The 114,036-nt window shown below is 65.2% G+C and carries 102 protein-coding genes, 1 tRNA gene and 1 pseudogene (1 of these 104 cut by a window edge); 65 read left to right on the forward strand and 39 right to left on the reverse strand.

The features are described 5' to 3' along the window. From ACMGFH_RS19200 to ACMGFH_RS19310, 23 genes and pseudogenes are all read left to right on the forward strand, one after another. Positions 1-686 carry the end of a substrate-binding protein gene (locus ACMGFH_RS19200; RefSeq protein WP_415380160.1) on the forward strand. The gene continues 709 nt to the left of window position 1, outside the view, so the window shows 686 of its 1,395 coding nt (coding positions 710-1,395); its start codon lies beyond the left edge, outside the window; the stop codon is at positions 684-686. 147 nt (positions 687-833) lie between these two features. Then, a complete protein-coding gene (locus ACMGFH_RS19205; protein ID WP_415380161.1) occupies positions 834-1,766 on the forward strand; it encodes a branched-chain amino acid ABC transporter permease in 933 nt (310 codons plus the stop codon). Next, positions 1,763-2,851, forward strand: a complete 1,089-nt coding sequence (locus ACMGFH_RS19210) for a branched-chain amino acid ABC transporter permease (protein ID WP_415380162.1) — start codon at positions 1,763-1,765, stop codon at positions 2,849-2,851. Before ACMGFH_RS19205 ends, ACMGFH_RS19210 begins: the two co-directional genes overlap by 4 nt. After that, the gene (locus tag ACMGFH_RS19215) at positions 2,851-3,609 is read left to right on the forward strand and encodes an ABC transporter ATP-binding protein (RefSeq protein WP_415380164.1); all 759 of its coding nucleotides are present in this window, start codon (positions 2,851-2,853) and stop codon (positions 3,607-3,609) included. Before ACMGFH_RS19210 ends, ACMGFH_RS19215 begins: the two co-directional genes overlap by 1 nt. Further along, entirely contained in the window at positions 3,606-4,349 is a 744-nt protein-coding gene (locus ACMGFH_RS19220) for an ABC transporter ATP-binding protein (protein WP_415380165.1), read from the forward strand. The genes ACMGFH_RS19215 and ACMGFH_RS19220 overlap by 4 nt, the downstream gene beginning before the upstream one ends. A gap of 120 nt (positions 4,350-4,469) precedes the next feature. Continuing rightward, positions 4,470-5,729, forward strand: a complete 1,260-nt coding sequence (locus ACMGFH_RS19225) for a PQQ-binding-like beta-propeller repeat protein (RefSeq protein ID WP_415380166.1) — start codon at positions 4,470-4,472, stop codon at positions 5,727-5,729. 42 nt (positions 5,730-5,771) lie between these two features. After that, a complete protein-coding gene (locus ACMGFH_RS19230) occupies positions 5,772-6,107 on the forward strand; it encodes a hypothetical protein (protein ID WP_415380167.1) in 336 nt (111 codons plus the stop codon). A gap of 1,169 nt (positions 6,108-7,276) precedes the next feature. Further along, entirely contained in the window at positions 7,277-8,584 is a 1,308-nt protein-coding gene (locus ACMGFH_RS19235) for a glycosyltransferase family 2 protein (RefSeq protein ID WP_415380168.1), read from the forward strand. Continuing rightward, a complete protein-coding gene (wecB, locus tag ACMGFH_RS19240) occupies positions 8,581-9,735 on the forward strand; it encodes a non-hydrolyzing UDP-N-acetylglucosamine 2-epimerase (RefSeq protein WP_415380169.1) in 1,155 nt (384 codons plus the stop codon). The genes ACMGFH_RS19235 and wecB overlap by 4 nt, the downstream gene beginning before the upstream one ends. A gap of 39 nt (positions 9,736-9,774) precedes the next feature. Continuing rightward, a complete protein-coding gene (locus tag ACMGFH_RS19245; protein WP_415380170.1) occupies positions 9,775-10,689 on the forward strand; it encodes an NAD-dependent epimerase/dehydratase family protein in 915 nt (304 codons plus the stop codon). After that, positions 10,679-11,959, forward strand: coding sequence for a nucleotide sugar dehydrogenase (locus tag ACMGFH_RS19250; RefSeq protein ID WP_415380171.1), 1,281 nt, complete (start codon positions 10,679-10,681; stop codon positions 11,957-11,959). Before ACMGFH_RS19245 ends, ACMGFH_RS19250 begins: the two co-directional genes overlap by 11 nt. Then, positions 11,952-13,157: a glycosyltransferase family 4 protein gene (locus ACMGFH_RS19255; protein WP_415380172.1), complete on the forward strand. Its 1,206-nt coding sequence runs from the start codon at positions 11,952-11,954 to the stop codon at positions 13,155-13,157. Before ACMGFH_RS19250 ends, ACMGFH_RS19255 begins: the two co-directional genes overlap by 8 nt. Continuing rightward, a complete protein-coding gene (locus ACMGFH_RS19260; protein WP_415380174.1) occupies positions 13,154-14,326 on the forward strand; it encodes a glycosyltransferase in 1,173 nt (390 codons plus the stop codon). Before ACMGFH_RS19255 ends, ACMGFH_RS19260 begins: the two co-directional genes overlap by 4 nt. A gap of 496 nt (positions 14,327-14,822) precedes the next feature. Beyond that, positions 14,823-15,746, forward strand: coding sequence for a glycosyltransferase family 4 protein (locus tag ACMGFH_RS19265; protein WP_415380176.1), 924 nt, complete (start codon positions 14,823-14,825; stop codon positions 15,744-15,746). Beyond that, positions 15,739-16,833, forward strand: a complete 1,095-nt coding sequence (locus tag ACMGFH_RS19270) for a glycosyltransferase family 4 protein (protein ID WP_415380177.1) — start codon at positions 15,739-15,741, stop codon at positions 16,831-16,833. The genes ACMGFH_RS19265 and ACMGFH_RS19270 overlap by 8 nt, the downstream gene beginning before the upstream one ends. 108 nt (positions 16,834-16,941) lie before the next feature. Beyond that, positions 16,942-18,453 carry a polysaccharide biosynthesis C-terminal domain-containing protein gene (locus ACMGFH_RS19275; protein ID WP_415380178.1) on the forward strand — a complete coding sequence of 504 codons (1,512 nt, stop codon included), beginning with the start codon at positions 16,942-16,944 and terminating at the stop codon, positions 18,451-18,453. Positions 18,454-18,948: 495 nt separating this feature from the next. Beyond that, positions 18,949-19,079 (forward strand): annotated as a pseudogene (locus ACMGFH_RS19280) (ABC transporter ATP-binding protein); the annotation flags it as partial. A 207-nt stretch (positions 19,080-19,286) separates the two neighbouring features. Further along, positions 19,287-19,646 carry a hypothetical protein gene (locus ACMGFH_RS19285; RefSeq protein ID WP_415380179.1) on the forward strand — a complete coding sequence of 120 codons (360 nt, stop codon included), beginning with the start codon at positions 19,287-19,289 and terminating at the stop codon, positions 19,644-19,646. Positions 19,647-20,182: 536 nt separating this feature from the next. Beyond that, positions 20,183-21,505 carry a sulfatase-like hydrolase/transferase gene (locus tag ACMGFH_RS19290; RefSeq protein ID WP_415380180.1) on the forward strand — a complete coding sequence of 441 codons (1,323 nt, stop codon included), beginning with the start codon at positions 20,183-20,185 and terminating at the stop codon, positions 21,503-21,505. Positions 21,506-21,968: 463 nt separating this feature from the next. Continuing rightward, the gene (locus tag ACMGFH_RS19295; protein ID WP_415380181.1) at positions 21,969-23,534 is read left to right on the forward strand and encodes a hypothetical protein; all 1,566 of its coding nucleotides are present in this window, start codon (positions 21,969-21,971) and stop codon (positions 23,532-23,534) included. A 411-nt stretch (positions 23,535-23,945) separates the two neighbouring features. Beyond that, positions 23,946-24,221 (forward strand): hypothetical protein, encoded by a 276-nt coding sequence (locus ACMGFH_RS19300; RefSeq protein WP_415380182.1) that lies wholly within the window; start codon positions 23,946-23,948, stop codon positions 24,219-24,221. Further along, positions 24,222-25,328 (forward strand): DUF4350 domain-containing protein, encoded by a 1,107-nt coding sequence (locus tag ACMGFH_RS19305; RefSeq protein WP_415380183.1) that lies wholly within the window; start codon positions 24,222-24,224, stop codon positions 25,326-25,328. Continuing rightward, the gene (locus tag ACMGFH_RS19310; RefSeq protein WP_415380185.1) at positions 25,321-26,304 is read left to right on the forward strand and encodes an AAA family ATPase; all 984 of its coding nucleotides are present in this window, start codon (positions 25,321-25,323) and stop codon (positions 26,302-26,304) included. Before ACMGFH_RS19305 ends, ACMGFH_RS19310 begins: the two co-directional genes overlap by 8 nt. Positions 26,305-26,597: 293 nt before the next feature. Here the strand turns inward: ACMGFH_RS19310 and ACMGFH_RS19315 are convergent, their stop codons facing one another. Genes ACMGFH_RS19315 through ACMGFH_RS19325 form a run of 3 tightly spaced genes read right to left on the reverse strand, consistent with a single transcriptional unit; the run spans position 26,598 to position 29,601 of the window. Then, on the reverse strand, positions 26,598-27,626 hold the full coding sequence (locus ACMGFH_RS19315; protein ID WP_415380186.1) for a hypothetical protein: 1,029 nt from the start codon (positions 27,624-27,626) through the stop codon (positions 26,598-26,600). Next, on the reverse strand, positions 27,623-28,132 hold the full coding sequence (locus ACMGFH_RS19320; protein WP_415380188.1) for a hypothetical protein: 510 nt from the start codon (positions 28,130-28,132) through the stop codon (positions 27,623-27,625). The genes ACMGFH_RS19315 and ACMGFH_RS19320 overlap by 4 nt, the downstream gene beginning before the upstream one ends. Further along, complete coding sequence (locus tag ACMGFH_RS19325; protein WP_415380190.1) at positions 28,129-29,601, reverse strand: DUF58 domain-containing protein; 1,473 nt, start codon at positions 29,599-29,601, stop codon at positions 28,129-28,131. The genes ACMGFH_RS19320 and ACMGFH_RS19325 overlap by 4 nt, the downstream gene beginning before the upstream one ends. A gap of 188 nt (positions 29,602-29,789) precedes the next feature. Between ACMGFH_RS19325 and ACMGFH_RS19330 the strand changes: the two genes are divergently transcribed. After that, positions 29,790-31,997, forward strand: a complete 2,208-nt coding sequence (locus ACMGFH_RS19330; protein ID WP_415380192.1) for a hypothetical protein — start codon at positions 29,790-29,792, stop codon at positions 31,995-31,997. A 244-nt stretch (positions 31,998-32,241) separates the two neighbouring features. Here the strand turns inward: ACMGFH_RS19330 and ACMGFH_RS19335 are convergent, their stop codons facing one another. The 7 genes from ACMGFH_RS19335 to ACMGFH_RS19365 form a co-directional block, all read right to left on the reverse strand. Next, positions 32,242-33,258, reverse strand: coding sequence for a DUF1616 domain-containing protein (locus ACMGFH_RS19335; protein ID WP_415383283.1), 1,017 nt, complete (start codon positions 33,256-33,258; stop codon positions 32,242-32,244). A gap of 126 nt (positions 33,259-33,384) precedes the next feature. Continuing rightward, the gene (locus ACMGFH_RS19340) at positions 33,385-34,005 is read right to left on the reverse strand and encodes a hypothetical protein (protein ID WP_415380193.1); all 621 of its coding nucleotides are present in this window, start codon (positions 34,003-34,005) and stop codon (positions 33,385-33,387) included. Between the two features lie 284 nt (positions 34,006-34,289). After that, positions 34,290-35,525, reverse strand: coding sequence for a hypothetical protein (locus tag ACMGFH_RS19345; RefSeq protein WP_415380195.1), 1,236 nt, complete (start codon positions 35,523-35,525; stop codon positions 34,290-34,292). Positions 35,526-35,742: 217 nt separating this feature from the next. Next, the gene (locus ACMGFH_RS19350; protein ID WP_415380197.1) at positions 35,743-36,897 is read right to left on the reverse strand and encodes an ABC transporter permease; all 1,155 of its coding nucleotides are present in this window, start codon (positions 36,895-36,897) and stop codon (positions 35,743-35,745) included. 71 nt (positions 36,898-36,968) lie between these two features. Further along, positions 36,969-38,195, reverse strand: a complete 1,227-nt coding sequence (locus ACMGFH_RS19355) for an FtsX-like permease family protein (RefSeq protein ID WP_415380198.1) — start codon at positions 38,193-38,195, stop codon at positions 36,969-36,971. A 3-nt stretch (positions 38,196-38,198) separates the two neighbouring features. Then, complete coding sequence (locus ACMGFH_RS19360; protein WP_415380200.1) at positions 38,199-38,957, reverse strand: ABC transporter ATP-binding protein; 759 nt, start codon at positions 38,955-38,957, stop codon at positions 38,199-38,201. A gap of 401 nt (positions 38,958-39,358) precedes the next feature. Further along, positions 39,359-39,583 (reverse strand): hypothetical protein, encoded by a 225-nt coding sequence (locus tag ACMGFH_RS19365; RefSeq protein WP_415380202.1) that lies wholly within the window; start codon positions 39,581-39,583, stop codon positions 39,359-39,361. A gap of 83 nt (positions 39,584-39,666) precedes the next feature. Between ACMGFH_RS19365 and ACMGFH_RS19370 the strand changes: the two genes are divergently transcribed. Next, positions 39,667-42,270, forward strand: a complete 2,604-nt coding sequence (locus tag ACMGFH_RS19370) for a PGF-pre-PGF domain-containing protein (RefSeq protein ID WP_415380203.1) — start codon at positions 39,667-39,669, stop codon at positions 42,268-42,270. Positions 42,271-42,406: 136 nt separating this feature from the next. Here the strand turns inward: ACMGFH_RS19370 and ACMGFH_RS19375 are convergent, their stop codons facing one another. Both ACMGFH_RS19375 and aglF read right to left on the reverse strand, forming a co-directional pair. Continuing rightward, positions 42,407-43,387 (reverse strand): NAD-dependent epimerase/dehydratase family protein, encoded by a 981-nt coding sequence (locus ACMGFH_RS19375; RefSeq protein WP_415380205.1) that lies wholly within the window; start codon positions 43,385-43,387, stop codon positions 42,407-42,409. Positions 43,388-43,546: 159 nt separating this feature from the next. Beyond that, positions 43,547-44,311: a UTP--glucose-1-phosphate uridylyltransferase AglF gene (gene aglF, locus ACMGFH_RS19380; RefSeq protein ID WP_415380207.1), complete on the reverse strand. Its 765-nt coding sequence runs from the start codon at positions 44,309-44,311 to the stop codon at positions 43,547-43,549. Positions 44,312-44,505: 194 nt separating this feature from the next. On the opposite strand from aglF, the gene ACMGFH_RS19385 reads away from it, so the two are divergent. Continuing rightward, positions 44,506-45,759 carry an AI-2E family transporter gene (locus ACMGFH_RS19385; RefSeq protein ID WP_415380209.1) on the forward strand — a complete coding sequence of 418 codons (1,254 nt, stop codon included), beginning with the start codon at positions 44,506-44,508 and terminating at the stop codon, positions 45,757-45,759. Between the two features lie 75 nt (positions 45,760-45,834). Then, positions 45,835-47,133 carry a UDP-glucose 6-dehydrogenase AglM gene (gene aglM, locus ACMGFH_RS19390; protein ID WP_415380211.1) on the forward strand — a complete coding sequence of 433 codons (1,299 nt, stop codon included), beginning with the start codon at positions 45,835-45,837 and terminating at the stop codon, positions 47,131-47,133. 57 nt (positions 47,134-47,190) lie between these two features. Here the strand turns inward: aglM and ACMGFH_RS19395 are convergent, their stop codons facing one another. The 3 genes from ACMGFH_RS19395 to ACMGFH_RS19405 are packed head-to-tail and all read right to left on the reverse strand — an operon-like array spanning position 47,191 to position 50,746. Then, positions 47,191-49,653: an STT3 domain-containing protein gene (locus ACMGFH_RS19395; RefSeq protein WP_415380213.1), complete on the reverse strand. Its 2,463-nt coding sequence runs from the start codon at positions 49,651-49,653 to the stop codon at positions 47,191-47,193. 39 nt (positions 49,654-49,692) lie between these two features. Then, the gene (locus ACMGFH_RS19400; RefSeq protein ID WP_415380215.1) at positions 49,693-50,223 is read right to left on the reverse strand and encodes a metal-dependent hydrolase; all 531 of its coding nucleotides are present in this window, start codon (positions 50,221-50,223) and stop codon (positions 49,693-49,695) included. Beyond that, positions 50,216-50,746 carry a hypothetical protein gene (locus ACMGFH_RS19405; RefSeq protein WP_415380217.1) on the reverse strand — a complete coding sequence of 177 codons (531 nt, stop codon included), beginning with the start codon at positions 50,744-50,746 and terminating at the stop codon, positions 50,216-50,218. The genes ACMGFH_RS19400 and ACMGFH_RS19405 overlap by 8 nt, the downstream gene beginning before the upstream one ends. A gap of 89 nt (positions 50,747-50,835) precedes the next feature. Here ACMGFH_RS19405 and trmY point away from each other — a divergent pair, with 89 nt between their 5' ends. The 6 genes from trmY to ACMGFH_RS19435 all read left to right on the forward strand — a co-directional run bounded on the left by trmY (position 50,836) and on the right by ACMGFH_RS19435 (position 58,585). Continuing rightward, a complete protein-coding gene (gene trmY, locus ACMGFH_RS19410; protein ID WP_415380219.1) occupies positions 50,836-51,432 on the forward strand; it encodes a tRNA (pseudouridine(54)-N(1))-methyltransferase TrmY in 597 nt (198 codons plus the stop codon). Between the two features lie 201 nt (positions 51,433-51,633). Further along, a complete protein-coding gene (locus ACMGFH_RS19415; RefSeq protein ID WP_415380221.1) occupies positions 51,634-52,362 on the forward strand; it encodes a helix-turn-helix domain-containing protein in 729 nt (242 codons plus the stop codon). Between the two features lie 297 nt (positions 52,363-52,659). Continuing rightward, positions 52,660-54,564 (forward strand): ABC transporter substrate-binding protein, encoded by a 1,905-nt coding sequence (locus ACMGFH_RS19420; protein ID WP_415380223.1) that lies wholly within the window; start codon positions 52,660-52,662, stop codon positions 54,562-54,564. Between the two features lie 15 nt (positions 54,565-54,579). Next, a complete protein-coding gene (locus tag ACMGFH_RS19425) occupies positions 54,580-55,563 on the forward strand; it encodes an ABC transporter permease (protein ID WP_415380224.1) in 984 nt (327 codons plus the stop codon). Continuing rightward, positions 55,563-56,483, forward strand: coding sequence for an ABC transporter permease (locus ACMGFH_RS19430; protein WP_415380226.1), 921 nt, complete (start codon positions 55,563-55,565; stop codon positions 56,481-56,483). Before ACMGFH_RS19425 ends, ACMGFH_RS19430 begins: the two co-directional genes overlap by 1 nt. Beyond that, the gene (locus tag ACMGFH_RS19435) at positions 56,480-58,585 is read left to right on the forward strand and encodes a dipeptide ABC transporter ATP-binding protein (RefSeq protein ID WP_415380228.1); all 2,106 of its coding nucleotides are present in this window, start codon (positions 56,480-56,482) and stop codon (positions 58,583-58,585) included. Before ACMGFH_RS19430 ends, ACMGFH_RS19435 begins: the two co-directional genes overlap by 4 nt. A 92-nt stretch (positions 58,586-58,677) precedes the next feature. Here the strand turns inward: ACMGFH_RS19435 and ACMGFH_RS19440 are convergent, their stop codons facing one another. Continuing rightward, positions 58,678-60,846, reverse strand: a complete 2,169-nt coding sequence (locus ACMGFH_RS19440) for an acetate--CoA ligase family protein (RefSeq protein ID WP_415380230.1) — start codon at positions 60,844-60,846, stop codon at positions 58,678-58,680. Positions 60,847-60,975: 129 nt separating this feature from the next. Here ACMGFH_RS19440 and ACMGFH_RS19445 point away from each other — a divergent pair, with 129 nt between their 5' ends. Then, on the forward strand, positions 60,976-61,782 hold the full coding sequence (locus tag ACMGFH_RS19445; RefSeq protein ID WP_415380233.1) for an MBL fold metallo-hydrolase: 807 nt from the start codon (positions 60,976-60,978) through the stop codon (positions 61,780-61,782). Between the two features lie 36 nt (positions 61,783-61,818). Further along, positions 61,819-62,559: an MBL fold metallo-hydrolase gene (locus tag ACMGFH_RS19450; protein WP_415380235.1), complete on the forward strand. Its 741-nt coding sequence runs from the start codon at positions 61,819-61,821 to the stop codon at positions 62,557-62,559. A 31-nt stretch (positions 62,560-62,590) separates the two neighbouring features. Here the strand turns inward: ACMGFH_RS19450 and ACMGFH_RS19455 are convergent, their stop codons facing one another. Together ACMGFH_RS19455 and ACMGFH_RS19460 are read right to left on the reverse strand one after the other, a co-directional pair. Then, positions 62,591-63,463: a halocarboxylic acid dehydrogenase DehI family protein gene (locus ACMGFH_RS19455; protein WP_415380237.1), complete on the reverse strand. Its 873-nt coding sequence runs from the start codon at positions 63,461-63,463 to the stop codon at positions 62,591-62,593. Between the two features lie 114 nt (positions 63,464-63,577). Continuing rightward, positions 63,578-64,432 carry an HpcH/HpaI aldolase/citrate lyase family protein gene (locus ACMGFH_RS19460; RefSeq protein WP_415380239.1) on the reverse strand — a complete coding sequence of 285 codons (855 nt, stop codon included), beginning with the start codon at positions 64,430-64,432 and terminating at the stop codon, positions 63,578-63,580. Positions 64,433-64,625: 193 nt separating this feature from the next. Here ACMGFH_RS19460 and ACMGFH_RS19465 point away from each other — a divergent pair, with 193 nt between their 5' ends. Further along, positions 64,626-65,402 (forward strand): class I SAM-dependent methyltransferase, encoded by a 777-nt coding sequence (locus ACMGFH_RS19465; protein WP_415380241.1) that lies wholly within the window; start codon positions 64,626-64,628, stop codon positions 65,400-65,402. Positions 65,403-65,423: 21 nt separating this feature from the next. Here ACMGFH_RS19465 and ACMGFH_RS19470 read toward each other — a convergent pair whose 3' ends face one another. Continuing rightward, positions 65,424-67,580 carry a dipeptide ABC transporter ATP-binding protein gene (locus ACMGFH_RS19470; RefSeq protein WP_415380243.1) on the reverse strand — a complete coding sequence of 719 codons (2,157 nt, stop codon included), beginning with the start codon at positions 67,578-67,580 and terminating at the stop codon, positions 65,424-65,426. A gap of 286 nt (positions 67,581-67,866) precedes the next feature. Between ACMGFH_RS19470 and ACMGFH_RS19475 the strand changes: the two genes are divergently transcribed. The 3 genes from ACMGFH_RS19475 to ACMGFH_RS19485 all read left to right on the forward strand — a co-directional run bounded on the left by ACMGFH_RS19475 (position 67,867) and on the right by ACMGFH_RS19485 (position 70,514). Beyond that, entirely contained in the window at positions 67,867-69,084 is a 1,218-nt protein-coding gene (locus ACMGFH_RS19475; protein ID WP_415380245.1) for an MFS transporter, read from the forward strand. Positions 69,085-69,195: 111 nt separating this feature from the next. Further along, complete coding sequence (locus ACMGFH_RS19480; protein ID WP_415380247.1) at positions 69,196-70,254, forward strand: isocitrate/isopropylmalate dehydrogenase family protein; 1,059 nt, start codon at positions 69,196-69,198, stop codon at positions 70,252-70,254. A gap of 187 nt (positions 70,255-70,441) precedes the next feature. Next, positions 70,442-70,514: transfer RNA gene (locus tag ACMGFH_RS19485), tRNA-Pro, on the forward strand. Positions 70,515-70,837: 323 nt separating this feature from the next. Here ACMGFH_RS19485 and ACMGFH_RS19490 read toward each other — a convergent pair. Continuing rightward, positions 70,838-71,371: a hypothetical protein gene (locus tag ACMGFH_RS19490; RefSeq protein ID WP_415380249.1), complete on the reverse strand. Its 534-nt coding sequence runs from the start codon at positions 71,369-71,371 to the stop codon at positions 70,838-70,840. A gap of 353 nt (positions 71,372-71,724) precedes the next feature. Here ACMGFH_RS19490 and ACMGFH_RS19495 point away from each other — a divergent pair, with 353 nt between their 5' ends. The 5 genes from ACMGFH_RS19495 (at position 71,725) to cofG (ending at position 77,054) form a co-directional block, all read left to right on the forward strand. Further along, a complete protein-coding gene (locus tag ACMGFH_RS19495; protein WP_415380251.1) occupies positions 71,725-72,681 on the forward strand; it encodes a complex I NDUFA9 subunit family protein in 957 nt (318 codons plus the stop codon). Positions 72,682-72,957: 276 nt separating this feature from the next. After that, complete coding sequence (locus ACMGFH_RS19500; protein ID WP_415380253.1) at positions 72,958-74,142, forward strand: tubulin/FtsZ family protein; 1,185 nt, start codon at positions 72,958-72,960, stop codon at positions 74,140-74,142. Beyond that, positions 74,111-74,893 (forward strand): hypothetical protein, encoded by a 783-nt coding sequence (locus ACMGFH_RS19505; RefSeq protein WP_415380255.1) that lies wholly within the window; start codon positions 74,111-74,113, stop codon positions 74,891-74,893. Before ACMGFH_RS19500 ends, ACMGFH_RS19505 begins: the two co-directional genes overlap by 32 nt. Next, a complete protein-coding gene (cofC, locus tag ACMGFH_RS19510; RefSeq protein ID WP_415380257.1) occupies positions 74,894-75,529 on the forward strand; it encodes a 2-phospho-L-lactate guanylyltransferase in 636 nt (211 codons plus the stop codon). A 376-nt stretch (positions 75,530-75,905) separates the two neighbouring features. After that, a complete protein-coding gene (cofG, locus tag ACMGFH_RS19515; protein WP_415380259.1) occupies positions 75,906-77,054 on the forward strand; it encodes a 7,8-didemethyl-8-hydroxy-5-deazariboflavin synthase subunit CofG in 1,149 nt (382 codons plus the stop codon). A gap of 21 nt (positions 77,055-77,075) precedes the next feature. On the opposite strand, the gene ACMGFH_RS19520 is transcribed toward cofG, so the two are convergent. Further along, a complete protein-coding gene (locus ACMGFH_RS19520) occupies positions 77,076-77,957 on the reverse strand; it encodes a DNA polymerase sliding clamp (RefSeq protein WP_415380261.1) in 882 nt (293 codons plus the stop codon). Between the two features lie 284 nt (positions 77,958-78,241). On the opposite strand from ACMGFH_RS19520, the gene ACMGFH_RS19525 reads away from it, so the two are divergent. Continuing rightward, positions 78,242-78,802, forward strand: coding sequence for a hypothetical protein (locus ACMGFH_RS19525; RefSeq protein ID WP_415380262.1), 561 nt, complete (start codon positions 78,242-78,244; stop codon positions 78,800-78,802). Positions 78,803-78,901: 99 nt separating this feature from the next. After that, a complete protein-coding gene (locus ACMGFH_RS19530) occupies positions 78,902-79,456 on the forward strand; it encodes a 2'-5' RNA ligase family protein (RefSeq protein ID WP_415380264.1) in 555 nt (184 codons plus the stop codon). Positions 79,457-79,519: 63 nt separating this feature from the next. Here ACMGFH_RS19530 and ACMGFH_RS19535 read toward each other — a convergent pair whose 3' ends face one another. The 5 genes from ACMGFH_RS19535 to ACMGFH_RS19555 all read right to left on the reverse strand — a co-directional run bounded on the left by ACMGFH_RS19535 (position 79,520) and on the right by ACMGFH_RS19555 (position 84,078). Beyond that, positions 79,520-80,179, reverse strand: a complete 660-nt coding sequence (locus ACMGFH_RS19535) for a helix-turn-helix domain-containing protein (RefSeq protein WP_415380265.1) — start codon at positions 80,177-80,179, stop codon at positions 79,520-79,522. A 204-nt stretch (positions 80,180-80,383) separates the two neighbouring features. Next, positions 80,384-81,205 carry an MFS transporter gene (locus ACMGFH_RS19540; RefSeq protein WP_415380266.1) on the reverse strand — a complete coding sequence of 274 codons (822 nt, stop codon included), beginning with the start codon at positions 81,203-81,205 and terminating at the stop codon, positions 80,384-80,386. Between the two features lie 49 nt (positions 81,206-81,254). Further along, positions 81,255-81,395 carry a hypothetical protein gene (locus tag ACMGFH_RS19545; protein ID WP_415380267.1) on the reverse strand — a complete coding sequence of 47 codons (141 nt, stop codon included), beginning with the start codon at positions 81,393-81,395 and terminating at the stop codon, positions 81,255-81,257. Between the two features lie 175 nt (positions 81,396-81,570). After that, positions 81,571-82,974 (reverse strand): 7,8-didemethyl-8-hydroxy-5-deazariboflavin synthase subunit CofH, encoded by a 1,404-nt coding sequence (gene cofH / locus ACMGFH_RS19550; protein WP_415380268.1) that lies wholly within the window; start codon positions 82,972-82,974, stop codon positions 81,571-81,573. Positions 82,975-83,046: 72 nt separating this feature from the next. Then, positions 83,047-84,078, reverse strand: coding sequence for a sodium:calcium antiporter (locus ACMGFH_RS19555; protein ID WP_415380269.1), 1,032 nt, complete (start codon positions 84,076-84,078; stop codon positions 83,047-83,049). Positions 84,079-84,300: 222 nt separating this feature from the next. Here ACMGFH_RS19555 and ACMGFH_RS19560 point away from each other — a divergent pair, with 222 nt between their 5' ends. Together ACMGFH_RS19560 and ACMGFH_RS19565 are read left to right on the forward strand one after the other, a co-directional pair. After that, the gene (locus ACMGFH_RS19560) at positions 84,301-85,356 is read left to right on the forward strand and encodes a phosphoribosylaminoimidazolesuccinocarboxamide synthase (protein WP_415380270.1); all 1,056 of its coding nucleotides are present in this window, start codon (positions 84,301-84,303) and stop codon (positions 85,354-85,356) included. Between the two features lie 19 nt (positions 85,357-85,375). Continuing rightward, complete coding sequence (locus ACMGFH_RS19565; protein WP_415380271.1) at positions 85,376-85,762, forward strand: CHY zinc finger protein; 387 nt, start codon at positions 85,376-85,378, stop codon at positions 85,760-85,762. Positions 85,763-85,926: 164 nt separating this feature from the next. On the opposite strand, the gene ACMGFH_RS19570 is transcribed toward ACMGFH_RS19565, so the two are convergent. Beyond that, on the reverse strand, positions 85,927-86,925 hold the full coding sequence (locus ACMGFH_RS19570; RefSeq protein ID WP_415380273.1) for a formyltetrahydrofolate deformylase: 999 nt from the start codon (positions 86,923-86,925) through the stop codon (positions 85,927-85,929). Between the two features lie 280 nt (positions 86,926-87,205). Between ACMGFH_RS19570 and purS the strand changes: the two genes are divergently transcribed. Together purS and purQ are read left to right on the forward strand one after the other, a co-directional pair. After that, positions 87,206-87,457, forward strand: coding sequence for a phosphoribosylformylglycinamidine synthase subunit PurS (gene purS / locus ACMGFH_RS19575; RefSeq protein ID WP_415380274.1), 252 nt, complete (start codon positions 87,206-87,208; stop codon positions 87,455-87,457). Then, positions 87,454-88,131 (forward strand): phosphoribosylformylglycinamidine synthase I, encoded by a 678-nt coding sequence (gene purQ / locus ACMGFH_RS19580; RefSeq protein ID WP_415380276.1) that lies wholly within the window; start codon positions 87,454-87,456, stop codon positions 88,129-88,131. The genes purS and purQ overlap by 4 nt, the downstream gene beginning before the upstream one ends. A 471-nt stretch (positions 88,132-88,602) precedes the next feature. Here the strand turns inward: purQ and ACMGFH_RS19585 are convergent, their stop codons facing one another. Both ACMGFH_RS19585 and ACMGFH_RS19590 read right to left on the reverse strand, forming a co-directional pair. After that, the gene (locus tag ACMGFH_RS19585; protein WP_415380277.1) at positions 88,603-88,788 is read right to left on the reverse strand and encodes a hypothetical protein; all 186 of its coding nucleotides are present in this window, start codon (positions 88,786-88,788) and stop codon (positions 88,603-88,605) included. 63 nt (positions 88,789-88,851) lie between these two features. Next, positions 88,852-89,382: an NUDIX hydrolase gene (locus ACMGFH_RS19590; protein WP_415380278.1), complete on the reverse strand. Its 531-nt coding sequence runs from the start codon at positions 89,380-89,382 to the stop codon at positions 88,852-88,854. Positions 89,383-89,509: 127 nt separating this feature from the next. Between ACMGFH_RS19590 and ACMGFH_RS19595 the strand changes: the two genes are divergently transcribed. Then, positions 89,510-90,232, forward strand: a complete 723-nt coding sequence (locus ACMGFH_RS19595; RefSeq protein ID WP_415380279.1) for an ABC transporter ATP-binding protein — start codon at positions 89,510-89,512, stop codon at positions 90,230-90,232. A gap of 37 nt (positions 90,233-90,269) precedes the next feature. Beyond that, the gene (locus ACMGFH_RS19600) at positions 90,270-91,514 is read left to right on the forward strand and encodes an ABC transporter permease (RefSeq protein ID WP_415380280.1); all 1,245 of its coding nucleotides are present in this window, start codon (positions 90,270-90,272) and stop codon (positions 91,512-91,514) included. Between the two features lie 353 nt (positions 91,515-91,867). Here ACMGFH_RS19600 and ACMGFH_RS19605 read toward each other — a convergent pair whose 3' ends face one another. The 4 genes from ACMGFH_RS19605 to ACMGFH_RS19620 form a co-directional block, all read right to left on the reverse strand. Beyond that, positions 91,868-93,004: an archaeosine biosynthesis radical SAM protein RaSEA gene (locus ACMGFH_RS19605; protein WP_415380281.1), complete on the reverse strand. Its 1,137-nt coding sequence runs from the start codon at positions 93,002-93,004 to the stop codon at positions 91,868-91,870. A gap of 188 nt (positions 93,005-93,192) precedes the next feature. Further along, complete coding sequence (locus tag ACMGFH_RS19610; RefSeq protein WP_415380283.1) at positions 93,193-95,160, reverse strand: hypothetical protein; 1,968 nt, start codon at positions 95,158-95,160, stop codon at positions 93,193-93,195. Positions 95,161-95,332: 172 nt separating this feature from the next. Further along, positions 95,333-97,135, reverse strand: a complete 1,803-nt coding sequence (gene arcS, locus ACMGFH_RS19615; protein WP_415380285.1) for an archaeosine synthase subunit alpha — start codon at positions 97,133-97,135, stop codon at positions 95,333-95,335. A 102-nt stretch (positions 97,136-97,237) separates the two neighbouring features. Beyond that, positions 97,238-97,555 (reverse strand): hypothetical protein, encoded by a 318-nt coding sequence (locus ACMGFH_RS19620; RefSeq protein ID WP_415380286.1) that lies wholly within the window; start codon positions 97,553-97,555, stop codon positions 97,238-97,240. Between the two features lie 162 nt (positions 97,556-97,717). On the opposite strand from ACMGFH_RS19620, the gene ACMGFH_RS19625 reads away from it, so the two are divergent. The 6 genes from ACMGFH_RS19625 (at position 97,718) to ACMGFH_RS19650 (ending at position 102,629) form a co-directional block, all read left to right on the forward strand. Beyond that, positions 97,718-97,915 carry a hypothetical protein gene (locus tag ACMGFH_RS19625; RefSeq protein WP_415380288.1) on the forward strand — a complete coding sequence of 66 codons (198 nt, stop codon included), beginning with the start codon at positions 97,718-97,720 and terminating at the stop codon, positions 97,913-97,915. A gap of 91 nt (positions 97,916-98,006) precedes the next feature. Then, complete coding sequence (locus tag ACMGFH_RS19630; protein WP_415380289.1) at positions 98,007-98,705, forward strand: type 1 glutamine amidotransferase domain-containing protein; 699 nt, start codon at positions 98,007-98,009, stop codon at positions 98,703-98,705. Positions 98,706-99,170: 465 nt separating this feature from the next. Then, positions 99,171-99,851 carry a uracil phosphoribosyltransferase gene (gene upp / locus ACMGFH_RS19635; protein WP_415380291.1) on the forward strand — a complete coding sequence of 227 codons (681 nt, stop codon included), beginning with the start codon at positions 99,171-99,173 and terminating at the stop codon, positions 99,849-99,851. A 55-nt stretch (positions 99,852-99,906) separates the two neighbouring features. Continuing rightward, on the forward strand, positions 99,907-100,851 hold the full coding sequence (locus ACMGFH_RS19640) for an EamA family transporter (RefSeq protein ID WP_415380292.1): 945 nt from the start codon (positions 99,907-99,909) through the stop codon (positions 100,849-100,851). A gap of 129 nt (positions 100,852-100,980) precedes the next feature. Next, the gene (locus tag ACMGFH_RS19645) at positions 100,981-101,571 is read left to right on the forward strand and encodes an NUDIX domain-containing protein (protein WP_415380293.1); all 591 of its coding nucleotides are present in this window, start codon (positions 100,981-100,983) and stop codon (positions 101,569-101,571) included. Between the two features lie 110 nt (positions 101,572-101,681). Further along, positions 101,682-102,629, forward strand: coding sequence for an aldo/keto reductase (locus tag ACMGFH_RS19650; protein WP_415380294.1), 948 nt, complete (start codon positions 101,682-101,684; stop codon positions 102,627-102,629). Between the two features lie 111 nt (positions 102,630-102,740). Here the strand turns inward: ACMGFH_RS19650 and ACMGFH_RS19655 are convergent, their stop codons facing one another. Together ACMGFH_RS19655 and ACMGFH_RS19660 are read right to left on the reverse strand one after the other, a co-directional pair. Beyond that, positions 102,741-102,971, reverse strand: coding sequence for an Lrp/AsnC family transcriptional regulator (locus ACMGFH_RS19655; protein ID WP_415380295.1), 231 nt, complete (start codon positions 102,969-102,971; stop codon positions 102,741-102,743). A 1-nt stretch (position 102,972) separates the two neighbouring features. Further along, positions 102,973-103,653, reverse strand: a complete 681-nt coding sequence (locus tag ACMGFH_RS19660) for a potassium channel family protein (RefSeq protein ID WP_415380296.1) — start codon at positions 103,651-103,653, stop codon at positions 102,973-102,975. Between the two features lie 172 nt (positions 103,654-103,825). Here ACMGFH_RS19660 and ACMGFH_RS19665 point away from each other — a divergent pair, with 172 nt between their 5' ends. Further along, positions 103,826-104,056, forward strand: coding sequence for an Lrp/AsnC family transcriptional regulator (locus tag ACMGFH_RS19665; protein ID WP_415380297.1), 231 nt, complete (start codon positions 103,826-103,828; stop codon positions 104,054-104,056). A 102-nt stretch (positions 104,057-104,158) separates the two neighbouring features. On the opposite strand, the gene ACMGFH_RS19670 is transcribed toward ACMGFH_RS19665, so the two are convergent. Next, positions 104,159-105,226, reverse strand: coding sequence for a thiamine pyrophosphate-dependent enzyme (locus tag ACMGFH_RS19670; RefSeq protein WP_415380298.1), 1,068 nt, complete (start codon positions 105,224-105,226; stop codon positions 104,159-104,161). A 492-nt stretch (positions 105,227-105,718) separates the two neighbouring features. On the opposite strand from ACMGFH_RS19670, the gene ACMGFH_RS19675 reads away from it, so the two are divergent. Next, complete coding sequence (locus ACMGFH_RS19675; protein ID WP_415380299.1) at positions 105,719-106,069, forward strand: hypothetical protein; 351 nt, start codon at positions 105,719-105,721, stop codon at positions 106,067-106,069. A 30-nt stretch (positions 106,070-106,099) separates the two neighbouring features. Here ACMGFH_RS19675 and tmk read toward each other — a convergent pair whose 3' ends face one another. Continuing rightward, positions 106,100-106,705, reverse strand: coding sequence for a dTMP kinase (gene tmk, locus ACMGFH_RS19680; RefSeq protein ID WP_415380300.1), 606 nt, complete (start codon positions 106,703-106,705; stop codon positions 106,100-106,102). A gap of 874 nt (positions 106,706-107,579) precedes the next feature. On the opposite strand from tmk, the gene ACMGFH_RS19685 reads away from it, so the two are divergent. Continuing rightward, positions 107,580-108,869, forward strand: coding sequence for a PQQ-binding-like beta-propeller repeat protein (locus tag ACMGFH_RS19685; protein WP_415380301.1), 1,290 nt, complete (start codon positions 107,580-107,582; stop codon positions 108,867-108,869). A gap of 30 nt (positions 108,870-108,899) precedes the next feature. Here ACMGFH_RS19685 and ACMGFH_RS19690 read toward each other — a convergent pair whose 3' ends face one another. Both ACMGFH_RS19690 and ACMGFH_RS19695 read right to left on the reverse strand, forming a co-directional pair. Then, a complete protein-coding gene (locus ACMGFH_RS19690) occupies positions 108,900-110,141 on the reverse strand; it encodes a hypothetical protein (RefSeq protein ID WP_415380302.1) in 1,242 nt (413 codons plus the stop codon). 85 nt (positions 110,142-110,226) lie between these two features. Further along, positions 110,227-110,694, reverse strand: coding sequence for an NUDIX domain-containing protein (locus ACMGFH_RS19695; protein WP_415380303.1), 468 nt, complete (start codon positions 110,692-110,694; stop codon positions 110,227-110,229). A 155-nt stretch (positions 110,695-110,849) separates the two neighbouring features. On the opposite strand from ACMGFH_RS19695, the gene ACMGFH_RS19700 reads away from it, so the two are divergent. The 4 genes from ACMGFH_RS19700 to tgtA are packed head-to-tail and all read left to right on the forward strand — an operon-like array spanning position 110,850 to position 113,886. Continuing rightward, complete coding sequence (locus ACMGFH_RS19700; RefSeq protein WP_415380304.1) at positions 110,850-111,413, forward strand: NUDIX hydrolase; 564 nt, start codon at positions 110,850-110,852, stop codon at positions 111,411-111,413. A 27-nt stretch (positions 111,414-111,440) separates the two neighbouring features. Further along, positions 111,441-111,899, forward strand: coding sequence for a type VII toxin-antitoxin system MntA family adenylyltransferase antitoxin (mntA, locus tag ACMGFH_RS19705; protein ID WP_415380305.1), 459 nt, complete (start codon positions 111,441-111,443; stop codon positions 111,897-111,899). A 7-nt stretch (positions 111,900-111,906) separates the two neighbouring features. After that, on the forward strand, positions 111,907-112,365 hold the full coding sequence (gene hepT / locus ACMGFH_RS19710; RefSeq protein ID WP_415380306.1) for a type VII toxin-antitoxin system HepT family RNase toxin: 459 nt from the start codon (positions 111,907-111,909) through the stop codon (positions 112,363-112,365). Between the two features lie 45 nt (positions 112,366-112,410). Further along, a complete protein-coding gene (gene tgtA / locus ACMGFH_RS19715; RefSeq protein WP_415380307.1) occupies positions 112,411-113,886 on the forward strand; it encodes a tRNA guanosine(15) transglycosylase TgtA in 1,476 nt (491 codons plus the stop codon). The last annotated feature ends 150 nt before the right edge of the window (positions 113,887-114,036 follow it).

A 114,036-nucleotide genomic window follows, 5' to 3' on the forward strand; every position in this document is an offset into this window, starting at 1 on the left:
GGGACGCGATGCGTAAGCATCTCACCGAGAACGGCCCGTGGGAGGACGCCGGCGGGTCGGCCATCGCCGAGGGCGAGAACGACCACCAGACCCAGATCCAGGACCTCCAGGACTCCGGCGCAGACGTGGTCCACTTCGCGAGCTTCGGTGAGTTCGCGGCCAGTGGCCTCTCCCAGATGGTCAACGCCGGCGTCACCGACGACGTCGAGGTGTTCATCCCCCACGTGAGCGCGTTCACGCTCGATCCGATGGGGTCGGACGCTGAGGGCGTCTACGGGATGGAGCCGTGGAACCCCAACTACGACAACGAGGCGTCGAACACCTTCGTCGAGGCCTACCAGAGCGAGTACGACGAGGTGCCAAACCAGAGTTCGCTCCACACCTACGAGTCGACGGTGGTCTACGCCGCTGCCGTCGAGGAGGCGGGCACGTTCCATCCGCCGACCGTCGTGCGGACCCTCGAAGACTTCTCGTGGGAGCAGGCGTGGGGGCCCTCGGAGTTCCGGACCTGCGATCATCAGGTTGAACGACCGTGGCACCTGGTCCAGGGCGTCGACGACTCGACCGCGGAGGAGCTGGGGATCCGGACCGAAGTCATCCAGACTACCGATCCGCTCGTCTACGAGTGTGACGCCTACCCGGCCAACGAGTGTAGCATGGACGACAACGAGTACGGCGACGAGTAACGCGACCGTGTATCCGGCCGAATCACGATCCGGGAGCTCCCACCCCGAGGTCCCGGATTCGCGGATCATCCGTTGCGGCGGAAGATTCAATAGCGAATGGGGTGCCCAACAAGACATGTTATCAGTGCACACGAGGTGGCGATTCGGATGAGTCTGCTGGAATCGACCGTCCAGTTCCTGTTCGTCGCGCTGAGCGTCGCGTCGGTGTATCTCCTCGTGGCACTGGGGCTGTCGATCGTGTTCGGCTCGCTCCAGTTCGTCAACATGGCCCACGGAGCCCTGTTCCTGATCGGGGCCTACGTTGGCCTGTTCGTCGGGTTCGAGGTCGGCTTCGGTGGTCTGCTCGAACACTACGGGTTCTCCCCGGTCGGTCTCGAACTGGGCTTTCTCGCCGCGCTGGTCGTGACCCCCATCGTCGTGTTCGTCCTCGGCGTCGTCATGGAACGGTTGCTGGCGAAACCGCTGTACGACCGCGACCTCCTCGACCAGTTGCTGGTGACCTTCGGAATATTGCTGATCTTCCAGGAGGGGTTCAATCTCGTCTTCGGCCGCACGGGATTCAACTACTCGCGCCCGGACTGGGCGTCAGGACCGGTGTTGATCCCCGGCGTTGGAACGGTCTCGCGGTGGCGGATCTACGTCGTCGTCCTCGCGTTCGTCTTCCTCGGGATCCTCATCGCGTTCTACAAGTACACCGACTACGGCCTCGCCGTCCGTGCGGGGACCGAGGACACGGAGATGACCGAGTTGCTCGGCATCCGGATCGGGCGGCCGTTTCTACTGATCTTCGCGATCGGTGCGGCCTACGCCGGTCTCGCCGGGATCCTCGGCGGGTCGCTGTTCGGCGTGAACGCCGGGATGGGCTTCAGCAACATCATCCCCGCGCTGGTCATCGTCATCATGGGCGGCGTCGGGTCGATCAAGGGGACGACTATCGGGGCGTTGCTCGCGGGTTTCGTCTTCGCCGCGGTGACCCAGGTGTGGCCGAGCATGTCGACGGCGAGCATCTACGCGTTGGCGATCCTCGTCTTGACGATCCGCCCGAGCGGCATCTACCCGACGGGGGAGATCGGATCATGAGCACGGAAACGACCGACGAGGTGGCCGACGGGGACTCCTCGAACGTCTGGGAGACGTGGGACCGGATCAAGGACACGGAGTGGTTCGTCCTGCTCAGCGCCGTCGTCTTCGTCGCGGTGTTCCCCTGGCTGTTCACGAGCGCACCGCTCGTCCCGGACGAACTCCTGGGCTACGATTCGCTCGCGCGACTCGTCCTCGTCTGGGGGATCTTTGCGCTCGGGTTCAACCACCTGCTCGGACAGACCGGCCTGCTGTCGTTCGGCCACGCGATGTTCTTCGGCGGGGCGGCCTACGCGTCGGCGCTGTTCGCTAACAACGTCGCCGCCGATCCCCTGCTGGCAGTCGGTGCCGGCGTGGGCTTCGCGCTCGTGCTGGCAGTCATCACGCCGTTCGTTCTCCTCAGGCTCCACACGGTCTACTTCGCGATCGTCACCCTGGCGATCGCCCAGATGCTGTATTACCTCGCCAGAGAACCTCTGGGGGAATTGACCGGGGGCATCAACGGATTGGGCGTCTCGCGCGAGCCGCTGCTCGGCGTCGTCGAACTCGGTGAGACTCTCCCTGGGATATTCGGCGAACTCTGGGGAGTCACCATGTACCTCTTCGTCGCAGTGTTCTTCGTAGGGGTTGTCGTGTTCATCACTCGGGTTCGGAAGTCCCCGTATGGCCTGATATTCAAGGCGGTCCGGGAGAACGAGACGCGAGCCTCGTTCGTCGGGCTCGACGTCTGGCGGTACAAGTTCGCGGCGTTCGTCATCTCCGGGTTCGTCGCGGGTATTGCCGGCGGCCTCATGCCCATGGAGACGTACTTCACCGGCGTCGAACGGCTCCACTGGACCACCAGCGGCGACGTGGTCATGATGACCGTGCTGGGCGGTCTAGGGACGATCGTCGGCCCGATCATCGGGGTGATCGTCTTCCTCTACTTCGAGGGCGTGGTCAACGGCCTCGACCTGATCGGCGGCTACTGGCTGCTGACACTGGCGCTCGCGTTCACCGCCGTCGTCTGGAAATACCCGGACGGGATCTGGGGCATGCTGCGGAGCGCCGGCTCGCGGCTCCGCTCGCGAGGGGGTGATCGGTGATGGCGCTCTTGGAAACGCGCGACCTCACGAAGGAGTTCGGCGGCCTCAGAGCGCTCGATCGCGTGAATATCGCGGTCGAACGGGGGGAACTCGTCTCGCTTATCGGGCCGAACGGCTCCGGCAAGTCGACGCTGATCAACACGATCACCGGCATGCTGGAGCCGACGGCCGGCGACATCACGTACGCGGGCACCGACCTCGTCGGCATGAAGCCCTTCGAGATCGCCCAGCTCGGCGTCGGGCGGTCGTTCCAGACCGCCTCGATCTTCCCAGAGCTGACCGTCAGTGAGAACGTCGAAGTCGCGGCGTTCGCGGCGGAACACGACTCGTTCAGCGTCAACTTCTTCCGGCGGCGCGATGCCTACGACGAGGTCCGCGAGCGCACCGACCACATTCTCGAGACCATCGAACTGGATGCGAAGGCCGAGGAGACAGCAGAAGCGCTTCCGTATGGCGACAAGCGCCGGCTGGAAGTGGCCATCGGGCTGGCGACCGGTCCCGACCTGATGTTCATGGACGAACCGACAGCTGGGATGTCCCCAGGCGAAACTGAGATGACAGTGTCGCTCATCCGCGAGCTTCTAGAGGACTGGGGGATGACCATCTTCCTGGTCGAACACGACATGGACGTGATCTTCGACGTCTCCGACCGGATCTTCACTCTGCACGAGGGACAGGTCATCGCGCGCGGACCACCAGAGGAGATCAGAGACGACCCGGCGGTTCGCGAGGCCTACCTGGGGGGTGAGGAGGCGTGACGCTCCTCGAACTCGACGGCGTCCACGCCTACTACGGCGCCAGCCACATCCTCCGCGGCGTCTCGATGGCGATCGACGAGGGGGAGGTCGTCTCGCTGCTGGGCCGGAACGGCGCTGGCAAGACGACCACCGTCCGAAGCATCGTGGGCGTGGAGCCGCCCGAGGTTCGGTCTGGCAGCGTCCGGTTCGACGGCGCGGACGTCACGGAGTGGCCGGCCGATGACATCGTCAGAGCCGGCGTCGGCGTAGTGCCCGAGGGCCGTCGCCTGTTCACCGAACTGACCGTCGAGGAGAACCTCGAGATGTCGAACATCGCTCGCGGCAGGTGGAACACGATCTATCGCCGCGCGCCCGGTGGCGGGAGTCCCACGATGACGGTCAACGAACTGTACGACCTGTTCCCGCGGCTGGAGGAGCGACGCGACCAGCGGTCCGGGACGCTCTCGGGCGGCGAACAGCAGATGCTCTCGATCGCCCGAACGCTCCGGCTCCCGGACCTCCAGTTGCTCCTGCTGGACGAGCCGACGGAGGGGCTTGCACCCCAGATCATCCAGTCCGTCTCGGAGTCGATCCGGGAGATAACCGGGCAGGGACTGACCGTCCTCCTCATCGAACAGAACGTCCGCGAGGCGCTGAAGCTCGCGGATCGCGGGTACGTCCTCGACCAGGGTGAGATCGTCTACGAAGGCACCGTCGGCGAACTCGAACGCGAGGATCTGGACCAGTACCTCGTCGTCTGACCATTGGGGACGGCCAGGGATCGACCGGTTTTCTGGTACCGGAGACGGATCGACGGGTCACCTGTGGAGTCGGTGGACCGACCCACACCGTTAATACGTGACACAGGAAACGACCACAGCATGGTGACGACGGACCGGCGACGGTTCCTCTCGGCGGTGGCGGCCTCCTCGCTCGCGCTGGTCGGGGGCTGTGCGCGTCTCGGGGCCGACGATCAGGCGTCCCACCCCGTCACGGAACCGGTGACTGACTGGCCGTCGTTCCGGGGTGATCAATACAACACCGGGTTCGCGAGGGGCGTCTCGCCGACGAGCGCGGACCCGTCGATCGAGTGGACCTACGACGCCGATGGCCCGTTCTGGGGGAGCCCCATCGTCGCGGACGACGCGGTGTTCGCGGGAAGCACGGACAAGACGCTCTACGCTCTAGACGCTGCGACGGGCGAAGAGCGCTGGACAATTGAGACCGACCATCGGATCGAGGGCACGCCGGCCTACGCGGATACCACGGTCTACGTCGGATCGTACGACATGGGCCTGTACGCCGTCGACGCGGCAAGCGGGGACGAACGCTGGCATCGAGAACTCGGTGGGCTCATCAGGGGAAGCCCGACGGTGGTAGACGGGACGGTGTTCGTCGGCGTCGGCTGCCACAACCTCGCGTGCGCCCGATACGCCGAGGAGGCCGACGCCACCGAGAACGGGTGGATCTACGCGCTGGACGCGGGCACGGGCGAGACGGTCTGGGAGCACACCGTCGGGAACGAGGTGGTGAGTACGCCGGCAGTGGTCGACGGGACGATCTACGTCGGGGCATCGGACGATACGCTGTACGCGCTCGACGCGGGCTCGGGCGACGTCACGTGGACGTACGATGTCGGGGACATGGTCTGGTCGAGTCCGGCGCTGGCGTTCGACACCCTGTATTTCGGCGACTGGAACGGCATCGTCCACGCCGTCGACGCCGCCTCGGGCGAAGGGGAGTGGACCGCCGACCCGTTCGCCCGCTACATCTCCGGGTCGGTCGCCGTCGACGAGGACGGCGTTTACGTCGGGGACACGCCGTACAACTCCCTGGACGACCCCAAGACGCACTACGGCGAGGTGATCAAGTTCGACCGCCAGTCGGGCGACGAGCTGTGGCGCTTCGAGACCGGCGCGCTGGAAGTCGGGAGCAGCCCCGTCGTCACCGACGACCGGCTCTACGTCGGGACCCACGGCCAGACCGAACGCGACGGCCTCGGCGTCCACGCGCTCACCACCGACGGCGAGGAGGAGTGGTTCCTGGAGATCGGCGGCCGCGGCGTCGGATCGAGTCCGGCCCTCGTCGACGGCACGCTGTATTTCGGCGGGACGGACGGACGGATGTACGCCGTGGAGTGATGCTCCCATCGGTGAACGGCGGGAAGGTCCGGCTAATTCACGGTGAAACGGCTCATTCCCCCTGACCTCGTTTTCCGCTATGAACCCGATCACGGCCTCCCTCTCGTTGGCGACGTACCAGTGGGCGTCCCAGTTCTAGCGCACCTCGTCGCTCGGGCCGCGGTTCTCCATCTCCCGGAAGTCGTATCCCTCGTCGACGCTGACGACCGCGAAATCGCCGTCAGTTCCGCTGCTGACGCGTTACAGCCGAAGAATTTCGACTGGTGCGCGCCGGCTGTTTCGGAGTGGAGCGAAACGGTGAGGGCTGTCCCATCTGCTGTGTTCAAGACCGTCTGTTGGTCGAACGATGCGCTGTATGTGTCCGTTGGATCCGCTTGATCTGGAATAGTCGTCAGTTGCATCCCATTGGTTGTGAGTTACGGAGCGCTCGCTGTCGAATGTGTAATGGTCACCTGAGATCCGCTCAGGTCCTCCCCACCTATGTTTCGCGCGTAATGGTATCACTTGACGAGGTGAACTGGGTTCAGTCCTTCAGCGGTGGTTTCCGCTGTTGTAAGTCCCTCTACGCCCCAATGAACTCGTATAGAGAGAGCTGATGGAGACGAACACCCTGAAACGGCACATGGATTGTTTTCAAACAGTCCCACTGCGCTCTGTAATTCATCTATCACAAAGGGTGTGTTTCACCCCTCGGATTTCGGTCGATGAGGGTTGATTTTTGTTCCGTCTGCTACTTGCATCTTCACCGTTTCCGTGCCGACATTATAGGTATTGAATTCAATACTATTATTTTAATATGGGGTTTGTGGGGTTCAAATCGCGCATATTATGGATATTTAATTCAATACTTGATTTTGAAATTCGTGGACGAAACGATGTACAGTCCAGTGAAACGATCGTTGCGGCGACTCGCCCCTGTGATAGTGAGACCTCCGAAACGGACGACTGCCATCTCTTCTCTTTCGCGTTCGATATCGGACTGTGTCCTAAACCGACACCCCGTTCTGTCTACCACTTAGTGTCCCTGCCCTACCGCAGTTTCTCGGTGTGTTTCGGCAAAGAGACACCGTAACTGCACCGTTGAAACTTGTTACATTGTGAGTTGATCGCCGCATCGGCCATCCTCCACGATAAACTATCTATGATTTTGAATAACCACCGTAGTAACGCCGAATTGCGTGATTATACGCTCTATAAACCTCACAATGTGACTAGTGAGCGTAGATTCTGCGGAGAATTTGGGTCACGAACCACCTGATTTAAGTAAAACCGTTACCCTTCTAACATTACTGACGAAGCGAATCGGGGCCGCAACCACGTTACCGGGCGCTCGCTGGGGAGTGATCGTCCGGGACGAACAAACGAAATGGGTGATAGAATGCGTTTCGAGAATCGGGGTAACAGATCTCTCCAGGGCGGTTGCTCGACAGGCGCGAGTGGCGACGACGTGCATTGTCCACTCGGTGTAGGAGGAGAGATGCGATTGAGGGGTCGGAATTGGACGACACTGGGTCTCCGGAGTCGTGGCGACGAAATCCAGGATATCTATGAGCAGTGACCAGATCGAACGGGTGGGCAGCCAACCCCAACGAGAGGTAGAGCCACAGCAGGTCGCCGTCGGCGTGATCGCGACCGAAGACAACACGGAAAATGCGCTCCGGACGCTCGTCCGAGCGCAAGAACGCGGGCACAACATCTTCGTCCTCCAGCCGGGGGAATCGGAGACGGAGACGACTCGTTTCGCGAGGCAATTCGACGTCGATATCGTCGAGACGAGTGCGACCGGTGATCTGGAGCGGTACAAAGAAGAGCTGGCCATCGCCGCGTCGGTCAGAGACTTTGAGAGTATCATCGTTCCCTCGCCTGACTGCGAGCGGATCATCTACGACGAGACGCTCAAGACGATCGACGAGGACTCGATGCAGCTCGACCCAGTGACGGAACGGACGGCCGAACGCGCAGACGATATCATCGTCGGGATTCCTGCGTACAACGAAGAGGTAGCGATTGGGAGTACTGTAGTCAAATCCCGACAGTTCGCTGATAGCGTTGTCGTGGTTGACGACGGTAGTACAGACGCGACCGTGAAAGTAGCTCAAGACGCAGGCGCCCGAGTCGTCGAACTCGAAACGAACAGTGGCAAAGGGAAAGCCATTCAGACGTTGTTGTCGACCGTTGAGCGGGACTACGACATCTACGAAGCACTCGTCTTGATCGACGGTGACGGGCAGCACGACCCAAGTGAAATCCCACATGTTGCCGAACCAGTCTGCAATGGAGAAGCAGACCTGGCACTCGGAAGCCGATACGTCGACGAAGGGTCCGGTTCTGAGACCCCGCTTCATCGGCGGTTCGGACAGAAGGTCCTCGACGTGCTTACATTAGGGTCCTCGCACACCAAGGTTTCCGACTCCCAGAGTGGATTTAGGGCACTTTCTCCGACTGCAGTTGAACAACTGGACGTCTCTACAGACGGGTACGGCGTCGAGTCTGAGATGATAGAACGGAGCGTTTCGGAAGACCTACATATAACTGAGCAACCCATCTCTGTCCGATATGAGGGTGTCGACGGACAGACCGAAAATCCCCTCCGGCACGGGCTTTCAGTTGTGGTCTTCCTACTGTCGTTAATTCGGGACCGCCATCCGTTACTCTTCTTTAGTCTCCCAGGAGCTGTCCTCGTGACCGTGGGGGCATTGTACGGCATCGATGGGATCCTAATATATCAAGAAAGTGGCTCGTTCTATCCTGCCAAAGCGCTCGTGAGCGGTTTCGTGATGATACTCGGAACGCTCTCAGTGTTTACCGGGTTGATTCTCAACAGCGTCTCTAATATGCTGGAGGCCCAGCGATGACGGCCGAAGAGGGCGGGGACAATCTGGGCTCCCAAGTCGCGTTCATCCTCGGTACCCGCCCCGAGATCATCAAGCTCGCCCCGGTTATTCACCGATGTGAGAAAAGAGGGATTTCGTACACCGTGATCCACACGGGGCAACATTACTCGGATAACCTGGATTCCGTCTTTTTCGATCAGCTGGAGTTGCCGACTCCGGACTACAATCTAGATGTCGGCTCGAAATCCCACGGTGAACAGACAGGTGAGATGCTGATCGGAATTGAGGAGATTCTCCAGTCCGAACAGCCTGAGGTCGTGTTAGTACAGGGAGATACGAATTCTGTTCTCGCTGGGGCGATTGCAACGAGTAAATTAGAAATCGAACTTGGGCACGTCGAAGCGGGCCTCCGGAGCTTCGACCGTGATATGCCCGAGGAAACGAACAGAGTCGTTGCTGATCACGTTGCAGATTGTCTGTTTCCACCGACAGAGAAGGCGAAAAGCTATCTCGTTGAGGAAGGCATTCCGGAGAGCCGGCTCTGTGTTACCGGAAACACTATCGTTGACGCGCTCCAGCGGAATCGAAAGTTAGCAGATCGTAAGAGTTCGGTTCTGGCAGAACTCGAACTCGACCGATCGGAATACTTGCTGATGACTGCCCATCGGGCGGAAAACGTGGACGACGAGGATCGATTCAGGCAAATTCTAACTGGGGTCGGACAGGTAGCAGACGACCTACGGGCCGACGTAATTTATCCTATCCACCCGCGCGCTGAGAGCAAACTCGAGGCGTTCGACCTCTCCATTCCGGATCGAATCAGACTTGTCGAACCGCAAGAGTATCTCGACTTCATTAAGCTTCAGGAGAACGCGAAACTCATTCTCACCGATTCTGGTGGGGTCCAAGAGGAGGCCTGTATCCTCGAAGTACCATGTGTAACAATGCGAAATAGTACTGAACGGCCTGAAACCGTGTCTGTTGGGGCGAACAAACTCAGTGGCGTCGATCCGGCTGATATCGAATCGAATGCAACTACGATGTTACAGCGTAACAGCAACTGGGAGAACCCGTTCGGTGATGGTACTGCAAGTGAGAAAATTCTCCAGGAAATCGGTCTAGAGTTCTCCGCGAGCGAAACTGAACTCAGTGGTGTAAATGCACCTGATTGATGTGGTAAACAATAAGTGGCTATCCGGGAGGTATCAGGTATGGTGAAGATACTAGTCACTGGCGGGCTCGGTGCCGTCGGTGCTCCTCTGGTGGAAGAACTCGAATCACGTGGGCACGACGTCTGGGTCGCTGATCTCCCTTGGAGCGAGCGAGAGAAGTACTTCCGATGCGACGTGAGCGAATATCGTCAGATAGCATCGATTTTCGAGTCACACGACTTCGATTACGTCTACCACCTGGCGGCCGAATTCGGTCGGAAGAACGGTGAGGACTTCTTCGAGACGATGTGGCAGTCGAACGCCATCGGGACGAAGAACATGCTGCGATTACAGCGTGATCACGGGTTCCGAATGATATTCTCGTCTTCGAGCGAGGTGTACGGTGATTACGACGATGTAATGGAGGAGTCCGTCCCGCTCGAAGAGGGGCCGCGCCAACTGAACGATTACGCGATCTCGAAATGGGTCAACGAACAGCAGATCCTGAACGCCGCCGACAGGTACGGGAACGAAACCGTGCGCGTCCGGTTTTTCAACACGTACGGACCGGGCGAGAAGTTCAGTGAGTACCGGAGCGTGGTCTGCAAATTCTGCTATCACGCGCTGCACGACAACCCGTATCACGTCTACGAGAACCACCACCGATCGTTCACCTACATCGGGGACACTGTCCGGACGTTAGCGAATATCGTCGACAATTTCAAACCCGGCGAGGTGTACAATATCGCCGGCGAAGAGTACTACGACATCAAAGAATTGTCCGATATGATCCTCGAGTATCTCGGGAAAGACGACGACAAAGTAGAGTATCGCGGAACCGAGGAACACAACACCCTGAACAAGCGGGCGAGCGTGGAGAAGGCGAAACGCGACCTCGATCACCAAGCACGTGTCTCGCTCGAAGAGGGCATCCCCGAGACGATCGAGTGGATGCGTGATTACTATGACATCTAGTGCGAGTAAACGAACTGCCTCTTCGGAGGCGTTGCCCAGTGTCGATAAAGTTGTCGTCATCGGGACTGGGTTCATCGGCCTCCCGTTAGCACTTCAGCTGGCTAAAAAGGGGAAAACCGTCGTCGGAGTCGATATCGACGAGAATCTCGTCAAGGCGATCAACGACCAGTCGCTCAATCTCGACGAAGCAGAACTACAGGCATTGCTAGAAAGCGACGAAGTTGAAGAGAACCTGGTCGCTCGGACGTCCGCAGAAGAGGGCGATGCCTTCGTGATCTCGGTCCCGACACCGCTCACACAGCCACAGAAGAGTCCGGATCTCAGTGCAGTCGAAGCCGCGGTCGAATCGATCATCCCACACCTCACTGCGGGGGACGTAGTGAATATCGAATCCACGATCCCGCCGCTCACGTGTGATGACATTGTTGCTCCGATGCTGTCGGATGCCGGATTCGAACCGGGAGAGGACGTCTTTCTGGCGCACTCGCCCGAACGAATCCTCCCAGGGAACGTCTTCGAGGAAATCGTACACAACGATAGGGTGATCGGCGGGTATTCCGAACGGTGTTCGCGAGCAGCGGCCCAGCTCTACGAGCCCTTCCTGGAAGGCGACGTGTATCACACCGACCTGGTTTCGGCGGAACTCTGCAAGCTGATGGAAAACACCTACCGTGACGTCAACATTGCACTCGCGAACGAGTTCGCACTGATCGGTGGGGAACTCGGTATCGATATCACGGATGTCATCGGGCTCGCCAACAATCATCCCCGAGTCGATATCCTTCGTCCCGGGATCGGCGTCGGTGGCCACTGTCTCCCGATCGACCCGTGGTTCCTCAACGAAGTGGATCCGGAACACACGAACCTCATCACGACGGCACGGCGGATCAACGACATGATGCCCGAGGTGACAGCCCGTCGGATCCGCCACGCGCTAAGTGCCTACGATTCACCGCATATCTTGGCACTGGGGGCGGCGTACAAACCGGACACGCAGGATCAGCGGGAGAGTCCGGCTTCCGATATCGTCGCGGAACTCCAACTCGACGGCTACGACATCGGACATCGCGATCGGCACGTCGACGGAATGGAATACGACGACTTGCGTACGCTCGTCGACGAGCTAGACCCCGATGCACTCGTCCAGCTCGTCTGTCACAGCGAAACAAACGAAGAGCTCGTAGCCCTGTCCGACGAGTTGGAGCGCGACGACGTGCTCGTTCTTCGGCCGGGCGCCGGGAATCCACTTCATCCGGAGAGTAATGTCTGAGGCGGACGAGACGAGCGTCCTCGTCGTGACGCAGTTTTTCCCACCCGAATCGATGGGTGGAGCGCACCGATGGGAGAAGCTCTCTCAACACCTCGACGATTCGGTCGAACCGCACGTCCTGACGACGTTTCCGACCTTTCCCTTCGGTGAATTCGAACAGCGATGGGAGCTGGTCGAACGCGAGACCGTCAGTGGAGTTCCGGTCACACGACTCTTCACGTACCAGCCCGTTTCGGATACAGCCCTCGGGCGTATCTTGAATTACGGGGTGTTCTCGTTGTTGAGCACGCTTTACGTGCTCTGTACGTTCTGGCGGTACGACTCGATCGTCACGATGTCCGCACCGCACACGACGTTTCTACCCGGCCTCGTCGGGAAGCTTACTGGCCGCGGCTGGGTCATCGATATCTTCGACCTGTGGATCGACAACGCGGCCGACCTGGGATACGTCGACGAGAGTTCACTCGCCTATCGGGCTGTGAGTTGGCTCGAGCGCATATCGTTCGCTCGCGCGGATGCGGTAACCGTCATCACCGATACAATGGCCGAGTACTACGAGGAGAAGTATCCGAAGCTCTCGTTTGACGTCCACGTTGTTCCGTTTGGTGTCGATACAGAGCTATTCTCTCCCGACGTGGAGCCAGCAGATTCGGCCGAAGTCATCTATACGGGGAACCTGGGTACCGGACAGGCGTTTGTGCCGTTTCTTCGTGGGTTCGCCGCAGTCGACGGTGAGCCGGAACTGCTGCTGGTCGGTGGCGGCGAGCGCCGTACGGAACTGGAGGAGTTGGTCAGGGAACTCGGGATCGAAGACCGCGTGACATTTGCGGGATACGCTGACCGCGAGGAAATTCCTGCGCTTCTTGCAGGAGCAGACGTGAGTCTCGTACCGTTGAAAACGGAGTACCAACTTGACTACGCCCGTCCGACGAAGCTTCTGGAAACGATGGCAGTGGGTACGTCGTACGTGGCGAGTGACGTTGAGGAGATCAATTCTCTGAGTGAAGAGTGGAACGCTGGTATTGCCGTAAACAATGGGTCCAATGAGGTTGAGAAAGCATTACAGGATCTGCTATCTAGCAGAAATCGCCGCAAAGAGATGGGGAAAAAAGGAATCGAACTCATCAATGAGGAGCATCGCTGGGATGAAATTGGTTCCGTCGCTTCGCAGGCGATTCCGGGGGTGACCACGAGTTGAAGATTCTTCATGTCTGTGGCACGTTCCCACCGGCGTACGCGTACGGTGGCCCACCCCGGTCGGTAGAGAATCTCACTAGCGCTCTCGCCGACGCTGGGCATGACGTGACCGTGTACACAACCGATGCGAAGGATGCCGATGAACGGATTGGAGGGTACGACAATCCTGAGACACAAAATGAGGTTGAGGTGTTCCGGTTTCGGAACGTTAGTAACTCACTCGCTTGGAAGAATATTCAGGTCCCGCCGCGAATGCTATCCTCACTGCTGATTGAGGTCGGAAAGTTTGATGTCGTGCATACTCACGAGTTTCGGTCGCCGCCAACCGTGTTTGCCCATCTGGCGGCGGAAGTCAGGGATGTCCCGCATGTCCACCAGCCCCGAGGGTCAGTCCCGCGATTTGAACTAGCCAATCTCAAGAAGGTGTTTGATTCTGTTCTCGGCAAACGGATACTATCAGAGGTCGATCACATAATTGCCTCATCAAACACTGAAGCCTCAAAGTATCCAGACATGTTTTCAGACGTAGACTTCAAAAAGGTGAGACACGTCCCAAACGGTATCTCGGAAACAGAGTATCAAAATATACCTGGACAGGGCCAGTTCAGAACGGAGTACAATATCGACGAAGATGAACCGCTTGTACTGTTCTTGAGTCGTCTTCACCCTCGCAAGGGGGGCGATCTTTTGATCGATGCAGTCAGCGACATCTCCGATGAGTCAGTGCGGCTCGCCTTTGTCGGCCCAAATGAGGGGGCACGGGACAAGTGGAAAGCTAGAGCTGCCCGGCAGGGTCTTAGTGACCGCTCACTGTTCACTGGCCCGCTCTATGGGTCGGATAAACTATCGGCCTACGCCGACGCCGACGCGTTTGTTCTCCCCTCAAAAAACAAGTACGAGTCGTTTGGCAACGTCGTCCTTGAAGCGATGGCGTGTGGAACTCCAGCAGTCTGTACGGATGTCTGTGGGGTTGCGGAGTGGATTGACCATGATGCTTGTGCTGTTGTGCCTCCCAGGTCTGATGCCCTATTAGAGGGCATTCAAGACGTATTATCTTCTGATTCTTACTCTCTTCAAGGATACGTAAGAGATAATTTCAGTTGGAGTTCAGTAGCTTCAATGACTGAAGCCGTATACAAAGAGAGTAGGACTTCCACAGAGGCAAATTAATCGGAATACCGCCATTGAATGAAGGGATTTCAAGCGGACAGTCTATATATACTACTCTACTACCTGCTTCAGGAATTGGACAATTTAAAGTAAGAGGTGACGATTAAATCACTGATACAGATCTGGAAGTTTAAATTGACTAGGGGTTCACGGTTATCGACAAAAGTATCTCGCGATCTTAGCTGGACGATTGTTGTTATATATCTTGTTCCAAAACCCGTCATCGCATATATTATATCCCCACACTTCTAGTGGTCAAAGAAATAGACTAATGTCGACACACTATAATCTAAATACTGAAGTAGAGACAATTATCGCTAATCCAACCACAGAGATAGGCGGGACGGAAAAAAGTCTCCTGAGTTTGCTACGCCAGATGCCCCATTCCACTAGAAGTAATTGTCTGATTTTGCTGCCAGATAAGTCTGGCCCGTTGTACGACAAGATTACAGACTGTGGTTTTAATATCCTAACCACGTCTGCGGTCGAGTATAATGTGCCATACTACAATATTTCGGACTATTTAGATTCTGTCAAGAAGATTTTAAATGTTGTTCAAAGGACAAATGCAAGTGTGATATATTCAAACCAAGAGCACCTTGGACCGTACTTAAGCGCGGTGAAGTTGTTATCCGATACTACGACTGTTGTCCACATAAGAGGTCAAACTCCGCCAGAGCAAGCGTTTGCCCTACAACTCATTCTTCAGGACAGGATAATATTCAACTCCCAATTCATGTGCGATACGACTCTCTCTGAAGGAAAGATTGACTGGCTATCGCGATCTACTTCACACGTTGTTTATAATGCCGTTGAGTTGCCCGACGTATCGAACATCTCTCCGGTCCCTGAATATGACAACGAAGGAATTACTATTGGAATGTTTGGTCGGTGTGTTCCCTGGAAGAACTTTAAATTCGTTTTTGACGCTATCACGGATTCATCTCTCTACTCGGAAATTGGAGCTCTGATGCTTGTTGGCATCAACAGTGGACTTGGGGACGATAAATATGAAGCAGAAATAAAGGACATCGCGAGCCGCAGAGACCCACAGGATAAATTCAAATTAATCGGCTTTCAGGACGACATCTGGCCGTATTATATGTCCTGTGATATTGTTGTCGTCCCAAGCATAAAAGAACCATTCGGGCGAGTTCCGATCGAAGCAGGAGCGCTCGGTAAAGCAGTGTTGGCCTCTAATTCCGGTGGATTCCGGGAAACGATCCAAGACGACGAAACTGGCCTTCTTTTCGAACTGAGCGTCGAAGATTCCTTCCTTGACAAACTTGGCGAACTGGTGGATGACGAAGCATTACGTAACAAACTAGGAGAGCAACTGAAAAGAGATGTAAATGAACGGTTCTCTGCTGAGCGATATTACGATGATATGGCGGAGATTCTCGAGGTCAATGATGACTGACCCAAGTTCATATGCCGAGAATGTCTCTGAAAGTCTCAACATCCTCTTCATGCCCAGAAGTAATGAGAATCCGTATCAAAGTTCGCTGATGGAATCACTGGGCGAATCAGGCCATACTGTATGGGTCGGGGGTGGCAATCCCATCAATTTCGCAAGAGGCATCTCGGAGAACGGTATTCCCGACGTAATCCACGTTCACTGGTTGGCTACGTATCTCATTGGTGACTCTTGGATAACAACTCTCCTGAAATCAATTACCTTTGGAGTTTGCGCCTTGTTTGTCAAACTGATCGGAATCAAACTGGTCTGGACTGTACATAATTTGGCGGAACATGAGCGGAGGCATCCTCGGTGGGAAAGATTCGTCAAATCGCTATACTCAGGCTATATCTTTGACCGATTGATCGTTCACTGTTCTTCGGCCGTGGAGCTGGTTAAAGATACCTTCGGATGTGAGGGCGACAAGATTGATGTTGTCCCTCATGCCAACTACATTGGTCTCTATCCTGACAGTATCTCTGAAGAACGGGCCCGCGCTGAGCTTGGAATTGATCAAGACAAGACTCTATTTCTACATTTCGGTCAGATCCGAGATTACAAGCGTGTCCCGTGGCTGATGGAATATTTCAATAGAACCTGTGATGAAGATGCTCTTCTGTTAGTTGCAGGTAACGCCAGAACAGAAGAATTGGAGAAGGCGGTAACTGACCGTCAAAGAAACTGCGAGCGGATTTACACCGAGCTTCGATTCATTCCAGAAGAGGAGGTACAGTACTACTTCCGTGCAGCGGATGCGATGATTCTTGGTTTTGATAAAGTCCTTACGTCAGGGAGTGCTGTCCTTGCCATGTCATTTGGTCTCCCGATCGTGTCTCCCCGCTTAGGTTGCCTTCCGGACATGATCGCTGAAGATGGAGGATTCTTCTACAAGAATGATGACCCAGATGAACTGGTGCAGGCAATAGAACGCGCATTGGACTGCGAACTTAATGACGCTGGTACAGCCAATTTTCAAAGAGCAAAGCATTTTACCTGGGACCAAATGGCGAGTCTCACCGTTGAATCTTACTTACACCCGTTTGAATAACCGTTCGTTTCAGAGATAAATCGTTTAATATTTGGAGCCCAGTGTATCTGATAGCCTCTTGAACATGCCATCTCAATATTTGATAGATCAGTCTTAGTCAACTTCATTATGAAAACTAATCCAATCAGAGGATTCCTGTCTATCTTTTCATCACAATTTAGCATATTAATGCTAAATCTGATATTCACCCCTCTGATAGTGAGATTACTCGGTAGTTCCCAGTACGGGGATTACGCGTTTCTCCTCTCAATATTGGGGATTTCAATGATTCTTGTGAATGCGGGGATTTTTGACGGTCTACGCAAGTTTGTGGCGGAGAGTAGGGACATCCCAAATTGGGAGGATCACGTATTCGGACTCTATGCTAGAGTGGGCATGTTGTTTGCATTCACGGGTATCCTAATATTCACAATAGCAAATCTGACTGGAATCACCGCTCGTCTGTTGGGCCCCCGCTTTGAGAAGTATTTCTACTTGCTATCTGGTATCATCGTAGCTCGTCAAGTATTCAGTCTAATCCGAAGTGGGCTGATGGGAATGGGACTAGAGCAGATCTCAGAACCGCTGAAAACAGTCCAGAGGCTGGTATTCGGGATCTCTGCTATTTCCCTTGTTTGGATCGGAACCGAATTAAATGGCGTACTGATAGGGCATATTCTAGGGCCAGTAGCTGCCATCATAGTTGGCTTTTATTATATTTATAATAATTTCTCTCTTGGATCAGTTTTTCGTTCTCCCCCCGAGTCGTTCCCTCGCAAGGAACTACTCACATTCAATTCACTGAGCATACTGCTCATCCTACTCATGTCTTCACTGTATCATCTTGACATTCTCCTACTAAAACCACTGGCCGGAAGCCAGTCTACTGGGTATTACAAGGGTGCGCTGACGATTGCAGAGTTTCTCTGGTTCGTCCCTAACATACTGCAAACGGTCCTACTGCATTCAACCTCAGAGTTGTGGTCCGAGTCAGATACTTCACGTATCTCTAATCTGGTGTCACGAATTACGCGGTACACCCTCTTATTTACCCTTCTCCTAATAATGGGTCTCGCCGCCCTAGCTGACCCACTATTGCCGCTGTACTACGGCCCCGATTTTGTCGCAGCAGTCCCTGCTCTCCTACTCTTGCTTCCTGGCGCTCTCGGATTCGCGATCGCCCGACCAATCTTCGCTGTCGGCCAAGGGAAGGGAGACCTAACTTTGCTCATCGTCGCGACCGGAATCGCCGCAACGGTGAATGCGGTTTTGAACGTGATCCTGATCCCCAGATACGGGATGACTGGTGCGGCTATCGCGACAAGTATTGGGTACGGCTCAATGCTGGTACTGCACGGATATGCTGCTTACCGGATCGGATACTCACCTTTTTCGGATCTTCGACTGTTCCCTGTTGGGATTACCTGCCTTGTTTCAGCTCCAGTGATATTCGGGTCCGCGGTCTTGTTGGGACCTCGACCGATTTCCCTAGTCATTGTCCCACCTCTTGGTCTAATGGTTTACTCCGGCGTCGCGATCAAAGTGAAAGCCGTTGACCCTTCAGAAATATTCGTAGTTACTGGACATCTTCCTTCTCCACTATCTAGCTGGGTCAAAGCAGCAACTCAGGCGATCAAATGAGTAAATCGGGCTATCTGCCGAAGTACTACCGAGTTGTAATCTGATCGGGGGGTAACCACTGAAGTAGCTGAGTTGTCGGTGATCACTCTCTAACACTAGTGGGCGCGAGCCACCTCGAATACCTGCTACTCATCGTTCACCACGGAAGACCACTGAGCAACTTACTGAAACCGAAACATGGAGCAACATCGTGGTTGAGCGTAACTACCTATTCATATCAGTGATCGGCCGTGACCTGAAGCACAGAAAGAGCGTCCACTCTCGGCGCGTCACATCCGCTCCATATGCACCGGAGTCGGGATACTATGGAGGCCCTTGAACCGTAATTGATGGCGGCTATTATACTGTAAGTGCGTCTGTGCGATTGTAAGTGGATACTGATCCTCACTGCTGACTTTGTATTGCATTACCGGAGCCTCACCCCGTCATACACGGACTTATCCCCGGATAGCCCCCGACGGACTAGCAATAGAATGTCTAGCTCAGAAGCGCACCTTCATTATTGCCCACCGCCTGTCGACGATTCAGGACGCCGACGAGATCGCCGTGATGGAGGACGGAGAAACCATCGAGACCGGGACGCACACGGCGCTACTCGATACCGACGCACGTACGCAAATCTCTGAGACTCGCAGGCGGATATGAACGCTCGACCGGTGAGCGCAGACGACTGACGGTGTTGCGTCGCTGCCATTCGGGACAGCGGGGTAAGTAACCCACTGCGAACCGATGGGATTTAACATAATCCCCCGTTTTCGCTGGTTCCTCAGCAGGAGAGCCACTTCCGTTCAGTCCCGATTGAATTCAATTGGGTAAGCTATATCACACGGTCGGTGGCCAGTACAGACGCCCAAAGTGTTGGCACGGAAGTCGAGGCGTCCACCTACGACGGCAGTGACGGATGGACGAAGATCCAGAACGCTATCGACGACTTCGGGACCGATCCGTGCAAAGCCGTCGTCCGTGGCGACGGTTCCGATGCGAACAACGAGTGGTACGGTACGTCAACCATCAATCTCCCCGACAACACGGTCATAGAGCTCCTCGGTGACGCTTACGTCCCACAGACTGGGGGTCAGATTACAACATCTTCCGCAACACTAACAACCTTGCCGACGGATCCACTGGCAATGAGAATCTCCATATCTATATCGACGCATTGTCCGAGATCGACGGGCAGGCGAAAGAACTAGACCGACCAGGGTGACGTCGAGCAAAAGGACGATTGGGCTGGCGACTGATCCATCTCCGCTCGGTTAACCATTGCTCGGTATCTAGGGAAGGACCCATTCACGATATTGTTCGGCACGCAATCGAGTTGTTGGCGGCGAAAGAGATCTGGGTGGGCGACCTTGAGTTCTACAATTGCTCCGATTATGCAGTCTCTGTTTCTGATGGATTCAATCGCTAACGATGGAAGCGTCCACGACTTGACCAAGGCCATCAAGTAACTCTGACTCGAAAACAACCAAGGGATGGAATAACAACCTCTCTGTCAGCCGCACCGTCCGATACGGGCCAGAGAAACGGTCTTTGGCCCCGATTGAAGCGGATTCTGGCGGAGAGGATACGGGAGTCAATCCTCAACACCAGTGTATCTCCGCCTGACGAGTACTACATCGTTGCCGATAGGTCACTGTACGGTTCGAAGTGACCTTTAAGCAGCTGGGGGCGAGGGCGCTACCACTCAGATACCTTGAAGTGCTGTTAGCATTATATTCAGGTATCTATGGACATCCAACTGACCCAAATCAAGAACATTTTACCAGATTCTGCAAGAAACTATCTCACATCCCTTTATTTCCGATATAAAATGGTTGAGTCGGATCTGGAATACGTATCTCCCGATCAATCATTGTACCAGAAGGAAACAGCACCTGACCACATTCTCCTTATTATCATCGACGCCCTTCGACCAGAACAGCAACTGGATGTTAATCTGGATTTTTGTACCGGTGTGGCCGCCGGGACGTGGACATTCCCCTCTGTAACCAGCATTGCTACTGGTCAGAGGCCAAGTGATCACGGTTCAGTAGCACATACTTCATCATCTGACGAGGAATATGCGATGCCCAAGCAGACGGATTCTCATTTCCATCTTCCTCAAGATCTGGATGCTGCGGGGTATGATACTTACGGTGGGTTTGCCTTCATGACGCCCTTCTTAGCACTTCAGGGGGCTTTCCAAACACATAAACTCTACGAGGATGCACCTGCCGAAACTGTTCTAAACGGTTATCGCTCTTGGCGAGAGTCGCGAGACTCTACTTTTGGATACCTTCATTTAGGCGATCTACATGCACCGGTTGAGCCGCCAAGAGAGTATATAGAATCATATAACGTCGACACTTCCCTGCGCGAACTTTCGGAGATCCGGGCTTTCAAGACCGATTTCGATCCAGCTGATGAAGACTGTCAATATTACCGAGACAACAAACTACGTCTCTATCGCGCAGCTTCTGGATACGTCACCGATCAGCTAAGCCCCCTCATCTCGAAAATTCAAGACGATACAGCAATTGTTCTCGCTGGCGACCACGGTGAAAGCCATTGGGAACATCAGCATCTTGACCAACAGATCACTGATTCACGGCCTAATTACTGTTTTGGCCACGGTGGAACACCCTTCGACAAATTAGCGAGAGTACCAATTGGAGTGTCTGAACAGGTACCTACTCCGACGGGGGGATGGGCTTCACTCCGGGACATTGGGCCAACTCTCGTAAATTTTGCAGTCGCCGATTCTGATGTACCTGGGCATGACTGGGAGGACCCGATCCCGGAGAACCGAGCTGTTATCTGTGAATCAACACGATATGGTGTTGAACGGAAAGCCGTGTATCGGGGCAGACAAAAACTCATTCGCTCAGAAGCAGATGACGTCACATTGACTGCGGCAATTACGTCTGATGGAGAATCCTTTGAGAACTTCTCTGATGAGACTGTCGACGCGCTTTTAGATCAACTGCCAGACGATTGGGTCGGAAGCGAGGAAATTGCAGATACAAGCGAGATGGTCCAGGACCAACTGGAAGCACTTGGCTACCAGTAGTTCGGAGAGAACACACCACTACGATCACTTCATTCGAAACCCCAGAGGCGGCGACTGTTTCGCATACGTATCAACTGAAATACTCGGTCGGTATAGACAGTACTCATACCTCTTCGCGTTCTGAGATGAACTTTGAGCGCGACTACGGACTATCAAGTGCAGTCACTCCCTACGTCAACGCCCACTGGTCATAGACGATGGGGGCCGTGAAGACAGCCTCATACCCACATTCTCGGTCAGGGGTGGTTCAACACTTCGGCAACGACAAAGTATACAAATCTCAACCGCGCCAGGCGGAGGGATGGCGTTGTGGAATCCGCGTCAGTGGACTTCTGGCGATATGATCCTGATCCGTTGAGACTTCCGTGACTGGCCAGCAAAGGCAATATCTGTACCACCCCGTCAAGCAGAGAAGTGTTGGTTTAGAAAGTTATTTTTAGACGGGGTTAGAATTCTGTCTATCTTGCGTCGCATCTGGAAAATTGCCATCACGCTCACGCTCTTTTGTGTCTCACTCACAGTTGCTATTGGTCGAATTCCGTCAGAGGATCTCCCTACCCCAACGATTTACATCATTTTACTGGGTCTGGTTGGGATAGGAACGCTGACCACATTATACGGACCCCCGATGGAAGTTGGTTTTCCCATCCTCATCCTCACAGCCGCCCTTCCGGTTTTCTTGGTGATTGGACCGGGGAAACCAGGGCTGTATGGCTATGATCCCTACTATATACTTAGTGCTGCACAGGAATTCAAATCAGGAATAGGGATTGACACCCTTATCTATGAGTACAACACTCGCCCACTTCTCTATGGATTGATAACCGTTCTCTCATCTATCTCGGACATCAAAATCGGAACGGTGGGGAAATATCTCCCCTTGATGACTGTCTTCATGTTAGTTTTCCTTATCTTGCTATTTCGGACGAGAGAGCGAGTGATTGTTGCCCTCCTTGCTGGATTTGCGATCGCGATGTCCCGCCCAATGTTGCTTTTTCAGTCCAAACTTGTACTACAAATCATTTCAGTCCCATTATTGTTCCTTGTTCTATTCTTATCGCTACGATACCCTTCATCAAAACGACTGACGGCGACTGGATTGTTAGTTGCCTTCTCACTCGCAATAGCTCACAAGGTTACTGCTGCGATTGCTTTGGTGCTGCTGTGCTGTCTGGCTTTCAGTCTTCAAGCAACCAAAACACCGTTACGAAGAATCGTTGGGGAGCGCGATCTTAATGATACTCGTGTCAGTGATCTTATTCAGTTGGCGCTATTAATTGGAATAATCTTCATATGTACCTTTATTTACGCAGACGAGAATGCTTTTATCGGATATTCGCTGTCGCTATTTACCAGTGATCAGGTCGGCTCATCTGCAACGGCCCTACCAGGTTACACCCTAATACAGACCGTCGCGATATATGGCCAGCTCGCCCTTCTTGCGGTCCTTTCGATCATGAATGCAGTTGTTGTATTGCCGAACTATAATAGTCGCTGGTGGGAGGTTGGCTTGGTGGGTTTCAATGGACTTCTAATGGTTACTTTCCTCTATCAGTCGACAACTGGCTCACTGACAGGGTTGCATGCAAATAGGCTTCTATTGTTCTCTGTGCCTCTCTTATTCGTGATCGCACTATCCGTGATTTACCGAGTGGAGCGGCTGAATTCGCTCTCCTCAGTCCGATCTGGGGTCATTGTAGCGCTGATACTGTCATTTTCGGCTGTTCAGCTGATGGGTGTCGCGCCACACGCATTATATGGTGATATGGACGATCCCATAGCGGAGAGCCATTTCTCCACCGAACTTCGATCAGGAGCAGACTGGGGCGCTGATTACGCAGATGAGATAATAGGATTCGAACGTGACGTCTGGCGAGACTATGCTGGTGCGACGTTTACTGACATATCCTGGACGAATAACTGTCGACAGGGGGCATTATTCGTGGTCCGAGATGGGGTATCGGCATATGAAACAGACAAGAAAAACAATATTTACCAATCAACTAACCTCACTTTATACCAATGCTGAACCTTCAAGATCTCTATCGTAAGATAAAATTCAGCGCAGTAGTCTTGGGTTTTAATTGCAGCTGGCTGGTCAATCTTACCTTGGTTTACAACAAATAGTGGTCCCTCCCATCTGACGGTCATCTCCGTATTTTTGTGTGATTATTATTGCAACTTTCACCCATATCGATTTAAACCCCTAAGCAGTCCTATGTGCGTACTGACCGGTAATGATTTTCTCAGGAACGGTTGATGTTCACCGGCACATACGAGATATTAGACGCAAATCTTGTGATTGGGTCGAGGTTGATTCTCCAGTCGTGGTGAGTCTCTCGAATGACCTTCTTCGTCGCGATAACTGTAACCGACCCTCCGGTTCTTATTTACGAAGCCCTGCCGTCAGTCGAAACTACCCGATCGATTCGCCCGAGATATGAGTCTTCATCGCCGCCAGCGCTTCGTCCACCGAAATCTCGCCTGGATGCTCGCAACAGCGCTGTTGCTCGTTCTCCTCAATGCTCTCACGCTCGAACTGTTTTTCGTGGTCTCCCTGATCGGCTTCCTCGTCACCATCGAACTCGCCACGCCGGTCGCAGTCACGCCGCGCTGGCGCCGACGCCTCCGCTGGATCGTCGCACTCGGCTTGCTCGTATTTGGCTACATCGTCATCCGCAGAATCCTCACCATCCTCCCACCGGTGGTGATATAGATGGCTCTGCTGTGGCGTAACGTTTCGTATCCACGTGCACTCGCCGTTTCGCTCGCGCTCGTCCTCGCCGTCGTCCTCCTCTACGGCGGGCTCACCTCGACGACGGCCTTCGGCGCCTACAACTCCGCGTGGGACGGCGCGAGCGACCTTCGGGACCTCGCGGATGACCAGGATAGCGAGGCGATTCTTGCACAGAACACCACCGCCTACGCCGACCACGACCCCAACGAAACGGTCAGCGTCGTCCTTTCGCCGGACGAGAGCTACGGCCAGACAGACGCCCGACGCGTCGAGTCGTTCATCCGCGAGGGCGGTACGCTCGTCGTCGCGGAGGACTTCGGCAAGGAATCGAACGCACTCCTCGCCGACGTCGGCGCACAGGCGCGCTTCGACGGCCGACTCCTCCGCGACGAACACAACTACGACACCGCTCCCACCCTGCCGCTCGCCGACAACCTCACCAACCACCCCTACACCGAGGGCGTCGACCAGCTCACCCTCAACCGCGGGACGCCCATTGAACCCGGGAATGCGACAGTCCTCGCGACCACGACCAACTACAGCTACGTCGACGCGAACCTGAATGGCCAGCTCGACGAGAGCGAAACGATGCGTCAGTATCCGGTTGCCACGGTCGAACAACTCGGCGCCGGGGAAGTCGTCGCCGTCGGTGACCCGAGCCTGTTCATCAACGCGATGCTCGAACGAGAGGGCAACCGGCAGTTCGCTCGCAACCTGCTTGCCGCCCACGACACACGGCTCGTCGACGTCTCTCACCTCGAAACTCTGCCTCCGCTCGTCCGAGCGCAGTTCGCCCTCCAAGACTCGTCGCTCTTGCAGGCCGGCGTCGGCCTCTCACTGGTCGTCCTCGTCGCGTACCTGACCAATGTAACGAGTCTGGCGGGTGCGATACGGCGGCGACTCACCCCTGGATCCGTTGACTCCCCGCTCGATGCAGACGCGCTCGGCGACCCGTTCGCGGCCGCCGACCGATCGTCGGTCGAACGGTGGATCCACGAGCGCCATCCCGACTGGGACCCCGAGCGCGTGGGGCGAGTGACGGACAGCGTTATCAACGAGACAGCGGAAGGAGGAACCGATGACTGACCCGTCGGAGCTGTACGCCGACGTCGAAGCCGAGATCGGGACGCTCCTCGTCGGCATGGAAGCGCAGATCGAGTTGCTGACGATCGCGGCGCTGACTCGCGGCCACGTCCTCCTCGAGGGCGTCCCGGGGGTCGCGAAGACCTCGCTGGCCAACGTCTTCGCGACGGCGACCGGTTTGGACTACAACCGCATCCAGATGACGCCCGACACGCTCCCGGCGGATATCACGGGGACGAAGGTGTACCGCGAGCAGACGGGCCACTTCGAGGCCCAGCGCGGGCCCGTGTTCGCGAACGTCGTCGTCGCCGACGAGATCAACCGAGCGACACCGAAGACGCAGTCGGCCCTCCTCGAAGCCATGGAGGAGAACCAGGTGACCATCGAGGGCGACACTTATCCGCTCCCGGATATGTTCATGGTCGTTGCGACGCAGAACCCCATCGAAATGGAGGGTGTGTTCGAACTCCCGGAGGCCCAGCGCGACCGTTTCCAACTAAAGGTGATGGTCGATCTCCCGTCCCGTGAGGACGAGCTCTCGCTCGTCGAACGGTTCCACGACGACCCGACGCTGACGCCGGACGACGTCGAGCAGGTCGTCGGTCGCGGGGACATCCAGCGAGCCCGCGAGATCGTCGCCGACGTCCACGTCGACGAGAGCGTCGAGGAGTACATCGTCGACGTCGTCGGCGCGACGCGCGACCACCCGGACGTCTCCCACGGCGCCTCGCCGCGTGCGACGCTCGCGTTCCTCAACACCGCGAAGGCCCGCGCGGCCATCGCCGGTCGCGACTACGTCATCCCTGACGACGTGAAGGCGATGGCCGAACCCATCCTCGTCCACCGACTCATCCTCAGTACTGAGGCGGAACTCGGCGAGGCCGACCGCGCGGCGGTCGTCGAGGACGTGCTCGATTCCGTCGTCCCGCCCGGCGGCGAGCAGTCGACCCCCGAAGCTGAACCCGTCGAACAGGATTGAGACGCCGCTCCCGACTCCGAGTCGAGTCTCAGACTTCTTCCCGCAAAATCCGACCCGTCCTCAGTTCGAGTTGCCGATATCGCGAACGAGGATCTTCCCGCAGTCAGCGCAGTTCAACACCCGGTCACCCTTGTACTGGTCGGTAATCGTGTTCGCCCCACAGTCCTCACATTCCACGATGGCTTGTATCATGCAGGCAGCACTGAGAACTGCTCGCGCCGCCCTGATAAAGCCATACCTGTTTGAAAGATTCGGATGCCGTCGCAGATCCACGAAACTGGGTTCAGCGGTGCTCATGTGCCGGCCGACTGTGCGTCGTCGCCCCACCGGACGGTGAGCAAGTACGCATCGCGGCCGTCTTCGACGGTGTCGACCTCGAGGGTCACTGCCTCCCCCAATGCACGCGCGAGCGCGACGGCGTACAGCGAGACGGCGGGGTTGTCGAAGCGGTCGGCGGGGCCGTAGACCGTCTCGCCCAGGCCGACGGTGAGCCGACCCGTCTCGCTCGCGTCGACGCGCGTCCGGTCGAGTAGTTCGAACTGCTCGACGAGGGCATCGCCCACCTGCTCGGCCAGCGGGCCGGGCCGCTCGGGCGGTTGGCCGGGAAGCGCCTCCGCGAACAACTCGTAGAGCGAGCGACCCGTCGGCGCGAACGTCGCCCCGCGACCCGCTTCGTCGCGGGGCACGACCAGGGAGTCCGTCAGCGCGTCTCTGTCGGGCAACTCGTAGTCCTCGTACTGCGGGACGAACAGCCGCACCCGTTCGCCCGCGTCGCCGACCGGCGCGTAGACGCGCTGCTCGGTGAGCCCGAGTTCGGCGACCAGCGCCGCGCGGTCGTCGGCCATCGTCTCGAAGACGCCGCGACCCACGTCGGCGGCGACGAACCGCTCGGGCGTCAGGTAGAACGTGAGCAGCCCGCCGAACAGGCCGATCGATCCGAGCACCAGGAGGACGTCCCGGAGACTCGGTAACAGCGCCGCCCAAGTCACGCCGACGAAGCCGAGCGCGGCCAGCCCGACCGCAGTACGGCGGTACTGGGCCGTCCGCGCCCGCTCGTACGTGGCCTGTAGTCGTCGGTTCCGCTCCCGCACCCGCTCCAGTTCGACCACCAGTTCGTCCCGGGAGCGCTCGGTCAACTCGTCCGATCCGGACGGCGCCGTCGAACCGTCCGGATCGTCGGCGGCCGTCACCGCTCCATCGGTATCGTCGGGATCCGTCGGGGCCCCGTCGGCCGTCGGTTGCGACCCGTCACCGCGAACGCGGTCGCTCGCGGTTTCGGTCGGGGGCTCGGCGCCGTCGCCGCGCACGTCGTCACCGCTCATCTGTTCTCACCGAACTCGGAGAGGGCGATTAAATCCAGGGATACGAACCCGACGGCGCTCGCGACCAGCACCGCGACCACCGCCACCCAGCGGATGTTCGTGAGGCTGTACGCCGCAGCTGCGACTGCGCCGACGATCACGAGCGCGACGATCACTGCCAGCGGGTCACGCAGTCGGTCGCCGGTGATCGTCGTCGTCAACAGGAGCACGCCGAGCGCGGACAGGGGCAAGACCGTCGACGACAGGGGTGCCCCTTCGGGGACGAGCGCGGCTGTCGCGACGACGCCGGCGACGAACACCGCGACGTTCGGCAGAACGAGCCACGCGATCGCGAGTACGCCGGCCGCGGCGACGCCGGGGACGCCTGCGACCAGCCAGAACGCCGCAGCGACCGCGACGAGGACGAGCACGTCGACTCCGGAGCGCCAGCGACCGTCGGTCCAGCCACTCCCCGTCGTGTCTGTACTCGCTCGCTCGCCGCCAGTTCGGGTGTTCGTTCCACTCATCGCGGTCTCACCGTTCGTCGGTCGGGTGCGTTCGCCAGGACGGTCGAGAGTCGGTCGGCGGGCCCCACCTCGAACGCGGTCACGCCGGACAGCGAGGACAGATCGCGGCGGAACTCCTCGAAGTCGAGGTACGCGTCGTAGGCCGCGTCGAGGTCGCCGAGGCCGCCCGGTTCGAACAGCGCCGTCGGCGTCATGAACACGAGCACCGGGCCGCGGTCGCTCGCCCGCTTGACCGCCTCCCGGAGTTCGGTTCTGCGCTCGTCGTCGGTGACGACCACTGTCCACTGCACGCCGGCCAGCCGCGGCGGTTCGGCGTCGACGGCGCGGAACAGCGGCCGGTCGCTGATCGCTCTGACGTACGCGTCCGGGCGGTCGAAGAATGGGCCGACCCGAGACGCGAAGGCCGAGTTTTCGCCCGCGAGGCGTTGACTGGTCGTCCGGACGCGCTCGGGCGCGGTCGGCGTCTGCGACGCGCGGACACGCTTTGCGCCCCGGTCGCCGACGCCTGTCTCCGCGGACTCGGCGGCTTCGATCGGCGTAACGGCGTTCAGATGTCGACGAATCTGCCGCAAGTGGTCCATATCGGCACGCGGTTCGAACACGCCGGTGAGACCCTCGTCACCGACGGTCTGGCAGCCGATCCGCTCGGAGGACTCCTCGGCGTGGTCGACGAACGCGAGCGCGACGTGGCGGGCGTAGTCGAGTTTCGACTCGCCGGGCGACCCGTCGGCCGTCCCCGCTCGGTGGTCGACGAAGAGGTGCGTCTCGCGGTCGGTCTGACTGGTGAACTCCCGGACGTGGGTCTCGTTGAGCCGGGCTGTCGCCTTCCAGTCGATCCGTCGGACGGCGTCGCCGGCGACGTACTTCCTGACCTCCGCCGGCTCCAGGCCGCGCCCGGCCTGCCCGCTCTCGTGGTCGCCGAACCCCGCGGTGATGGGGTCGCCGCCCTCGCCGACGTGGACGGTCTGTGGGCGCCGCGCCTCGACGGTCACGGTCGGCCGCTCGGTGGCCGGGCGGAGCCGCTGTTCGAACAGCCCGAGTCGGTCGCGGGCCGTCACCGCCGGCGGCCCGAAACTGAACGTCCCGGCGACGGGCCACCTGAACTCGTACGTGCCTCGCGCTTCCGTCCCGCCCGGTTCCAGCCGTAGCGGCGCGACGCTCCCGTCGGCCGCGACGGGCGGTTCCGCGTCGACGGTGAGGACGAGCGACCCCGTCGAATCTGCCTGCGCGGTGACAGTGAGGTACGTCGTCGCGTCGGTCACCGTCCGCGCCGCCGAACAGCGCTGTGACACCTCCAGCGACGCCGACGTCTCCCGGAGCGCGGCGAGAAAGCGGTACTGCTGGGCGAGCAGCCACGCGCAGACGCCGCAGACGCCGACGAGCAGGGCCGGGCGCCCGATACTGACCGTCCACGCGCCGGCCGCGACTGCGAGTGCCGCGAGTACCCAGAACCGCCTCGTGGCTCGCATCGGTTCGGTGCTCGGCGCCCGCGTAGTTGAGGATACCGGTGCGACGTAACCCGCTCGAACACCGCCGACCGTCGGGACGTAATCGGCGCGAAGCCCGACGAACACCCTGTACGTGTTACGATTTCGCCGTCCCCTGCACGGTAAGCGGAACTGTTTTAGCCGTCTCTTGACACCGTTCAGATCGGATTATGGTCGGTCGACACCGAGCGCTGGCCGCCCTCGGCCTCGTTCTCCTCGTCGTCGCCGGCGGGCTCCCCGTCTCCGGAACGGTCGCCACCGTCCCACAGCCGAGCGACCCGTCGGCGTCCAGCGAGTCCGGCGGTCTCGGCGTGGATGCGGCGGCCGCGTCGCTCGCCGCGCAGGAGAACAACTCGACGCGCCAGCACGACAACCCCGCGAACGTCTCCGCGGAGGGCGACCTGCTCGGCGTCCGCGAGTGGCTCTCGAACCGGATGCTCGAGCGGCTGTCGACCGGCGCCATCGAACTCGACCAGGGGCAGTACGAGCGGGCGCGCTCGGTCGTCGGCGACGAGTACGACTCCCGTCTCGCGCAGTTCGTCGACGTGATCGGCGAGACGGACAGTGAGAGCGACGACGGCAGCGACGAGCCCTTCCGGCGGGCCCAGCGGAGCCAGCGCAACCTCACCGAGCGCGTCCAGAGCTACGAGGAGACCTACGACGACTACCAGCAGGCCGTCGCGGAGGGCGACGAGACGGAGGCCCGCGAGCACGCCCGCCAGCTCCAGCAGCTCTCTTCCGACGTGCAACGGCTCAACCGGACGGTCGTCGGGCAGTACGAAACCCTCGAGAACCGGACCGGGACCGACCTGACGCCGGCGACCAGGAGCATCGAGAACGTCACCGAGAACGTCACCGAGCGCCAGCAGCGCGTCGACGAGCGGCTGTTCACCGGGACCGAACTCGCCGTCTCCCCCGACTCGGCGACCATCTCCTACACCGACCCGCTGCGCGCCACCGGGCGACTCACCACCGAAGAAGGCGACCCCGTCGCCGACCGCGAGATCCCCCTCCGGATCGCGAACAGGACCTACACCGCGGAGACCGACGCGGAGGGCCGCTTCCAGGTCGTGTACCGGCCGCGAACGATCCGGACCGGCCAGTCGACGCTCGTCGTCGAGTACGACCCCGAGAACACCTCGGAGTACCTCGCGTCGAACGACACGGTCGCCGTCGACGTCGAACAGGTGATGGCGACGCTATCGGTCGAGGGCGCGACGGACGAGGCGGCGTTCGGCGACGATGTGGATGCGACCGCGCGACTCACGATCGACGACCGGGAGGTTCAGGGAGTCCCGATCACCCTCGCCGCGGGTGAGGCCCAGCTCGGTGACACACTCACCGACGATGCTGGGTCCGCGACGGTTCGCGGGCGACTCCCGGCCGGCGTCCCCGACGGGGACCGGTCGCTGACGCTCTCGGCGGGCGGGCCGAACGCGGCCGTCACCGCCGAGCCCGTTTCACAGCCGGTGACCGTCCGGTCAACCGCGACGGATCTGACCGTCGCCGCCGCGCAGACGACGGGCGACACCACCGCCGTCAACGGGACGTTGACGACGACCGACGGGCTGGCCGTCGATGCCCAGCCGGTGGAGATATCGGTCGGCGACGCCGTGGCGGAGACGGTTCGAACGGGATCGAACGGCTCGTACGACCTCGCCGTCGACGGCGGCCAGCTGGCAGTCCCGGACGAGGCGACCGTTTCGGTTCGAGCGGACTTCGGCGGGAACGGCACGAACCTCGAAGGGACGAACGCGACGACGACCGTCGAGTACCGCAATCAGTCCGGGGCCTCGGGGAGGTCAGAGTCGCTCGGGTCGATCGTTTCGAACCGCCTCCCGTTCGAGCAGGTCCCGCCCGCGGCGATCGCCGGGCTGACGGCGCTCGTCGTGCTCCTCGCGGTCCTGCTCGCGCTCCGGCGGCGCTACGCGGGTAGGGACGGCGGCGATCCGGCGGCTACTGACACCGCCGACCATCCAGAACCGGACGACGGCGACGAAGCCGTCGCCACGGATCCGGAAGCCGAAGCGGCCGCGACCGCGAGCGAGGGGGAGGACGCGCCTGCGGACGAGGGACTCGATTTCGCTCCGGCGGAGTCGCTTCTCGCGACGGGCGAGCGGGCAGCGGCGGTCCGTTTCGCCTACCAGCACCTCCGCGGCCACGTCGCGCCCGCCGTCGGCGCCGCCGACTCGGACACCCACTGGGAGTTCTTCGAGCGCTGTCGCGCCGACGGGATGAACGGCGAGCGCCTCGACGCCGTCCGCGACCTCGTCGAGGCCTACGAGGCGGTCGAGTTCGGCCCGAATTCGACCGCTCCCGACGCGGAGCGGCTGATCACGGCCGTCGACCTTCGGTGGTCGTCCGCGACGGACGACTGACCGTCGGCTGTGCTAACCTGTGGTATCTCAGAACGGGCTCGGACGATGTAGTTCGCGAACGGGATCTACGAGTCGAACGTAACAGTCGGCGTTACGTTCGGCGACTGTTTCGTTACGGTGTCCCGTCCACCGGCGTTTCGAGACGATGGCACGTCGGGGTCAGTAACGGCCGCGCGCTACACTCGATGCGGGAGAACGCTCGGGACCACAGACGACGCTCACCATCTCGCGTCTACCGGTTCCGTCAGGCGGTGGCGTTGATCCAGAGGTGCGTCTCGCGGTAGGCGTTGTCGATAGAGGGGTCGTCCGGCGGCGATCCTCGGTACAGCAGGAACAACAGCCGCAGGTTCGTCCCTTCGAAGGTCGGCGTCACAGTCCGCTGGGTGTGCCACGTCTGGTTGTGGCCGAGCGTCTGTCCGAACGTCGCGAGTCGCTCGGCCCGTACCACCGTCGTGGAGTTGTTCGACACTTCGACACGCTGGAGCTGCGAGACGACGGTGTAGTCGGTCCGCTCGTGCTCCTCGTTGCCGATGCCGACGACGAGCGGACGCCCCTCGCCCACCGTGAACTCGGTGGGATAGTTGTCGGCGACCATATCGCCGTCGTCGGTCTCCGTCAGCAGGTAGAACTCGCTGAACCGCTCGCCGTCCTGAGGGACCAGCACGGCGTACCCCACGCTGGAGGTGGCGAGGAGGACACTCGCGACCAGCACGACGTTCAAGACGGCGTCGGTGCGGGTCGCGGGCGCGAACAGCTCCGCGCGGCCGGCGGCGGCCCACTCGCGGTAGGGCACCCGGAAGCGCTCTTCCGCCGGGAGTTCCCACCGGCGATAGGCGGCGACGGCGACCGCGAGGAGGCTGAACCCGCTCAGGCTCGCGAGGATGGGGACCAGCCGGATGCCCCACGGCGTGAAGTTGAGCACGAGGCCGATCAGCGGCGTGATCGCGATGCTCAGGCCGAACGAGAGCGCGACGCGTTCGAGCCCGTCGATGCCGCGGTCGGCGCCCGCGACCGCCTCCTCTGCGTCGTCGTCCTCGACCAGCAGCGGCGAGACGCTCCGCTCCGGGAAGAGCGCGGCGACGAACGCGTACCCGGGAACGAAGAGCACGAACGCGAGCCCGACGCCGACTCGGAGCGGCGTCTCGCGGATCACGGGCGCGAGCGCGGCGACGTTCGTCACGAGCACGACGGCCACGACCGCGGCGAGGTCCGCGGGGAGGTTCCCGAGCCCCCAGCGCAGTCGTAGCACTGCTCGGGTCAGGGGACTGAGGTCCTCGTCGATCGCGGTCGGGGATTCGTCCACGACGTGGGGTAGTTCGGCTGGTGACAATAAATCTGCTTCTCGCGGTCGCCCCCCGCGAGCGCTTCCTGTTTCGCCTGGAGCGTCTCACCCGCCGCCGGGCTGCCGATACGACCACTCGCCGTCCGCGTACTCGAGCACCCCGTCGAAGAGCCCGACGAGGCGCTCGATCGTCTGGTCGTCGTGGGCCTGCGGGTCGAGGTGGTGGTGGGAGACGGCCCCGCTCGCGCGACAGCGCTCGGTGAGCACGTCGAGGAACTTGAACACCTGATCCGGTTCGACGTACTGCAACAGGGTGGAGACCGACTGAAAACAGACCGACACTTGCCGGTCGGGCGCCGTCTCGTCCCACTCGTCGAGGCAGTCGGTGATCCTGACGCCCAGTCGCGTCAGGTTCTGTGGCGACGTGACGCGCTCGACGGTCGGGTCGTCTGCGTCGTGTTCCGTCGTACTCGACCGCGCGTCGGCGTCGACGCTGACGATGCGACTCCGCGCCGGCAGCGAGCCGACGCTACGCTGCCAGGCGTCGAGGTGGTCGCCGGGGGACTGCGTGAACAGGACCGAGAGGGCGTACACTTCCGCCGGCGGTGCCGGCGTCAGCAACTCCAGGCACACGCGCGACTCGTCGCCCATGAACGACGGACACATGACGAGCAGGCTGTCGCCCGAGTTGATGGTCGCCCCGACCTGTTCGGATATCGAATTCATGTAACCGAATTACGTTCCTGTTCCGCGGTCGTGTTCATAAATATACGTGTGATGGGGCACGCCGTCCCGACGTCGATGGTGACCGCAGCCGCGTCGATTCCCGGTCGCCCCGAGAGAGGCGCGCACAGCCGCGTCGTCGTCACCTGAGAGCAGTCCGTCTACTCGCTTCTCAGGCCTTCTATCGACGCAAGCGTGCCGTCTCGGGAACCATCGACGCGAAGAGTCCGCAAAACGGCGATCCGCGAGCCTCCCTCGACAGGAGTAGCCCGATGCGCCGGATCGGTTCACTCTCGCCTGATCAGCAAGACCGCGCCCACGAGGACGGCCAGTCCGGCACCGACGAGCGTGAAGCCGGGTCCGGAGTCGGCGGTCCCCGTCTGCGCTTCTTCCGCAGTGCCTGCCTGCGTCTCCGCCGTCACCGGGTCGATCGAATCGTCCGTCTGCTCGACCGTCGGCGTGGCCGTCTGCATCTGCGTGCTCGTCATCTCGTCCGTACCGGTGCGTTCGGTGGGCTGGGCCGTCGTCGTGGCGTCGCTCGGGGTGTCGGTAGCCGTGCCGTCGGCCGGCGTGTCGGTCGGCGTGTCGTCGCTGGGAGTATCCGTCGCGGTCGCCGTGGCCGTCGGGGTGGCGTCCGTCGATTCGGGCTCCGGGGTGGCAGTCGCGGTGGGCGTCGGCGTGTCGGCTTCGCCGTCGCCGTCGGCACCGTCATTGCCATCCCCGCCGTCGGCACCGTCATTGTCATCTCCGCCGTCGCCGTCGCCGCTGTCGCCACCGTCACCGCCGCTGTCGGGCGTTGGCGTCGCGGTCGGCGTCGAGGCGTCCTCGACGGACAGCGACGACCGCTCGCTCACGCCCAGCACTTCGTTGCGGCCCATGGCCGTGTTAGCGTCCTGTGCGGCCCCGTAGACGGTGTAGGAGCCGGCGGACAGCTCGTCGCCGTCGAACGTGGCGACGTAGCTACCGTCAGATTCGGACGCGTTGATCATCAGGTGCTCCTCGTCGTTCGCGATCACCGCACGCACGTGGGCCGGCGACGAACTCGCGGCGGTCTGCTCGACCTCGATCTCGACGGTCGCTGACTCGCCCCGCTCGACGGTCGACGGGGCGTCGAGGCTCACGTCGTATCCCTCGACGACGAGCGGCTGGACTACCTCGTAGTCACCGTCGTGATACACGGTGACCGGATACGAGCCGGGGTCGTACCCGCTGAGGTCGAACGAGAAGCTCTGACTCCCGTTGCCCCGCTTCGAATCGACGATCTGTTCCTCCGAGTTGTAGACGTAGACGCGGTACACCTCGTCGGGCGCCGAGACGTCGACGCTGATCTCGTCACCGGGGTCGGCGGTGATCAGCGAGTCGATAGTGAACGTGCCGTCCTGAAACTCGACCGTTCGCTCCGGCATCGAGTCGGCGTCGCTCGAACTCATCTGATAGCCGTCCGCGGCAGCGAGCGACGACGGGGCGGCGGCGAGGACCGTTACCGCGATCAACGCGACGACCGCTGTCGACTGGAGGCGCATGGTGTGACGTGTGGTTGCCTCTTGGATAAGTATGGATGTCCTACAGGTCTGCGAAACGAACGCGAAAGGGGGGTGTTCGGGACGGGCCGCGGAACTCGCTGAAGGCCCGTAGGACCCGGTTGTGGCGACATACGCGGCTGTTCGCCGTGTTACGTCTGCGTCCGGTGATCCCCTGTACGGCGACCGTCGTCACGTCGGCGGGGAACGCGCTCGCGGCTCACCGCAGACTATCGAGCGGATTGTGTCTGGCGAGATAGAGGCTGGCCGCGATCCCGCCGATGCTGCTGACGACGACCGCGAGGAGCAGGCCGCCGCCGACGAGCCGCGGCGACAGCGACGCGACGTCCTCGAAGCCGGTCAGCGCCTCGGTGACCGCGTTGACGAGTCGGACGCTGACGACGGCGAGTCCGCTGCCGAGCAGGCCGCCCAGGACACCCACGCACAGCGTGTAGAGGAACACGACCGTCGTGAGCGACCGCCGCGAGAACCCGAGCGCGGTGATCGCGGCGAACGACTCTCGGAGGCGGAACACGAACGACAGCTGGATGTTCATCACGAGGAGGACGCCCGCGATCACCGCGAGCACCAGCAGGCTTCCGCCGCTCGCGAGGACGACCGCCTGCCGCTCCAGCGTCGCCCGCAGCTGTTCCTGATTCGTCCGGATCGTGTACCCGGGATAGGCCTCCGAAAGATTCGATTCGAGCTGTTTGACGCCCGCTCCCTCAGTCGCGCGGATCAGGACGAACGACGCCCGGTCGCTCGCGGTCGTGCCGGTGATCTCCTGGAGTTCGCTCGGCTGCAGGACGACCGTCGGCGCGCCTACGAACCGGGAGTACGTCGGCGAGATTCCGACGACCGTGAACTCCTGCTGGCGGGCCGTCGCGAGCGTCCCCCCGAGGTGGATCGTGTCGTTCACCCCGACGTCTAACAGCTCGGCGGTTCGGCTGTCGATGATCGCCTCCCGCGTCATCGGCCCGTCGTAGCTCCCGTTCGCGTAGTGGACGTCCTGACTGCTGAACATCCGCCCGGCAGACAGGGAGATGAGTTCCCCGCTGTCGGGTGCACCGACGCCGACGATCGTCTCGAACTCGGACGCGTTGCGACCCGCGTATACGGACTGGAATATCATCGGCGCCGCGGTGACGACGTCGTCCCGCCGGCTTATCTCGCTGGAGATCCGGTGGGAGTCGACCACCGAGTTCCGGAACCCGCCGACGGTCCCGGGCTGGAGGTCGATCGGGCCGCCGCTCACCCACAGGTCCTGCTGCGATTGGGCGAATTTCTGCTGGCCGGTGTCGATCACGCCGAGTCCCACGCTCGCGAGCAAGACGGCCGCGAGAACGGCCATCGCCACGCCGCAGATAGTGATCACCGTCCGCACCCGCTCGTGGCGCAAATGTGCGAGCGCTATCCCGACCAGCGCCCGGAATCGGGAGGGTGCCCTCACAGAACCGCCTCCAGCGCGTCCGTCCGCCGACTCAAAACCACGGGGTACACCGCACCGACGAGCCCGATCACGAGCGCGATAGTCAGCGCGTAGCCGACGAGCAGCGGGTCGAACGTCGCGATCGAGTCGAGCCCGAGGAACTCGCGCCCGGCGGCGTTTATCCCGAGGATGCCGACCAGCCCGACGAGCAGCCCGCCGACACCGCCGACGACGGCGACCGTGACCGTCTCGACGGCGACGACGATCGACTGCGACCGCCGACTGACGCCGATCGCCGTGAGCGTCCCGAGGTGTTCGCGGTCGGCGGTCACCTCCAGCCCCATCAGCGTCGTGACGAAGAGCACGCCGACGACGACCGCCGTCACGACCGCGCTCACGGCGACCGCGAGCGGGAGGTTCGACGTAGACACCTGCTGGGCGGCCAGCCCGTTGCGCTCGACGACGGTCGTCCGCGGGTAGATCCCCTGGAGCCGCTGTTTCACGGTCGGGTCGTCCGTCGAAACGAGGATCTGGTCGGCCTCGTCCCCCCTCTCGGCCCCCGTGATCGCCTGTAGTTCGCTCAGGTGGACGAGGGCGACCGGGACCTGTCCCATCGCGGTCGCGGAGTCGACGCTCGCCACGTTCGCGACCGCCAGCGACTGGTTGGCGGACGACCGGCCCGATTCCAGCGTCGTTCCCGTCGAGGCGTTGATCGTCTGGGCCGCGGCGTCGTTCAGGACCGCTTCGCCGGTCCACGGACCGTCGTAACTCCCGTTGGCGTAATGGGGGTCGACCGGTGTCAGCCCCTCCGTCGACAGCCCGAGGATCTCGGCGTCCGGATGTGCGACGACGCCGACCGCGAGGAGGTACGTTCGGTCCCCGGTGGCGGCGTCGCGAACGGGGAGTAACTCGAGTAACACGGGAAGCGAGTAGTCGACTCGCTCGTCGGCCGCTATCCGCGCGCTCGTGTCGTGAACTTCGCTCAGCTGGACGCCGCCGGTCGACACGACCACCGACTGGACGTTCGATTCCTCGGGCACGATCCAGTAGTCGGTCTCGTCGCTCGAGACGACCGATTCGGACGCGAGCCCGAGAGAGATCCCGGTCACGGCGACCATCAGCCCGACGGCGAGGGCGACTCCCAGGACGCTCAACACCAGTCGCTGCGGCGACGCGCGCAATCGCCCGACCGTCCGTCGGACGGCGAGCGCCGACAGCGCGAGGGTGCGGCGAATCGCCGGCATCCGTCAGCGTAACTCCGTTCCCGCCCGTTCGCGGCGCCGCGCCCCGTCGCGGAGCCGGACCAGTCGATCACAGGTGTCGAGCGCCTGGGGGTCGTGGGAGGCGAGCACGACCGCACGCTCGTCGGCGATCTCACCGAGCGCCGAGAGGACCCGCGCGCTCGTCTCAGAGTCGAGTTCCCCCGTGGGCTCGTCGGCGACGACGAGTTCGGGCTCGGTCACGAGCGCCCTGGCGATGGCGACCCGCTGTTGCTCGCCGCCGGAGAGCTGACCCGGCTTGTGGGCCATCCGGTCGCCGAGCCCGACCTCCTCGAGGAGCGCGCTCGCTCGTTCGCGACGCTCGGCTTTGGAGCGGCCGACTTCGACGAGCGGCAGCGCGACGTTCGCCCGCGCGGAGAGCGCGGGGAGGAGGTGGAACCGCTGGAAGACGATGCCGACGTGCTCCAACCGACGTCGCGCTCGCCCCCGCTCCCCGTACGCTTCGATATCCTCACCGGTGAGTTCGACTGTGCCGGCCGTCGGGACGTCGAGCCCCGCCAACAAGTGCAACAGCGTCGACTTTCCGCTCCCGCTCGGTCCCGCGATCCCGACGAACTCGCCGGGCCGAACCGTGACCGAGACGCCGTCGAGCGCCCGCACGGTCGGGGTCGATCCGCCCCGGAAGATGCCACTCGCCCCCCGTTCGTACTCCCGAACGAGGTCGGCGCCGCGGACGACGGCCGCTGTCTCGGCCCCCTCTCCCCCGCCTGCGTCCGGCTCGGCCATTGATTGCCGTCTTTGCACCCGCTGCCCGTATACGCTTTTCGTGACAATACGGAATCAATAATACCGAACCGAACAATTGTGCGTCATCTTACGTTCCAGTTACGTTCGTTTGCGGGCCACGTACGTCGGTTCGCCGTTCGGGCCTCGGCGTGGAGGGCGTCGACTGCGGCCGTTCGTCGGTGCCTCCGTTCACTGTCCGTAGACCGAGCCGCTCTGCGGGTGTTCGGTCTCCCGGTGTTACAGTGGTGTAACGGCTGGGAGATACCGTTACGCCCTCGCAATCCCGCTCCGAAATACCGAAACGGACGCAGATGCTCGGCGGACGCGGCCAAACTGTTCGAACGCGAGGGCACCGAAGAAATTGCCGAGACGGGGTGTCGATCGACGAATTTCGGTCCGCGTCAGGTATTCACGTACCCGGCCGCTTCGAGCGTGTAATGGAATCCGAGCACGAGCAGCGGCGTAACGAACAGCCAGAGGAGGTACTCGATCCACTGTTCACCGAACGTGTTCACGGTGAATCCGATGTCGCACGCGCTGGACGAGGCGACGAACCAGACGTTGATGAACAGTAGCGCGACGGCGAACGCGACGAAAACCGATATCGTCCCGATCAACCGCTTCATATCTCGAGAACCGGACGAAGCGACTGGATCTGCCACTCGATCGAACTCGTCGGTGTAGTCGTGCTGGTGCTCATTGTCACTCGATGTTCGCTCGCCAGTACCGTTGTAACGAGCACCGTATTTTCGCTCGCGTCCCCCTAAGAAGGCGGCTGATCTCAGTTGCCGGCCGAAAAATTAAGTTACTGTTACATGAACTGAAAAACATGATAGCGAGCAAGAGACAACGAGTCGGTGCCAGCCTCCTGGCGCTGTTGGTTGTCGTTTCGATGTTTCAGGTGCCCCTCGCTGCGGCGAGCGGGCAGGCAGCACCGCCACCGGAAGACGAGACGTTCGAAGTCACCGATCAGGTCAGCGCGTGGGAGCGTTCGTTCCTGCCGCTTCGAGCGGACACCGACAGCGCAGTGGAGACGATCCCGAACGCCGACTGGCGTGCGAGGTCCCCCGACGGACAGGAGACCAACCTCAACCGGGACCCGATCGCGGTTTACGAGCCCGGGTCGTCGGTGAACCTGACGTTCGACCTCTCCGACGCCAACGGAAACTCGGAGACGTTCGGGAACGAGGAGGTGGAAATTCTGCGCGTGCACCTCGAAGAGGGCGGTGATCAGTCGGTCCCCGACACGTTCTCGGGCGCGTTAGACCTGCTCACGCGGGAGAACGCCAGCGAGAACGCGGAGTTCAAGGAGATCGACGACTCGGCGACCCTCGACGCGAACGGTGACCTCACATTCGAGGACACCATCCCCGAGAGCGGTCACTACTTCTACGTCGTTGCGATGACGGAATCGGGAGACGGATTCACCGTGAGCGACACCGACAGCGAGTTGCGTATCGATGACGACGTGACCGTCATCGGGATGGAGCAGTTGGCGGTCCGGAAGTCGCCGGGATCCGTCTCGCACCCGGACGAGGTCGCGCGCGGGGAGACGGTGACCTTCGACGTCAACGCCACGTCCATCGAGGGGGAGACGGTGCGACAGGCAATCGTCCTCTACGACGAGGAGAAGTTTATCAGACAGAGTTTCGTCGTCAACGTCGAGGAGAACGTCGGCTCGGACTTCGATCTCAACTCGGACACCAGTCTGGAGACGACCGTCGACGGCGTCAACGGGGTCGCTTCCCTCGAGGACCCCATCAGCGCGATGGGCGTCTCGATCGGCGACGGACAGGTCGCTCGGACGGCCCGGCTCGCTTCACTGATGGACTTCGTCGGCGAAAATGCCGGTCCCGGTACCCCGGAGACGGTCGACATCTCGACCGACGACGTCGTCCTCGACGCGTCTATGACGGCAGTGAGCCGGTCGAGCGGAGACACGACGATAGACGTCCAGACGTTCGGAAACTGGTCGACCGGTGACTACCGCTGGGCGTACGTCGCCGTTGGCAACGGGAGCCAGGAGATGGCTATGCAAAGCGGCCACGTGGAGATCACCAAGAAGAGCGACAAGGGAGACGACGGCAAGGACGGCAAGGATGACGACAAAGGCGACGACAAGGGTGACAAAGGTGACGACAAGGGCGACGATAAAGGCGACAAAGGTGACGATAAAGGCGACAAAGGCGACGATAAAGGCGACAAAGGCGACGACGGGAACGACGGGAACAACGCCGGCGGCGGTGGCGGAGGCGCTCCCGCAGCAGGTGGGGGCGGTGTCGTCGACGATACGTGCGACTCCGAACCGCAGGTCTTCAAAGACGACACCGCCGCTGACGCTGTCGTCGACTGCGTGACCTCGGACGCGGAGATCCCACTCCCAGACCTCGGCCTGACGAACGGAGCCGTGACGCTCGATCAGTTCAACGTGTCGGCTTCCAGCGCGGACAGGAACGTCCGCATCGAGGTGGCGATGCGAGAGAGCCTGACCGACTCCGTGCCGCCGGTGGCCGAGGACGGAAATCCGCTCGGCTACTTCGAGGTCACGACGCGGAATCTCACGAATCCGGACGCGACTCCGGGAACGTTCACGTTCCGCGTCTCGAACGAACACCTCGAAGACCGGGGAATTTCCCCGGAGGACGTCGTGCTCTATCGGTACCACGACGATTCCTGGCAGACGGTAGAGACGACTCACGTCGGTGATGACCGCTATCGAGCGACGACGCCCGGGTTCTCGATGTTCGCGGTCGGAACGAGATACGCGGCGGTATCGGTGACCGAGACGAGCATTTCGGCGACGGAGACCGAGACCGGTGAGACGGTCGACGTCACCGTGACCGTGAAGAACAGCGGCAACAGAGCGGGGGCGATGTCTGTCCCGATCACGGTGAACGGCGAGGAGCGCGCGTCGGCCGACCTCAGCGTCGGCGGCGGTGAGTCGGCGAGCGAGACCGTCTCGCTGACGTTCAACAGTGCCGGCGAGTACGCCGTCGCCGTCGACGGCGCGGACGCGGGGACGGTCGCGGTCTCGGCAGTCGCCACCGATACGCCGACGAACGACGTTTCGACGGCCGCAGCCGGCGATGAATCGGACGACGGCACCGTGACGCAGGCAGCGGCTTCAGGCGACGGTGCTGACGCCGTCGAAACGGAACCGCCCGCGACGACCGCGTCCAGTTTCCAGGAGGGCAATCCCGCGGACCAGGCCGGACCTGACGGCGACAGCGAGTCAGGCTTCCCGCTGATCGTCCTCGGAATCGTCGTCGCTCTCGCCGTGGTCGCCGGCGTCGCGTTCTATCTCCGGAACTGACCGGCCGGCTGACCGTATCGATTTCTCGTCCGCGACGAAGTCTCTCCGTGTTTGATCGGTTACCGAAACCGCTCGAGCGCCCGTCACGGAGCGCCGATCGCTCACTTTCGAATGCCGCTTAACACACGGAAACCAGTCACTCGCGGACGAGCGGCTCGTACCACTCGCGGTTCTCGCGGTACCACTCGATGAACGCGCCGACGCCCTCGCGGATGGTGTGGGTCGGTTCGTAGCCGATCAGTTCGTTCGCCTTCTCGATGCTGGCGTGGGTGTGGTCCGCGTCGACGTCGTAGCCTTCGGTGTACTCCAGCTTGAGCTCGGGCGCGAGCTGGTCGCGGATCTCCTCGGCCAGCGTCTCGATGGCGATGTTGTCCGTGCTGCCGACGTTCATCACCTCGCCGTCGGCGGCGTCGGTCGAGAGCAGCGTTCGGTTCGCCGCGAGGATGTCCTCGACGTACGTGAAATCGCGCGTCTGCTGGCCGTCGCCGTAGATGACCGGCGGCTCGCCGTTGATGCACCGAGAGACGAAGTTCGAGATGGCCATGTTCGGGCGCATCCGCGGGCCGTACACCGTGAAGTACCGCAACGCGACCGCGGGGATGTCGTAGCGTTCGCCGTAGACCATCGCGTAGCGCTCGGAGGCGAGCTTCGAGGCGCCGTAGGGGCTGACCGGAGTCGTCAGGTGGTCCTCGTCGTAGGGGAGATAGCGCGGCTTGCCGTACACCGACGAGGAACTCGCGAGCACGAACCGCTCGACGCCGTGTTCGCGGGCGGCGTCGAGGACGTTCAGCGTCCCGTCGACGTTGACCTCGTCGTACTTTCGGGGGCTGATGTCGGCCCGCACGCCGGCCTGTGCGGCCTGGTGGTAGACGTATTCGGCGTCGGCCACGAGGTCGTCGACGATATCGGCGTCGCGCACGTCGCCCTCGACGAGTTCGTAGCTGCCGTCGCTCTCGCTCGCAGCCGCGCCGCCGGCCTCGACGTTGTACTCCTTGATCCGTCGGTCGTAGTAGGGATCGAAGTTGTCCAGCGCGACGACGTCGTGGCCGTCGCGGGCGAACGCCTCCGCGAGGTGTCCGCCGATGAACCCGGCGCCACCAGTGACCAGGATGTCCATTGATCGTATCGCTCACCCGACGGGAGAAAAAGCCATCGCCACGGCGTGTCCGCATGACGCCTCCGCGAAGTGTAGCGTAATGGTCTGTCACACTCGGTGTGCATCCGAACGGCCGGGTGTGATCCGGACTCGACGGAAAACGGCTAGTGGGGAGAGCGACTACTCAGCGGTCGCGTCAGCCTGCTCCGCCTCGTCCTCGGTGTCGACGACGCCGGCTTCCTGCAGTCGCTCCTCGGCGGAATCGCGGTCCTCGGGGTAGCCGACGTCGGTGCGCCAGCCGTCCATGCGGATGGCGTCGATGGTGCGACCGGAGTGGATGAGCAGGTCGATCGCGTCGCTGATCTCGTACTCGCCGCGATTCGACGGCTGCACGAGATGGCAGGCGTGGAGGATCTCCGGCGTGAACGTGTAGAAGCCGGTCATCACGAGATTCGAGGGCGGGTCGTCGGGCTTCTCGACGACTTCGGTGATCTCGCCGTACTTGTTGGTGTTACAGACGCCGTAACGGGAGGCCTCCTCCCAGGGGACTTCCTCGACGAGGAAGGCCGCGTCGGCGCGGGACTCGGCCTGCCGATTGACGACGTCGTCGAGGTTGGCCTGGAAGATGTTGTCGCCGAGCATCAGCATGAAGTCGTCGTCGATGTGCTCCTCGACGGTCAACAGGGCGTGAGCAAGCCCCTTCTGCTCGCGCTGGTGCGCGTAGGTGATCGGGACGCCCTCGAACTCGTCCTCGAAGTGGTTGATGATCGCCTGTTTCTTGTAGCCGACGACGACCAGTAGCTCGTCGGCGCCCAGCTCGACCAGTTGCTCGAAACAGTGCGTGAGGATGGGCTTGCCCGCGACTTCGACCATTCCCTTCGGCTTGTCTTCGGTGAGCGGCCGCAACCGCGTCCCCTCACCGGCGGCGAGTACGACTGCTTGCATACACCTGACTCGTGTATCATGAGGCATAACTCTTGTCGAACCCCGAACGATCGGCTCTCGACGGATCGGCCCTTGAAGGACCGACCCTCAACGAATCGACCGTCCGGTCATCGCCGTCTGAGCGACCGATCGGGGCACTACTGGACGCTGCCGGCATCAATCGTTTCGGTGGCGAACCCCTTCGTCGAGTCACGATGGACGATTCCGAGTGCCTGTGGCCGACCGACCGGTCGCGACTCGGGTGGTGGCTGTTCATTGCCGTGCTCGCCGCGGCGGCGGCCTACATCGCCTACGAGTTCGTCGGGTTGCTGGTGGTCGGGATCTTCGGTTACTACGCGACGCGCCGGATCTGCAACCGGATCGGCGACGCGGTCGACTCCGACGCCCTCGCGGCGGGTGCGACCGTCCTGATCGTGCTATTGCCGATAATCGCGTTCACGCTGTACGCCACCTTTCAGGTCGCCCTCGCGGTGCAGGGACTGCTCGGCGACGCGGTCGACCCGCTCACCTTCGCCGCCCAGCAGTTCGGACTCGGCGAGGTCCCGGAGGACGAGCGGGCGATGCTGGAGCAGGTGATGCAGAATCCGGGGGCGTTCGTCTCGGACCCACGGGGGACGGCGCGAACGATCCTCACGACGGGCGTGACGGTCGTTTCGATCGTGGTGAGCACGCTCCTGTTCCTGGCGCTGTCGGGCACGCTCTCGTACTTCCTGCTGAAAAACGACAAGCCGTTCGGCGACGCGCTCCTGCAGCTGTTCGGCGGTCGGGACACGACGGCGTACGCGTACGCGACTGCCGTCGACGCCGACCTCGAATCGGTCTTCTTCGGTAACTTCCTCTTCGTCGTCGTCATGTCCGTCATCGCGACGGCCATCTTCTGGGCGACGAATCTGGTCCTCGGCCCGGCCCTTCACGTCCCGATGGTCCCCGTCCTCGGCTTCCTGACCGGCGTGGCGAGTCTCATCCCGCTGGTCGTCGGGAAGGTCGTCTACATCCCGACGCTCGCGTACCTGGCGCTCCAGGCCGTCCGTGAGGACGGCGCGGCGCTCCCGGTCGTCGGCGGCGTCGCGGTCGTCTACTTCTTCGTCCTCGACTTCCTCCCGCAGACGTTCCTGCAGCCGTACATCTCCGGGCGGAAACTCGACAGCATGATGCTGCTGTTCGCCTACCTCCTCGGCCCCATCATGTTCGGCTGGTACGGCTTCTTCCTGCTCCCGATCGTTTTCATCCTGATCCTGGAGGCCGCCCGGATCGTGCTCCCGGAACTCCTCCACGGCGAGCGACTGACGACTACCGCCACGATGGGCGGATCCGCCGGGTCCGACCCGCAGGAGGAGGGCCCCGTCCCGACCGAACAACCGGGCGAGAGCGGGACCGGCCCGGAGTCCCCTCCCGACGAGAGCGGAGCGGGTTCGGGCGGAGTCGATCGGTCTCCCGAAGACGAGTGAGGCTCGCACGATCCTGTCCGGGCGGACGCGACCGATCCGAATCCTGAAGGCGGGTGCCGGCGAACCTCTCCGCCAATGCACGTCAGCATCGTGGGCAGCGGCTACGTCGGGACGACGGTCGCCGCCTGTCTCGCCGACCTGGGGCACGACGTGACGAACGTCGACGTCGACGAGGACGTCGTCGCGACCATCAACGACGGCGACACGCCGATCCACGAACCCGGTCTGGACGACCTGATCGCCGAGCACGCTGGCGACCGACTCCGGGCGACGACCGACTACGACGCCGTCCGCGAGACGGACGTGACGTTCCTCGCGCTCCCGACCCCCTCCGAGGACGACGGCGGGATCGACCTCACCTACATGGAGGCCGGCGCGGCCTCGCTCGGCGAGGCCCTCGCCGAGAAAGACGGCGACCACCTCGTCGTCGTCAAGAGCACCGTCGTCCCAGGGTCGACCGAGGAGGTCGTCGCACCTGCGATCGAGGAGACCTCCGGGAAGACCGCCGGCGAGGGGTTCCGCGTCGCGATGAACCCCGAGTTCCTCCGGATGGGCACCGCCGTCGAGGACTTCCTCGATCCCCAGAAGATCGTCTTCGGCGCCCGCGAGGCCGACGCCTACGAGACGCTCGGCGAGCTGTTCGACCCGCTCGTCGAGTCGAGCGACGCCGCCGTCGTCGAGACCGGCATCCGAGAAGCCGAGATGATCAAGTACGCCAACAACGGCTTCCTCGCCGCGAAGGTCTCCCTCATCAACGACATCGGGAACATCTGCAAGGAGTTCGACGTCGACGCCTACGAGGTCGCCGACGCCATCGCCCTGGATGACCGCATCGGCGGGAAGTTCCTGCGCTCCGGGCTCGGCTGGGGTGGGTCATGTTTCCCAAAAGACACGAACGCGATCATCGCGGCCGCTCGGGAGGCGGGGTACGAGCCGCCCGTGCTGGAGGCCGCCGTCGAGGTGAACGACGGCCAGCCCGAGCGCCTGCTCTCGCTGCTTGACGGCCACACCGACGTGGCGGGCAAGCGCGTCGCGGTGCTCGGCCTGTCGTTCAAGCCCGGGACCGACGACGTGCGCGGGACGCGCGCCGTGCCGGTCATCGAGGGCCTGCAGGCGCGCGGTGCGGACGTGGTGGCCTACGACCCCGTGGCGACCGAGAGCTTCGACGAGTACTACGACGATATCGAGATAGAGTACGCCGACTCGGTGGCCGAGGCGCTCGACGGCGCCCACGCGGCCGTCGCCGTCACCGACTGGGACGAGTTCGCCGCGCTCGATTCGGAGTTCGACGCGATGGCGACCCCGGTCGTGGTCGACGGACGTCACATCATCGAGCGCCGCGAGGGCATCACCTACGAAGGTCTGACGTGGTGAGCAGCCGCGAAATCAGGACCCCCTCGTGAAACGCCCGAATTGCACCGCGACTGACCGCTATTCTCCGATCCGGACCGCTGTCCCGTTCTGCACTGCCGCTTCGGGGACGGTGGCCGTCCACGTCTCGTTGCCGGCGGTGAACTCGTACTCCCCGGGGTACGGGACCCCGAGTTCGAACTCACCGTCGGAACCGGTCTCGGCCTGCTGTCGATACAGGAACGACTCGTTGGGGATCTCCACGGTCGTCCGCGCTTCGACGGCCACGTTCGCGGGGGCCGTCCCGATGACGGTCGCGCCGGGCACGAGCGTGAAAACCTTCTTTCGCGTCGACGCCGAGGCGTAGACCGCCCGGTAGTGCGAGACGGCCTCGTGGACCGCCTCGGTCCACCGGCTTCCGTAGGTCACGTAGAGGTGCTGCTGGATCGTCCCGGGGTTGCGCGGAAGCGGTTCGATCACGACGAAACCGGTGTCGTTGCGCAACCGGTCGTACCACGCCGCGCTCGCCTGCGAGTCGTTGTACACGAACTTCGTGTAGTTGCTCTGGGCACGCGAGTAGTTCTGCGAGACGCCGCTGACGAAGTAATTGTACACTCGGTTGGTGCCCCACCGGCTGAAGACGTAGTTCTCCGGATAGCGCCAGCCCTGTTCGTCAGCGTAGGTGTTCATCCACTTCGCCGTCTGATACGTCTCGTCGTCGACGATGCTCCCTTCGACCTCGCCCGGGAGATAGAAGCCGCTGACGCCGACGACCAGCGCGACGACGAGGAGCGTCGCGACGCCCGACCGCACGGTCAGCGAGTCAGGCTCAACCCACCGGGTCCCACCGGTTGGCGGCCCGCTTTCCGGTTCAGGTCTGTTCTCGTCGCCGACCTCGCGTTCGGCATCGCTTCGTGCACGCTGGACTGGAACGGGGAGCGCCGTCAGGTCGACCCGCGCGAGGATCCAGACGACGCTGATCCCGGAGAACACGGCGAGGAGCGTCGCGAGGTGAGCGGCGAAGCGGAGCTGCAGCGCGGTCAGGAAGAGTAGCCACCAGCCGAAGGCGCTCAGCGCCAGCCACTGGCGGTCGCCTGCGGCCGCGCGGCGAAGGCCCCAGACCATCACGGGCAGTCCCAGCAGGACGAACGGCCCGAGCAGTTCCAGCCCGAGCGCGCTCTCGAGCGTGAACGTCGGTTCCTTCTCCGCGATGTTCGACCGGAGGAACAGGAAACTCACGCCGCCGAGCAGTCGCATGACGGTGCCAGGGACGATCAGGAAGAGGGCGACCAGCCCGACCAACGGTCCTCCGATTTCGAGGCTGAGGAGCGCTTCTACGCCCAGATCTCGATCTCGAACGAAGTCGCCGGCAGTCGCGAGGCCGAGACCGCCGACCAGCAACAACGTCGGCACGACGGCGACGTCGATAGAGTGCCAGCCCAGCGCCAGGTGACAGCCCAGCGTGAGCGCGGCGGCGATTCCCGTGGCGAGCAGGACCGGTGCGTTCTCCCGAAGCGGGGACCGGTCGGCAAGGACGTCGAGCGGGACTTTCACCGCGAGGTAGCCTGCGAGCGCGAGCAGGACGAGCGGGCTTCCCTCCCAGGCGAGTGTTTGCCCCGCGATAGAGACGCCCAGCGCGCCGGCGGCCCACGACGCCGGTCGCGCGAACGGGTCGTCCGGGTCGAGGGCGACGACCCAGAGTAGCGACGCGACAGTCGCCATCAGCCAGATGTAGTCGAACGCGTGGTGGTCGCCGAATCCGAGCGACGTCCGGAAGGCGAATCCCGGAATCAGGGCGAGCGAAATGGCGGCGACGAGTCCGACCCGGTGATCCCCCAGGATACGCGCCCCTACGAGATAGACGAGTGCGCCCGTGAGGAGCGCCGCGCCGACGGGATACCACGCGAGCAGGGTCCCAGCTGCCGTCGCATTGCCACCGAGAAGGCTGGCGGCCAGCCACAGGGTGGCGAGGAAGAGCGGTTCGCCGCGTCCAGCGAAGATCGGACCTTGTCCGCTCCCGGTCCCTCGCAACTCTGTCAGCGTCGCCAGATCGAGGGGGCCCGTCGAGACAGCGAGCAGCCGTTCGACTGCGTAGCGATAGTAGTAGGGATCGTTCGCCGTCAGCACGATGTCCCCGCCGCGGAACACGTCGGGATAGATGTACGCCCGGGTCCACACGAACAGCGCGATGACGGCGACAGTAACGCCGACTGCCGGCAGCCGACCGGTCGACACCGCGCTCAGATCGAGGTCTTCGGTAAGCCCGCGTTCCGCTTCCTCGGTCGAGGACTCCGCCGCGGTATCACTCGCTGCCTGCCCGTCCTCGACTGCTCGCCTGACCGCATCGGGATCGACGAGCCGATAGCCCCCTCCGGCTTTCTCGACGATTCCGCGGTCGACGAACCGGCCGAACCGCCCCGTGTCGACGGGGACGTCCTCGAACGCCCACGTATCGGACGCTTCGTCCACTTCGAGGACTGCCTCCAGCGCGGCCCGGTGGTCGGGATCGTCTCTGAACTCGTGGAGGGCCCCTTCATCGGTCACTGGGACAGTGACTATTCGCCCCGGAAATAGCCGTTCCGGTCACGGATCCGCTTCGATCGGGTTCTGACGGTCCTCGGTCGTCGCGTCCCCCCGATTCCGATCGACCGCGAACACGACGCCGGCGACGGCGATGGCGACGAGAACGATCCGCGGGTCGGACGTGACGTAGAGGCTGGGCGTCGGGGGTCGCCACCACGTGAACGGGTAAAGCCATGGGCCTGCGCGCCCGTCGGCGTAGACGCGGAGCCCGTCGAGAACGAGCGAGGTGACGCCGCCAACGACCAGAAATGCGTAGGCGTGCCGCCAGTGTCGGCGGGCGAATACGAGCGTGATCGCCGCCGCGATCAGGAGCACGCCGCCCAGTGTGCTCACCGGGCCGTAGCTGAACTGGACGCCGAGCACCCCCTCGACGACCGCCGAGTCGAGGACGAGTTCGGTCTTCACGAGGTCCGGAATCGCGCCGCCGCACATCCCGACGGCGACCCACCGCGGCGTGAGCGACTCGAATCGCCAGCTCGCCACCGTGAGCAGAACGTACACCGCGAGGACGTGGGTCAGCAGATCAGCCATCCGCGCTCACCTCGGATCCCCTGTCCGGCTCCGCCTCGGCCCCGCCATCGGGTCTCGTCTCGAATGCGACCCCCTCGGGGTCGAATCGCCACCTCCTGAAGAAAGCCGCGAGGACGAGGACCGCGCCGACGGCGGAGACCGCGTACTTGTACGGCTTCGACCCGCCGGCCGGATTGACGACTTCGACGTTCGCGGCGACTAACGTATGGTCCGCCCCGAGCGTCCCGTGAACCTGCACGACCCCGCCCGACTGGACGCGCTCGGTGAATCCCTCCACGGTCATCTCGAAGTCCCCCTCGTCTGATTCGACACTGATCGTCGCGCGGTCGGCGGTCGCGTCGACGCGCTCGACAGTTCCGATGACGAACCCGTCCGATCCGACGTGGGCCCCGTAGTCGGTCGCGAGCGCGTCGCTCTCCGGATACGGACTGTGGTCGTCCTCTGTCGCGTCGTAGTGGACGCCGAGGCCGACCACCGCGCAGAGGAGCGCGACGACGCCGACGACTCGCACCAGCGGATGCACGCTCCGGAGTGAGCGGCCCGCCGGAATAACGGTTTCGCGCTCGCGGCGGCTTCGACGGAGGTTTATCCGGATCGCCCGTCCGGTCGGCCATGCGCCAGTTCATCGTCCTCGGGCACGAGGCGCCGACGACCGACGACTTCGCGCTGGACGACATCGCCGGCGGCGCCGGCCGCCTCGACGTCCTCTGTCGCTGCGTCACCTCCGCATTCTTCCTCTCCCACGACATCCGCGAGGACGTCCGCGTCCACCTCGTCCTGCGCGACGAGTTCACGGTGACCTTCGACGGCAGTCGGCTCCGGCGGCTCAACCCCGACGAGCGCTCGACGGCCGCGCTCGTCCGCAACGCCCTCGCCGAGCGCGAGGAGGCCATCGGCCACCAGCCCGTCGAGACCTCGCCCGGCGTCTCGCTCACTCGCCGCGGCTTCGAACCGACGCTCGACGACGCCGCCCGCGGCGGCACCGTCGTCCACCTCCACGAGAACGGCGACCCCGTCGTCGACGTCGAACCGCCCGCAGACCCGGTGTTCGTGCTCTCGGACCACCACGACTTCGCGGATCGCGAAGCGGACCTGCTGGCCGAGGCTGCGGACGAGCGGGTCCGGCTGGGTCCCGAAGCGTTGCACGCCGACCACGCGATCACGGTGGCGCACAACTACCTCGACACCGACGGGTTCGAGCGGTACTGACGGGCCTCGCGGACTCACTCCGCGTTCGGCTGAGTGACGGGGACCCACTCCGCTTTCGACGAGTTGGCACGGGAATGCGTCGCGTTCGTGGACTGCGGATTCGGTCCGAACTCGCAGAATCGGTCAGACAGCGACACTTTCTTCCGACTTTACTAAAGGGTTAAATATGAGTCGTGGTAACGTGCTCGATACGCGGCCAGGGTGATCCAGATTCTCCGCATCGAGTTCCAGACGAGCGCGTCAGGCGTCGTCAGCGAGCTGATGGCACGGATCCCAGACGTCCGGCGTATCGAGTTCGAGAACGCCTTCTACGCGGACGAGGGAAACTGGATCGAGTCGCTGCTCGTCACGACCGGGACCCCGTTCGACCCGGAGTCGGTGCTCGCGGCGCTCTCGCGGGTCGACCTGTTCCACCACGAGGAAGTGTCGGACGAGTCGGCCGACCGGCGGACCTACCGGCTGACAGTCGTCGCACACGAGCCGTATCCCTTTCTCCTCGGTGTGATACTGCGGGGACAGGCGATCCCGAACCGACTGGAACTCCACGACGGCCACTCCAACGGGGTCGTCACGGTCAAGGAGTGGGAGTCGTTCCGGACGCTCGCGGACAGGATCCAGGAACAGTTCGGGCGGTTCGAACTCCTGAGCGTGAACCAGGTCGAGACCACGGGCGAGGCGCTCGGAAGCGGCCAGCTCGGGCGGGTACTGCGCAACGAACTCTCCCAGGACCAGCTGACCGTCCTCCGGACCGCTCACCGGCTGGGGTACTTCGACGTGCCGCGACGGGCGTCGGCCGACGACATCGCCACCGAACTCGACATCGCCCAGTCGACGCTCAGCGAACGCCTGCGTCTCGCCGAGAAACACGTCTTCGACCTGATTTTCTCGGTCTCCGAGAACGCGCCGAACGGCGACGCCGACGAGACGTAATCGAACCTTTCGCTGCCCCGTTCGCTCGAGGAGTGTCGATGCGAGCACATTTAGTGACCGTGAGAATGTCTATCGAGAGGGCCACCACTCTCCGGGTTCTGCCCCGTGGTACCTTCCCCCGATATCGGGGTACCTAATAAAGGATGATGATGATTGGGCCCCATCGGGGGCAGGTTCAGGCAAGTCCCATCGAAAGCCACGGGTGCAATGGTGCAGGACAGACCCTTGGAGATCGAGACGGGGAAGACATCGCGACGACGATTCATTCGGATCGCGGGCGCGGCAGGACTCGCAGGGATGGCGGGTTGCCCAGGCGATCAGAACGGCGACGGAACTGCCGGTGACGGTGGCGACGGGACTGCCGGTGACGGCGGGGACGGAACCGCCGGCGACGGTGGTGACGGCGGCGGTGGCGGCGGTGGCGACGGCAATTCCATCGAGTCGCGGTTCTGGGACGAGTGGCCGGTCGACACGAAAGGCGTCGACGTCAACGACGAGGCCGTCAAGTTCGAGTACACCATGGTAGAGGGCGAGGCGGTCCCCGAAGTAGACACACATTTCGCGCAGGCGGAGACGCCGTGGATGCGCGAGCACGCGCTGATGACACAGCAGTCGTTCAACGACATCGGCGTGCCGGTCAACCTGGTCAACGTGCAGCCGAGCACTCGCTACGGTGAGTTCTGGCGGGCCGACATCGGTCACCCCGTGCCCGTGGTGATGAACCTCCACGGACCGGACCCCCAGCGCGGGCTGGACCCGAACCCGTTCCTGATGCGGGCCCACCCGGCGACAGGCGGGAACTACTACAACTACAAGAACGACGAGATCACGGAGCTCCTCGACGAGCAGGCCCAGACCATCGGCGACCAGCAGGCGCGCGCGGAGATCTGTCACGAGATCCAGCAGAAGCTCAGCGAGGACGCGTACGTCATCGCCTCGAACTTCCCCGACGTCATCAACGTCGCGAACACGGCGAACTGGGAGGGGTACGTCCCGACGCCCGGCAACGGGACGACCCGTGACTCGTTCATCTGGACGCAGGTGAACCTCCAGCCCACGGGCGATTCGACGACCTGGGTGAAAGGCGTCACCTCCGGGATGCAGGGGACGAACCTCCCGTGGTCCAGCGGCGGACAGGAAGAGAAGCGGCTTTTGAACGTCTACGACGGGCTGTACGACGCGTCGCCGCAACTGGAGATCGTCCCCGGGCTGGCGACCGGCCACGAGGTCGTCGACGACACGACAGTCGAGATGGACCTCCGCGAGGGCGTCACCTGGCACGACGGCGAGTCGTTCTCCCCGGAGGACGTCAAGTTCAGCGTCGAGAAGTACCAACAGCACACGGCGCCCCAGCAGGGGCCGTTCTACACCCCGATCGAGAGCGTCGAGGTGCTCTCTGAGAACGGCGGCGGGCGCGTCCGGTTCAACCTCACACAGCCCGACGCGGCGTTTCTCACCCAGCGGGCGGTCCGGAGCGCGATCATCCCGAAACACCACTGGGACGACATCGACAGCCCCGGGCAGCACAACCCGGACAACCCGGTCGGCACCGGTCCGTTCCAGTTCGAGAGCTGGTCGCAGGGCGAGGAACTCCGCCTCACGAAACACGAGAACCACTGGCTGTGGGACGACGACACCCGCCGGGAGATCATGGGCGAAGAGCACTTCGTCCCGGGCGACGGCATCGACGGGATGGTCGAGGCCAACGTCGGCAACGTCTCGACGCTCATCGGGGCGATGCAGTCGGGCGACATCGACGCCATCGGGACCACGGTCTCGAACCAGCAGGCCGAACGCGCGGCCAATTCGAGCGGCGTCGAGAAACAGATCTCGGAGAACTACGTCCCCACGGACGTCCACCTCAACCACATCGTCCCGCTGTTCCGGGACAAGACGTTCCGCGTGGCGCTGAGCCACGCCGTCGACAAGCAGGGATTCGTCGACAACACGCTCGGGGGCCGGGGAACTGCCATCGAGGGCCAGAACCTGATCACGCCGCTGCTGAACCCCTACTACACGGAGGTCGAACCGTACGAGTACGACGTCGACCAGGCCCGGACGCTGCTCCAGCAGGCGGGCTACACCTTCAACGGCGACGACATGCTCGTCTGCCCCCAGGGCGACGCCTGGGACGCCTTCGCCGAACGCGTCGAGAACGGCCACGCGAGCCGCTCTGACCTCGACCAGCCGGACTTCTCGTAAGGGCCCTCATCCACCATGAGCTTTCGACGATTCCTGATAAAACGAACCCTCATCGCCGCGGTGCTGACGCTGATAGCCGTCAGCGTCATCTTCGCCACGCTCCGACTGCTGCCCGCCGACCCGTTCAGCGGGCTCGTCGCCTCGGGCGCGCTCACACCGGAGCAAGTCGAAGACGTCCGCGCGATGTACGGGCTCGACGAACCGATATACGTACAGTACATCAAGTACATCCAGAACCTGTTCACGTTCCAGTTCGGGATCTCGCTGACCCAGCAGCGGCCGGTCGGGGAGATCATCGTTCCCGCGCTGATGAACACGATGGTCCTGCTGTTGCCCGCGCTCGTCGTGACGGCGATCGTCAGTTCGCTCGCCGGCATGTACGCCGGGTGGAACCGCGGGTCGTGGTTCGAGCAGTCGAGCATCGTCGTGACCACCGTCTTCCGCGCGGTCCCGATCTTCGTGACGGGCATCTTCTTCCTCATCATCTTCTCCTACGGGCTGAACTGGCTCCCGGCGTTCGGGATGCGCAGTTCGCTGGCGAACCCGGACGGGTACCTCGAGACGTACCTCTCGGTGGACTTCCTGAAACACTACATCCTCCCGTTCAGCGCGACGGTGTTGTTCTACAGCGGCGACTTCCTGATGCTGGCCCGCAACTCCGTCGTCGAGCGGAAGGGCTCGGAGTTCCTCATGCTCCACCGCGCGAAGGGCCTCTCGGACATGGAGCAACTCGGCCGCGCCGGCCGCAACTCCCTGCTACCGCTGGTGACGTACTTCGCGCTCCGGACGGGGATGCTCTTCCAGGGCGTCATCACGCTGGAAGTCGTCTTCGCGTGGCCGGGCATCGGCCGCGCGCTCGTCCAGGCTATCCTCAACCAGGACTACCCCACGGTGCAGGCGGCCGTGTTCATCATGGCGCTGGCGGTCATCGTGATGAACCTCACCGCCGACGTGGCGTACGCGAAACTCGACCCGACCGTCGAGGCAGGTGACGTCTGATGTCAGGATACGCATTCGACACCGACACCGCGAAGGACCGACTCCGCTCGGAACTCGGGCGCGCCAGACGGACGCTGAGCGTCGTCCTCGAGGACAACGCGGCGAAGGTCGGCTTCGTTATCATCGTCGTGTTCGGGTTCCTCGGTGTCTTCGGGCCGTACATCGCTCCGTACCACCCGATCGAAGACACCCTGCAACGGGGCGGGACGATGATGCGCCTGCAGTCGCCGGGCGGGAAGGCGATACTCGGCACGACGTCGTTCGGCAAGGACGTCCTGAGCCAGTTCCTCGCCGGCGCGCGACCGACGCTGATCGTCGGCCTGTTCGGCGGCGTCGGGACGGGCGTGCTGGGCTTCCTCGTCGGCCTCACGAGCGGCTACTTCGGCGGCCGTGTCGACGAGTTCCTGATGCGGCTGACGGACCTGACGTTCGCGCTGCCGTTCCTGCCGATGGCGCTGGTGATCCTCTCGTTCATCACGCCGAGCATCTGGGTGATCACCGCCGTGCTGGTCGTCTTCCTGTGGAAGATGCCCGCGCGGGTCATCCGCTCGGAGGTGATGACGGTCAAAGAGCGGACGTTCGTCAAGTCGGCCCGCGCGAGGGGCGCCGGTCACCTGCGGACGATGTTCCTGCACGTCGCGCCGAACGTGCTCGGGATCGGCTTCCTGTACACCGCCTACGCCGTCGGCTGGTCGATCGTCGCCGGGGCGTCGCTCGCCTTCCTCGGCTTCGGCGACCCGACGACCACCTCCTGGGGCCGGATGCTCCAGCAGGTGTTCCGTTCGGGCGCTATCCGCGTCGCCTGGTGGTGGGTCCTGCCGCCCGCGATCGGTATCGGCGCCATCACGACGGCCGTCTTCCTGGTCGGCCGGGCGTTCGAGGAGATAGTCAACCCCGACCTACAAACGGAGCAAGAATGAGTCTACTCGAAGTTGACGACGTGAAGATCACGTATCGCATGCCGGGCAGCGACGTCCACGCGGTCAACAACGTCTCCTTCACCATCGACGAGGGGGACACCTACGGGCTCGTCGGCGAGTCCGGCTGCGGGAAGTCGACGCTGGCGAAGTCCATCCTCGGGCTGCTCGACCCCAACGGCGATATCCGCTCGGGCAGCATCCGCTTCGACGGCCGGGAGATGATCGACCTCTCCGAGAAGGACTGGATGTCCGTCCGCTGGGAGGACATCGCCTACATCCCGCAGAGCGCGATGGACTCGCTCGACCCCGTGATGTCCGTCGGCGCGCAGATCCGCCAGGCCATCCGCAAACACCGCGACGTGTCGAAGGCGAGCGCGAACGAGCGCGTCGCCGAGGTGTTCGAGATGGTCGGCCTCGACCCCGCCCGGACCGACGACTACCCCCACCAGTTCTCCGGCGGGATGCGCCAGCGCGTCACCATCGCGATGGCGCTCGCGCTCGACCCGGACCTGCTCATCGCGGACGAGCCGACGACCGGGCTGGACGTGATCGTCCAGGACAAGATCATGGACAAACTGATGGAGATCCAGGAGAAGACCGGGAGTTCGCTCCTGATGATCACCCACGACGTGGGCGTCGTCGCCGAGTCGTGCGACGAGGTGTCGGTGCTGTACGGCGGGAAGGTGATGGAACAGGGCGACACGGACCACGTCTTCCGCACGCCGACCAATCCCTACACGATGGGGCTGAAAAACGCCTTCCCGGAGGTCGACGAGTTCGACCAGCAGGCCATCTCGATCCCCGGGTCGCTTCCGGACCTCATCGGCGAGCCGACCGGCTGCGTGTTCCGCAACCGGTGTCCGTTCTCCACCGAGCAGTGCGAGGAGGCCCATCCGCCGCTCGTCCAAGCCAACGGACAGCTGTCGGCCTGTTACTACACCGACGAGGCCGACGAGATGCGCGGCGAGGCCGACGACCCCCAGACCTGGGGGATCGAGGCCCGCGAGGAACGCGATCGGTCGGCGGGTCCCGGCGACGTCATCCTCGAGACGGACGGCCTCGAGAAGTGGTTCAGACAGCCCCAGGGCATCCTCGACGACCTGCGCGGCAGGGAACCGAACTACGTGAAGGCGGTCAACGACGTCGACCTCACCGTCCGCGAGGGGGAGATCCTCGGGGTCGCCGGCGAGTCCGGCTGTGGGAAGTCGACGCTGGCCGAGGTGATCGCCGCGCTCCAGGAGCGGACCGGCGGCGAGATCTACATCGACGGGACGCCGGTCGACGAGCTACTGGCCGAGAGCACCAGGAAATTCCGCTCGAAGGTGCAGTTCATCTTCCAGGACCCCTTCGACTCGCTCAACCCGCGCCAGCGGGTCCGCGCGGCGGTCTCGGAACCGCTGAAGATCCAGGGCCACGACCGCGAGACCATCGACCGACGGGTCAGGCAGACGATCGAGGACGTCGGGCTGGACCCGGCCGAGAAGTACCTCGACAAGCTCCCGGCGCAACTGTCGGGCGGGGAGCGCCAGCGCGTGGCCATCGCGCAGGCGCTCGTGCTCGAACCGCAGCTGCTCATCTGCGACGAGCCGGCGTCGATGCTCGACGTCTCGCTGAAGGCCAACATCCTCAACATCCTCCGCGACATGGCCGACGACCGCGACATCGGCATCGTATACATCTCTCACGACCTGGCGAGCCTCACGCAGATCGCCGACCGCCTCGCGGTGATGTACCTCGGCAAGATCGCCGAGCTCGGGGCCACCGAAGACGTCGTCCGCACGCCGAAACACCCCTACACGGCGTCGCTGCTGGCGGCCTCGCCGAAGACCGACCCCGACGTCGACCGCCAGCGGGTGCTGTTGCCCGGCGAACCGCCGAACCCGGTCAACCTCCCCGACGGGTGTAACTTCGCGCCACGGTGCCCGAAATCCCGGGAAGCGTGTCGCGGTGAGGAACCGGCCCGAGACGTGTTCGAGGACGGAGACCACGAGGCGGCCTGCTACTTCCCCGTCGACGACGTCGAGAGCGAACTGCTGGAGCAGTACGCCGAGGAGCACGAAGAGACGGTTTCGGGAGTCGTCAGCGACGAAGCGACGCCGTAGCAGCCCGTCTATCGCCGCCGCTTCCTGTTTTTCGGCTCGTCGGTGCGAAACTGACTCCGCGAACTGCAGAACGCTCCCGGAAAAGAAGCCGTTCAGTCGCGCGTCCGGAGAAGCGCGTCGACCGCGATAGGTCCGTCCTCAGTGACGACGACCGGGTTGAGGTCGAGTTCGGCCACCGCGTCGACGGCGGCGGCCAGGTTCCCGACGTTCACGAGCAGGTCGGCGACGGCGTCAACGGACAGCGCCTCGCCCCCGCGACGGTCGGTCAGCAGCGTCGCGAGCGCGGTGCCTTCGACGGCACGGCGCGCGTCGGCCCGCGAGAACGGCGGGACGAGCGTCGCGCTCTCGTCGAGCGCCTCGACGAGGACGCCGCCCGGTCCGACGGTGACGAGCGACCCGAACACGTCGCCCGGCACGACCCCGAGGATGGCCTCGACGCCGTCGCCGACCATCGGCTGGACGAGGACGCCCGCCACGTCGTCCGCGTCGGCGTGCGCCAGCGCTGCGTCCATCACGTCCGCGTACGCCTCGCGGACCGCCTCGGGCGAGTCGAGACCGAGTTCCACGGCGCCGATGTCAGTCCGATGGGGGAGCGCCGGCGAGTCGATCTTCAGCACGACCGGGTAGCCGACCGCTTCGGCGGCCGCGACGGCTTCGTCGGCGTCGGTCGCCACCCGCGTCTCGACGACGGGCACGTCGTAGGCGTCGAGTACCGGCTCGGTCGCTTCCCACGTCAGGACGCGACCGCGGGGAAGGTCGAAGTCCGGCGCGTCCGCCTCTTCCGCGCGGTCCGCGGCGAGGTCGGCTCTGGACGGTTGGTCGGCCAACCGCTCGCGGTCGGCGACGTACTCGGTCGTCGAGGCGACCGCGTCGAGGCAGCGGCCGGGATCCTCGTACACCGGCACCGACTCGCGCAGCCGGGCGTAGGGCGGCGTTACCGTCGGGTCGTCCGGCTCCTTCCGACCGGTCCAGAGCACGTAGACGGGCGCCTCTGCCTCGGTGACGATGGTTTCGAGGTCGGCGGCGATGGTCTCGGCGCGCTCGTCGACGCCGGGGAGGCCGATGGCGAAGACGTAGGCGTCGAAGGCGTCGTCGGCGAGGACGGCGTCGGCGATCGCCGGGAGCACCTCCGCGCCGTAGCCGCGGATGTCCGCGGGGTTGTGGAACTCCCCGTAGGTCAGGAGTTCGTCCATGTCGAGCAGCGTCTGCTCGGTCTCACCGTCGATGTCGGGGAGCGCGAGGTCCCGTTCGGCGGCCATGTCCGCCAGGAGGCTCGCGAGGCCGCCGCTGGTCGAGGCGATACAGACGCGGTCGCCGTCGGGTTCGTCGTAGGCGGTGTGGGCGGTCGCCCGCGAGAGCAGGTCCGGGATGTCCGGGACCCGCTGGACGCCGGTCTGGTCGAACGCCGCCGCCCACGCGTCGTCGCTGCCGGTGAGCGACCCGGTGTGCGACAGGGTTGCCTCTTCGGCGAGGTCGGACTGGCCGATCTTCACCGTCAGCACGGGCGTCCCGCCGCGAGTCGCCCGCTCGGCGACGCGCATGAATCGCTCGGGGTCGTCGATCCCCTCGACGTAGGTACAGACCACGTCGACGGTGTCTTGCTCGGCGAGGTAGGCGACGTAGTCGGTCAGCGTCAGGTCGGCCTCGTTGCCCGTCGAGACGATGTGGCTGAAGTGCAGGTCCCGGTCGGCCGCCCGCTCGAAGAAGGTCGTGAACGCCAGCGCGCCGGACTGGCTGACGAGGCCGATGCGACCCGGTTCCGGCTTGCGCGAACAGGTCGAGGTGAGCGTCGCGCCCCGGGCGTTCATCACGCCGATGCAGTTCGGGCCGACGACGCGGATGCCGGCGTCGGCGGCCGTCTCGGCGAGTCTCGCCTCCAGTTCGGCCCCCTCCTCGTCGGCCTCGGAGAACCCAGCGGTGAGGACGAGCGCCGTCGGGACGCCCCGCTCGCCCGCGGATTGCACCACGTCGACGACGTACTCCCGCGGGACGCTCACGACGGCGAGATCGACCGTCTCGGGCACGTCGTCGATATCGTCGTAGCACTCGCGGCCCCACACTTCGTCCCGGCCGGGGTTGACGGGGTAGAGCGTCCCGTCGAAGCCGTAGTCGAGGAGGTTGTCCACGAGGTTGCCCGAGTAGAACGAGTCGGGACTGGCGCCGACGACGGCGACCGAGTCCGGGTCGAACAGCGGGTCGAGTTTCGGCGTGCGGCCCGCCGCGCCGCTCGCGGCGGGACCGTCCGCTCCGTTTCCGGTCATGACGGTCGACCCTTCCGCAGACGCGGGCCTGAAGGTGCTCCCGATGGCGGCCGGTCATCATCGGCAGTTAAGTAGGGGTCCGCGAACCGTCACTACGGCTTTAGTGCGTTCCTCGCCACCTGCGATCACATGCCACGCGAAATCGCGCCCGGCGTCCACTGGATATACGAGGCCGGGCCGGACCGAACCGAGTCGTGGGACCTGGCCGACCGCGACCCCGAATGGTACGAGGCCGGGCGGGAGGCGTACGTCCCCCAGTGCGCGTACCTGATCGACGGCGGCGAGGAGACGCTGCTGTTCGACACGCTGTCGCCGGCGAGCACCGACCAGATCCTCGCGGCCATCGACGACCTCGTGGGCGACCGCGGGCTCGACTACCTCGTCGTCTCCCATCCGGACGTGCCACACGCCGGAAACGCGCTCGCGATCCTCGACGAACATCCCGAGACGACGCTCGTCGCGCCGGGCTACGGCAACGACCACGAACTGTACCACCTCGACGAGGGGATCCACGTCACCGAGGGCGACGAGATCGACCTCGGGGACCGGGTCGTCGCGTTCCACGAGGCGACGTTCCTCGACGCGCCCGTCTCGGTGTGGATGACCGAGCGGGAGACGGAGACGCTGTTCCCCGTCGACTGGATGGGGTTCATCCACCTCGACGACGAGAAGCTGACGTTCGTCGACGAGTTGGAGGGGGAGTTCGACGCCAGCCGACTCGTCGAGTTCCACGGCCGCGTCCTCTTCTGGTACCAGTACGTCGACGTCGAGAAGACCAACGTCGAGATCGACAACCTCGTCGAGAAGTTCGATCCGGAGATAATCGCGCCGGCCCATGGCCTCGTCATCCGCGAGGACGCCACCGACTACATGGAACTGATGAAAGACGTGACCCGGACCATCGACGACCAGGGACGCATCGGGACGCTCGGGTGATCAGATGACTGCACACAGCACCAACGGAGGACATCCATGACGGTACAGGTCACGGACCGCGTCGAGTGGATCAACCAGTGTTACGACCACGAGGGGAGCCACGAGCACGTCTCGCTGTACCTCCTGCGCGCGCCGGAGGGCACGGTCCTGATCGACTCGGGATCGTTCTACCACCGCGAGGAGATCACAGCGGCCGTCGACGAGGCGACCGACGGCGAGGGACCGGACGCGATCATCCTGTCGCACTCCGACTACCCCCACGCGGCGAACGTCTCGCCGCTGGGCGGCGACACCGAGGACGTCGAACTCGTCGCGTCGTCGGCCTCGCCCGCCCAGCAGGGGCTTCCCGACGCCCGAAAGTGCGACATCGGTGGGTCGCTGACGGTCAAGGGCCGGGAGTTCAGCTTCATCGACCCGCCGCTGGCCGACCGGTCGCACACGACGTGGATCTACGACCACGGCGACGGCGTGCTGTTCACCGCCGACGGCTTCGGCAACTACCACGATCCCGGCCAGTGCGACTATCTGTCGGGCGACTTCCCGGACGTGACGCCCGCGGAGCGAATCTACGAGTACCACCGCGACAACCTCGTCTGGCTGCGCTACGTCGCCCCCGAGAAGGTCGAACGGACGCTGGACGACATCTTCGCCGAGTACGACGTGAACGCCGTCGCCCCGATCCACGGCACCCCCATCGAGGGCGACGACGTCGACACCTACCGCGAGCGGCTCCGCGACGCGATGGAGCGGATCGCCTCGGAGCACGTCGTCGCGTAGTTCGACCACGTCAGGGCCTGCGAAGGTGGTCCTACTCGGGGAACGTCAGCGCGTCGCGCTCCCCCGCGGCGTCCACGGTCGCCGCGAAGACCGGCAACCGCGGGACAACTCTCGTCCCCACGTCGATGAACGTCTCGTAGAGGTCTTGCACCTCAGAGATCGTCTCGTCGTCGAAGCCCATCTCGGTGAGCGCGTCGGGGTCGACTCGCGGCGTGTACGGGAGCCTGTCGAGGAAGGTGTCCGCCAGTTCCAGCGCGTCGGTCTGGGCGGCCACGTATGGTTCGCCCCGGAACATCGGTTCGAGGTCGGTCCACGCCCGCTCCAGGTACGAGGGCCACTGCGCGAGAACGCGGTAGATGCTCGGAACCATGTCGCCGAGCGACGCCTCCAGGTCCTCGGGGAGCACCGCTCGGGCGTCGTCCTGCGACAGCATCGTCGGAGGGCGACCGCGCCCGTCGTCGAGCCACTCGGGGAACGGCGCGGTCGCGGCGCTCGCGTCACCGGCGTCCGACCCCACTGACCGTCCGTTTAGCAGCCGGTACATGAGTTTGAACAGGACGATCAGCCGCGGGCTGACGGCGTCGAACGTGGCGAGTTGACCCCGGAGTTCGGTGAAGGCGCTCGGGGACACGTCCACCGACGCTGGGTCGTACCGCGGGAGCCCATCGTCGACGCCCGAGAGAAGGGTGTCCCGGTAGGCTACGCTGAACGCGGCGAACTCGCGCGTCTGGTAGACGGGTTTGATCTGTCCCCACGCGTACCGGAGGAACTCGGGGACGTGGTGCATCTGGATCCGCCAGATGGAGTTCACCGTCGGCGCGCGGAGCGTCGCCTCGACGTCGTCGTAGAGGCCGCGCTGCCAGCCGCTCGCGTCGGCCTCGTACACTTGCTTCGAGCGGTCCATCGACGGCCCTTGGGGCGGGCCGTGTTAGTGACTATCGCACCCGCAGGGTGTCGGATGGCTCGACGCGCCCGAAGTACTCGTCGGGCCCCGACGTGCTCGTCTGGCCGCGGCCGCTCACCGGATCCCGGCCGCTTCGGCGCGGTCCACGATCTTCCGAGCGCGCTCGACCAGCGGTGGATCGATCATCTGGCCGTCGACGGTGAACACGCCGGCCCCCTCCTCGCTGGCCTGCTCCTGACCGGCGAGCACCGCCTCCGCCCATTCGAGTTCGTCGTCGCCGGGGGTGAACGCCTCGTTGATGACCGGGACCTGGTCGGGGTGGATGGCGAGTTTCCCGTCGAAGCCCAGTTCGACGACGAACGCCGTCTGTTCCCGGAGGCCGTCGGTGTCTGCGATGTCGGTGTAGACGGTGTCGAGCGCGTCGACGCCCGCGGCGGCCGCGGCGACGACCGTCTTCTGCCGGGCGTAGAGCGACTCGGTCTTGTCGTCGGTCACCGTCGCGCCGATGTCGGCGGTGAAGTCCTGGTCGCCGTACGCGACGGCGGTGACGCCGGGCGCGGCGGCGATCTCCTCTACCGAGATGACGCCCGCCGCCGTCTCGATCAGCGGGACGATGTCGACGTCGCCCGCGTCGAGTTCCGCGAGGTGGTGGTGCAGGGCCTCGACTGCCTCGGCGTCGTCGACCTTCGGGAGCAAGATGCTATCGGGCGGATTTCGCACGTCGCCGACGACCGCGTCGACGTCTTCGCGGCCCCGCCCGTCGTACGGATTGACGCGGACGCTGATACTCGGTGTTGGGTCGTCGAGGGCGTCGAGCGTCGATTGGACGGTTCGCCGCGCCTCGTCCTTCGAATCGGGCGCGACCGCGTCTTCGAGGTCGAAGATGACGGTGTCGGCGGCGGTCTCGACGGCCTTCTCCAGCATTTCGCGGTCGTCGCCCGGGGAGTACAGCAGTGAGCGCTGGGCCATGGTGGAGCCACGGTCGCTGCCCCGGAAAAACCCGAGGTCGGTTCCGGGCGTCGGCCGGGCGATCGAGCGGCGCGGTTGCGCTGGGCGGTCTGCGTGCCTGCGAGCGTGCGGTAATCGCGGCCTATCGAGCGCGAGCGGGCGGCTCACGGACGCGGCCAGAACAGCTTAGTCCGAGCGACCGGACGTGGGAGACATGGCTGACGGGGGCGACTCGGATGGCGGCGACCGGAAGCGTTCGACCGCCGCGCACTTCGGCGACCACGCGGCGGCGTACCTCGACAGCGAGGTCCACCGCGCGGGCGACGACCTCGACCAGCTCGGCGAGTGGTGCGCGTCGGCAGAGCGCGGTCTCGATATCGCCACCGGTGCCGGCCACACGGCCGGTGCGCTGGTCGACGCGAGCGTCGAGCGAGTCGTCGCGACCGACGCGGCGCCGGACATGGTCGCGACCGCGACGGCGGCGTTTCCAGTCGTCGAGGGCGTCGTCTGCGACGCCGAGCGACTGCCGTTCGCCGAGGACGGGTTCGACGCGGTGGCCTGTCGCATCGCCGCCCACCACTTCCCGGACCCAGCGGCGTTCGTGGCCGAGGTTGCGCGCGTCCTCGAATCCGGCGGGACCTTCGCCTTCGAAGACAACGTCGCGCCCGCGGACGACGAACTCGACGACTTTCTCAACACCGTCGAGCGCGTCCGCGACCCGACGCACGTCCGCTCGCACGCCGTCGCCGACTGGATCGAGTGGCTCGAGTCGGGGGGGTTCACCGTCGAGACGTCGCGCGTCGTGACCAAGACGCTCGACTACGACGAGTGGGTCGCCAACGTCGACGCCCCAGCCGAGCGCCGCGAGCGTATCGAAGCCGCGTTCGACGACCCGCCGCCCGGCGCCGTGGAGACGTTCGAACTGACCTACGAGGACGGCGAGATCGAGTCGTTCGCCAATCTCAAACTGCTCGTCCGGGCGACTCGGTGAGCGGCGTCCCCACCCGCGGAGTCAGTCGTCGGCCGATCCGCCGACGCGCGCGGGCTCGCCCGTCACCGGATCTTCCGCGGGGTGGAAACACGCCGCCGAGTGGTCGGATCCGGCCCAGGCGTCGAGTTCGGGTTCTTCCGCCCGACAGCGGTCAGTCGACTTCTGACAGCGGGGGGCGAACCGACAGCCGGTCGGTAACCCCGCCGGATCCGCCGGCTTCCCGTCGAGCGCGACGCGTTCACGGCTCCCGCGCGGGTCGGTCTCCGGAACGGCCGAGAGCAGCGCCTCCGTGTAGGGGTGTTTCGGGTCGGTCACGATGCGCTCGGTCCGCCCCTCCTCGACGAACCGCCCGAGGTACATGATCGACAGTCGGTCGGCGATCTGCGTGAGGCTCGCCAGGTCGTGAGAGATGTACAGCACGCCGATCCCCTCGGTGTTCGCCAGGCTCCGGAGCAGGTTGAGCACCTCGGCCTGGAGCGAGACGTCGAGCATCGACGCCGGCTCGTCGCAGACGAGGAAGTCGGGGTCGATGACGAGCGCCCGCGCGATCGCCACGCGCTGGCGCTGGCCGCCCGAGAGCTCGTTGGGGTACTTCTCGAGGAAGCGCTCGGCGGGCGCCATCCCGACGCGTTCGAGCGTCTCCCGGACGGCCTCGTGGCGCTCGTCGAGTCGGTAGCCGTGGATCGTCAGCGGCTCTTTCACTAGCTGCTCGACCGTCAGCCGGGGGTTCAGCGACTCGTAGGGGTTCTGGAAGATGATCTGCAGCCGCTGTCGGAACGACCGGAGGTTCCCGTCCTGGTAGTACTCGTGCGAGCGGCCGTCGAACCTGAATCCGCCGCCGGTCGGCTCCTCCAAGAGCGCGAGGGTCTGCCCGAGCGTCGACTTCCCGCAGCCGGACTCGCCGACGACGCCGAGGATCTCGCCGCGCGCGACGGACAGGGAGACGCCGTCGAGGGCGCGGACGTGCGACTCGCCGTCGCCGAGCACCTCGCTGATGATCTCGCCGCGCTGTTCGTACCACCGGCGGAGGCTGTTCGAGAGGCCGGTCACCGACGGCGAGACGCCGCCGATGGGGAGGCGACCCAGCAGCGACTCCGAGCGCTCGTACCACTTCCGGAGGTCCTCGACTTCGAGCAGGACCTCGCCGTCGTCCGGGCGCGACCCGGCGGCGCCCCCGCCCCACGTCGAGGCGTCCTCGGCCTCGCGGCGCATCCGGGTCGCGCGGTCGGCGTTGTGACACGCGACGCGCTGGTTCCGGTAGGGGAGGTCTTCGAGGGCCGGGTCGGTCGTCGCACACGTCTCGTCCGCGAACGGACACCGCGGCTCGAAGACGCACCCGGTCGGTTTCGAGTCCAGGTTTGGCGGTTTCCCCGGGACCGAGACGAGGTTGTCGCCGCCGTCGTCCAGCGCCGGGTAGGCGTTTTTCAGCCCCATCGTGTACGGGTTCGACGGGTTCAACAGCAGGTTGTCGATGCTCCCCTGCTCCATGACGCTCCCGCCGTACAGCACCGACATCTCGTCGCAGGTCTCGGCGATGACGCTCAGGTCGTGGGTGATCAGCAACAGCGAGCTGTCGGTCTCCTCCTGGATCTGGAGGATGTTGTCGATGATCTTGTCCTGGACGATCACGTCCAGCCCGGTCGTCGGCTCGTCCGCGATGATGAGCTTCGGGTCGAGCGCGAGCGCCATCGCGATGACGACCCGCTGGCGCATGCCCCCCGAGAAGCGGTGGGGGTAGTCGTCGACGCGCTCGGGGTCGAGTCCGACGGTCTCGAACAGTTCGCGTGCGCGCCGCCGGGCGTTCCGGTCCGACACCTCTCGGTGGGTCTGGATCGCCTGTCTGATCTGCGCGCCCACGGTCATCACCGGGTCGAGCGCGTCGATCGCCGTCTGCGGGATGAACGCGATCTCCTCCCAGAGGAGGTCCTGTCGCTCCGACGGCGCCAGCGACCGCAGGTCCCGCCCCTCGAACTCGATCTCGCCCGACTCGATCTCCGCGTGGTCCGGCAAGAGCCCGAGGATCGCCTTCGCGGTCGTCGACTTCCCCGACGCCGACTCGCCCGACAGCGCGTAGTTGACCCCGTCGTCGATACTGAACGAGACGCCGTTCACGCTGTGGAGCGGCCCGTCTCGCGTCTCGTACCGCACTACGAGGTCCTCGACGTCGAGCAGGCTCATCCCCGCACCCCGGCGGACGGTACTCGGGAACTGGCCACAGTCGAGCGGTGGCTGTCGACACTCGCGGACACGTCGTCTCCACGGTGGCGTCGGACCATCTCGATCGAGTCTTTGACGGATTATCGTTATGAACCCTCGGATCGTACCGATCCACAACATGACGGCTCGGCGACTTCGTTCGGCGCGGCCGGTCGAGCGGTCGGATAGTCGCCACGTCGCTCCGCTGCGTGCCGAGGCCGCGACGCGCGCAGGACTCGCAGCCCCAGCGGGTCGGTGGTGACGGCGTGTGGAGCGGTCGCTGTTCGGTCGACTGAGTCGCTTCGACGCGATCGTGCTCACCTCCTCGCTCTGGTTTCTGGGGAAGTTCGTCCGATTCGCGTTCCCGCCGCTGTTCGAGCGACTCGCCGGCGTGTACGGCGTCTCGACCGCGACCCTGGGAGGCGCCTACAGCGCCCTTCTGCTCGTCTATGCCCTGCTCCAGTTCCCGTCGGGACTGCTCGCCGACCGGTTCAGTTCCGTGACTGTCCTCGGCGCGGGAGGGTCGCTCGCGGCCGTCGGCGCGCTCGCGCTGGCCGTCGACGGCTCGCTGGTCGTCCTCGTCGGCGCGATGATGACGATCGGGGCCGGGACGGGGACGCTCAAGACTGTCAGCGTCGAACTGCTCGCGCGGACGTACCCGACCCAGACCGGGCGCGCGCTCGGCGTGTTCGAGACCTTCGGCACCTTCGGCGGCGCCGCGGCGCCCGCGGCGGTGGTCGCGTTCGCCGGGACGGCCGGCCTGTTCGGCGCGGGCTGGCGGACGACCTTCCTCGCCGCCGGGGTCGCCGGACTCTGCGTGACCGCCGCGTTCGTCGTCCGGGTTCCCGCCAGGCTTCCGGACGCGACCGAGCGCGAAGCGGCCGACGGCGGGGGCGCCCCGCTCGGCGAGTACGCGGTGCTGTTCCGCGACTGGCGGCTCCTCGTCTTCGTCGCCGTGATCACCCTGTTCTCGTTCGCCTACAACGCCGCGCTCGCCTTCCTCCCGCTGTATCTCACCCGGGAAGCCGGGCTCGCGTCGGCGACGGCGAGCTTCCTGTTCAGCGCGCTGTTCGTCGTGAGCCTCGTGCAACTGCTCACCGGCGAGGTCAGCGACCGGACGGGCGCCCTCCCGCTCATCGTGCTCACACTCGCCCTCGCGTCGACCGGGATGGGCGCGATCCTCCTGCTCACGGACGTCGGCGGCACCCTGGCGCTGGGCGGGGCGGTCGTCTGTCTCGGGCTCGGCGCGCACGGGTACCGTCCCGTCCGGGGAGCGTACATGATGTCGGTGCTCCCGGAGTCGGTCTCCGCCGGGAGCTTCGGGGCGGTGCGAACGGTACAGATGATCGCCGGCGCGTCCTCTCCCGCTCTCGTCGGCGTCCTCTCGGAGACGGCCGGGCTCCGGCCGGCGTTCCGCCTCCTCACTGGTGCCCTGGTCGCCGCGACGGGCCTCTCGGTCGCCCTCTGGCTGTTCGACCCGTCGTGACCACCGGACTCCAGCAGGTCGAGTCTCCCGCGCTCTCCCGCCTCCGCGACGACCTCCGTCTCTGGTGATCGGTACCAACCTTCAAACGGCCCCCGGTCGAACACGTCGGCGATGGACTCGTACGACATCGCCGTGATACCGGGAGACGGGATCGGGCCGGAAGTCGTGGACGCGGCGCTCCCGCTCGTCGAGGACGCGGCCGACGAAACCGGCTTCGCCTTCGAGACGACCCGGTTCGACTGGGGAACCGAGTACTACCTCGACAACGGGGAGATGATGCCCGAGGACGGACTCGACCGACTCGCCGACTTCGACGCGGTCTTCCTCGGCGCCGTCGGCCACCCGGAGGTCCCGGACCACGTGACCCTCCACGGGTTGCTGTTGCCGATCCGGAAGGGGTTCGACCAGTACGTCTGCAAGCGCCCGAACGTCCTCTTCGAGGGCATCGAGAGCCCGCTCAGGGGATACGAGTCGGGAGACATCGACTTCGTGGTCTACCGGGAGAACACCGAGGGCGAGTACGCGGACGTCGGCGGCCGGGAACACCGCGGATTCGAACACGAGACAGCGGTCCAGTCGGCGCTGTTCACCCGCCAGGGGACCGAGCGGATCGTCCGCGCGGCCTTCGAGGCCGCGACCGAGCGCGAGGGCAGCTTGACCAGTATCACGAAGTCGAACGCGCAGGCCCACAGCATGGTGTTCTGGGATGACGTGGTCGCGGACGTGAGCGATGAGTTCCCGTCGGTCGACGTCGAGCGCCTCCTCGTCGACGCGGGGGCGATGGACCTGATCCGCCGTCCCGACGAGTTCGACGTGCTCGTCGCCTCGAACCTCTTCGGTGACATCCTGACGGACATCGGCGCCCAGATCACGGGGAGCATGGGCCTCGCGCCTTCCGGGAACATCCACCCCGGCGACGAGTACCCCTCGATGTTCGAACCGGTCCACGGGAGCGCGCCCGACATCGTGGGCGATGGCGTCGCCAACCCGCTCGCCACGGTGCTCTCGTGGTCGATGCTGTTCGAGGACCTCGGTGAACAGCAGGCCGCAGACGCCCTCTGGGACGGCGTCGCCGACCAGCTCGCAGACGAGTCCGCCCCCAGAACGCCCGACCTCGGCGGAACGGCCGGCACCGGGGACGTCGTCGCGGACCTCCGGTCGCGACTCTGACCGGCTCGGCGTCTCGGCAACCGTCGGGTCTCGCGGTCGTCTCCGGGATCGCGAGTCCCTCCCAGCGGTCTGCCGCGCTGTGCCGTGACCGGCCCCGACCCGCGGACGGGAGTCCCACCCCGAAGTCGTCGCCCGGGTTCGGAAGGATTAAAACCAGTCAGTGTCTTCGTTCAGATGCTACCAGCACGGGCCGGTGGGGTAGCTTGGTATCCTTCGGCCTTCGGGTGGCCGTAACCGCGATTCGAATTCGCGCCGGCCCATCATTTCTCGCGGCGCTCATTCGCGAGCGCCGCGTGTATGCTGTCATCGGCGCGAATTCGAGCCAGCGAGTCGCAGCGCGCGAACGAAGTGAGCGCGACCGTCTCGCCCTGTTCGAATTCGCGCCGGCCCATTTTCACCCCACTTCACGACGACGAGCGGTGCGTGGCACGTAGCGCCACGGAGACGCGAACGGCGACGCCGTGGGCGCCAGCGAGCGGCCGTCTGAGTATGGATTCATCAGTTCGAAGCGTCCCGCTACGTGCGCGGTCTGGACCTTCCCGGAAACAGGTCGGTCACGAGGGCGGCCTATCGAAGACGGCGGCTACGTATCGGAGACGCAGACGTAGAACACGAGGTGACTGATCTCGTAGAAATCCCGATTCGGGTTCGTGGGGCCGCGCCCGTTCCCGTCGTCGGTATCTCCGAATTCCGGTGCACAGCCCGTGAACGAACTGACTCCCCCGAATGCGGAGCCTCCACACTCTTCCTCGTTGGGGTCGAATCGGCGGGTGCGGGTCGCGGGACCGCCCTTTACGTCGATGCCGCAGATCGACCCGGTTTCGTTCCCGAACTTCGCACACGTGACTTCTCCGTCCTCCTTCCAGACTTTCTTCACCCGAATCGTGATCGTGTCGCAGTCGTGCTCGAACTCGTACGTATCGCCCTCCTTCGGCGCCCGGTCGACCTTGCCGAGTCGAACGCAGTCGGAACAACATCGGTGTGCGCTCGCCGTCCCAGCGACGGTGCTCCCGACGGCCCCAGTCAGCGCTGTCGCCCCCGTCGCTCGGAGAACACCACGCCGGCTCATTCCCCCTTTCGACCCACCGCTGTCACCGTTGGTTGGGTTCTGTGTCATAGTACCGCTGGCTATACTACCGGCCGTCGGTGGCATTGTTATACGCGCCAGAAACGGGCAGTTCGTACATTAGTAATCGAATAAATGAGTCGATGCTGTGTGAATTCGGTTCTTCGTCACCAGTAACAGTCAATTCATCTCAATTTCGTACACTACTATTGAGTGATTCACATAATTTGGATCCCAAGATCGCGCCCAGGGACGGGTGCCGTCGTCGAGGACGAGACCCGCTACCGCCGGAGTGGCGGACGTATCGGTCGCGCGGGTCACTGAATCGCGTATCCGCCGGATTCTCCGACTACACCACCAGTTGGGCGGGAACGTTTAGGGTGTTGGCGTCCAACAGTTCTGACATGAACGTGCTCGTCGTCGGCGGGAACGGCTTCGTCGGGTCGCACCTGTGCAGGGAACTGGTCGAGCGGGGCCACGACGTGACCGTGCTCGCGCGCAGTCCGGAGGACGGCGACCTGCCCGACGGTGTGGACACCTACGCGGGGGACGTTACCGAGTACGACACCATCGAGGGCGCTTTCGAGGGACAGGACGCGGTCGTCAACCTCGTCGCGCTGGAGCCGATGTACAGGCCGAAGGGCGGCGACGAGATGCACGACCGGGTCCACCGCGGCGGGACGGAGCACTGCCTGCGAGCGGCCGCTGCACACGGTGTCGAGCGCTTCGTCCAGCAGAGCGCGTTGAGCGCGGACCCGGACGCGGCGACACACTACTTGCGTGCGAAGGGCCGCGCGGAGGACCTCGTCCGCGAATCGGACCGCGACTGGGTGATCTTCCGGCCGTCGATCATCTTCGGTGATGGCGGCGGATTCGTCAAGTTCACCAAGAAACTGAAGTCGTGGTTCGCGCCGGGCCTGCCGGTGTATCCGCTCCCCGGTGGGGGGAAACAGACGCGCTTCCAGCCGATCGCGGTCGGGGAGTTCGTCCCGATGCTGGCCGACGCCGTCGGACCGAGTCCGGCGAGTAATCAGGACTCGGCGAGTGCTGACGACGCCGTCGAGGACGACGAGCACGTCGGGAAAACGTACCAGATCGGCGGCCCGGAGGTGCTGACGCTACGGGAGGTGACCGAACTGGTCTACGAGTCCGAGGGGAAGTCGATATCCATCGTTCCGCTGCCGATGGCGATGGCGAACGTCGGCCTCACCGTCCTCGGGACAGTCGGCTTCCCGATGGGGAAAGACCAGTTCCGGTCGCTGCGCCTCGACAACACGGTCGATTCGAACGACGTCGACGCGTTCGGCGTCGACGAGCGCGAACTGACGACGTTCCGGTCGTATCTGGGTCTGCCGGGCTAACGCGCCCGTTCTGTCAGAGCTCGGTCGACGGTGGCGTTCGGACCGCCGCTTCGGCTCCGGTTCGTTGCGATCGAATGACGTAAAAATCCCGCGACCGAGAAGTTTCATTCGAGTTTCAACTCTGCCGCGACTACGGGGCGAAAGGACAGCCTACCGGGCCGCAGTCCTGCGATTTCGGTCATTCCACTTTCGCCATTGACAGTTTCACGTTCGATAGGCGGGCAAAAAGCTTATATCCGCGATGGGACTGTTTATTTCTCAACGGTAACGGCAGCTATGAAATTGGCGATGATCGGCTTCGGGCAGGCCGGCGGGAAGATCGTTGACAAGTTCCTCGAATACGACGAGGCCACGCAGAGCGGAATCGTCCGCTCCGCGGTCGCAGTCAACACTGCCAAGGCGGACCTGCTCGGGCTAGAACGAATTCCGGAGGAGAATCGAGTACTGATCGGCCAGGCGCGCGTGAAGGGTCACGGCGTCGGCGCCGACAACGAGCTCGGCGCGGAGATCGCCGAGGAAGACATCGACGAGGTCCAGGGGGCGATCGACAACATCCCGGTCCACGAGATCGACGCGTTCATGATCGTCGCCGGGCTGGGCGGCGGGACCGGTTCGGGCGGTTCGCCGGTGCTGGCGAAGCACCTCAAGCGCATCTACACCGAACCCGTGTACGGACTGGGGGTCCTGCCCGGTGGCGACGAGGGCGGTATCTACACACTCAACGCCGCCCGGTCGTTCCAGACGTTCGTCCGCGAGGTCGACAACCTGCTCGTCTTCGACAACGACGCCTGGCGCAAGTCCGGCGAGTCGATGGAGAGCGGGTACGAGGAGATTAACGACGAGATCGTCCGACGTTTCGGCGTCCTCTTCGGTGCCGGCGAGGTCGGCACCGGCGACGAGGTCGCCGAGAGCGTCGTCGACTCCTCGGAGATCATCAACACGCTCTCGGGCGGCGGCGTCTCGACGGTCGGGTACGCCGCGGAGACGGTCGAGGAGGACGACTCCGGCGGCCTGCTCTCCCGGTTCAAGGGCGACGACGGCGGCATCGACGACGGCGGGATGGAGACCGCCAACACGACCAACCGGATCACGTCGCTCGTCCGGAAGGCGGCGCTGGGTCGCCTGACGCTCCCCTGTGAGATCGACGGCGCCGAGCGGGCGCTGCTCGTGATGAGCGGTCCCTCGAACCACCTCAACCGGAAGGGCATCGAGCGCGGCCGCAAGTGGCTCGAGGAGCAGACCGGGTCGATGGAGGTCCGCGGCGGCGACTACCCCGTTCGCGAGAACAACGTCGCCGCCTCGATCCTGCTGTCGGGCGTCCACAACGTCCCGCGGATCAAGGAGCTCCAGCAGGTCGCCATCGAGGCACAGGACAACATCGACGACATCCGGCAGCAAAGCGAAGATAACTTAGAGGAGTTGGTGGAAGATGACGAAGATGAGCTGGACCCGCTCTTCTAAGAGCGCCGCGTTGATCGTATTGCTCGCCCTCTCGCTGGCGGCGGCCGGGACAGCCGGAGCTATCTCCGTCCAGGCCGGCGAGGTCCCCGAGAGCTCTCGGGTCGGCGAGACGGTGACGACGACGGTGACCATCGAGGACCCGTTCGTCGACATGAACGACCAGTGGACCCTCCAGGGGAGCACGGACCTGGAGAACGTCAGCTGGACGATCACCGTCCTGCAGCAGGGCGAGCGGGTCGAGCAGTACAACTCCGGCGACCAGTCCTTCGAACAGGGACTGAACGCCAGTAACGGCGGCGACACGGTCGAAGTCGAACTCACCGGCGACACGCCGGCCGTCGAGAACTACACGTACGAACCGCGCGAGACGTACACGCTCTACGACTTCGACGCCGTCGAGGGCAGCTCGACGAGCGGCCTGAACGCGACGCAGGTTCACCACTACACGAACGACAGCCGCGACGCGCGACAGGCCATCGACGACGCCGCGGCCGCCATCAACGAGTCCGGCGGCAACAGCGACGCACAGAACGACCTGAACCAGGCGATCTCCGCCTACGAGAACAACAACTTCGACAACGCGCAGTCGCTGGCCGGCGACGCGCAGAGCCAGGCCGAACAGGCCCAGCAGTCCGCCCAGCGCAACCAGACCATCCTGATGGGCGTCGGTGCGCTGATCGTGCTGCTCGTCGTGATCGGTGGCGTCTACTACTGGCGCTCCAACCAGAACGAACCGACGAAGCTCCAGTAGATGCGCGTCGTCGTCCCGTTCGCTCCCGAGCGGCCCAAGACTCGCCTCGCACCCGTTCTCGACGAGGCCGAGCGGGCCGCGTTCGCGCGGACGATGCTCGACGACGTGCTCGACGCGCTTTCCGCACTCGACCGCGAGCGGAGCGACTCACCCGATCCGCTCGTCCTCTCGACGGCGCCCGTCGACTGCGACGCGCCGGTGACCGTCGACGACCGCTCACTCACCGCGGCCGTGAACGCGCAACTCCCCGACAGCGACGACGACCCGCCGACCGCGGTGGTCATGGCCGACCTCGCGCTGGCGACGCCCGACGCGCTCGACCGCCTGTTCGCGCCCGAGGAGGACGTCGTACTCGCGCCCGGTCGCGGGGGCGGGACGAACGCGCTCGTCGCCCGCGACCCCGACTTCCGCGTCGACTACCACGGCGCCTCCTTCCGTGACCACCGCGATATCGCCGGCGAAGCCGGCATTGACCCCGCGGTCGTCGACTCCTTCCGACTGACGACGGACGTGGACGAACCGGCCGATCTCGTCGAGGTCCTGCTACACGGCGAGGGGACGGCCCGGGCGTGGCTCGAGGACGCGGGGTTCTCCCTCGCGGTCGCCGACGGCCGCGTCGATGTCGAACGGAATTAGGGCCGATTCCGAACGAAATTCGGACAACCGTTTTGACCGGTCGAAACTGTGCTTCACACGCACGGGTCGGTCCCGTGCCGCTGGGTCGCCCCTCGCGCCGCACCGGGCCTGTGCCGAGCCGGACCCCCCATCACCGCTCCCAGTCACCCCTTCGTCCGCGGGCTGCGGGGGCCGCACGCGGTCCGCCGTTCCGTTGACGGCGCGGCGCCGGGTCCGCCGCCGGCCGTCCATTGTTCACTCCGTTCGTCCGCGTCGGACCCCGACCCCCAACCCTCGACCGCGTCCGCGGAACCCCGTTCGACCCCGTCGGCTCTCCCACCCGCTCCCCGTCGCCGGGAACGTCAACACTTTGTCCGTCGAACGTGCACGGGGGACTGTGATACCCGGCGCGGACGAGTACGACGTGGACGTCGCCCCCTCTCGGGAGGCCATCGAGCGCCTGCTCGCAGTCGGCCCCGACGACGTCGAACCGGCCGACGAGCTGACCTTCGCCCGCAACGTGTTCGTCCCGCTGACGACCGCTTGTCGGTACACCTGCACCTACTGCACCTACTACGACCCGCCCGGCCAGGCGACGCTCATGTCGCCCGAGGAGGTCCGCGACGTGGTCCGGACGGGCGCCGACGCCGGCTGTACGGAAGCCCTGTTCACCTTCGGCGACGACCCCGACGACCGCTACACCGCCGTCCACGACCAGCTCGACGAATGGGGACACGACTCCATCCACACCTACCTCCGCGAGGTCTGCGAGCTCACCCTCGACGAGGGACTGCTCCCGCACGCCAATCCCGGCGACCAGACGCGCGAGCAGATGGCGACCGTCGCCGACGTGAACGCGAGCATGGGCGTCATGCTCGAAACCACCACCGAGGTGCAGGCCCACGGCGGCCCACGGGCGAAGAACCCGGGCCAGCGGCTCAACACCATCCGAACCGCGGGCCAGCTCGGCGTCCCGTTCACGACGGGCATCCTCGTCGGCATCGGCGAGGACTGGGAGGACCGCGCCGAGAGCCTGCTGGCCATCCGCGAACTCCACGACCGGTACGACCACGTCCAGGAGGTCATCGTCCAGCCCGTCCGCGAGAACGAGCGCTGGACGAACGGCTCGCCGGACGTCGAGACGCTCCGGCGAACCGTCGCGATGGCACGGCACGCGCTGCCCGAGGAGATCTCGGTGCAGGTTCCGCCCAACCTCGCCCCCGTCCGCGACGTGCTGGACTGCGGCGTCGACGACCTCGGCGGCGTGTCCCCGGTGACCGACGACCACGTCAACCCCGACTACAAGTGGCCGGCGCTCCGGGAACTCGAAGACGTCGCCGACTACGCGGGCGTCCCGCTGGGCGAGCGCTTGCCGGTCTACGAGCGATACCTCCCGGCGCACCTCCGGAACGCGGGCGTCGAACCCGCCTCCCCGCCGGTCGAGGCCGACCGCTGGGTCTCTGCGCGGATCGAGGAGGCCATCGCCGGCACCGACGACGCCGGCGAGCGCTACCGGTCTGTGCTCTCGGGCGCGGCGGCCGACTGAGCCGCTCGCTGTCTCCCCGTTCTACCGCCTGATCCGCGGCGCGAGGAGCCACCTCCCCGTCCCGTCGCCGTGGGCGATCGGATGTTCGAGCGAGAGCGGGCAGCCCCCCTCGCCGCCCCCCACGAACTCGACGCTCACCGGGACCCCGTCGGGGATCGCACCGACGATGTCCCGGAGGTAGTCGACCGAGTACAGCGACTCGACCGGGTCGGAGCCGGCGGGGCCGGTATCGAGCGCTTCGAGGTCGTCCTCGTCGAATTCGAGGCGCACGTCGTCGGTGTCGCCGCTGGCGGTGACGGCGAGGAGGCGCTCGTCCGGGCCGACGGTGATCTCCGCGTGGTCCGCGACCAGGTCCGCTGCGCGGACCGCTCTGCGCAGATCCGCGGCAGCTATCACTGCGCTCGCGTCGACCGACCCGGCGTCGATCCACTCGACCTGCCGGACGGATTCAGCCGCAAGGGGAGCGAAGGCGTACTCGACGGCCCCCGCGTTCACGTCGAAGCGGCCGCCCTCGCCGAGCGCGAGTTCGATTCCGTCTCCGTCGGCTATCGCGACGGCGTCGCGGAGTCGATCGAGGGCCACGCCGAACGTCTCGCCGTCCGCCGTGTACCTGTCGAACGCGCCGCGGCCGAGGCGCAGTTCGGCCATCGCCACGTCCGCGGGGTCGCGCGCCCGGAAGCCGATGCCGTCGTCGAAGGCCATCCGGCACTCGCTCGCGACGGCCATCGCACCGTCCAGCGCGGTCGCCAGGGCCTCCGCGTCGAGGCGGACGTCGAGCGAAGGGTCGGGCCGCTCGCCGGTCGCTTCGGCCTGTCCGGCGGTCGATCCGCTCGGCCGTTCGTCGGTCGGTTCGTCGCGCTGTTCGCCGGTGTCGCCGCGGTCCTGTCGCTGTCGTGGGGTCATGCGTGTCGTCGTGAGTCGCGTGCGTTCCGGGGAGAAGCGTTATCCGGCACGTCGACGAACCGACGACCGGGTGGCGCTTCGCTGCCCCGCGTTGTGCGCGGCCGGCGACACCTGCCAGGGAGCCCGGCCGCGCCGTCGATACCTCCCGAGCGACTGCTCTCGCTCGGGGCCGTATCCCGTCGTTCCCGCAGAACCCGGTTAAGTATTGCGCCGCTCTCACGGACTATAACTCGTTTCGGAGTATAATTACTTAAATAAGGTCGAGATATAACTCGATACAGGTTATGGAATCGAACGATCGACCGCGCGGAATCCTCTCGCCCGCGGACCGGGCGTACCTGCGAGGTGGGACGACGTTCGAGAGCGACCAGAGCGAGCGCAACGCTCGGGCGCGGATCCGCGAGCGCGTGCTGGCGGGACTGTACGACGCCGATTTGCTCGCGGACGCGCTCTCGGAGCGGGACCGCGAACTCGTCTTCGAGAAGCACGTCGGCGACGACCCGGCCGGCGTGCGGGCGCTCATCGCCGCGCTCGCCTTCCTCTACCGGGGCGCCGAGGACGCCGGCCTCGACTTCGAGACGCTGCTGGAAGAGGGCGTCAGCCGCGCTGAGGCCGACCGCAACGTCGCCGCAGCGGTCGAGTTCGACGTCCATCGCGAACCGCTGGACGCCGACCGGCTCACCCGCAAACTCCGGCGGACCGGCTCGCTCACCCTCTCGGAACTCTCTTACCTCCGCGAGGCCGACGACGTGAGTCTCGACCGGCTGCTCGACCGCTACGCGACCGACGTCGAGACGGACGAAGCCGACGACGACTGGGTGCAGGCGAAGATGACCAACTTCTGAGACCATGTTTTTCCGCCGGGGGTTTCCTCGCGCGCTTTCGGCGCGCAGATGCCCTGTTCGGGGAAACTATTTGTCGCGGGGCGCGGTGTTTCTGTCACTGTGGGCGGTATCGTTTCACTGCTCGACGAGCGAGCGACGGAGAAGATACTGGCGGTGCGACAGCGATTAGACGAGGAGCTCGGGGTTCAGACGCCGTTTCGAAACCACTATCCGCACTTTTCGTACCAGGTCGCAGCCCGCTACGACGCCGAACAGCTGTCCGAGGCGATAGACGGATTGGCGAGCGGGCGGGACCCGTTCGTCGTCCGCACGAACGGGATCGGCGTGTTCTCCGATTCCGAGCCGCTGATCGTGTACGTCCCGGTGATCCGTGACGCCGACCTCTCGCGATTTCACTCGCGGGTCTGGGACGAGGGGAAGTCGGCGGGCACGGACCTACAGGACTATTACAGTCCGCGCCGCTGGACCCCGCACATCACCCTCGCTCCCGTGGACCGAGCGAAACTTCCGTCGGTGATGGAGCTGCTGAGCGAGTACTCCTTCTACTGGGACGTACAGATAGAGAACGTAGCGGCGATCACGGGAGACGCACCCCACAGGAAGGTCGAACACCGAACCCCGCTCGGTGGCGACGCCGGGTCTGCCCAGGGATAGGTGTACACGAACTGAAATCGCGCCTGGACGTACGCGAACTGAGAACCGGAGAGGCGCCTGCTCCTACGACCCACCGCCGACGAACCCCGAGAAGACGCGGGATTCGATCTTCCGGAGGTGCTCGCCGACGGTCGCGGGCGACACGTCGAGTCGCTCGGCCAGGTCCGCGTGGGTCGCCCGGCGCGGGTCGTCGTAGTATCCGGCTCGAACGGCCGTTTCGAGTACCTCGCGCTGGCGGGCGGTCAACCGACCGAACAGCTGCCGGACGCCCGGATCGTACGACCCGGTCCCGACCACTTCGATCGTCACTCCCTCGGGGATCGCGTCGAACGCGTCGGTGAACGCCTGCTCCTCGCCGACGAGCGTGACGACCACACCGCCCTCGGCGGCCGATTCGATCGGCATCTCGACCATCAGGTCCGAACTGCGCCGGTATCGCATCAGTCGACGCGTGAGGTCGTCGAGTTCGAAGTGCGTGTAGACGAATCCGCGGTCGGCCCCCGTCGTCGTGTGCTCGATGACGTGCGGGGAGTCTCGGAGTATCTCGCTGTAGCGGTCGATCCCGTCCCGGATCTCGGACAGCGAGACCCCCGTCTCGCCGTCGATCAGCTCTAGCTGGTGGATCGGTCCCGGCGTGATCGCCGGCTCGTCGGAGACCGCCGCTCCCAGCGGGTGGAACGCGTCGCCGTCGGCGGGGCTCGCCTTGACCGTCACGGAGCGCATACCGGAGACGACGGGCGCCCGACTGATAACCGATGGGATAAACCCACCTCGTATAACTGGCAACAGACCTACCCGGCGAGCGTCGTAATGGAGAGATGCTGGACGGGCACGGTCGCGACGGATCCGGGCGCTCGTCCCGTGTCCGCCCTGAATCTCACCCCCTCCCCCGGTCCGTCGCCCTCGCTGACGTTCGCGCTCCACTCGCTAGCCCGTCGGTTCGCGCTCCCGCTCCCGTTCCTGCCCCTCGTCCCGCCCGTCGCTCTCCACGTCCGTGTTGCCGACCCTCTCGGAGTCCACCCTCTCAGAGCTGCTCTCCGCAGAATCGACACGTCGGTCGCGGTCGCGATCAGTCGCTGTAGGTGGCGATTCGTCGTCGTCTGGCTTGCTCAGTTCGAGCGTGAGCGGGCGGGCCAGCCGACGAACGAACCCGTCGACCCGTTCGCGAACGCGACCGACGACACCGCGCTTCTCCGATTCGACCGCACGGATCGAACTCCCCTCCCGGACGACGACGCCGCGGGATTCGAGTCGCTCGACGGCCGCGTCGACGGCGTCGTCGTCGGCCTCCAGCGTCTCGTACAACTCACGGCGCGTGTGGGGTCGCTCTTCGACGGTCTCGTGGACCTGGCGAGCGACGTAGTCGTGGTAGACTTCACGACCCGTCGGTTCCCGCTCGGTCGCGCCCTCGTGGCGGATCGTTTGAACGGCGTCGGCGACGAACCAGGCGCCGACGAGGACGAACACGACCGGGAGCCACAGGCCGCCGCCGTCGTCGAATAGCGCCATCGCCGTCCCGCCGACGAGCGCGTAGATTCCGATCCCCCCGTTCCGCACGGACTGACGGACGTCGTAGACGTCGGTGACGAGTTCGGTCAGTCCGAAGATAGCGAGCGAGACGAGCGTCGTGATGAACTGGGCGGGCGAAGGGCCGAGGACGTACCAGAGGAACGCCAGCACGCCGGCCCACTGGAGGGCGGGCCAGAGTCCGAGTCGGTCCCGGAGGGCGTCACGGAGGGTCTCGGCCATCGCCTTCGTGTTAGACGGACGAACGGATAGAAGCGTCGGACCGAGGTGCTCACTCCGCTCGCCCACGCGGCTCACGGCGCTTCGCGCCGTTCGCCCGTTCCGTGGCCTCGCCCCGCTCGCGGCGCTTCGCGCCGCTCACATCGAGGTCTCCCTTCGTCTGCTCACGGGCGGCGAAGCCGCCCGTTCGCATGTATGAGGGACCTTCGGTCCCTCACTAGTCGCCCTCGCACCGTTCGGCCACGCGGCTCGCGGGTCGCTACCGCTCACCGGAAGACTCACTGCGTTCGTCTTCCGAGCACCGTCTCACTTCGCTCGACGGAACCCGCGCTCGCAATCCGAGGCGCTCACTCCGTTCGCACCTCGCTTTAATCGTCGGCGCTGGTCGGGTCGCTCGCCGTCTCGCCGAGCCAGTCGGGGTCGACCAGCGGCGTCCCGTCGGCCTTCGGGCCGAGTTCGGGGCCGTGCGGGCCGTTATCCGGGTCGATGCGTCGGCGCTGGCGGTAGTCAGTCGAGCGCTCGACGGGGACGCGGCCGATGGCGTCGATCATCTCGACGTACTCGTCGAACGAGCGCACCTCGCCGAACTCGCCGCCCGCGCGCTTGGTGATCTCCTCGCTGAGGATGGTGCCCATGAAGTCGTCCGCGCCGCAGGAGAGCATCTTCAGCCCCTGCTCGTCGCCGTATTTCACCCACGACGACTGGATGTGATCGACGTTGTCGAGGAACAGGCGGGCGACGGCGATCAGCAGTTCGTCCTCGTGAGTCGTGGCGCCGGCCTCGACCATGCCCTCCTCGTGGAGCGGCGTGTTCTGATGGACGAAGGAGAGCGGAACGAACTCGGTGATCGCGCCCGTCTTCTCCTGTAACTCGCGGATGCGCTCCAGGTGCATGACGCGGTGCATCTCGTTGTCGACGTGGCCGTACATGATCGTCGAGGTCACGTCGAGACCGACGTTTGCGGCCGCCTCCATCGCCTCCAGCCACTCGCCGGTCCCGATCTTGGCCGGACAGATCACGTCGCGCACCTCGTCGACGAGAGTCTCGGCGGCCGTGCCGGGCACCGAGTCGAGGCCGGCCTCCTTCAGCCGGCCGTACACCTCCTCGTAGGACCAGTCGGTGCCGCGGCGGCCGTGGTAGGCCTCCTCTGGCGTCATCGAGTGGACGTGGACGCCGCCGACGCTCATCGCCTCGATCTGCTCGCAGTAGGTACCCGGGTCGACGTCGTACTCCTCGGCGGGCCGGTAGTTGAGGTCGCCGCGGTCGCTCGACTCCAGGATCTCGCGGTGTTCCGCGTCGAGTGCGAACGCCGGGTGGAGCCCGGAGACGGACGTGACCTCGTAGATGCCGCGCTCGACGGCCTTGCGGACGATCTCGCGGGACTCGTGGGGCCGCTTGGTGAACCCGCCGTGGGACTGGTCGTTCGCCGAGCGGAACTGCTCGGAGCGGTCCTTGAAGTTGCAGAACAGACAGCCCGTGTTGCAGGCGGTCGTGACGTTGTTGTTGAGGTTGGCGACGAAGGTCACCTCGTCGCCCACGACCTCGGCGCGGCGGCGGTCGGCCGCTTCGAGGACGAGTTCCTTGCGCCCGATGTCGATTCCCTCGCGGTCGGTCCCGGTCGTCAGCAGTTCGACGCCGTCGGCGACCGTCAGTCGCTCGCCGGCGCGGGCCTTTGCCAGCGCGTTCTCGAACGACTGGTCGGTCTCGGGGACGTGGTCGAACCCGAACTCCCCCCGCGGCACGTTGGCCCGCGGGTTCGCGGCGTCTGTCATGGTCGCTCTCACAGCGTCCAGCGTGATAAACGGCCGGGAACCGGCCGAAGCGCCCGCCGTCGCGGACGGCGGTCAGCCGCCGACCTCGGGCAGGACGGAGACGACCGACGTTGCCGTGTCGAGGACGACCCATGCGACGAAGAGGAGGTACGCGACCAGCAGCGCGGCCGACTCGGCCGTCGAGAGCGCGAGGTCCGTCCGGAGGGCGGTGAACAGCATGATGGTCGCGAGCGTGAGGACGGCGAACATCGGGATGGCGAGGGCGAAGTTGAACGTCCACGAGCCGACGATGAGGACGCCGACGGGGATGGCGACGAGCAGGTCGAACGTGTTCGAACCGAGGACGTTCGCCAGCGACGCGACGCCGCGGTCGTCGCGTGCGGCGCGCACGCTCACCAGCGCGTCGGGGAGGCTCGTCGCGCCGGCGGCGATGGTCACGCCCATGATAAACTCGTCGACGCCGAGCGCCGCGCCGATGGTCTCGACCGCGCCGACGAGTTCGTGGACGGCCACGAGAATGACGAGCAGCCCCGCCAGCAGGTATCCCCACTGCCGGCGCGCGTCGATCCCCGCGCCCGCCTCGGGATCGGCGACGTGGTCGGCGGTGTCCTGCGCCTGGATGAACAGGTACAGCCCGTAGAGCGCGAGCGGGACGAGTGCGAGCGGTCGCTTCAACTCGCCGGTGATGTACTCCGTGCCGCCGACCGGCTCATAGATGACCGCCATCGCGAATGTGATAACCAGCGCCGAGACGGCGAGCATGTAGAACTGCGCTTCCTTGTAGACGAGCGTGCGGCTCGCGTCGATGTCCTCTTCGGTCGTGATCCCGGCGATGGCCGGGATCACGAGGACGTTGAAGATCGCCGACCCGACGATGGCACCGGTCCCGATCCCGAGCGCCCCGCCGAGCGCGGAGACGACGACCGTCGCTAACTCCGGGAAACTCGACCCGATGGCGGCGACGACCGACCCCTGGACGACCTGCGGGAGCCCGTAGTAGGCCGAGAGATCCTCGCTCGCGGATTCCAGCCAGGAACTGCCCAACCAGACCGCGCCCGTCGTTACCACGATGATGCCGATCGCCAGCCCGATGGATTCGACCATCGAGCGCATCTCCACGGGCGAGCGCTGTATGCGTTTGGGAGCGGAGCGCTCGACGTGAGCAACGCGCTCGGCGGCCGCAGCGAGCCGGCCGAGGGGTCTTCGGCGCAGGGGTGACCGCCAAGGTTCGAACCCCGTTGCCACTCGCGACAGTCGGATGGCTTCTGGAGCGTCGGCCACCGCGAGTGAGAAACGTCTTTGACTCGGGGGAGAGAGACTTCGCCAATGACCTCTGTGAAGGAGTTCCGGGTGGAGCGGGCCGCCACGGCCGACGAACTCGGCCGCGGCGCGTTCGCCTTCACCGACGACTACTCGGTGTTCGACTGGGGGAAGATGCCCGACGAGATCCCCGACAAGGGCGCTTCGCTCTGTACGATGGGCGCGTTCAACTTCGAACTGCTCGAACGCGAGGGCGTCCCCACCCACTACGAGGGCGTCTCGACTCCCGACTCCGACGGCGCCGCGGTCTCGCTCGACGACGCACTCGATTCGGGCGCGGCCCCCCGCGAGATGACCATCGAACTCACGCAGGTCCCTGACCTGCCCTTCGCGGGCGACGACGCGGGGGACCCGAGCGGCTACGATTACGCCGCCTACCACGAGGAGGCCGACGAGAACTACCTCGTCCCCCTCGAAATCGTCTTCCGCAACCGCGTCGGCGTCGGCTCCTCGCTCCGCTCGCGCACCGACCCCGCCGACCACGGCCTCGACTTCGCCGAGTGGCCCGACGAGGTCGTCGAACTCGACGACCCCATCGTCGAGTTCTCCACGAAGTACGAGGAGCAGGACCGGTACCTCGACCGCGACGAGGCCGACCGGATCGCCGGCGTCGCCAGCGTCGACGACCTCGCGGCCGTCGCGACCGCGGTCAATCGGCTCGTCACCGAGCGCGCCGACGAGGCCGGGCTCACCCACCAGGATGGGAAGATCGAGTGTCTCTACTACGAGGGCGAGATCCGCGTGGCCGACGTCGTCGGGACCTTCGACGAGAACCGCTTCGCCTACGACGGTCAGCAGGTCTCCAAGGAGGTCATCCGCCAGTACCACAAGCGTACCCAGCCCGAGTGGGTCGAGGCCGTCTCCGCCGCCAAGCGCGAGGCCGACGAGCGCGGCGTCGCCGACTGGAAGGCGCTGTGCGACCGCGAGCCCGAACCCCTCGACGACCGGGTCATCGCCGCCGCGCGCGACCTTTACTGCGCCGGCACCAACGCCTACGTCGGCCGCGACGCCTTTGACGCGCCCTCGCTCGACGCCGCCGTCGACGCCGTTCGCGACCTCTGATAGTCCGCCCTCCCGACCGATGCCGGACGAACCGGAATCCGAGCGACAAACGACTGCGCCGCCCGAGACGGACCGTCGGTTTCCCGTCCCGCTCCGAGGCGTCGACGTCGACTCCGAGACCCGCTGCACGCACTACGAGTCGGCCGTCGACGTAGTCGCGCTCCGCTTTCCCTGCTGCGACTGTTACTACCCGTGTTTCCGGTGTCACGACGAAGTGACGGACCACGACCCGGAACGCGTGACCCCCGAGGCGTTCGCCGATCCGGCGGTGCTGTGTGGTGCCTGCGGGGAGACCCCCTCCGTCCATGCGTATCTCGACTGCGACGACACCTGCCACGATTGCGGCGCGGCGTTCAATCCGGGCTGTCGCCGACACCGCGATCGGTACTTCGCCGTCGAGAGGTGACCGCTCACGAATCTTCAAGTACGAACGCCGGACCACTCCGGCTCGTGACCTGAACGCAGTCGCAGAGCGCTCCGCGGGAGCGCGACACGCCCCTCTGGGAGTCGCCCGTGTCGCCTGTTCGCCAGAAACCCGTCTCCGGTCGGGAAGCGTCTCCTCCGTCCGAGTCAGTCGCCGGCTTCGGCTTCCGCCTCGGCCTCGCTCTCGTCGCCATCGTCCTGCTCGGCGACGTACTCGCCGAGGCCGTCGATCGGTCGGTCGGGGTTTGCCTGTTCGAGGTCTTCGGGGGCGCCCAACTGCGCGTCGGTCGATTCAGGGTCGCGCAGTTTCGTCCGCCCGCGGTGGACCGTCACCTCGTCGTTGAGGTGCAGGTCGATGGCCTCCAGCAGCGCCTCGGCCTCCAGCGGCTGGCCGATCTGCTGGAGTTCCTCCTCGGTCGCGTCGTCGGGAACGTTGAACGCCCGCTGGGTGATGACCGGCCCCTGGTCGAGGTCGGTCGTCACGTAGTGGGCGGTGACGCCCGCGATGCGGACGCCCTCTTCGATGGCCTGCATGTACGCCGACGCGCCCGGGAACGCCGGGAGCAGCGACGGGTGGACGTTGATAATGCGGTCCTCGTACCGGAAGACCACGTCGGGGCTGAGGATGCGCATGTAGCGGGCCAGCACGACGAGATCGGTGTCGTACTCGTCCAGCAGGTCGAGCAGTTCGTCCTCGTCGGGCGTGCCTTTCTCGTCGCCGATGTCGTGGAACGGCACGTCGTACTTCTCGGCGAGCGGTTCGAGGTCGGAGTGGTTCCCGATGACGACCTCGACGTCGGCGCCCAGGTTCCCGCTCGCCCACGCCTCGAAGATCGCTTCCAGACAGTGGGACTCCTTGGTGACGAGAACGGCGATCTGCTGGGTCTCGCGGTCGTCGGGGAAGCGGACCTGTACGTCGACACCGAGTTCGTCGCCGAGTTCGTGGAGGTTCTCCCGCAGCGTCTCCTCCTTGACGATCATCTCGGACGTGTCGACCCGCATGGTCATGCGGAAGACGCCTTCGCGGACCGCCTGGTCGAGGTCCTCGATGTTGATGTTGCGCTCGAAGAGCGTCGAGGTGATCTCCGCGATGAGTCCCGTGTCGTCGTCGCCGACGACGACGATCTCGGTCAGTTCGCGGGTCATCGCGACCACCTCGGCCGGACGCGGCCCGGCGAGTGTGTGCGTGAGCGGACAGTCATCGGGTATCGCTGACGGGCGTCGGCATCTAAAGGCTTCCCGTCGGCCGTCGTCGACCCGCACGGGCCGACACCGGTCATCCGGCCATCACGGGCCGACGACGAGCGCGCGATCCGCGTCCGCGGGCTGGCAGACCAGCCCGACGGCTGGCAGCCCGTCGAGTTCGAGACCGCCTGACCGACACGAGTCACAAGCGTTTTGGCCGCCGGTGACCGCTCTTCTCGCAATGACGGCCTACACCGCGACGGTCGAGGTCCGGCTCAAACACGGCGTCCTCGACCCCGAGGCGGAGACGACCGAACGCGCGCTCGAACGGCTCGGCTTCGAACTGGACGACCTGCGAGCCGCCGACCGCTTCGAGGTCGACCTCGACGCCGAGAGCGCCGACGACGCCCGTGAGCGCGCCGGCGAGATGGCCGAGCGACTGCTCGCTAACCCGACCATCCACGACTACGAGGTCAGCGTCGAGGAACGATGACCGTCTCCGTCATCCAGTTCGGCGGGAGCAACTGCGACCGCGACACCGTCCAGGCGCTCGCCCACCTCGACGTCGACGCCGAACTCGTCTGGCACGAGGACGGGCTCCCGGCCGACACCACCGGCATCGTCCTCCCCGGTGGCTTCTCCTACGGCGACTACCTCCGCGCCGGCGCGATGGCCGCTCGCTCGCCCATCATGGACGAGGTCCGCGACGCCGCCGAGTCCGGGACGCCCGTCCTCGGTATCTGCAACGGTGCCCAGATCGGCTGCGAATCGTCGCTCACCCCCGGCGCGTTCACGACCAACGAGAGCGCTCGCTTCCAGTGCGAGCGCGTCCACCTCCGCGTCGAAAATGCCGACACCCCCTGGACCGACCACTTCGAGGAGGGCGAGATCGTCGAGTTCCCCATCGCCCACGGCGAGGGCCGCTACGAGATCGACGACGAGCGCCTCGACGAACTCGAAGCCGACGACCGCGTCCTCTTCCGCTACTGCGACGAGGACGGCGAGGTCTCCCCCGAGGCCAACCCGAACGGCTCGAAACACAGCGTCGCCGGCGTCCTCGGCGAGCGGGACTCCGTCGCCGTCCTGATGCCCCACCCAGAGCGGGTCTCCCTGCCCGACATCGGCCACACCGACGGCCAGGGCGTCCTCCGCGCGTTCGCCGAATAACGATCTTCCGCGTTCTGTCTCGACTTCTCGACGTACCGATTGGCGCGCGCTGTCGAGTGGCGCGAGGTCGACTAGTGAGGGACCGAAGGTCCCTCATACCATGCGAACGGGCGGCGAAGCCGCCCGTGAGCAGACGAAGGGAGACCTCGATGCGAACGGGGTCCTGTCGAACGAAGTGAGACAGGGCTCGGAAGACGAGCGGAGCGAGTCTTCCGGTGAGCGAAGCGACCCGTGAGCGTCCCGAGCGAACGCGAGGGAACGAGACGGAGCCGTGCGAGGTCTTCGGGAGGGTAGTGACCGAAGGCTCGGAAGACGAGTGAAGCGAGTCTTCCGGTGGATGAGCGAGGGAACGGAGTGATTGAGCGAATCGGTTGGGGAGGCGTGAGGCGCGGTGCTGTGCAGTAGAATCCCGGTTGCGTGAGAGATCGAACCGGAATTTCCCGGCACAGACACCATTGAAAACGACCGGTTTCAGGAGTCGCGCTCGTTCTGCAGTTCCTCGACTTGTTGCTCCAGTTCGTCGATCCGCTCGTCTTTCCCGAAGTCTCCGAACCGTCGGACGAGGAATACGATAGCGCCGGCGATGCCGACGAAAAACGCGAATATCATCAGGAGGATCATCAACTCGGTGGCGCCGGGTATCTGGAGGGGGACCATCACGGCGGAGTGTATCGCGGCCGACTTGTAGGTCTGGTGTTCGTTCGGTCGTCCCCGGACTGACTATCGACCTGAGTCCAGGTCCCGCGCGAATTCGTAAACCTCGCGCGTGTACTCCGGATTGAACACGTCCTCGGGCAACTCATCGAGCCAGCACGCGTCGGTGATCTCCTCGTCGGGATCGCCCAGGTCCCGCGCGCGGTCGACCTCGGGATCGGTCGCTCGCGCGAGGAAGTGGACGAAGCGCATCTCGGCGCTTCGCTCCCCGTCGGTGACCAGGCTCTCGTCGACGCCCAGGGGCCGCACGGGCTCGATCCCGACGCCGGTCTCCTCGGCCACCTCGCGAACGACCGCACTGGACAGCCCCTCGCCGTCCTCGACAGCACCGCCGGGCAGCGTCCACTCGGTCGGATAGGCTTCGTTGCGGATGGCCAGTAGCCGCCCGTCCGCGTCGAAGGCGACACCGCCGACGCCCCATCCGGACCGGAACACCTCGGACTCGCCGATCTCCTCGAAGCGCTCGGCGTCGACCGCGTGGCGCTCCGAGTTCACGACCAGATCGTCGTACCGCTCGCGGGGATCGGTCCGCTCCATGGACGACCGTTTCGTCTCGCACTCGAAAATGTCACCGGAACACGGCCGCAATCCGCCGAGCACGACGCTCCGCGTTCGTCGCCAACCAGAACAGTCAACTACCTGATGGGCGCACCTGCCGACCAGCATGGCCGCCCAGGCAGTTCAGGTGGAGAACCTGCGGAAGCGCTACGGCGACGTACAGGCCCTCGACGGCCTCTCCTTCGAGGTCCGGCCGAACGAGATATTCGGGCTGGTCGGCCCCAACGGGGCGGGGAAGACGACGACGCTGCGGACGCTGGCAACGCTGCTCAACAAGGACGACGGGACGGTGACGGTCGCCGGCCACGACGTCGACGGCGACCCCGACGCCGTCCGGCGGGCGATCCGCTACCTGCCGGAGGACGCGGGCGCCTACGAATCGATGAGCGGCCGGCAGTTCCTGGGGTTCGTCGCAGACTTCTACGCGGAGGGAGACCGAGCCGAGGCGATGGTCGAACGCGGCGTCGAGATCGCCGACCTCGGCGACCGCATCGACGACGACACGCAGGCCTACAGCAAGGGCATGACGCGCAAACTCCTGATCGGGAGCGCGCTGATGACCGACCCCAACCTCGCGATCCTCGACGAACCCACCTCCGGACTGGACGTGCAGAACAGCAAAGTCGTCCGAGAGGTCGTCAAGGGGTTCCCCGACGACCAGCGGTCGATCCTCCTCTCCAGCCACGACATGCTCGAAGTCGAGTACCTCTGTGACCGCGTCGGCCTGCTCAACGACGGCGTCATCGTCACCAGCGGTTCGCCCGCGGAGCTGATGGCCGAGTACGACGCCGAGAACCTCGAAGACGTCTTCCTGGAGGTGGTGGCGTGAGCCGCGCCGCGACCACTCGCCGCGTGGAGGTGTGCGGATGAGACCCTTCACTCGCCTCATCTGGAAGGAAGCGAGGGAACTCCTGCGGCCGCGCTACATCCTGCCGATCCTCCTGCTCCCGCTCATCTTCGTCGGGATGGGCCAGGGGTTCAGCGGCGTCGAGGCGCAACTCGGTCAGGAGCCGACGGTCGGCGTCGTCGACCGCGACGGCGGCCAGTACGGCGACGTCGTCGCCGCCACGCTGGACAACGAGTCGAAGCTCGCCTACCGAGCGGCGAACGGCTCGGTCGAGACGGCGATGAACGAGACGACCGCCGCGGGCGGAAGCGCGGTCGTCGAGATACCCGCGAACTTCACCGAGCGGATACGGGCCGGTGAGCGCGGGCGCGTCCACCTCTACACGAGCGTCGAGAGCGTCAGCATCGTCGGCATCGCCAGTTCCGCGCAGGTCGAGGAACTGCTCTCGCAGTCGGCGCAGAACGTGACCGTCGCCGTCACCGGCGCGACCGAGGCCCAACTCGACCCGATCGAGCGCGACCACACCACCTACGTGAAGGGCCGGCAGCTCTCGGCGCCGCCCGGCGTCGTCTCGACCGCGTTCACCTCGCAGTTCATCTTCGTCCCGGTGATCATCATGCTCGCCATCGTCTTCTCGGGGCAGATGGTGATGAACTCGATGGCGAGCGAGACCGAGCACAAGACCCTGGAGACGCTGCTGTCGATGCCGGTCGAGCGCCGGTCGATCGTCGCCGCCAAACTCGTCGGCGGGTCGGTCGTCGGCCTCATCGCGACCGCGCTCTACACCGGCGGCATCGCCGTCAGTAACCTCTCGATCGGCGAGGTCGGCGGGAGCAGCGCGCTCACACTCGGTGCCGGCGACTACCTGCTCGTCGGCGTCTCGCTGTTTTTCACGCTCGTGGGCACGCTCGCCGTCGCGCTCTGTCTCGGGCTGTTCGCCGACAGCCAACAGGGCGCGCAGATGCTCCTGCTCCCGCTGTCGGGGCTCGCCATCGTCCCGATGTTCGCGACGATGTTCACCGACGTGGACGTGCTCGGACCAGCGGCGAAGGGAATCCTACTCGCGATCCCCTTCACCCACCCGATCATCGCGCCCAAGCGGTTGCTGTTCGACGACCGCGGCCTGGTGCTGGCGGGCATCGGCTACGAGATCGTCTTCGCCCTGGCCGCGGTGTGGCTGGCGGTGAAACTCTTCGAGTCCGACCGGCCGATCACCGGTAACGCCGGCTGGCTCGACCGGCTCGTCCGCCTCCTGCAGCAGTGACTCGCTCGGCGGACGCTCGGGCTCTGTCGATCCGCTCGTCGCCGCGCGTCGCATCGACTCCGCCGACGTTCGTCGCCCGACAGCGCCTCCGCTCGGCGGTTCGGGAAGATAGGATAGGGAACGTAGGGGTCTGGAGCGTGTGACAGTCGGGGTCTCCAGGGCCCCTACGAGGTCGTTGATCCCTGATGCATAAAAACCCACGGCAACCGGAGTGAAAGTGTAACCGTGCGACACCGGGGGCCCGTGATGTGTCAAATGTTCGCATGACGCCGATATCGGCGGGGTCCGTTTCGAGTGGAGCCGGGTCGATCCGAGCCGGGTCGAGAGCGAGGTCGAACCGGACCGCGTCGCGGCTATCGCGCGAGCGGGAGGGAGTAGCTCCGTTCGCGTTCGACGACGGCCTCCCAGGTCCGTTCGCACTCGCAGGACACCTGGTCGAACACCGAGGGGTCCTGCCGCTGGTCGAAGTCCTTGACGGCGCGCTGGACGCGGTCGTCGCAGTCGCCGCAGTTGTGCGGGCCGCGGTCGGAGCCGTGGCCGACGGGGTCCGAGACCACGATGCCGTCGACGTCGGCGGTCGATTCGAGCACTTCGGCGACCGACCAGAGCCACGGCGGGCGGTAGCCACCGTCGTGGTACAGATCCTCGACCATCGTGTACCGCTGGACGTTACAGGGGTTCATCGAGACGGTGTGGCACCCCTCGACGTCGAGACAGCGGCGGACGGAGCGTTTCATGTCCGCGACGGCCTCGCCCTCCGAGAGGAACGGCGGCTTCATCAGCAGGTAGGCCTTGATCCCGCCGCGTCCCTCCTCGCGGCTCCCGTCGGTCGCCGCTCGGTCACCCGGCGGTGGTCGCTCCGCTCCCACCGCCCGCGCCTCCGCGCAGGCGTCCTCGAAGTCGGCGAAGTCGAAGTACTTGTTCACGCAGTCGCGTCTGACGCGGTCTGTGGCAGTCTCCAGCCCGATGGCGACGTCACAGTCCAGTCCCTGCTCGGTGAACTCGCGGATCTTCTCGCGGTCGACGAAGTCGGGGAGCGACTCGACCACCATGCGGTCGCGGTCGCCGAAGGTGTCGGCGATGGCCTGTCGCGTCTCGGCGGGCACCTCGCGCTCGTCGAGGAAAGACCCGGAGGTGTAGATCTTGATCAGGTCGGCGGGGTCGTCCGCGTTCTCTTCCTCGTGGTCGAGGCAGGCCCGGATCTGCGCCATGAGGTCCTCGTGGGCGACGCTCCCCCCCTCGACGGACTCGGCGACGTAGCCGCACATCGTGCAACCGCCGGCGCGCGCCCAGCGGCAGCCGCCGGTGTTGAGGATGATGGTGAGGGAATCGACGAACCCGCCAGGGGTGTTGTCCTCGTCGAGCCAGACCCGCGTGGGCTCGCGCGGGTCGTAGCTGGCGTCGTTGCGCGAGCGCACCTCGCGCATCACCTTGTTGTGGGCGTCCATCCCCTTGTCCTGCTCGTAGACGTCGGGGCTCGGTTGACTCATTGTCCCGCTCTATCCGGTCAGTCGATAAAACCTCGGCGGTCACAGATTTCTCCGAAATCTGTGAGCACGAACGCCGACGCAGTCGGCGTTCGGCGGTCCCGATGTTCGCGGAGCGAACTCGGGACTACGAGAGGCGGCTCTGCCGTCTCTCGACGGTCACGACTTTGGGACTCCGAAAACGTGGGGGGTCACCTCGGCATCGTCAGCGTCCACCAGCGGAACTCGCCGGCGAGCACGTCGACCGCCGGCAGCGCCGAGGGGCCGTAGTGCATCAGCACGAACGCCGTCAACAGGAGGTAGATCGTCGCCAGCCCGACAGCCGCTCCGAAGGCGCCAGCCGCGACCGTTTCGGCCCGGTCGTCCCACTGGCTGAGCAGGAGGGCCAGCGCGAGCGCAGTCGCGACGACCAGCGACGCGAGACCGAACTGCTGGACGACCTGTCCCTTGGCCGTCTCGAAGACGAGCAGGCTACCGAACGCGATCGGCGCACCGAACAGGACGGTCGCCTCGTAGCTCAGGACCGCGGTCCGAGTCTGCGCCTGAAGTATCGACCGGATCCGTGGGATCCGGAACAGACCGTACACCGCGAGCGGATACAGGGGGTGGAGGTAGCGAACGGTCACCATGGCGTGGACCGGGAGTCGGTTCATGTACAGACAGGTCAACAGCGCCGCGAACACGACGACGACTAGATCGACCGGGTCGACGGCCTCGCGGAGCCGGACCGTTCCCGCCCGGAGTTCACCGATCCGTCGCCGGAGCGGCAGCGCGACCAGTGTTACGACGACGGGGGCGGACTCGACGAGCGAGAGGTTCGTCCCGCCGTCGAAGAAGATGTTGCTCGTTTCGTGGTTGTTCCGGCCCCAGTGGAAGGCGATCTGGGCGACCTCGCCCGGTTCAGTGAACATCACCACGAAGCCGTTTACGTACATATCGGTGGCACGCTGGAGTAACGGGGCGATGGCGTCGAACTTGCCGAGGACGGCACCGAGCACCGTTCCCAGAACCGCGACGGGCCAGAACCCGTCCGATGCGGTTCCGTCGGTGGCTCCTCCGTCGCCGATCCCGCCGTTGCCATCGCCCCCGTTCACCCCACCGCCGGGGATCTCGGTCGGAGACTGTCCGTGATACGAATTCATGAAGTGCGGCGGGAGCAGCGGATTCCCCGAGATCAGCACGTTCGTCACCAGGAACGGGACGAGCGAGAGGGCGAACATCCCTCCGACGACCGCCAGCGTCCGCGCATCGTTTCGCCGTGCGGTCGGGACGTCGACCACCGCGAGCGCCGCCAACAGGGTGAACCCCTCCGGCGCGTGCACCCAGGCGAGCAGCCCCGCACAGGCATACGCCCCTCCCCGGAAGCGCCTCGCGTTCCGCTCCGATTCGTCCTGCTGCCGGCTCCGCGCGAAGGCGTAGAGGGCGAGGACGACGAACATCGCGGTGAGCGTGTGGCGCTTCGGCGTCGTCGCCCAGAACGCAACCGGCGTTCCCAGCAGGACTGTGGCCCCGCCCAAGAGGCCGACAGTCTCACCGTGTCGGTCGGCGAGCAGGCGATAGACGGCGACGACGATGATCGCCCCTGCAAGCATCGTCGACAGCTGCAGCGCCATGATAGTCAGGTCGCTCTGGAACGGCTTGTGGAACCAGGCGTTGCCGATCAAGGCTACTGCAGCGAGAACGACGCCGACGACGAGTCCGCGGCGGCGCCGACCGATCTGCTCGCCGACGAGCGTACACGTCGCCAGCGCCAGCCCGCTCCAGCCGACGACGACGAGCCAGCGGAGGTCGACCAGCGGGTCGAGCAACTCCAGCCCCCAAAGGACGGGGAGTGAGAGCCCGACGACGCCGTATCCGCGACCGTAGACCATCCCGTCTGTGTGGTGCATACCCGGGTAGCCGTAGTCGAGCTCGCCCATCGGTCCGAACGAGAGGTACCCCTCGCTCATCCGTTTGAGCATCGGCACGAACAGCCCGATATCGTTGAAGAAGACGCCGACGCGCCAGGTCAACACGAACAGCGCGAGCGACCCGCAGAAGAGCGCGAGTCCCGGCCGGCCGCCGAACAGCGTCCGCGTCAGCGTCCCGGCGAGCGCCGCGAGGCGGTCGCGTTCCGCCTCCGCCGGGAGCCACGAGTATCGAGCCGAGTCACCGCTCACGCGACCGCCCTCCCGCGCCGCGTCGTCGCGCCTGCAGCCTCGCCGGTCGCTCGGTCCGCGGAATCACGTTGCACCGAACTTTCCCGTTCCCCGAGATAACTATTGCGGGGGGATTATCGAAGGCGATAGCGGCGGCGGAGGCGAGTCCGTCTCGGCTCCGGTCTCGTGAACGTCACTCCAGTTCGTCGACGTGACGGACCTCCGCGGCGATCCCGCGCGTGGAGGCGGCCATCTCCGGGCCGGTCATCTCGGCGCGGCCGACGGCGAAGGCGCTCGGTCCCTCGACGACGACCTCGTCGCCGACGCGGATCGACTCGTCGGCGTCGACGACGCCCGGCGCGAGCACGCTCCCGTGGGGGACGAAGTCGTCGATCTGGACGCGCTTGGTCGGCGCGTCGCTCTCGACCCAGCGGCGGGCGCCCGCGAGCGTGAACGCGAGCGTCCCGTAGGGCCGGACGACGACCGCGAGTTGCTCGCCGTCGCCGTCGTGCGCCTGCAGACCGGGCTGGCTCCCCCGGATCGTGAGGTCGTCGAACAGCGCGTCGCCGGCGCCGTCGCCGAACTGGTAGTCGGCGATGGCCCTGACGGTGTTGTGCTGGCGCTCGCGCTTGCCGTACGTCGGCTCGCCCGAGAGCTCGCTGGCGAGGTTGCCCAGCGAGTCCGTCGTGGTGGGGTGGTCCTCGACGGTGTAGGTGAACTCCGTCCCGAGGCGCTCCTCGACGCGCTCGCAGATCGGGCGGTAGTCCTCGGGGACGTGCGCGATGACGCGCGGGTAGTCGGTGCGTTCGAGATAGCGCTCCAGCACGTTCGCGACGAACTCGACCTCGTTGGCGCTCCAGCGGCCGGTCACCACGGAGTCGTAGTGCTGGGCGGGGTAGGTGAGTTCGAGTTCCTGCGGCACGACGCCGATGGGCGAGGTCATCGACACCTTGTGCGCGCGCCACTGGATCGCGTCGTGGTACTGGCGGTGGCTCTGGGAGTCGCTGTACGGTTTCGCCGCCGAACACGGCACGAGGACGAGTGGGTTGTCGAAGCGGTTCCGGTACCGGGAGGTGACGCGCTCGGCGAAACGCTGGATCTCGACGCGGCGGATCGTGTCCTCGGTCGCCGCCGTGATCTCCGCCTGCCGGAGGACCGGCGTGCGCTCCTCCAGGTACCCGTACTGCTGGTCGAGCCGGCGGAACGTGGCCGTGAGCCACTGCTCGTGGCGGGCCTGGCCCTCGATGTAGTCGCGCAGTCGGCCGTCGCGGATGCGCCGGCGGACTGTCTTGAGCGCGGCGGCCAGCGCGTTGACGTTGTGCCGGGCGCAGTCGGCCCGGTCGAATTCCTCGCGGGGCTGCTGGCAGACCGGGCAGGCACAGGGCAACTCGTCGAGATCTTCGAGGAACTGGTGGCCGTCGACGGTGAGGTAGCGACCCTGTGTCCCGCGGATCACGGCACGGTCGGCGTCTACCAGGTCGACGCCCGCGTAGACCAGCGTCGCGACGTTCGCGGGCGTGGCGACGCCCGGCAGGTAGAGCGCGGTGTCCGGCGGAATCGCCTCTCGCACCTGAATCATCGCGTCGACGAACGCACGGGCGTGGCCGACGAGGCCGGGTGCACCGGAGAGGACGTAGGCGTCCGTCCCGTGGTCGGCGGCCGTCTCCATCGAGACGACGGCGGCGCTCGGGAAGTCGACGTCGGGGTGCTCCGCGTCGAAGGCTTCCTGGACTTCGTCGGGCGTCCCCGCCGGGAACCCGCGGGAGGGGAGGACAGTGAGGCGGGAGTCGTCGCCATCGGGGGCGTCGGGCTCGGTCGCCCAGCCGCTTCCGGGATCGGAGAGAACCGGGTGGGCGAGGCCCGCTTCGGGCGCGGTGTCGCCGTCGGCGCGGTCCGCGTCGGTGACGAGCGCGGGCGTCGTCACCGGCGAGTCGAGGCGCAACTCGGCGAGACGGGCCGCGCCGTCGCGCTCGTGGACCTCGAAGTGGTCGGTCATGTCTCTCTCGTCGGCGTGTGTCGGGATGAGGCTATCGTCTCGGCCCCGTCGGCGGTACTGCGGTAGAGAGCCCGCGGTTCCGCGGCGGTCGCGACCCGGCGATCAGACGACGAGTGGCAGCGCCAGCAGGCCGATGACGCCGACGCAGGCCACCGTCGCCAGTACCAGCCGCTCGAAGCGGTCGCCGACCGGCACCTCCTCGCGATGGGACGGCCGGAGCGTCCAGACCAGTCGGTAGTAGGTCCCGGCGGTCGCCGCGAGGAAGAGCGCGGTCGAAACGGCGACGCCGTAGCCGATCGGGAGCCCGAGCGCCGCGAAGTACAGCGGTCCGTACGAGTACGCGACCGCGAAGGCGACGCCCGTCACCACCAGGAACGGGACCGGGTCGACCGCCGTCCCCTCCCGATTCCGGAGCTTCATACGCCCGGTTGGGCGCGAACGCTCCTACGTCTTGGCCGGGCGTGTTCAAGGCCGCCGGCGCAGGCGGTCGGGGGAGGGGGCCGGATCGGGACGAGGTGGACACCGATCGCCCGAGTGGCACCGGCCCACACACCTAAGAGGACGGCGGCCGCGCTCGTGGATATGGCGACGGACGGCGGGACGCCATCGGACGGCGACATCCGCGTGCTGCTCGCGCTCGACGTCCTCCTCTCGCTTCTGTTCAGCGTCGGCGTCGTCTACGCGCTGGACCTCGCGGGGATCGGCGAGTTCACCTGGGCGAACGTCGGCGTCGCGACGCTGTTTCTCGCCGTCGTGACGTACGTCGCCGTCTTGCGGTGAGGCGCTGCCGGACTGGCTTCTCTCGGGCGGTTCCGGCAAGGCCGTCGGGCGGAGGATCCCTTACCAGTCTCGCGACCGTAACGCGCACGCTATGACATCCGCACTGTTCGTCGTCAGCGAGGAAGGGTATTGGGCCGAGGAGTGCGTGGAACCGCTCACTACGCTCGAATCCGCGGGCGTGGACGTGACGGTCGCGACGCCCTCGGGCGATCCGCCGGTCGTCGACGAGCGGTCGATCGACCCCGACGAGGTGGGCGAGGAGACCGCCGAACGCGTCCGCGAGGTCCACGAGAACCACGAGGAACTCAACGACCCCGAGCCCGTCGCGCGAGTCGACGCCGCCGACTACGACGCCGTGGCGTTCCCCGGCGGCCACGGCACCGAGTGGGACGTCAACCAGGACAGACACGCCCGGGCGCTGCTGCGCGACGCCGTCGCCGGTGCGGACGGCAAAGCGCTCGTCGTCTGTCACGCCGTCGGCATCCTCGCGTTCACGCGCACCGACGACGGCGAGTTCCTCGTCGACGGGCGCGACGTGACCGGCTTCCCCAACGAGTGGGAGAAGGGTATCGTCGACGACGACGACCGGATGCCCGACGGCCGGAAGCTCCCCTACTGGGTCGAAGACGAGGTGAAAGCCGCCGGCGGCAACTGGGACGCCGAACTCGACGCCGACGCGAGCGTCACCGTCGACGGCGATCTCGTCACCGCACGCGGCCCCGAATCGTCGTCGGCCGCCGCGCAGGCGCTGCTCGACGAACTCGGCGTCGCCGCCGCGGCCGGCGACTGAGGCCGCGGTCTCGCTTCGCTGTTCGCGTATTTTTCGACTCGATCGCAGACTGGTGACCACTCAATCAGGCGCGCGCTGTCGCGGGTTTCATCCCGCGACAGCAGTCGCGCGAGGGATGAGAAGCGCACCGAGCGGAGCCTGCGGAGCGAGGGAGCATCGCAGTCGGCTGGGGTGGTGTGTGGCGCGGTGCTGTGTGGGCGGTCCTGCTGTCCTGGTGGACTGAAAGGGCGAGGCGCGCTCGCGCGGTGTGCGCGGGCCCTACCCGAGGGAGCGACAGCGACCGAGGATATCCCGCACAGACCGTGCGAGCGGGCCGAGGGCTTTCATCGCCTGTTGTTTCCTGCGGTTGCTCAAACTGCTAGCGAGCGGACGTCACTGCCGCAAACGACAGTCTCGCCGAGAACGAACACACACACCGCAGCTAGCCGCGGTGGATATTTGGGGGGCCCGCACGGAGACGGGCGTATGACGATCGAAGACCGCGGCGACGCGAGCCTCGTCACGCACGCGCTCGCCAGGGACATGCTGACACAGCTGCGCGACGTGGAGACCGAACAGGTGGCGTTCCGGAAGGGGCTGGTCAAACTGGGCCGGATCTGCGGCTACGAGATCATCGACGGCGCGATGGAGACGGAGTACGTCTCGGTTCAGACGCCGCTCACCGAGACGATGGGCGAGCGCGTCAAGGGCCTGGACGACGTCGTCATCGTCAACGTTCTCCGCGCGGCCACGCCCTTCGTCGAGGGGCTGCTCAAGGCGTTCCCGCGCGCCCGCCAGGGCGTCATCTCCGCCAGCCGCGACGAGGAAGCGGGGATGGACGACGACGGCGAGTTCCCCATCTCCGTCGACTACGTGAAACTCCCCGACATCGAGCCCGACGACACCGTCATCGTCGCCGACCCGATGCTGGCCACGGGATCGACGATGTGCGCCGTGCTGGAGCGCGTACTCGAAGGCCAGCCCGACCCCGAACACCTCTTCGTCCTCTCGGCCGTGAGCGCGCCCGAGGGGCTCGTCCGAGTCGGCGAGGCCGTCCCGCAGGCTGATCTGCTGACCGTCGCCATCGACGACGAACTCGACGACGACGGCTACATCGTCCCCGGACTGGGCGACGCGGGCGACCGGGCGTTCCGGACGACCGAGTGAGCGGACGTCCGTTCGGCCCCGGAGCGGACGCCGAGTCCGCCGTCCCGGCGTCGCGATGACGCATCTGGTCGCGGGCGTCGCGATGATGCAACCGTTCGCGGGCATCGACGTTACGCAGTCGGTCGTCGGCGTCGGGTTCGCGGTGCTGGCGGCGCTGGCCTTCGCCGCCCAGAGCCTCACCGTCCGTCTCGGCACGCGGACCCGGTCGATCACCGAGGTCGTCGCGGTGATGTTCGGCGTCAATCTGCTCGTGTTGCTCCCCGTCGCCGGCGCCAGCGCGTATCCGGATTACGGGCTGACGGGGACGGCGGTCGCCGCGTTCGCCGTCGCGGGGGTACTCGGGTCGCTCCTCGCGCGGGCCTGTTACTTCGTCGGCATCGAGCGACTGGGAGCGAGCCGCGCCGAACCGCTCCGGGCGCTCGTCCCGCTGTTCGCGCTCGCGGCGGCCCTCCTCGTGCTGGACGAACGCGTGACGCCAGTCCTGCTCCTGGGCGTCGCCCTCCTCCTCGCGGGCGGCGTCGTCGTGACCCTCGACAGCCGGACGGTGCCCGGGACCGAGTCCGGCCGACAGCTACTGATCGCACTCTCCTTCCCGGTGGCCGCCGCGCTGTTTCTCGGCATCGACCCGATATTCACGAAGATCGGGTTCGCGGACGGCACGCCGGCGCTGGTGGCCGTCACGGTCCGCGTCGCAGCGGCGGCGGCCGGATTCGGCCTCTATCTCCTGTGGCGGGCGGTGCGCGAGGGCACCGCCCCGTCGATCGGCGTGAATCGGTGGCTCGTCGGCGCGAGCGTCGCCAACACGGTGTATCTGCTCTCGTACTACGAGGCGCTCGCGCGGACGCCGGTCACGGTCGTGACGCCCATCCTGAGTACGAGCACGCTGTTCGTGATCGGGGGTGCCGCGCTCTTCCTGCGGAAGGACGAGCGGGTGACGCGGCGGCTCGTCGCCGGAGGACTGCTCGTCGTGCTCGGCGTGGTCTTCGTGGTCCGCGGCTGAGGCCGTCGGACGGTCGCGCTCCCCGTAGCAACGCCAGCGGACGGCGATAGCGACTGCCCACGGCGCCGCATCTCCCTCACGATCGTTTCGACGGCACCGTTACGTGCTCGGGCCGCGTTCGGTGTGGGTATGGCTAACTTCCCACCAGATTACTGCCCGTACTGCGGGTCCGAACTGGACCTCGTGGAGGGGCCGACGGTGTATCGCTGTGACGCCTGCGACGACTTCGTGTTCCACAACGCCGTCCTCGGTGGCGGAATCGTCGTCGTCGACGGGGACAGGCTGTTGCTCGTCGAGGACTTCCGGGAGGCGGGAACGTGGAAGATCCCGGAAGGTGTGCCGGAAATACCCGAATCCCCGCGCGAAGGCGTCGCCAGGGAACTCGAAGAGGAGACGGGACTGTCCGTCGACCCGGACGAACTCGTGTACCTCTACGACGTCGGGAAGGAAGTCGCCGAGGACATGTTCAGGATGCACGTCTACTACGCGGTCGACCGCAGCGAGACGACGGGGCCGCTCGAAGCAGGCTCGGACGCGACGGACGCGCGATTCTGGACGCCGCGCGAGTTCGAGGAGTCCGAGCACGTGCTGCGCGATATGCCCAACCCCGACGAGACCCGCTCGTGGAAGATGGGCCTGGACGTGCTGCGCGACCAGTCGAAGCAGGCCCTGCAGCGCGAGTCGCGCTACGCCGACCTCTTCGCGCCGCACGTGAAGTGACGACGGAAGCGGACGCGTGAATCGGTGACCGAAGCGGGCGTGCGAGTCTGTCCAGTCCCAGCAGCTTCCGCTTCCGCTACGGTTAACCGGGCTCCAGTCGGTTTCAGTCCATGGAATACACAAAACTCGGCTCGACGGGGCTCGACGTCTCCCGACTGTGTTTCGGGACGTGGCGGTTCAACAAGACCGGGAGCGACGGGACCGTCGAGACGGACCGCGATCAGGCGCACGAACTGCTCGACGCGTTCGCGGAGGCCGGCGGCAACTTCGTCGACACCGCCAACAGCTACGGGAACGGGAAGTCCGAGGAGTGGATCGGCGAGTGGCTCGCCGACCGCGACCGCGAGGACTACGTGATCGCCTCGAAGGTGTACAACGCGGGCGTCAGCCGCTTTTCGAGCAACCTCTCGCGCAAGAACATCCGCGCGGAGATCGAGGGGAGCCTCGACCGGTTGGACACCGACTACCTCGACGTCTACTACATCCACCGCTGGGACGACGACACGCCTATCGCGGAGACGCTCCGGACGCTCACCCGCCTGGTCGAGGAGGGGAAAGTCCACTACCTCGCGGCGTCGTCGATGGCGGCGTGGAAGCTCATGAAGGGGCTCTCCGTGAGCGAAGTCGAGGGCCTGGAGCGGTTCGAGGCCACCCAGCCGCGGTTCAACGCCGCCGACCGGCCGCAGGACTATCTCGACGTCTGCGCCGACCAGGACGTCGCGGTCTGTCCGTACTCGCCACTCGACGGCGGGTTCCTGACGGGGAAGTACGAGCAAGGCGACGCCGAGGACGGGTCGCGCGCGGCGCTGCACGACTGGGACATGGAGTTCTCCGACCGGCAGTGGCGCGTGCTCGACGCCGTCCGCGCGGTCGCCGACGAGGTCGACGCCACGCCCGCACAGGTCTCGCTACGGTGGCTCGCCGACCAGCGCGAGTTCACCTGCGTCCCGATATTCGGCGCTCGCACGACCGACCAGATGGACGAGAACCTCGGCGCGATGGACGTGTCGCTCTCGGCCGACCAGTTCGACCGCATCACCGACGCGTATCACGACTGACGGCCGCGTCGGCCGGACGACCAGTCTCCGAGGGGTCACTCTCTGCCCGCTCGAATCGAGAGCTAGACGCGGCAGCCGACACGTCGACCGGAGAAGAGACTCGCAGAACCGCTAATCCATCGCGACGTAGGTCTGTGTGTCCTCGATGCCGTCGATGTTCTGGATGTGGGTGGCGGCGACGGCCTTCACATCGGCGGTCTCCGCGACGTCGACGGTGGCGATGAAGTCGACGTCGCCGGCGACGATGTAGGCGCTCTCGACGCCGTCGACGTCGAGGATCTCGGACTTGAGTCGCTCGGCGTCGCCGGAGTGGGCCTTGACCATGACGTAGGCGCGCACCATCTCAGGCACCCCCCTTCGCCGAGACGGCCTCGCCGACGACGATCTGGCGCACGTCGTCGAGCTTCTCGAAGTCCGCGAGGACGGCGAGCGTGTCCCCGACTTCGAGGGAGACGTCGTCGTCCGGGATCGTGAGGGCGCTCCCCTTCTTGCCGAACGCCAGCAGTTCGGTGTCGGAGGGGAGTTCCAGTTCGCTCAGTGTGTACCCGCGCATGGGGGAGTCGGCGGAGACGGTGAGTTCGACGAGCTGGAGGTTCTGCGCGATGTCGGCGACGGCGCGGATGTTCCCGCCCAGCAGGGCGTTCTTGGTGACGATGGCGCCGAGGCGCTCGGGGTAGATGACCTCGTCGACGTCGGAGGCGTACTTGCGGTAGATATCCTCGCGGTACTCCTCGTCGATGCGCAGGACCGTGCGACAGCCGTAGTGTTTCGCGACCATGCAGGCGACGAAGTTCGTCGAGAGGTCGCCCGTCAGCGCGCCCAGCGCGTCGGCGTCGCCCAGATCCGCCGACAGCAGGACCTGTTCGTCGCTACCGTCGCCCTCGATGACCTGGTAGCCCTCCGCCTTCGCGCGGTCGACCTTGCTCGGGTCGCGTTCGATGAGGACCACGTCGTGTCCGCTGTCTTCGAGTGCCCGCGCCGTCCGGAGCCCGACGCGGCCGGCACCCACGATAACGAATCGCATGTCACTCCGTACGGCGAGGCGGGGAATAAAGGTACCTCCGCTCGCCGCTCGCGACCCACCGAGACCCGTTCCGGACGCAGGTGTGTGCAAGCGTGTCACTCGGCTCGGTTTCTCCGGGTTTCGGCGCGTCGGGGGAAGGTTTTTGGCCTGTCCAGCAGAAGTTTCGAGTACGATGGTGCGGGCCTTTATCATGGTGAAGACGGCGGCCGGAAAGTCCGAGGAACTCCTGGCGTCGATCCGCGAGATCGACGGCGTCGAGGAGGCGCACATCGTCGCCGGACAGTACGACATCATCGTCGAGGCGACGGGCGAGGAGGTCTACGATCTGATGCACGGCGTCGCGACGAAGCTCCGCGATCTCGGCGGCGTCGCCGACACGAAGACGTACATCTGCCTCGACTGACCGCGCCGCCTCTCCCGCCGTCCGCGACTCTCCCGGCACGGCTGCTCCGGAGCCGCCGGCTCCCGGTTCATTCTCGACTGGTGCGACCGCGTTCGGCCCGTCTCACTCCCGCGTTCGCTCGCGGTCGACGACGGCCCGCCGCTGTGCGGCGACCCGCGGCGGCAGCGTCGCGTACGCGTAGTCGAACGCCTCCCCCGGGTCGGACTCGGGCGTCGACTCCGCGGCCGCGACGGCCTCGTCCAGTTCCGCGTTCGCCCGCTCGCGTGTGCTCTCGACGAATCCGTCGTCGACGACGCCCTCCTCGCGGAGGTACGCGGCGGTCCGTTCCAGCGGATCGGCGGTGCGCCACTCGGGCAGATCCACCTCGCCGCGGTAACGGTCTGGGTCGTCGCTGGTCGAGTGGGCGCCCTGGCGGTAGGTGAGGCTCTCGACGAGCACCGGGTCACCCGCGCACGCTCGCTCCCGGGACTCGGCGACGACTTCGTAGACCGCCAGCGGGTCGTTCCCGTCGACGCGGAGGCCGTCGAAGCCGTAGGCGCTGGCCTTCTGGGCGATCGTCTCGCTTCTGGTCTGGCGCTCTTCGGGTAGGCTGATCGCCCAGTGGTTGTTCTCGCAGAAGAAGACGACCGGCGCCGAGAACACCCCGGCGAAGTTCATCGCCTCGTGGAAGTCCCCCTCCGAGGTCGCGCCGTCGCCGAGGTACGCGCAGACCGCGTGGTCCGCGTCGAGGTGGGTCGCCGCCATCCCCGCACCGACTGCGTGGGGGAGCTGCGTCGCGATGGGCGTCGCAGCGGTAAAGGTCGTCCCGCTGCGACCGGTCTCTCGATTCTCGGCCGTCGAGTCGCCCGTGGGCCCGTCGGGTTCGAACCCCGAGAGGCCGCGTCTGAAGCGGAGGATGTCGGCCGGGGGTCGGCCGCGGGCGAGTTGCATCGCGTTCGACCGGTACGTCGGGAACAGCCAGTCGTCGTCGGCCAGCGCGTGGGCCGCGCCGACCTGTGACCCCTCCTGGCCCTCGAACGGAGGATAGCCGCTCATCCAGCCTCTGCGCTGGAGCGCGACGGCCCGGTGGTCGAAGACGCGGGCGCGAACGATGTCCCGCAGGAGCGACCGTGCTAGGTCGGGATCGACGCTCGTCTCCGCCAGCGACCGCTCGCCGATGACGCGGTGCATTGGGACGATTTTGGTGTGGCGTCGTGAAAGCGATTGCGTCGGGTTCGAGGGACCGTGACCGCGACGGCGAGTAGATACGAGAGAACCACCGCGAACAGCGTGAAAGCCCCCGGACCCTGCGCTCCCGGGACTCGCTGCGCTCCTCGTTCGCTTCGCTCACTCCGGTGCTTACGTCGTCCGGGTTCCCGCAGGGTCCGGCCCCTTTCAGTCCCACCCGTGCCGACTGGCTCGACAGTCTGAGCGGGTGGGACTGAAAGGGGCGGCCTGCTTCGGGAAGCACGGCGCAGTAAGCACTGCAGCGAACGCAGTGAGCGAAGGGCGCAGCAAGCCGCGCGACCGAAGCAGGTCGGGGCTTTCACGCTGTTCGCGGTGTCGCTCGGATGCTCACTCGCGACCCTGCCATCCACGGCACGCTCGGAATCGAACTCGTAGCGACCACCGTCACTCACTCGCAGTCGACACCTCAAAGAGCGCGCGTCGCCAAGCGGGGGTATGGTCACGGCCATCGAGGCGGTCGAACTGGTCTTCATCCTGCTGGTCCACAGCGCCGTCGCCGCCCTGATGACGCGCTTTTTCCGCGTGCGCCTGAAGACGCGCTGGGGTGGGTTCCTCTACGCCGCCCTCATCGTCCCCGTCGCGCTCCTCCTCTCGACGCTGGTGTTCAGCGGCATCCTCCCGCTCGGTCCGAACCTGGGGTCGGCCGGCGTCGTCGTCACCGTCGTCATCCTCCTCCCCACGGTGACCGGCATCACCTTCGACTACTTCTGGATGCCCTCCCCCGACGAGGTCGACCTCCCCGAGCGCTGGGACGACGACCGGCCCAGCCGCTACGAGAACCGCTGACCCGGAAACAGATCCGCCTCCTTCGCCTTCTCACTCCCCGAGCAGATCGAGGACGGCCGATTCCACGTCCGTCAGCACCGCGTCCTGCGGGCGGGTCGCGTCGATCCGGACGAACCGCTCGGGGTCGTCGTCGATCAGGCGCTCGTAGTTCTCGCGGACGGATTCGAGGAACTCGACCTGTTCCATCTTGTTCGTCGACCCGGCGCGCCGGGCGCCCGTCTCGGAGTCCACGTCGAGGTAGATCGTCGCGTCCGGGTTCCGGGTGAACGGCGCGTGGATCTCCCGGACGTAGTCGAGCGAGTCGGCGACGTCGAGGTGGGCGTGGTCGGCCAGCGTCGCGCCCTGGTAGGCGTATCGCGAGTCCGAGTAGCGGTCGGAGACGACCAGTCGGTCAGCGGCGAGGGCGGGTCGGATCGTCCGCGACAGGTGGTCGGCGTGGTCGGCGGTGTAGAGGAACAGTTCGGCCACGGAGTCGGCGTCGGCGTCGCCGATCGAGCGCTCGACCGCCTCCCCGTACCACGACGCCGTCGGCTCGCGCGTGAACACCGCGTCGTCGGGGACGGCGTCGCTCTCGGCCAGGTGGTCGGCCGCCGAGGACTTGCCGCTCCCGTCCAGCCCTTCCAGCGTGACGAGCATATCCGAGTGTCTCGGTGCCCTCACGTAAACGACTCGGTGCCCCGCGTTCCAACCCGTCGGAAGCGGTCCCATCAGTCTTTTTTCTGTCGTTCAGTTCGTGTGCTCACATAGAAGTTGTTTCTGTGGATTGAGTCGTGGAATGAAGTGAGATGAGCGCGACCGTTACTGACAGCAAGCGTTGAAAGCCCTCGGCGCGCTCGCGGTCGCTGAGCGACATACCCTCGCTCCGCTCACGGTTCGCTTCGCTCACCGGAAGACTCGCTCCGCTCGTCTTCCGAGCCCTGTCTCACTTCGTTCGACAGGACCACGTTCGCTTCGAGGTCTCCCTGCGGTCGACCTCGCACCGCTCGGATAGGGGTCGCTCAGTCGACTCCGTTCGCTTCGCTCACCGCGAGCACGCCTCGCCCTTTCAGTCCACCAGGATCAGCACCGCACCTCACACCTCCCCACCCGATTGCGGTGCTCACTGCGTTGCGCTCTCTGCTCACGGCGCTGAAGGCGCCGTTCGCATGGTCCGAGGGACCTTCGGTCCCTCGCTACTCATCCCTCACACGACTTCATCGCAGCATAATCGCCGCGACAGCGCGCGCCACCGCGATTGGTCACACTCCAGACTGCACTGAGCATCCGCCGAGCGAAGCGAGGCGGTTCACCGGTCGCAAGGGAGCGAAGCGACCGCCGCGACCGGCCTTTTTCACCACCGGAAGACGGTTCTGCTCGTTCGCTTCGCTCACTGCGCGGACTGCGACTTCCGAGCCTCGCCTCGCTCCGCTCGGCGAGACCATGTTTTTGGCTCGGGGGTCGCCTGCGGCGACCCCCGAGCGAAAAAGATGGGGTCGAAAACATCAAATCACCCGCCGACAATGAGCGGGCTATGGACGAGCGGCTCTCACGACGGGCGTTTCTGGGCGCTGTCGGCGCCGGCGCGGCGACGGGGATCGCGGGCTGTCAGGCCGCCCCCGGCGAGACACTCGACAGACGGGTCGAGACGGACGACGAGCCGCTGGACGCGCTCGCCGAGGCGCAGTTCCGGGGCGGACTCCAGCGACGGGGCGTGTACCCAGACGCGACGATCCCGACCGACCCCGAGGTCGAGTGGACGATCCGGGAGATAAACACGGGCGACCACACCGCGGCGAAGGCGAGCCCGATCGAGGTGCCCGGCGGCGACGTCGTCGTCCCCGGTGACAACCGGGAGATCCGGCGGGTCACCCCCGCGGGCGAGGTGGTGTGGACCGCGACCGTCGAGCGGACGGGTCGGGGCATCCACGGGACGCCCGCAGTCGTCGACGGCGTGGTCTACATCGGCGCGTACGACGGCGCGCTCTACGCGTTCGACCTCGAAACGGGCGAGCGCTACTGGCGGACGAAACTCGGCGACGCCATCGGGTCGAGCCCGGGGTATCACGACGGCACCGTCTACATCGCCGTGGAGTACTACGAGCCCAGCGGCGCGATGTTCGGCGTCGACGCCGTCACCGGCGAGGTCGAGTGGGAAGACCAGCGCCCGACGAACCACCCCCACTCGACGTGCGCGATCGACCGCGATGCCGGACGGCTCGTCGTCGGCTCGAACGACGGCGACCTCTACGCGTGGTCGTACCCCGACCTGGACTTCCAGTGGACGTTCTCGACGGGCGAGCCGATCAAGGGGCCCATCGCGACCCACGACGGGAGCGCCTTCTTCGGCTCGTGGGACGAGACGGTCTACCGCGTCGCGCTCGACGAGGGCGTCGAGGAGTGGTCGTTCGAACCGAACAACATGGTGATGTCCGGCCCCTCCGTCGAAGCGGGCACCGTCTACATCGGGTGTCACGACTCGCGCCTCTACGCGCTCAAGGCCGACACCGGGAGGGAACGGTGGTCGTTCGACACCGGCGGATCGCTCATCGGCTGCCCGACGGTCACGAGCGAGCACGTCCTCGTGGGATCGTACGACCGCAACTGCTACGCCGTCGAGAAGTCGACCGGCGACGAAGTGTGGGGCGTCGAGGGCGTCGGCGTCGTGTCGAGCGCGCCGCTGGTCGCCGACGGCGCCGTCTACTTCACCGACCGCGCGTCGAAGGCGTACCTGAACGGTGGCGGCGAGGGCACCGACACCGGATCGGACGAGGAGGGGCAAAGCGGCGGCCTCTACAAAGTCGTCGATCGTGGCGGGGAGTGACGGCAGAAGCGGGTCCGAAGACGGTCGTCCTCAGGGTCGCGCCCGGAACAGCGCGAGCTGGCGGAGTATCGTCCGGTCTTCGAGCCCGCCGGCGAGTGCGCCCGTGAGAACGCCGATCGTGGCGACGAAGCCACCGATCCGCACGAGGTCGACGACCGTTACGGCCGGGTCCTCCAGGCTCGGCCAGTTGGTCATCAGGTTCGGCGGGAAGACGACGAACTCGATGACGAGCATGATCCCGCCGACGAGGCCGAACAGGCCGACCATGCCGAAGAGGAGGATGCAGAGGATCGCGACGTTGAGCAGCGCGACGTGTTCCGTGACGACCCCGCGGCGCTTGCGCGGGACGTTGAGATTCAGCGAGAACACCAGGTAGACCGCCGCCAGCAGGACGCTCACCGTCGCGAACAGGACCGTCGTCCCGTTGTCGAGGTTGAGCCCGACGTCCCACGTCTCTGCGCTGAACACGAGGATGAGCGTCGGGGCGACGGCCGCCGTCGAGAGCTTCGGCAGCGAGAGCGGCAACAGCGGCGCGCGGCTCGTCGCCAGCGCCCGGAGCAACTGCCGCCCGTTCCGCGCCGCGCTCAGCAGGTGGAACCACACCAGTCGGAAGACGCTCCGCGACTCGACCTCTTCCTCCGGGATCGTCGTCGCGATGCGCTCCAGATATCGGCTCACGTCGGCGTCGAACGCGGGGACGTCGGAGCGGTCCGGGTCGAACTCGTAGGGCGCCATGACGCCCCCCGCGGGGTCGTGACCGACGCCGAGCACGTGGCCGATCTGGTGGAGCAGCACGGTCGCACCGTTCCAGCGGACGGCCGACGAGTCGAGCGGTCGCTGGGGCCGGTCGCGGCCGCTGACGCGGAGTCGGTGGGTCGAGACGACGGCGACGCGGCTCAGCGGCGAGGCCAATCCGGCGACCCGTCGGTGGTCGCGCGCCAGCAGCGGAACGTCGGTGACGACGGCGACCAGGTCGTAGGGGCCCTCGACCATGCGCAGCGCCGCCTCGTCGAGGAACTGCGAGGGTCGGCGCGCGTCGGCGTCCGAGAGCTGCTCGGGTTCCTCGGCGTGGAACCGCCAGCCCGCCTCGGTCGCCGCCGCGAGTTCGTCGGCCGCGTCGCCGGCCATTCGCGCCGCGAACTCGGTCAGGCGGTCGGCGTCGGCGCCGGGCGACGCCGCGACGAGCAGCCCCACGTCGACGACCGTGCTCCGGTCGGTGACGGCCCGCGCGGCGACCGGGTTCTCCGTCGCTCGCGGCGTCGACTCTTCCATGTCCCGGGTTCGGTCGCCGGACGGAAAAAGTCGCTCTCGGCTCGGAGTCGGTCGTCACCGAGTCGGCGTCGCCGGCGACTGGCGATCAGTCGCCGCCCAGGTTCAGATCCGCGAGGTACCGCTCGACGTACTCGTGGAGGCCGTCCTCGTCGCCGGTGACGAATCGGTAGTCGTCGTGTTGCTCGTCGAGTTCGACGGACTCGTCGGGGTCGGTCTGGCGGACGCGGTAGACGATATTGACAGTGTGTCGGGAGTCGACGCCGTCGATCGACGACGCGTCCCAGAAGTGCTCGTAGACGCCGACGCGCTCCTCGACGGTCGCCTCGACGCCGAGTTCCTCGCGGGCGATGCGGCGGGCGGCGTCCTCCAGCCGTTCGCCCTTGAAGAGGCGGCTCCCCGGCCAGAACCACTCGCCTCTCGCCGGCGCTTTCGTCCGGTGGGCGAGCAGGACCTGCCCGTCCCGTTCCAGCACGACCTCGACGCAGGTCTGCGGGACGCGCTCCAGTACGGTCGCGAACTCGTCTTCGGGGATGAACTCGTCGTGGACTTCCATGAGGGCGCATCGATCGGCGCGCCCTTTGTCGTTTCGAGGGGCCGCCGCCGCTCGGACCTCGTCGCGCTGCGCCGTACGTCGCCCGTCGAACTCCACCCTGCGCCCCGCTCGCCGCAGCCGATACCCCTAACTCGGTGGCGCCGCCGCTCTCCGCTATGACCGACGAACTCGCCTGGGAGACGCTCGACAGCCGGATATCCTACACCTGCGAAGGATTCGATATCGTCACCGACACCGTCCGCTTCCCGAACGGTGAGGAAGCGGCGTTCGACTACCTCTCGGAGGGCGAGAGCGTGGTCGTCCTCCCCTTCACCGCCGACGGAGACGTGGTCGTCATCGAGCAGTGGCGCCAGGCGGTCGGCCGTGTGAACTGGGCGATCCCCGCGGGAGGCATGGAGTCGGAGGACGCGACTCCAGAAGACTGCGTCGCGCGCGAACTCGAAGAGGAGACAGGGTATCGACCGGGGAGCGTCGAACACCTCACGACCGTCGAACCCACCAACGGCTTCGCCGACGCCGTGTTCCACTACTTCGTCGCCCGCGACTGCGAGCCGACCGGCGAGCAGGACCTCGATTACAACGAGGACATCCGCGTGGAGACGACGAGGTTCGACGCGCTCGTCGACGCAGCCCGCGAGGACGAACTGCGTGACGGCCGGTCGATGCTCGGGGTGCTGTACTTCGCGTTGTTCAGGTCGGACGGGCGAGGCCAAAACTAATGGGAGAGCGGACCCGAAATATCGGTAATGGGTGCCGGTAACTGGGCGAATAACCCGCTCGATGCGGAGACGCTGGCCTGTCTCCGCGAGTGTCTCGATCGCCATCCGGTCTCGTTCGCAATGGTGTTCGGGTCCGTCGCACGCGACGAAGCAAGGAACGGGAGCGACATCGATCTCGCTATCGAGTTCGAGTCGCTTCGTCCGGAAGACGACGGATACAGCGACGCCTATCTCCGATTGCGCTCGGACCTGGACGAGAGGCTGCCCGTCGAAATCGATGTCGTCGACGTCCACTCTCTCCCGCCGTCGTTCGGACGTGTCGTCTTCGAAGACGGAACTGTTGTACTCGGTTCAGACGAGCGGCGGGCGGAACTGGAGCGCGAAGTCGCGGGCGAGCAGCCGTCGGTATCTGACGCGCGGAGTCGCGTCGCCGCTGCCGCCAGACGATTACGTGAGGGCGCCGACGCGGACCGCGGGGAACCGTGATACTACGATGAGTCCGACCGACGAGATGCCGGCAGAACGGGCGAACCGGATCGCGGACGCGGTCGAGGACGTCGAGCGGAACGTCTCTCGGCTCAGGGACCGACAGTCCCTCTCACGTGACGAGTACAAAGCGGAGGGCAACCACGATCTCCGCGACGCTACCGAGCGGAAGTTCGAAAAACTGGCCGAAGCTATTCTCGACATCGCCGAAGCGATCCTCAAACAGGAGGACGAAACTGTCCCGTCTCGCCGGAAGGAGACGATCGCCGCTGTCGAACGAGTCGGTATCATCGACTCGGAACTGAGCGATCGACTCCAGGAAGCGATCGAGTTTAGAGACGTCCTCTCACAGACGTATGGACCGATCGTGAACGACGACATCGTCTACGACTCGCTACAGAACGCCCTCGAACGGTACGTCGAGTTCGTCGAAGCCGTTCACGACTATCTCTCCTCGTCGTCCTGACCGCCGAACACAACCCTTAGGCCCGCCCGCCGGATATCGCGGGCAATGGCAGACGTCTTCGAGGTCGACCGCTACGACGCCGCCGGGCGACTGGGCGAACTGGAGGTCCCGCGCGCCGGCGTCACGGTCGAGACGCCCGCGCTCCTCCCGGTCATCAACCCCCACCTCCAGACCGTCACGCCCGCGCAACTCGAATCCGAGTTCGGCGCGGAGATACTCATCACCAACTCCTACGTCCTCTACGGCAGCGACGACCTGCGCGACCCCGTCGAACAGCAGGGCCTCCACGAACTGCTCGACTTCTCCGGCGCCATCGTCACCGACTCCGGCTCGTTCCAGCTGGCCGAGTACGGCGAGATCGACGTGACCAACGAGGAGATCCTGAACTTCCAGCACGACATCGGCTCGGACGTCGGCACGCCGGTCGACATCCCGACGCCGCCCGACGCGTCCCGCGAACAGGCCGAGGACGAACTCGCGACCACGCAGGACCGGCTGACGACCGCAGCCGAGGTCGATACCGGCGACATGCTCGTCAACGCGCCCGTCCAGGGGTCGACCTACCCCGACCTGCGCGAGGAAGCGGGGGCACACGCCGCGCAGTCGGGACTCGACGTCTTCCCCGTCGGCGCGGTCGTCCCCATGATGAACGAGTACCGCTACGCCGACCTCGTGGACGTGGTCGCCGCCGCGAAACGGGGGCTCCCCGAGAGCGCGCCGGTCCACCTCTTCGGCGCCGGCCACCCCATGATGTTCGCGCTCGCCGTCGCGCTGGGCTGCGATCTCTTCGACTCGGCGGCCTACGCTATCTACGCCCGCGACGACCGCTACATGACCGTCCGCACCACCGAACACCTCGAAGATCTGGAGTACTTCCCCTGCTCGTGTCCGGTCTGCACGACCCATACCCCCGCGGAACTCGAGGCGATGGACGGCGAGGAGCGCGAGCGCCTGCTCGCCGAGCACAACCTCCACGTCTCCTACGGCGAACTGCGGACCATCAAGCAGGCTATCCGCCGGGGGAGTCTCATGGAACTCGTCGAAGCGCGCGCCCGGAGCCACCCCGCGATGCTCGACGGCTACCGCGCCCTGCTGGAGCACGCCGACCAACTGGAACGCACCGACCCCGTCTCCAAGGACACCTTCTTCCACCTCTCCGGCGAGAGCGCCCAGCGTCCCGAAGTCCTGCGTCACCGCCAGCGCCTCGACCGCCTCGAACCCCGCGGCGACTCGGTCCTGCTGACCGAGGGCAACGACGCCGACGACTTCGACGAGTGCTGGAACGTTCGGCCGCCGTTCGGCCCGTTCCCGAAAGCGCTCGCCGACGGCTATCCCCTCACCGCCCAGATCCCCGAGCGACTCGAATCGCCCGCCTACGAGGCGGCCGCCGCGGGCGTCGCCCGCCTCGTCGAGGCCCACCCGGACACCGAGTTCACGCTCGCCCACGACGAGTGGCCCGACAGCGCGCTCGCCGACGTGCCCGAGCGCGTCGAACTGTGGGACCTGAAGAGCGACGAGTAGCCCCCGGATTTCTGCCGTGGCGCGCGCTGTCGCGCGTCTTGTCGCGCGACAGTAGCCGCGCGAGGGATGAGTAACGCAGGGAGCGAAGCGACCGAGTAACGCAATCGGATGGGGAGGTGTGAGGCTGTTTGCGGTGCTGTATCGTGCAGT

It is taken from the genome of Halosimplex rarum (assembly GCF_047715405.1).
GTDB classification, from domain to species: Archaea; Halobacteriota; Halobacteria; order Halobacteriales; family Haloarculaceae; genus Halosimplex; species Halosimplex rarum.

What these genes read in the sequence shown, in the direction of transcription:
- ACMGFH_RS19375 (WP_415380205.1), bottom strand. Translation starts at nt 43,387, where the DNA reads ATGGACATCCTGGTCACTGGTGGCGCCGGGTTCATCGGCGGACACCTC.
- ACMGFH_RS19665 (WP_415380297.1), top strand. Translation starts at nt 103,826, where the DNA reads ATGGTGCGGGCCTTTATCATGGTGAAGACGGCGGCCGGAAAGTCCGAG.
- ACMGFH_RS19480 (WP_415380247.1), top strand. Translation starts at nt 69,196, where the DNA reads ATGGACTCGTACGACATCGCCGTGATACCGGGAGACGGGATCGGGCCG.
- ACMGFH_RS19425 (WP_415380224.1), top strand. Translation starts at nt 54,580, where the DNA reads ATGAGCTTTCGACGATTCCTGATAAAACGAACCCTCATCGCCGCGGTG.
- hepT (WP_415380306.1), top strand. Translation starts at nt 111,907, where the DNA reads ATGAGTCCGACCGACGAGATGCCGGCAGAACGGGCGAACCGGATCGCG.
- ACMGFH_RS19595 (WP_415380279.1), top strand. Translation starts at nt 89,510, where the DNA reads ATGGCCGCCCAGGCAGTTCAGGTGGAGAACCTGCGGAAGCGCTACGGC.
- ACMGFH_RS19555 (WP_415380269.1), bottom strand. Translation starts at nt 84,078, where the DNA reads ATGGTCGAATCCATCGGGCTGGCGATCGGCATCATCGTGGTAACGACG.
- ACMGFH_RS19275 (WP_415380178.1), top strand. Translation starts at nt 16,942, where the DNA reads ATGAAAACTAATCCAATCAGAGGATTCCTGTCTATCTTTTCATCACAA.
- ACMGFH_RS19590 (WP_415380278.1), bottom strand. Translation starts at nt 89,382, where the DNA reads ATGGAGCGGACCGATCCCCGCGAGCGGTACGACGATCTGGTCGTGAAC.
- aglF (WP_415380207.1), bottom strand. Translation starts at nt 44,311, where the DNA reads ATGCAAGCAGTCGTACTCGCCGCCGGTGAGGGGACGCGGTTGCGGCCG.
- ACMGFH_RS19540 (WP_415380266.1), bottom strand. Translation starts at nt 81,205, where the DNA reads ATGGCCGAGACCCTCCGTGACGCCCTCCGGGACCGACTCGGACTCTGG.
- ACMGFH_RS19355 (WP_415380198.1), bottom strand. Translation starts at nt 38,195, where the DNA reads ATGCCGGCGATTCGCCGCACCCTCGCGCTGTCGGCGCTCGCCGTCCGA.
- ACMGFH_RS19570 (WP_415380273.1), bottom strand. Translation starts at nt 86,925, where the DNA reads ATGACCCGCGAACTGACCGAGATCGTCGTCGTCGGCGACGACGACACG.
- ACMGFH_RS19520 (WP_415380261.1), bottom strand. Translation starts at nt 77,957, where the DNA reads ATGACCCCACGACAGCGACAGGACCGCGGCGACACCGGCGAACAGCGC.
- ACMGFH_RS19270 (WP_415380177.1), top strand. Translation starts at nt 15,739, where the DNA reads ATGACTGACCCAAGTTCATATGCCGAGAATGTCTCTGAAAGTCTCAAC.
- trmY (WP_415380219.1), top strand. Translation starts at nt 50,836, where the DNA reads ATGCGCCAGTTCATCGTCCTCGGGCACGAGGCGCCGACGACCGACGAC.
- arcS (WP_415380285.1), bottom strand. Translation starts at nt 97,135, where the DNA reads ATGACCGACCACTTCGAGGTCCACGAGCGCGACGGCGCGGCCCGTCTC.
- ACMGFH_RS19430 (WP_415380226.1), top strand. Translation starts at nt 55,563, where the DNA reads ATGTCAGGATACGCATTCGACACCGACACCGCGAAGGACCGACTCCGC.
- aglM (WP_415380211.1), top strand. Translation starts at nt 45,835, where the DNA reads ATGCACGTCAGCATCGTGGGCAGCGGCTACGTCGGGACGACGGTCGCC.
- ACMGFH_RS19460 (WP_415380239.1), bottom strand. Translation starts at nt 64,432, where the DNA reads ATGGCCCAGCGCTCACTGCTGTACTCCCCGGGCGACGACCGCGAAATG.
- ACMGFH_RS19385 (WP_415380209.1), top strand. Translation starts at nt 44,506, where the DNA reads ATGGACGATTCCGAGTGCCTGTGGCCGACCGACCGGTCGCGACTCGGG.
- ACMGFH_RS19445 (WP_415380233.1), top strand. Translation starts at nt 60,976, where the DNA reads ATGCCACGCGAAATCGCGCCCGGCGTCCACTGGATATACGAGGCCGGG.
- ACMGFH_RS19535 (WP_415380265.1), bottom strand. Translation starts at nt 80,179, where the DNA reads ATGCGCTCCGTGACGGTCAAGGCGAGCCCCGCCGACGGCGACGCGTTC.
- ACMGFH_RS19625 (WP_415380288.1), top strand. Translation starts at nt 97,718, where the DNA reads ATGGCGACGGACGGCGGGACGCCATCGGACGGCGACATCCGCGTGCTG.
- ACMGFH_RS19620 (WP_415380286.1), bottom strand. Translation starts at nt 97,555, where the DNA reads ATGAAGCTCCGGAATCGGGAGGGGACGGCGGTCGACCCGGTCCCGTTC.
- ACMGFH_RS19660 (WP_415380296.1), bottom strand. Translation starts at nt 103,653, where the DNA reads ATGCGATTCGTTATCGTGGGTGCCGGCCGCGTCGGGCTCCGGACGGCG.
- ACMGFH_RS19450 (WP_415380235.1), top strand. Translation starts at nt 61,819, where the DNA reads ATGACGGTACAGGTCACGGACCGCGTCGAGTGGATCAACCAGTGTTAC.
- ACMGFH_RS19545 (WP_415380267.1), bottom strand. Translation starts at nt 81,395, where the DNA reads ATGCGAACGGGCGGCTTCGCCGCCCGTGAGCAGACGAAGGGAGACCTC.
- ACMGFH_RS19650 (WP_415380294.1), top strand. Translation starts at nt 101,682, where the DNA reads ATGGAATACACAAAACTCGGCTCGACGGGGCTCGACGTCTCCCGACTG.
- ACMGFH_RS19225 (WP_415380166.1), top strand. Translation starts at nt 4,470, where the DNA reads ATGGTGACGACGGACCGGCGACGGTTCCTCTCGGCGGTGGCGGCCTCC.
- ACMGFH_RS19305 (WP_415380183.1), top strand. Translation starts at nt 24,222, where the DNA reads ATGGCTCTGCTGTGGCGTAACGTTTCGTATCCACGTGCACTCGCCGTT.
- ACMGFH_RS19290 (WP_415380180.1), top strand. Translation starts at nt 20,183, where the DNA reads ATGGACATCCAACTGACCCAAATCAAGAACATTTTACCAGATTCTGCA.
- ACMGFH_RS19605 (WP_415380281.1), bottom strand. Translation starts at nt 93,004, where the DNA reads ATGAGTCAACCGAGCCCCGACGTCTACGAGCAGGACAAGGGGATGGAC.
- ACMGFH_RS19465 (WP_415380241.1), top strand. Translation starts at nt 64,626, where the DNA reads ATGGCTGACGGGGGCGACTCGGATGGCGGCGACCGGAAGCGTTCGACC.
- ACMGFH_RS19505 (WP_415380255.1), top strand. Translation starts at nt 74,111, where the DNA reads ATGACGAAGATGAGCTGGACCCGCTCTTCTAAGAGCGCCGCGTTGATC.
- ACMGFH_RS19245 (WP_415380170.1), top strand. Translation starts at nt 9,775, where the DNA reads ATGGTGAAGATACTAGTCACTGGCGGGCTCGGTGCCGTCGGTGCTCCT.
- ACMGFH_RS19325 (WP_415380190.1), bottom strand. Translation starts at nt 29,601, where the DNA reads ATGCGAGCCACGAGGCGGTTCTGGGTACTCGCGGCACTCGCAGTCGCG.
- ACMGFH_RS19345 (WP_415380195.1), bottom strand. Translation starts at nt 35,525, where the DNA reads ATGCGCCTCCAGTCGACAGCGGTCGTCGCGTTGATCGCGGTAACGGTC.
- cofH (WP_415380268.1), bottom strand. Translation starts at nt 82,974, where the DNA reads ATGACAGACGCCGCGAACCCGCGGGCCAACGTGCCGCGGGGGGAGTTC.
- cofC (WP_415380257.1), top strand. Translation starts at nt 74,894, where the DNA reads ATGCGCGTCGTCGTCCCGTTCGCTCCCGAGCGGCCCAAGACTCGCCTC.
- ACMGFH_RS19645 (WP_415380293.1), top strand. Translation starts at nt 100,981, where the DNA reads ATGGCTAACTTCCCACCAGATTACTGCCCGTACTGCGGGTCCGAACTG.
- ACMGFH_RS19365 (WP_415380202.1), bottom strand. Translation starts at nt 39,583, where the DNA reads ATGAAGCGGTTGATCGGGACGATATCGGTTTTCGTCGCGTTCGCCGTC.
- ACMGFH_RS19400 (WP_415380215.1), bottom strand. Translation starts at nt 50,223, where the DNA reads ATGGCTGATCTGCTGACCCACGTCCTCGCGGTGTACGTTCTGCTCACG.
- mntA (WP_415380305.1), top strand. Translation starts at nt 111,441, where the DNA reads ATGGGTGCCGGTAACTGGGCGAATAACCCGCTCGATGCGGAGACGCTG.
- ACMGFH_RS19690 (WP_415380302.1), bottom strand. Translation starts at nt 110,141, where the DNA reads ATGGAAGAGTCGACGCCGCGAGCGACGGAGAACCCGGTCGCCGCGCGG.
- ACMGFH_RS19630 (WP_415380289.1), top strand. Translation starts at nt 98,007, where the DNA reads ATGACATCCGCACTGTTCGTCGTCAGCGAGGAAGGGTATTGGGCCGAG.
- ACMGFH_RS19420 (WP_415380223.1), top strand. Translation starts at nt 52,660, where the DNA reads ATGGCGGGTTGCCCAGGCGATCAGAACGGCGACGGAACTGCCGGTGAC.
- ACMGFH_RS19490 (WP_415380249.1), bottom strand. Translation starts at nt 71,371, where the DNA reads ATGACACAGAACCCAACCAACGGTGACAGCGGTGGGTCGAAAGGGGGA.
- ACMGFH_RS19300 (WP_415380182.1), top strand. Translation starts at nt 23,946, where the DNA reads ATGAGTCTTCATCGCCGCCAGCGCTTCGTCCACCGAAATCTCGCCTGG.
- ACMGFH_RS19340 (WP_415380193.1), bottom strand. Translation starts at nt 34,005, where the DNA reads ATGAATTCGATATCCGAACAGGTCGGGGCGACCATCAACTCGGGCGAC.
- tmk (WP_415380300.1), bottom strand. Translation starts at nt 106,705, where the DNA reads ATGCTCGTCACGCTGGAAGGGCTGGACGGGAGCGGCAAGTCCTCGGCG.
- ACMGFH_RS19205 (WP_415380161.1), top strand. Translation starts at nt 834, where the DNA reads ATGAGTCTGCTGGAATCGACCGTCCAGTTCCTGTTCGTCGCGCTGAGC.
- ACMGFH_RS19210 (WP_415380162.1), top strand. Translation starts at nt 1,763, where the DNA reads ATGAGCACGGAAACGACCGACGAGGTGGCCGACGGGGACTCCTCGAAC.
- ACMGFH_RS19440 (WP_415380230.1), bottom strand. Translation starts at nt 60,846, where the DNA reads ATGACCGGAAACGGAGCGGACGGTCCCGCCGCGAGCGGCGCGGCGGGC.
- ACMGFH_RS19695 (WP_415380303.1), bottom strand. Translation starts at nt 110,694, where the DNA reads ATGGAAGTCCACGACGAGTTCATCCCCGAAGACGAGTTCGCGACCGTA.
- ACMGFH_RS19455 (WP_415380237.1), bottom strand. Translation starts at nt 63,463, where the DNA reads ATGGACCGCTCGAAGCAAGTGTACGAGGCCGACGCGAGCGGCTGGCAG.
- ACMGFH_RS19315 (WP_415380186.1), bottom strand. Translation starts at nt 27,626, where the DNA reads ATGAGCGGTGACGACGTGCGCGGCGACGGCGCCGAGCCCCCGACCGAA.
- ACMGFH_RS19560 (WP_415380270.1), top strand. Translation starts at nt 84,301, where the DNA reads ATGACCTCTGTGAAGGAGTTCCGGGTGGAGCGGGCCGCCACGGCCGAC.
- ACMGFH_RS19360 (WP_415380200.1), bottom strand. Translation starts at nt 38,957, where the DNA reads ATGGCCGAGCCGGACGCAGGCGGGGGAGAGGGGGCCGAGACAGCGGCC.
- ACMGFH_RS19585 (WP_415380277.1), bottom strand. Translation starts at nt 88,788, where the DNA reads ATGGTCCCCCTCCAGATACCCGGCGCCACCGAGTTGATGATCCTCCTG.
- ACMGFH_RS19310 (WP_415380185.1), top strand. Translation starts at nt 25,321, where the DNA reads ATGACTGACCCGTCGGAGCTGTACGCCGACGTCGAAGCCGAGATCGGG.
- upp (WP_415380291.1), top strand. Translation starts at nt 99,171, where the DNA reads ATGACGATCGAAGACCGCGGCGACGCGAGCCTCGTCACGCACGCGCTC.
- ACMGFH_RS19255 (WP_415380172.1), top strand. Translation starts at nt 11,952, where the DNA reads ATGTCTGAGGCGGACGAGACGAGCGTCCTCGTCGTGACGCAGTTTTTC.
- ACMGFH_RS19655 (WP_415380295.1), bottom strand. Translation starts at nt 102,971, where the DNA reads ATGGTGCGCGCCTACGTCATGGTCAAGGCCCACTCCGGCGACGCCGAG.
- purS (WP_415380274.1), top strand. Translation starts at nt 87,206, where the DNA reads ATGACGGCCTACACCGCGACGGTCGAGGTCCGGCTCAAACACGGCGTC.
- ACMGFH_RS19235 (WP_415380168.1), top strand. Translation starts at nt 7,277, where the DNA reads ATGAGCAGTGACCAGATCGAACGGGTGGGCAGCCAACCCCAACGAGAG.
- ACMGFH_RS19470 (WP_415380243.1), bottom strand. Translation starts at nt 67,580, where the DNA reads ATGAGCCTGCTCGACGTCGAGGACCTCGTAGTGCGGTACGAGACGCGA.
- ACMGFH_RS19565 (WP_415380271.1), top strand. Translation starts at nt 85,376, where the DNA reads ATGCCGGACGAACCGGAATCCGAGCGACAAACGACTGCGCCGCCCGAG.
- ACMGFH_RS19700 (WP_415380304.1), top strand. Translation starts at nt 110,850, where the DNA reads ATGACCGACGAACTCGCCTGGGAGACGCTCGACAGCCGGATATCCTAC.
- ACMGFH_RS19525 (WP_415380262.1), top strand. Translation starts at nt 78,242, where the DNA reads ATGGAATCGAACGATCGACCGCGCGGAATCCTCTCGCCCGCGGACCGG.
- ACMGFH_RS19675 (WP_415380299.1), top strand. Translation starts at nt 105,719, where the DNA reads ATGGTCACGGCCATCGAGGCGGTCGAACTGGTCTTCATCCTGCTGGTC.
- ACMGFH_RS19370 (WP_415380203.1), top strand. Translation starts at nt 39,667, where the DNA reads ATGTTCGCTCGCCAGTACCGTTGTAACGAGCACCGTATTTTCGCTCGC.
- ACMGFH_RS19685 (WP_415380301.1), top strand. Translation starts at nt 107,580, where the DNA reads ATGGACGAGCGGCTCTCACGACGGGCGTTTCTGGGCGCTGTCGGCGCC.
- ACMGFH_RS19640 (WP_415380292.1), top strand. Translation starts at nt 99,907, where the DNA reads ATGACGCATCTGGTCGCGGGCGTCGCGATGATGCAACCGTTCGCGGGC.
- ACMGFH_RS19215 (WP_415380164.1), top strand. Translation starts at nt 2,851, where the DNA reads ATGGCGCTCTTGGAAACGCGCGACCTCACGAAGGAGTTCGGCGGCCTC.
- ACMGFH_RS19330 (WP_415380192.1), top strand. Translation starts at nt 29,790, where the DNA reads ATGGTCGGTCGACACCGAGCGCTGGCCGCCCTCGGCCTCGTTCTCCTC.
- purQ (WP_415380276.1), top strand. Translation starts at nt 87,454, where the DNA reads ATGACCGTCTCCGTCATCCAGTTCGGCGGGAGCAACTGCGACCGCGAC.
- tgtA (WP_415380307.1), top strand. Translation starts at nt 112,411, where the DNA reads ATGGCAGACGTCTTCGAGGTCGACCGCTACGACGCCGCCGGGCGACTG.
- ACMGFH_RS19670 (WP_415380298.1), bottom strand. Translation starts at nt 105,226, where the DNA reads ATGCACCGCGTCATCGGCGAGCGGTCGCTGGCGGAGACGAGCGTCGAT.
- ACMGFH_RS19495 (WP_415380251.1), top strand. Translation starts at nt 71,725, where the DNA reads ATGAACGTGCTCGTCGTCGGCGGGAACGGCTTCGTCGGGTCGCACCTG.
- ACMGFH_RS19435 (WP_415380228.1), top strand. Translation starts at nt 56,480, where the DNA reads ATGAGTCTACTCGAAGTTGACGACGTGAAGATCACGTATCGCATGCCG.
- ACMGFH_RS19600 (WP_415380280.1), top strand. Translation starts at nt 90,270, where the DNA reads ATGAGACCCTTCACTCGCCTCATCTGGAAGGAAGCGAGGGAACTCCTG.
- ACMGFH_RS19500 (WP_415380253.1), top strand. Translation starts at nt 72,958, where the DNA reads ATGAAATTGGCGATGATCGGCTTCGGGCAGGCCGGCGGGAAGATCGTT.
- ACMGFH_RS19250 (WP_415380171.1), top strand. Translation starts at nt 10,679, where the DNA reads ATGACATCTAGTGCGAGTAAACGAACTGCCTCTTCGGAGGCGTTGCCC.
- ACMGFH_RS19320 (WP_415380188.1), bottom strand. Translation starts at nt 28,132, where the DNA reads ATGAGTGGAACGAACACCCGAACTGGCGGCGAGCGAGCGAGTACAGAC.
- wecB (WP_415380169.1), top strand. Translation starts at nt 8,581, where the DNA reads ATGACGGCCGAAGAGGGCGGGGACAATCTGGGCTCCCAAGTCGCGTTC.